This window comes from Candidatus Kosakonia sp. 282A-S69, assembly GCF_029433855.1.
In the GTDB taxonomy this organism is placed as follows: domain Bacteria; phylum Pseudomonadota; class Gammaproteobacteria; order Enterobacterales; family Enterobacteriaceae; genus Kosakonia; species Kosakonia cowanii_A.
On the sequence record NZ_JAROAU010000001.1, the window covers coordinates 179,608 to 294,252 of the forward strand.

108 protein-coding genes, 1 tRNA gene and 1 other annotated feature (1 of these 110 only partly in view) are annotated in these 114,645 nt (G+C 55.6%); of the genes, 63 read left to right on the forward strand and 46 right to left on the reverse strand.

The window, feature by feature from the left end; translation table 11 throughout:
* Positions 1-387: 387 nt before the first annotated feature.
* Together PU683_RS00815 and mdtD are read left to right on the forward strand one after the other, a co-directional pair.
* Positions 388-1,077, forward strand: coding sequence for a FadR/GntR family transcriptional regulator (locus tag PU683_RS00815; RefSeq protein ID WP_277169672.1), 690 nt, complete (start codon positions 388-390; stop codon positions 1,075-1,077).
* Positions 1,078-1,087: 10 nt separating this feature from the next.
* Positions 1,088-2,491 carry a multidrug transporter subunit MdtD gene (gene mdtD / locus PU683_RS00820; protein ID WP_277169673.1) on the forward strand — a complete coding sequence of 468 codons (1,404 nt, stop codon included), beginning with the start codon at positions 1,088-1,090 and terminating at the stop codon, positions 2,489-2,491.
* Here mdtD and rbsR read toward each other — a convergent pair.
* The 7 genes from rbsR to kup all read right to left on the reverse strand — a co-directional run bounded on the left by rbsR (position 2,483) and on the right by kup (position 10,412).
* Positions 2,483-3,475: a ribose operon transcriptional repressor RbsR gene (rbsR, locus tag PU683_RS00825; protein ID WP_277169674.1), complete on the reverse strand. Its 993-nt coding sequence runs from the start codon at positions 3,473-3,475 to the stop codon at positions 2,483-2,485. The two genes, mdtD and rbsR, sit on opposite strands and share 9 nt — an antisense overlap.
* Before the next feature lie 3 nt (positions 3,476-3,478).
* On the reverse strand, positions 3,479-4,408 hold the full coding sequence (gene rbsK / locus PU683_RS00830; protein ID WP_277170461.1) for a ribokinase: 930 nt from the start codon (positions 4,406-4,408) through the stop codon (positions 3,479-3,481).
* A 111-nt stretch (positions 4,409-4,519) separates the two neighbouring features.
* A complete protein-coding gene (gene rbsB / locus PU683_RS00835) occupies positions 4,520-5,410 on the reverse strand; it encodes a ribose ABC transporter substrate-binding protein RbsB (protein ID WP_076769274.1) in 891 nt (296 codons plus the stop codon).
* A gap of 26 nt (positions 5,411-5,436) precedes the next feature.
* A complete protein-coding gene (gene rbsC, locus PU683_RS00840) occupies positions 5,437-6,402 on the reverse strand; it encodes a ribose ABC transporter permease (RefSeq protein ID WP_042711909.1) in 966 nt (321 codons plus the stop codon).
* 5 nt (positions 6,403-6,407) lie between these two features.
* Positions 6,408-7,913 carry a ribose ABC transporter ATP-binding protein RbsA gene (rbsA, locus tag PU683_RS00845; RefSeq protein WP_277169675.1) on the reverse strand — a complete coding sequence of 502 codons (1,506 nt, stop codon included), beginning with the start codon at positions 7,911-7,913 and terminating at the stop codon, positions 6,408-6,410.
* A gap of 7 nt (positions 7,914-7,920) precedes the next feature.
* A complete protein-coding gene (gene rbsD / locus PU683_RS00850) occupies positions 7,921-8,340 on the reverse strand; it encodes a D-ribose pyranase (RefSeq protein WP_124971049.1) in 420 nt (139 codons plus the stop codon).
* A gap of 203 nt (positions 8,341-8,543) precedes the next feature.
* The gene (gene kup, locus PU683_RS00855; protein WP_277169676.1) at positions 8,544-10,412 is read right to left on the reverse strand and encodes a low affinity potassium transporter Kup; all 1,869 of its coding nucleotides are present in this window, start codon (positions 10,410-10,412) and stop codon (positions 8,544-8,546) included.
* 223 nt (positions 10,413-10,635) lie between these two features.
* On the opposite strand from kup, the gene ravA reads away from it, so the two are divergent.
* A complete protein-coding gene (gene ravA, locus PU683_RS00860) occupies positions 10,636-12,129 on the forward strand; it encodes an ATPase RavA (RefSeq protein WP_277169677.1) in 1,494 nt (497 codons plus the stop codon).
* Complete coding sequence (viaA, locus tag PU683_RS00865; RefSeq protein WP_277169678.1) at positions 12,126-13,577, forward strand: ATPase RavA stimulator ViaA; 1,452 nt, start codon at positions 12,126-12,128, stop codon at positions 13,575-13,577. Before ravA ends, viaA begins: the two co-directional genes overlap by 4 nt.
* On the opposite strand, the gene asnA is transcribed toward viaA, so the two are convergent.
* Entirely contained in the window at positions 13,574-14,566 is a 993-nt protein-coding gene (gene asnA / locus PU683_RS00870) for an aspartate--ammonia ligase (protein WP_277169679.1), read from the reverse strand. The genes viaA and asnA overlap by 4 nt on opposite strands.
* Positions 14,567-14,717: 151 nt before the next feature.
* On the opposite strand from asnA, the gene asnC reads away from it, so the two are divergent.
* The 13 genes from asnC (at position 14,718) to PU683_RS00935 (ending at position 26,230) form a co-directional block, all read left to right on the forward strand.
* Positions 14,718-15,176, forward strand: a complete 459-nt coding sequence (gene asnC / locus PU683_RS00875) for a transcriptional regulator AsnC (protein WP_277169680.1) — start codon at positions 14,718-14,720, stop codon at positions 15,174-15,176.
* A gap of 117 nt (positions 15,177-15,293) precedes the next feature.
* A complete protein-coding gene (mioC, locus tag PU683_RS00880) occupies positions 15,294-15,743 on the forward strand; it encodes an FMN-binding protein MioC (protein WP_277169681.1) in 450 nt (149 codons plus the stop codon).
* 372 nt (positions 15,744-16,115) lie between these two features.
* Positions 16,116-18,005 (forward strand): tRNA uridine-5-carboxymethylaminomethyl(34) synthesis enzyme MnmG, encoded by a 1,890-nt coding sequence (gene mnmG, locus PU683_RS00885; RefSeq protein WP_277169682.1) that lies wholly within the window; start codon positions 16,116-16,118, stop codon positions 18,003-18,005.
* 94 nt (positions 18,006-18,099) lie between these two features.
* Positions 18,100-18,723 (forward strand): 16S rRNA (guanine(527)-N(7))-methyltransferase RsmG, encoded by a 624-nt coding sequence (gene rsmG / locus PU683_RS00890; RefSeq protein WP_277169683.1) that lies wholly within the window; start codon positions 18,100-18,102, stop codon positions 18,721-18,723.
* A gap of 618 nt (positions 18,724-19,341) precedes the next feature.
* Positions 19,342-19,722: a F0F1 ATP synthase subunit I gene (gene atpI, locus PU683_RS00895; protein ID WP_124971064.1), complete on the forward strand. Its 381-nt coding sequence runs from the start codon at positions 19,342-19,344 to the stop codon at positions 19,720-19,722.
* Positions 19,723-19,730: 8 nt separating this feature from the next.
* Positions 19,731-20,549, forward strand: a complete 819-nt coding sequence (gene atpB, locus PU683_RS00900) for a F0F1 ATP synthase subunit A (RefSeq protein ID WP_277169684.1) — start codon at positions 19,731-19,733, stop codon at positions 20,547-20,549.
* Between the two features lie 48 nt (positions 20,550-20,597).
* A complete protein-coding gene (atpE, locus tag PU683_RS00905; RefSeq protein ID WP_007369368.1) occupies positions 20,598-20,837 on the forward strand; it encodes a F0F1 ATP synthase subunit C in 240 nt (79 codons plus the stop codon).
* 58 nt (positions 20,838-20,895) lie between these two features.
* Complete coding sequence (atpF, locus tag PU683_RS00910; RefSeq protein WP_042714832.1) at positions 20,896-21,366, forward strand: F0F1 ATP synthase subunit B; 471 nt, start codon at positions 20,896-20,898, stop codon at positions 21,364-21,366.
* 13 nt (positions 21,367-21,379) lie between these two features.
* Positions 21,380-21,913 (forward strand): F0F1 ATP synthase subunit delta, encoded by a 534-nt coding sequence (atpH, locus tag PU683_RS00915; RefSeq protein ID WP_042714834.1) that lies wholly within the window; start codon positions 21,380-21,382, stop codon positions 21,911-21,913.
* Between the two features lie 12 nt (positions 21,914-21,925).
* The gene (atpA, locus tag PU683_RS00920) at positions 21,926-23,467 is read left to right on the forward strand and encodes a F0F1 ATP synthase subunit alpha (RefSeq protein ID WP_042714836.1); all 1,542 of its coding nucleotides are present in this window, start codon (positions 21,926-21,928) and stop codon (positions 23,465-23,467) included.
* A 50-nt stretch (positions 23,468-23,517) separates the two neighbouring features.
* A complete protein-coding gene (gene atpG, locus PU683_RS00925; RefSeq protein WP_277169685.1) occupies positions 23,518-24,381 on the forward strand; it encodes a F0F1 ATP synthase subunit gamma in 864 nt (287 codons plus the stop codon).
* Positions 24,382-24,407: 26 nt separating this feature from the next.
* Positions 24,408-25,790, forward strand: coding sequence for a F0F1 ATP synthase subunit beta (atpD, locus tag PU683_RS00930; protein WP_124971070.1), 1,383 nt, complete (start codon positions 24,408-24,410; stop codon positions 25,788-25,790).
* Between the two features lie 20 nt (positions 25,791-25,810).
* A complete protein-coding gene (locus PU683_RS00935) occupies positions 25,811-26,230 on the forward strand; it encodes a F0F1 ATP synthase subunit epsilon (RefSeq protein ID WP_277169687.1) in 420 nt (139 codons plus the stop codon).
* Between the two features lie 334 nt (positions 26,231-26,564).
* Here the strand turns inward: PU683_RS00935 and PU683_RS00940 are convergent, their stop codons facing one another.
* A complete protein-coding gene (locus tag PU683_RS00940) occupies positions 26,565-28,670 on the reverse strand; it encodes a right-handed parallel beta-helix repeat-containing protein (RefSeq protein WP_277169688.1) in 2,106 nt (701 codons plus the stop codon).
* 343 nt (positions 28,671-29,013) lie between these two features.
* On the opposite strand from PU683_RS00940, the gene glmU reads away from it, so the two are divergent.
* From glmU to PU683_RS00960, 4 genes are all read left to right on the forward strand, one after another.
* Positions 29,014-30,384 (forward strand): bifunctional UDP-N-acetylglucosamine diphosphorylase/glucosamine-1-phosphate N-acetyltransferase GlmU, encoded by a 1,371-nt coding sequence (glmU, locus tag PU683_RS00945; RefSeq protein WP_277169689.1) that lies wholly within the window; start codon positions 29,014-29,016, stop codon positions 30,382-30,384.
* Positions 30,385-30,628: 244 nt separating this feature from the next.
* Positions 30,629-32,458, forward strand: a complete 1,830-nt coding sequence (gene glmS / locus PU683_RS00950) for a glutamine--fructose-6-phosphate transaminase (isomerizing) (RefSeq protein ID WP_277169690.1) — start codon at positions 30,629-30,631, stop codon at positions 32,456-32,458.
* 97 nt (positions 32,459-32,555) lie between these two features.
* Positions 32,556-34,817 carry a type VI secretion system Vgr family protein gene (locus PU683_RS00955; protein ID WP_277169691.1) on the forward strand — a complete coding sequence of 754 codons (2,262 nt, stop codon included), beginning with the start codon at positions 32,556-32,558 and terminating at the stop codon, positions 34,815-34,817.
* Positions 34,818-34,827: 10 nt separating this feature from the next.
* Positions 34,828-35,175, forward strand: a complete 348-nt coding sequence (locus PU683_RS00960; protein WP_277169692.1) for a DUF3592 domain-containing protein — start codon at positions 34,828-34,830, stop codon at positions 35,173-35,175.
* Positions 35,176-35,207: 32 nt separating this feature from the next.
* Here the strand turns inward: PU683_RS00960 and PU683_RS00965 are convergent, their stop codons facing one another.
* Positions 35,208-35,597 (reverse strand): hypothetical protein, encoded by a 390-nt coding sequence (locus PU683_RS00965; protein ID WP_277169693.1) that lies wholly within the window; start codon positions 35,595-35,597, stop codon positions 35,208-35,210.
* Between the two features lie 435 nt (positions 35,598-36,032).
* Here PU683_RS00965 and pstS point away from each other — a divergent pair, with 435 nt between their 5' ends.
* From pstS to phoU, 5 genes are all read left to right on the forward strand, one after another.
* Positions 36,033-37,073, forward strand: coding sequence for a phosphate ABC transporter substrate-binding protein PstS (pstS, locus tag PU683_RS00970; protein WP_277169694.1), 1,041 nt, complete (start codon positions 36,033-36,035; stop codon positions 37,071-37,073).
* Positions 37,074-37,197: 124 nt separating this feature from the next.
* The gene (gene pstC, locus PU683_RS00975) at positions 37,198-38,157 is read left to right on the forward strand and encodes a phosphate ABC transporter permease PstC (protein WP_076769285.1); all 960 of its coding nucleotides are present in this window, start codon (positions 37,198-37,200) and stop codon (positions 38,155-38,157) included.
* Positions 38,157-39,047, forward strand: a complete 891-nt coding sequence (pstA, locus tag PU683_RS00980) for a phosphate ABC transporter permease PstA (RefSeq protein WP_277169695.1) — start codon at positions 38,157-38,159, stop codon at positions 39,045-39,047. Before pstC ends, pstA begins: the two co-directional genes overlap by 1 nt.
* 46 nt (positions 39,048-39,093) lie before the next feature.
* Positions 39,094-39,867 carry a phosphate ABC transporter ATP-binding protein PstB gene (gene pstB, locus PU683_RS00985; protein WP_277169696.1) on the forward strand — a complete coding sequence of 258 codons (774 nt, stop codon included), beginning with the start codon at positions 39,094-39,096 and terminating at the stop codon, positions 39,865-39,867.
* A 68-nt stretch (positions 39,868-39,935) separates the two neighbouring features.
* Complete coding sequence (gene phoU, locus PU683_RS00990) at positions 39,936-40,661, forward strand: phosphate signaling complex protein PhoU (RefSeq protein WP_042714854.1); 726 nt, start codon at positions 39,936-39,938, stop codon at positions 40,659-40,661.
* A gap of 38 nt (positions 40,662-40,699) precedes the next feature.
* Here phoU and PU683_RS00995 read toward each other — a convergent pair whose 3' ends face one another.
* Genes PU683_RS00995 through yieH form a run of 3 tightly spaced genes read right to left on the reverse strand, consistent with a single transcriptional unit; the run spans position 40,700 to position 42,907 of the window.
* The gene (locus PU683_RS00995) at positions 40,700-41,602 is read right to left on the reverse strand and encodes an ADP-ribosylglycohydrolase family protein (RefSeq protein ID WP_277169698.1); all 903 of its coding nucleotides are present in this window, start codon (positions 41,600-41,602) and stop codon (positions 40,700-40,702) included.
* A gap of 26 nt (positions 41,603-41,628) precedes the next feature.
* A complete protein-coding gene (gene cbrC, locus PU683_RS01000) occupies positions 41,629-42,216 on the reverse strand; it encodes a PF03691 family colicin E2 tolerance protein CbrC (RefSeq protein ID WP_277169699.1) in 588 nt (195 codons plus the stop codon).
* A 25-nt stretch (positions 42,217-42,241) separates the two neighbouring features.
* The gene (gene yieH / locus PU683_RS01005; protein ID WP_277169700.1) at positions 42,242-42,907 is read right to left on the reverse strand and encodes a 6-phosphogluconate phosphatase; all 666 of its coding nucleotides are present in this window, start codon (positions 42,905-42,907) and stop codon (positions 42,242-42,244) included.
* 167 nt (positions 42,908-43,074) lie between these two features.
* On the opposite strand from yieH, the gene PU683_RS01010 reads away from it, so the two are divergent.
* Positions 43,075-44,412, forward strand: coding sequence for an NCS2 family permease (locus PU683_RS01010; protein WP_277169701.1), 1,338 nt, complete (start codon positions 43,075-43,077; stop codon positions 44,410-44,412).
* A 53-nt stretch (positions 44,413-44,465) separates the two neighbouring features.
* On the opposite strand, the gene PU683_RS01015 is transcribed toward PU683_RS01010, so the two are convergent.
* The 6 genes from PU683_RS01015 to rpmH form a co-directional block, all read right to left on the reverse strand.
* The gene (locus tag PU683_RS01015; protein WP_277169702.1) at positions 44,466-45,203 is read right to left on the reverse strand and encodes a 4'-phosphopantetheinyl transferase family protein; all 738 of its coding nucleotides are present in this window, start codon (positions 45,201-45,203) and stop codon (positions 44,466-44,468) included.
* A gap of 210 nt (positions 45,204-45,413) precedes the next feature.
* Entirely contained in the window at positions 45,414-46,778 is a 1,365-nt protein-coding gene (gene mnmE, locus PU683_RS01020; protein ID WP_277169703.1) for a tRNA uridine-5-carboxymethylaminomethyl(34) synthesis GTPase MnmE, read from the reverse strand.
* A 98-nt stretch (positions 46,779-46,876) separates the two neighbouring features.
* On the reverse strand, positions 46,877-48,523 hold the full coding sequence (gene yidC / locus PU683_RS01025) for a membrane protein insertase YidC (RefSeq protein ID WP_277169705.1): 1,647 nt from the start codon (positions 48,521-48,523) through the stop codon (positions 46,877-46,879).
* 2 nt (positions 48,524-48,525) lie between these two features.
* Entirely contained in the window at positions 48,526-48,783 is a 258-nt protein-coding gene (yidD, locus tag PU683_RS01030; protein WP_076769289.1) for a membrane protein insertion efficiency factor YidD, read from the reverse strand.
* On the reverse strand, positions 48,747-49,106 hold the full coding sequence (gene rnpA / locus PU683_RS01035; RefSeq protein ID WP_076769290.1) for a ribonuclease P protein component: 360 nt from the start codon (positions 49,104-49,106) through the stop codon (positions 48,747-48,749). The genes yidD and rnpA overlap by 37 nt, the downstream gene beginning before the upstream one ends.
* Before the next feature lie 17 nt (positions 49,107-49,123).
* Positions 49,124-49,264, reverse strand: coding sequence for a 50S ribosomal protein L34 (gene rpmH / locus PU683_RS01040; RefSeq protein WP_000831330.1), 141 nt, complete (start codon positions 49,262-49,264; stop codon positions 49,124-49,126).
* Positions 49,265-49,867: 603 nt separating this feature from the next.
* On the opposite strand from rpmH, the gene dnaA reads away from it, so the two are divergent.
* The 11 genes from dnaA (at position 49,868) to PU683_RS01095 (ending at position 63,237) form a co-directional block, all read left to right on the forward strand.
* Positions 49,868-51,265, forward strand: a complete 1,398-nt coding sequence (gene dnaA / locus PU683_RS01045) for a chromosomal replication initiator protein DnaA (protein WP_277169706.1) — start codon at positions 49,868-49,870, stop codon at positions 51,263-51,265.
* Positions 51,266-51,269: 4 nt separating this feature from the next.
* On the forward strand, positions 51,270-52,370 hold the full coding sequence (gene dnaN / locus PU683_RS01050) for a DNA polymerase III subunit beta (RefSeq protein ID WP_054803533.1): 1,101 nt from the start codon (positions 51,270-51,272) through the stop codon (positions 52,368-52,370).
* 138 nt (positions 52,371-52,508) lie between these two features.
* Positions 52,509-53,582: a DNA replication/repair protein RecF gene (recF, locus tag PU683_RS01055; RefSeq protein WP_277169708.1), complete on the forward strand. Its 1,074-nt coding sequence runs from the start codon at positions 52,509-52,511 to the stop codon at positions 53,580-53,582.
* A 28-nt stretch (positions 53,583-53,610) separates the two neighbouring features.
* A complete protein-coding gene (gene gyrB, locus PU683_RS01060) occupies positions 53,611-56,025 on the forward strand; it encodes a DNA topoisomerase (ATP-hydrolyzing) subunit B (RefSeq protein ID WP_277169709.1) in 2,415 nt (804 codons plus the stop codon).
* Positions 56,026-56,152: 127 nt separating this feature from the next.
* Complete coding sequence (gene yidA, locus PU683_RS01065) at positions 56,153-56,965, forward strand: sugar-phosphatase (protein ID WP_277169710.1); 813 nt, start codon at positions 56,153-56,155, stop codon at positions 56,963-56,965.
* Positions 56,966-57,209: 244 nt separating this feature from the next.
* Positions 57,210-57,899, forward strand: a complete 690-nt coding sequence (gene dgoR, locus PU683_RS01070) for a D-galactonate utilization transcriptional regulator DgoR (RefSeq protein ID WP_277169711.1) — start codon at positions 57,210-57,212, stop codon at positions 57,897-57,899.
* Entirely contained in the window at positions 57,896-58,774 is an 879-nt protein-coding gene (locus PU683_RS01075) for a 2-dehydro-3-deoxygalactonokinase (RefSeq protein WP_277169712.1), read from the forward strand. The genes dgoR and PU683_RS01075 overlap by 4 nt, the downstream gene beginning before the upstream one ends.
* Positions 58,758-59,375 (forward strand): 2-dehydro-3-deoxy-6-phosphogalactonate aldolase, encoded by a 618-nt coding sequence (locus tag PU683_RS01080; RefSeq protein WP_277169713.1) that lies wholly within the window; start codon positions 58,758-58,760, stop codon positions 59,373-59,375. Before PU683_RS01075 ends, PU683_RS01080 begins: the two co-directional genes overlap by 17 nt.
* Entirely contained in the window at positions 59,372-60,520 is a 1,149-nt protein-coding gene (gene dgoD, locus PU683_RS01085) for a galactonate dehydratase (RefSeq protein WP_277169714.1), read from the forward strand. Before PU683_RS01080 ends, dgoD begins: the two co-directional genes overlap by 4 nt.
* Before the next feature lie 101 nt (positions 60,521-60,621).
* Entirely contained in the window at positions 60,622-61,959 is a 1,338-nt protein-coding gene (locus PU683_RS01090) for an MFS transporter (RefSeq protein WP_277169715.1), read from the forward strand.
* A gap of 51 nt (positions 61,960-62,010) precedes the next feature.
* On the forward strand, positions 62,011-63,237 hold the full coding sequence (locus PU683_RS01095) for a YidR family protein (RefSeq protein ID WP_277169716.1): 1,227 nt from the start codon (positions 62,011-62,013) through the stop codon (positions 63,235-63,237).
* Position 63,238: 1 nt separating this feature from the next.
* Here the strand turns inward: PU683_RS01095 and PU683_RS01100 are convergent, their stop codons facing one another.
* Entirely contained in the window at positions 63,239-63,568 is a 330-nt protein-coding gene (locus tag PU683_RS01100; RefSeq protein ID WP_277169717.1) for a YceK/YidQ family lipoprotein, read from the reverse strand.
* Between the two features lie 247 nt (positions 63,569-63,815).
* Positions 63,816-63,887: a sequence feature (ROSE (Repression Of Heat Shock gene Expression) occurs in the 5'-region of heat shock genes and acts as an RNA thermometer to modulate expression.), on the forward strand.
* Here PU683_RS01100 and ibpA point away from each other — a divergent pair.
* Together ibpA and ibpB are read left to right on the forward strand one after the other, a co-directional pair.
* Positions 63,881-64,294, forward strand: a complete 414-nt coding sequence (gene ibpA, locus PU683_RS01105; protein ID WP_042715112.1) for a small heat shock chaperone IbpA — start codon at positions 63,881-63,883, stop codon at positions 64,292-64,294. (Overlaps the previous feature by 7 nt.)
* Positions 64,295-64,402: 108 nt before the next feature.
* Positions 64,403-64,834, forward strand: a complete 432-nt coding sequence (gene ibpB / locus PU683_RS01110; RefSeq protein ID WP_042715111.1) for a small heat shock chaperone IbpB — start codon at positions 64,403-64,405, stop codon at positions 64,832-64,834.
* Positions 64,835-64,913: 79 nt separating this feature from the next.
* On the opposite strand, the gene oxlT is transcribed toward ibpB, so the two are convergent.
* Positions 64,914-66,179 (reverse strand): oxalate/formate MFS antiporter, encoded by a 1,266-nt coding sequence (oxlT, locus tag PU683_RS01115; RefSeq protein ID WP_277169718.1) that lies wholly within the window; start codon positions 66,177-66,179, stop codon positions 64,914-64,916.
* A gap of 15 nt (positions 66,180-66,194) precedes the next feature.
* Complete coding sequence (locus PU683_RS01120; protein ID WP_277169719.1) at positions 66,195-66,398, reverse strand: hypothetical protein; 204 nt, start codon at positions 66,396-66,398, stop codon at positions 66,195-66,197.
* 57 nt (positions 66,399-66,455) lie between these two features.
* Here PU683_RS01120 and PU683_RS01125 point away from each other — a divergent pair, with 57 nt between their 5' ends.
* The 4 genes from PU683_RS01125 (at position 66,456) to PU683_RS01140 (ending at position 70,030) form a co-directional block, all read left to right on the forward strand.
* The gene (locus PU683_RS01125) at positions 66,456-68,126 is read left to right on the forward strand and encodes a putative transporter (protein ID WP_277169720.1); all 1,671 of its coding nucleotides are present in this window, start codon (positions 66,456-66,458) and stop codon (positions 68,124-68,126) included.
* Between the two features lie 33 nt (positions 68,127-68,159).
* Complete coding sequence (locus tag PU683_RS01130; protein WP_277169721.1) at positions 68,160-68,507, forward strand: YidH family protein; 348 nt, start codon at positions 68,160-68,162, stop codon at positions 68,505-68,507.
* Positions 68,497-68,847 (forward strand): DUF202 domain-containing protein, encoded by a 351-nt coding sequence (locus PU683_RS01135; protein WP_277169722.1) that lies wholly within the window; start codon positions 68,497-68,499, stop codon positions 68,845-68,847. The genes PU683_RS01130 and PU683_RS01135 overlap by 11 nt, the downstream gene beginning before the upstream one ends.
* A gap of 94 nt (positions 68,848-68,941) precedes the next feature.
* Entirely contained in the window at positions 68,942-70,030 is a 1,089-nt protein-coding gene (locus tag PU683_RS01140) for a cellulase family glycosylhydrolase (protein ID WP_277169723.1), read from the forward strand.
* On the opposite strand, the gene emrD is transcribed toward PU683_RS01140, so the two are convergent.
* The 3 genes from emrD to tisB form a co-directional block, all read right to left on the reverse strand.
* A complete protein-coding gene (emrD, locus tag PU683_RS01145) occupies positions 69,933-71,117 on the reverse strand; it encodes a multidrug efflux MFS transporter EmrD (protein ID WP_277169724.1) in 1,185 nt (394 codons plus the stop codon). The genes PU683_RS01140 and emrD overlap by 98 nt on opposite strands.
* A 177-nt stretch (positions 71,118-71,294) precedes the next feature.
* A complete protein-coding gene (locus tag PU683_RS01150) occupies positions 71,295-72,128 on the reverse strand; it encodes a DMT family transporter (RefSeq protein ID WP_277170462.1) in 834 nt (277 codons plus the stop codon).
* A 119-nt stretch (positions 72,129-72,247) separates the two neighbouring features.
* The gene (gene tisB, locus PU683_RS22390) at positions 72,248-72,343 is read right to left on the reverse strand and encodes a type I toxin-antitoxin system toxin TisB (protein ID WP_431190917.1); all 96 of its coding nucleotides are present in this window, start codon (positions 72,341-72,343) and stop codon (positions 72,248-72,250) included.
* A gap of 511 nt (positions 72,344-72,854) precedes the next feature.
* On the opposite strand from tisB, the gene ivbL reads away from it, so the two are divergent.
* The 3 genes from ivbL to ilvN all read left to right on the forward strand — a co-directional run bounded on the left by ivbL (position 72,855) and on the right by ilvN (position 75,035).
* Positions 72,855-72,953 (forward strand): ilvB operon leader peptide IvbL, encoded by a 99-nt coding sequence (gene ivbL / locus PU683_RS01155; RefSeq protein WP_124966939.1) that lies wholly within the window; start codon positions 72,855-72,857, stop codon positions 72,951-72,953.
* Positions 72,954-73,058: 105 nt separating this feature from the next.
* The gene (gene ilvB / locus PU683_RS01160; protein ID WP_277169725.1) at positions 73,059-74,747 is read left to right on the forward strand and encodes an acetolactate synthase large subunit; all 1,689 of its coding nucleotides are present in this window, start codon (positions 73,059-73,061) and stop codon (positions 74,745-74,747) included.
* Between the two features lie 3 nt (positions 74,748-74,750).
* Positions 74,751-75,035 (forward strand): acetolactate synthase small subunit, encoded by a 285-nt coding sequence (gene ilvN, locus PU683_RS01165; protein ID WP_277169726.1) that lies wholly within the window; start codon positions 74,751-74,753, stop codon positions 75,033-75,035.
* A gap of 153 nt (positions 75,036-75,188) precedes the next feature.
* On the opposite strand, the gene PU683_RS01170 is transcribed toward ilvN, so the two are convergent.
* Positions 75,189-77,222 carry a DUF4034 domain-containing protein gene (locus PU683_RS01170; RefSeq protein ID WP_277169727.1) on the reverse strand — a complete coding sequence of 678 codons (2,034 nt, stop codon included), beginning with the start codon at positions 77,220-77,222 and terminating at the stop codon, positions 75,189-75,191.
* Between the two features lie 156 nt (positions 77,223-77,378).
* Here PU683_RS01170 and PU683_RS01175 point away from each other — a divergent pair, with 156 nt between their 5' ends.
* Together PU683_RS01175 and nepI are read left to right on the forward strand one after the other, a co-directional pair.
* Positions 77,379-77,831 (forward strand): DUF1198 domain-containing protein, encoded by a 453-nt coding sequence (locus tag PU683_RS01175; RefSeq protein ID WP_054803550.1) that lies wholly within the window; start codon positions 77,379-77,381, stop codon positions 77,829-77,831.
* Positions 77,832-77,927: 96 nt separating this feature from the next.
* Entirely contained in the window at positions 77,928-79,112 is a 1,185-nt protein-coding gene (nepI, locus tag PU683_RS01180) for a purine ribonucleoside efflux pump NepI (RefSeq protein WP_277169729.1), read from the forward strand.
* A gap of 108 nt (positions 79,113-79,220) precedes the next feature.
* Here the strand turns inward: nepI and PU683_RS01185 are convergent, their stop codons facing one another.
* The 6 genes from PU683_RS01185 to PU683_RS01210 form a co-directional block, all read right to left on the reverse strand.
* Positions 79,221-80,123: an EamA family transporter gene (locus PU683_RS01185; RefSeq protein ID WP_277169730.1), complete on the reverse strand. Its 903-nt coding sequence runs from the start codon at positions 80,121-80,123 to the stop codon at positions 79,221-79,223.
* A 100-nt stretch (positions 80,124-80,223) separates the two neighbouring features.
* Positions 80,224-81,603, reverse strand: coding sequence for a carbohydrate porin (locus tag PU683_RS01190; protein ID WP_277169731.1), 1,380 nt, complete (start codon positions 81,601-81,603; stop codon positions 80,224-80,226).
* A gap of 144 nt (positions 81,604-81,747) precedes the next feature.
* On the reverse strand, positions 81,748-82,053 hold the full coding sequence (locus PU683_RS01195) for a PTS lactose/cellobiose transporter subunit IIA (protein WP_094422682.1): 306 nt from the start codon (positions 82,051-82,053) through the stop codon (positions 81,748-81,750).
* Positions 82,054-82,058: 5 nt separating this feature from the next.
* The gene (locus tag PU683_RS01200; protein WP_277169732.1) at positions 82,059-83,450 is read right to left on the reverse strand and encodes a glycoside hydrolase family 1 protein; all 1,392 of its coding nucleotides are present in this window, start codon (positions 83,448-83,450) and stop codon (positions 82,059-82,061) included.
* Between the two features lie 12 nt (positions 83,451-83,462).
* Positions 83,463-84,794: a PTS sugar transporter subunit IIC gene (locus PU683_RS01205; RefSeq protein ID WP_277169733.1), complete on the reverse strand. Its 1,332-nt coding sequence runs from the start codon at positions 84,792-84,794 to the stop codon at positions 83,463-83,465.
* A gap of 11 nt (positions 84,795-84,805) precedes the next feature.
* Complete coding sequence (locus tag PU683_RS01210) at positions 84,806-85,120, reverse strand: PTS sugar transporter subunit IIB (protein ID WP_277169734.1); 315 nt, start codon at positions 85,118-85,120, stop codon at positions 84,806-84,808.
* A 292-nt stretch (positions 85,121-85,412) separates the two neighbouring features.
* Here PU683_RS01210 and PU683_RS01215 point away from each other — a divergent pair, with 292 nt between their 5' ends.
* The 3 genes from PU683_RS01215 to PU683_RS01225 all read left to right on the forward strand — a co-directional run bounded on the left by PU683_RS01215 (position 85,413) and on the right by PU683_RS01225 (position 87,346).
* Positions 85,413-86,369 (forward strand): LacI family DNA-binding transcriptional regulator, encoded by a 957-nt coding sequence (locus PU683_RS01215; protein ID WP_277169735.1) that lies wholly within the window; start codon positions 85,413-85,415, stop codon positions 86,367-86,369.
* Between the two features lie 200 nt (positions 86,370-86,569).
* Entirely contained in the window at positions 86,570-87,013 is a 444-nt protein-coding gene (locus PU683_RS01220; protein WP_277169736.1) for a hypothetical protein, read from the forward strand.
* A gap of 123 nt (positions 87,014-87,136) precedes the next feature.
* Positions 87,137-87,346: a hypothetical protein gene (locus PU683_RS01225; protein ID WP_277169737.1), complete on the forward strand. Its 210-nt coding sequence runs from the start codon at positions 87,137-87,139 to the stop codon at positions 87,344-87,346.
* A gap of 188 nt (positions 87,347-87,534) precedes the next feature.
* On the opposite strand, the gene PU683_RS01230 is transcribed toward PU683_RS01225, so the two are convergent.
* Together PU683_RS01230 and PU683_RS01235 are read right to left on the reverse strand one after the other, a co-directional pair.
* Positions 87,535-88,374: a helix-turn-helix transcriptional regulator gene (locus tag PU683_RS01230; RefSeq protein WP_277169738.1), complete on the reverse strand. Its 840-nt coding sequence runs from the start codon at positions 88,372-88,374 to the stop codon at positions 87,535-87,537.
* A gap of 49 nt (positions 88,375-88,423) precedes the next feature.
* Complete coding sequence (locus tag PU683_RS01235) at positions 88,424-89,278, reverse strand: hypothetical protein (RefSeq protein WP_277169739.1); 855 nt, start codon at positions 89,276-89,278, stop codon at positions 88,424-88,426.
* Positions 89,279-89,974: 696 nt separating this feature from the next.
* On the opposite strand from PU683_RS01235, the gene PU683_RS01240 reads away from it, so the two are divergent.
* The 6 genes from PU683_RS01240 to PU683_RS01265 all read left to right on the forward strand — a co-directional run bounded on the left by PU683_RS01240 (position 89,975) and on the right by PU683_RS01265 (position 96,772).
* A complete protein-coding gene (locus tag PU683_RS01240) occupies positions 89,975-91,600 on the forward strand; it encodes an ABC transporter substrate-binding protein (RefSeq protein WP_431190925.1) in 1,626 nt (541 codons plus the stop codon).
* A gap of 47 nt (positions 91,601-91,647) precedes the next feature.
* Entirely contained in the window at positions 91,648-92,604 is a 957-nt protein-coding gene (locus tag PU683_RS01245; protein ID WP_277169741.1) for an ABC transporter permease, read from the forward strand.
* 2 nt (positions 92,605-92,606) lie between these two features.
* A complete protein-coding gene (gene opp4C, locus PU683_RS01250; protein ID WP_277170463.1) occupies positions 92,607-93,554 on the forward strand; it encodes an oligopeptide ABC transporter permease in 948 nt (315 codons plus the stop codon).
* Positions 93,551-94,534: an ABC transporter ATP-binding protein gene (locus tag PU683_RS01255; protein WP_277169742.1), complete on the forward strand. Its 984-nt coding sequence runs from the start codon at positions 93,551-93,553 to the stop codon at positions 94,532-94,534. Before opp4C ends, PU683_RS01255 begins: the two co-directional genes overlap by 4 nt.
* Positions 94,531-95,505 (forward strand): ABC transporter ATP-binding protein, encoded by a 975-nt coding sequence (locus PU683_RS01260; RefSeq protein ID WP_277169743.1) that lies wholly within the window; start codon positions 94,531-94,533, stop codon positions 95,503-95,505. Before PU683_RS01255 ends, PU683_RS01260 begins: the two co-directional genes overlap by 4 nt.
* A 73-nt stretch (positions 95,506-95,578) precedes the next feature.
* A complete protein-coding gene (locus tag PU683_RS01265; protein WP_277169744.1) occupies positions 95,579-96,772 on the forward strand; it encodes a zinc-dependent alcohol dehydrogenase in 1,194 nt (397 codons plus the stop codon).
* A 63-nt stretch (positions 96,773-96,835) separates the two neighbouring features.
* Here PU683_RS01265 and nfsB read toward each other — a convergent pair whose 3' ends face one another.
* A complete protein-coding gene (gene nfsB / locus PU683_RS01270) occupies positions 96,836-97,489 on the reverse strand; it encodes an oxygen-insensitive NAD(P)H nitroreductase (RefSeq protein WP_277169745.1) in 654 nt (217 codons plus the stop codon).
* Between the two features lie 194 nt (positions 97,490-97,683).
* On the opposite strand from nfsB, the gene PU683_RS01275 reads away from it, so the two are divergent.
* From PU683_RS01275 to PU683_RS01290, 4 genes are all read left to right on the forward strand, one after another.
* Positions 97,684-98,619, forward strand: a complete 936-nt coding sequence (locus PU683_RS01275; RefSeq protein ID WP_277170464.1) for a LysR family transcriptional regulator — start codon at positions 97,684-97,686, stop codon at positions 98,617-98,619.
* Positions 98,620-98,680: 61 nt separating this feature from the next.
* Positions 98,681-99,634, forward strand: a complete 954-nt coding sequence (locus tag PU683_RS01280; RefSeq protein WP_277169746.1) for an aldo/keto reductase — start codon at positions 98,681-98,683, stop codon at positions 99,632-99,634.
* 122 nt (positions 99,635-99,756) lie between these two features.
* Complete coding sequence (locus PU683_RS01285; RefSeq protein ID WP_277169747.1) at positions 99,757-100,695, forward strand: peptidoglycan-binding protein; 939 nt, start codon at positions 99,757-99,759, stop codon at positions 100,693-100,695.
* The gene (locus PU683_RS01290; RefSeq protein ID WP_277169748.1) at positions 100,692-101,120 is read left to right on the forward strand and encodes a lysozyme inhibitor LprI family protein; all 429 of its coding nucleotides are present in this window, start codon (positions 100,692-100,694) and stop codon (positions 101,118-101,120) included. The genes PU683_RS01285 and PU683_RS01290 overlap by 4 nt, the downstream gene beginning before the upstream one ends.
* Before the next feature lie 79 nt (positions 101,121-101,199).
* On the opposite strand, the gene PU683_RS01295 is transcribed toward PU683_RS01290, so the two are convergent.
* The gene (locus PU683_RS01295) at positions 101,200-102,372 is read right to left on the reverse strand and encodes a multidrug effflux MFS transporter (protein WP_277169749.1); all 1,173 of its coding nucleotides are present in this window, start codon (positions 102,370-102,372) and stop codon (positions 101,200-101,202) included.
* A gap of 252 nt (positions 102,373-102,624) precedes the next feature.
* On the opposite strand from PU683_RS01295, the gene PU683_RS01300 reads away from it, so the two are divergent.
* Positions 102,625-103,518 carry a dihydrodipicolinate synthase family protein gene (locus tag PU683_RS01300; protein WP_277169750.1) on the forward strand — a complete coding sequence of 298 codons (894 nt, stop codon included), beginning with the start codon at positions 102,625-102,627 and terminating at the stop codon, positions 103,516-103,518.
* 50 nt (positions 103,519-103,568) lie between these two features.
* Here the strand turns inward: PU683_RS01300 and PU683_RS01305 are convergent, their stop codons facing one another.
* The 10 genes from PU683_RS01305 to spoT all read right to left on the reverse strand — a co-directional run.
* The gene (locus PU683_RS01305) at positions 103,569-104,627 is read right to left on the reverse strand and encodes an AbrB family transcriptional regulator (protein WP_277169751.1); all 1,059 of its coding nucleotides are present in this window, start codon (positions 104,625-104,627) and stop codon (positions 103,569-103,571) included.
* Between the two features lie 210 nt (positions 104,628-104,837).
* Positions 104,838-106,337, reverse strand: coding sequence for a pyridoxal-dependent decarboxylase (locus PU683_RS01310; protein WP_277169752.1), 1,500 nt, complete (start codon positions 106,335-106,337; stop codon positions 104,838-104,840).
* A 264-nt stretch (positions 106,338-106,601) separates the two neighbouring features.
* Positions 106,602-107,180 carry a hypothetical protein gene (locus PU683_RS01315; protein ID WP_277169753.1) on the reverse strand — a complete coding sequence of 193 codons (579 nt, stop codon included), beginning with the start codon at positions 107,178-107,180 and terminating at the stop codon, positions 106,602-106,604.
* A 295-nt stretch (positions 107,181-107,475) separates the two neighbouring features.
* The gene (gene rhuM / locus PU683_RS01320) at positions 107,476-107,643 is read right to left on the reverse strand and encodes a RhuM family protein (RefSeq protein WP_277169754.1); all 168 of its coding nucleotides are present in this window, start codon (positions 107,641-107,643) and stop codon (positions 107,476-107,478) included.
* 188 nt (positions 107,644-107,831) lie between these two features.
* Positions 107,832-107,926, reverse strand: a tRNA-Sec gene (locus PU683_RS01325).
* A gap of 384 nt (positions 107,927-108,310) precedes the next feature.
* Positions 108,311-110,023, reverse strand: a complete 1,713-nt coding sequence (locus PU683_RS01330) for an AsmA family protein (protein WP_277170465.1) — start codon at positions 110,021-110,023, stop codon at positions 108,311-108,313.
* A gap of 123 nt (positions 110,024-110,146) precedes the next feature.
* Positions 110,147-111,532, reverse strand: coding sequence for a nucleobase:cation symporter-2 family protein (locus tag PU683_RS01335; protein ID WP_277169755.1), 1,386 nt, complete (start codon positions 111,530-111,532; stop codon positions 110,147-110,149).
* Positions 111,533-111,657: 125 nt separating this feature from the next.
* Positions 111,658-113,739 carry an ATP-dependent DNA helicase RecG gene (recG, locus tag PU683_RS01340; protein WP_277169757.1) on the reverse strand — a complete coding sequence of 694 codons (2,082 nt, stop codon included), beginning with the start codon at positions 113,737-113,739 and terminating at the stop codon, positions 111,658-111,660.
* A gap of 3 nt (positions 113,740-113,742) precedes the next feature.
* Positions 113,743-114,432 (reverse strand): tRNA (guanosine(18)-2'-O)-methyltransferase TrmH, encoded by a 690-nt coding sequence (gene trmH, locus PU683_RS01345; protein WP_277169758.1) that lies wholly within the window; start codon positions 114,430-114,432, stop codon positions 113,743-113,745.
* A gap of 4 nt (positions 114,433-114,436) precedes the next feature.
* Positions 114,437-114,645, reverse strand: partial view of a bifunctional GTP diphosphokinase/guanosine-3',5'-bis pyrophosphate 3'-pyrophosphohydrolase gene (gene spoT, locus PU683_RS01350; RefSeq protein ID WP_042715011.1) — the 3' end only. The gene runs 1,909 nt beyond the window's last position; 209 of the gene's 2,118 nt are visible here — the last part of the coding sequence; the start codon falls outside the window, past its right edge — the gene reads right to left on this strand; it ends in the stop codon at positions 114,437-114,439.

Here is a 114,645-nt window from a genome sequence, read left to right on the forward strand (position 1 = left end):
TTAGTGTCCGAAGACATCAAGAATCCATGTCACCTGAGTGCCCACACAGATTGTCTGATAAATTGTTAAAGAGCAGTGCCGCTTCGCTTTTCGCTGCGGCGCGGGGTGTGCATATTACGCTTTCCCGCCGTGAAGTCAACTGATTATTTTCAGATTTCTTCACCCGACAGGCCGGTGTGTTTGCCGTTGTGCCGTGTCAGTGGAGGCGCATTATAGGGCGTTAATTTCCCCTGACAACCCCTAATTTCAAAAAACTTTTCAACCGTGTTTTTTTTCAACAAAGTGCGGTTAAAAGCGGCATAAATAGCGGGTTTCGCTGTTTTTACCACCACTTATAGATATCGAATGGCATACTACCGAGTGAAATAAAGAAGAAGGGAGTGAGAAATGCCTTTAAACGCACAGCAGCTTGCCGCGCAGAAAAACATCTCCTGGGTGATAGCTGAGAAACTGGCGCAGCAGATCCTCAGGGGAGAGTACGCGCCGGGAACCATTTTGCCCGGCGAGATGGAGCTCGGCGAGACGTTTGGCGTAAGCCGTACCGCAGTGAGAGAGGCAATAAAGACATTGACTGCAAAGGGCATGGTCTTACCCCGCCCGCGTATCGGCACGCGCGTGATGCCGAAACGGAACTGGAACTTCCTTGATACCGAGCTTCTCTCATGGTGGATGAGCGAAGACAACTTCCAGGAAGTGATCCAGCACTTTCTCGTTATGCGCGCCAGCCTCGAGCCGCAAGCCTGTCTTCTGGCCGCCGCACTGGCAAGCGCCGAGCAAAAGGCTTATCTGAATACATTAATGGAAGAGATGGTATGCCTGAAAAAGGCGTTTAACCGTGAACGCTGGATAGAGGTGGACATGGCATGGCATGAACATATCTACACCATGAGCGGTAATCCTTTCCTTATGTCTTTCGCCACACTTTTCCACTCGGTTTACCATACTTACTTCACCTCAATTACTGAAAACGAAGTGATTAAGCTGGATCTTCACCAGGCTATCGTCGACGCGATTCAGGAAAGCGACGGTGAGAGTGCGTTTCAGGCGTGCCAGAGATTGTTGAATTCGCCTAATTAAAGGAATGCGTATGACAAAGAAGAAAGGGCGCAGTATGGCCGGGCTGCCGTGGATCGCCGCGATGGCCTTTTTTATGCAGGCGCTCGACGCCACCATCCTTAACACTGCCTTACCCGCCATTGCGCAAAGTCTTAACCGTTCGCCGCTGGCGATGCAGTCTGCCATCATCAGCTACACCCTGACCGTCGCAATGCTTATTCCGGTCAGCGGCTGGCTGGCCGACCGCTTCGGCACGCGGCGCATCTTTATGTTAGCAGTCAGCCTGTTCACCCTCGGCTCGCTGGCCTGCGCCCTCTCCAACTCTCTGGCCATGCTGGTTGTCTTCCGGGTGATTCAGGGGATTGGCGGGGCGATGATGATGCCGGTCGCGCGCCTTGCGCTGCTGCGCGCCTATCCGCGCAGTGAATTACTCCCGGTACTTAACTTTGTCACCATGCCGGGGCTGGTCGGTCCGATTCTTGGTCCGGTGATGGGCGGCGTGCTGGTTACCTGGGCAAGCTGGCACTGGATCTTCCTGATTAATATTCCCATTGGTGTCGCCGGATTGCTCTACGCGCGTAAATATATGCCGAACTTCACCACGCCGCGCCGTAGCTTCGATATGTGGGGCTTCCTGCTGTTCGGCTTAAGTCTGGTGCTCTTCTCCAGCGGGATGGAGCTATTCGGCGAGAAAGTGGTAGAGACCTGGCTTGCCTTTAGCATTATCTTCAGCGGCATTGCCCTATTGCTGCTCTATATTCGCCATGCCCGCCGCCATCCGTCGCCGCTCATCTCGCTCAATCTGTTTAAGACGCGCACCTTTTCCGTCGGCATCGCCGGGAATATCGCTTCGCGTCTCGGCACTGGCTGCGTTCCATTTTTGATGCCATTAATGTTGCAGGTCGGTTTTGGTTATCCGGCGCTGATTGCCGGTTGCATGATGGCGCCGACTGCTCTGGGCTCCATTCTGGCGAAATCGACTGTCACGCAGATCCTGCGCTGGTTTGGCTATCGCAAAACGCTGGTTGGCGTCACGCTCTTTATCGGCATGATGATTGCGCAGTTCGCCCTGCAAACCCAGGCAATGGCGATCTGGATGCTGGTGCTGCCGCTGTTCATATTAGGCATGGCAATGTCGACGCAGTTTACCGCCATGAACACCATCTCTCTTGCTGACTTAACGGATGAAAATGCCAGTAGTGGCAATAGCGTGCTGGCGGTAACGCAGCAGCTGTCGATAAGCCTGGGTGTTGCCGTGAGCGCAGCGGTGCTGCGTTTCTATGAAGGGTTCGATGGCACCAATACCGTTGAGCAGTTCCACTACACCTTTATAACGATGGGCGCAGTAACGGTAGTCTCCGCTTTAACGTTTATGCTGCTGAAAGCGAAAGATGGCCGCAATCTGATCAAGGAGCGCCACAAAAAATCAGGCTGAGCCGCGTTCCATTAAGACCGGTGTTAGCTGTAGACGCTGTTGTTGCAGGCTCGGGTCGGCAATACGGTGGATCAGCACATCAATCGCCAGCTCACCCAGTTCATCCTTTGGCTGATGGATGGTGGTGAGCGGCGGCGTCATATAGCGCGCCAGTTCAATATCGTCGTAACCGACAATCGCCATATCCTGCGGGATCGATAGCCCCGCCTGGTAGAGCGCCTGGTAAGCGCCGACCGCCATCGCATCATTCCCGATAAACACCGCCTGCGGGCGCTCTTCCATTGCCAGCAGACGCTGCATCGCCGTCAGGCCACCGCCGAACTCGAAATCACTCTCGATCTCGTCGCCGTCGCGAATCGTCAGCCCGGCGCGCGCCATCGCCTCGCGGTATCCCTCCAGTCGCAGCCGCGAGGGCGTTTTATCCAGCGGGCCGGTAATACAGGCGATACGCGTCATCCCTTTATGAATGAGATACTCCGTCGCCATCATGCCGCCCAGCAGCGAGTTATCCTGAATCAGATCGCTGTCGCCATCGAACGGCGCCCAGTCCATCATCACGGTGGGAATCGAGGGATAACGGTTCATGATGACTTGTGAAGGCTGATGCGTTTCGGTGCAGAGCAGAAGCAGACCGTCGACACGCTTTTGCATCAGCGTTTCCAGATTGCGATTCATCCGCTGCTCGTCGCCTTCGGTGTTGCATAACACCAGGCTGTAGCCACGCTCGAAGCAGCTGCGCTCTACCCCGCGCACCAGTTCAGAGTAAAAGGGGTTGGTACTGGCGGTGATCAGCATCCCAATCGTGCGTGTCTGTTTGAGCTTCAGGCTACGCGCCACTGCGGAAGGTGCATAGTTCAGCGACGTAATCGCGGCGTCCACCTTCTCGCGAATCGCCTCACTGACAAAGCGATCGTTGTTAATAACGTGAGAAACGGTAGAGGTGGAAACGCCCGCCAGGCGGGCAACGTCCTTCATGGTGGCCACGCGTCACCCCTGCTGAGCGAGAAAATCATCAATCTCATTACGCCACGGAACGGAAGGCTGCGCCCCTTTGCGCGTCACGGCGATAGCCGCCGCCGCATGGGCGAAGCGGATCGCCTCATCCAGCGGCTTCTTTTCCAGTAGCGCGGTCATTAGCGCGCCATTAAAGGTGTCGCCAGCGGCGATGGTATCAATGGCTTTAACCTTGAATCCCGGTACGCGCCTGCCTTCGCCGTTTACGCTGGCCCATACGCCGCGGCTGCCGAGAGTAATGATGACCGTACGGATGCCTTTATCATGCAGCACCCGCGCGGCACGCGCCGCATCGTCATCACTGGTGACCGCGATGCCGGTGAGTTTTTCCGCTTCGGTCTCGTTGGGGGTAATGATGTCCACCAGCGCCAGCAGCTCATCAGAGAGTTGCCGGGCCGGCGCAGGGTTCAGCGCAACGGTGGTATTGTGCTGCTGCGCGATGCGTGCCGCTGCCAGCACGCTCTCAACCGGTGATTCCAGCTGCATTAACAGCGCCGACGCCGCTGTAATTAATGTCTGCTGCTCAGCCACACGTTCGGTGGAGAGCGCCGCATTCGCGCCGGCATGAATACCGATAACATTCTCCCCTTCGCCGTTGACGAAAATCAGCGCCACGCCGGTCGACTCACCCGCAACCACGCTAACGGGTGCCACATCAATGTTGTCGCTGGCGAGCTGCTTACGTACCCGCGCGCCGGTATCGTCATCGCCGGTACAGGCGATAAACGCGATATCCGCGCCGCTGCGTCCGGCCGCGACCGCCTGATTGGCACCTTTGCCGCCGAACGCAACCTGATAGTGATTGCCGGTTACGGTTTCGCCGGGTGTCGGGAAAGACTCAAGGTTAAGAATGTGATCGGCATTGATACTGCCAAGAACGACGAGTTTGCCTGCGGTTTTCATGATGAGCGAGTCCATAAAGTGCGCCACCGCGAACGGTGGCGCGTGCCATGCTTTTCTTTTATTACCTTGTCCCTCAGGCTGACAGAACGTACATCGAGCCTGAACGTTCTGTTACTGCTTGATGACCAGTTTCAGGTCAACCGGATTTTTAGCGTAAACTTTTTCGCCTTTCAATACTTTGTCTGCGGTATCAACACCTTTCGCGCCAATCTGCTCCGGCAGCTGAGCAACGGTAGCGGCCAGTTTGCCGTCGTTTACTGCTTTTTCGCCATCCGGTGTACCGTCAAAACCCACCACCATCACATCGCTTTTGCCCGCGGTCTGCAGCGCGCGCAGCGCACCGAGTGCCATCTCATCGTTCTGGGCGAATACGGCCTGCACATCCGGATGCGCGGTCAGCAGGTTCTGCATCACGTTCAAACCCTTAGTGCGGTCGAAGTCAGCCGGCTGGCTGGCGAGGACCTTGAATTTATGCGCTGCAACTGCCTGCTGGAAACCTTCACCACGCTCACGCGCGGCAGACGTCCCGGCAATGCCCTGCAGTTCAATCACTTTCGCGCCTTCGCCCGCTTTCTTGGCGATGTAATCACCGGCGATTTTACCGCCGAGCACGTTATCAGAAGCGATATGGCTTACCACTTCACCGCTGCTGGCGACGCGGTCGAGCGTGATAACCGGAATTTTGGCCTGGTTAGCCATCTTAATGGCGTTACCCACCGCATCGGAATCGGTCGGGTTAATCAGCAGAAGTTTGGTGCCACGAACGGTTAAATCCTGGACGTTGGCCAGCTCTTTTGCCGGGTTGTTCTGTGAGTCCAGCACCACCAGGTCATAACCCAGTTTGTCGGCCTCTTTCTGTGCACCATCCTTCAGCGAGACAAAGAAGGGGTTATTCAGGGTAGAGATCACCAGAGCAATAGAGTCTTTCGCCATCGCGTTCGCACTTACCGTGGCGCTCAGAGCAACAGCAGAAACCAGAGTGGCCAGTTTTTTCATGTTCATGTTCATGAGTCCTGTTGTGTAGGGAATTACTGCTTTTTGTTGTCTACCAGCACCGCCAGCAGAATCACCACTGCTTTAACGATCATCTGGTAATAGGAAGAAACGCTTAACAAATTCAGGCCATTATTGAGGAAGCCAAGAATCAATGCGCCGATCAATGTCCCAACAATACGACCTTTCCCGCCAGCGAGGCTGGTACCGCCCAGCACGACGGCGGCAATCGCATCCAGTTCATAACCCGCGCCCGCGGTCGGCTGTGCCGAAGAGAGGCGCGCGACTTCGATAATGCCCGCCAGCGAGGCCAGCAGGCCGCTCAGGGAGTAGACAATGATTTTGACTTTATCGACACTGATACCGGAGAGACGCGTCGCCGCCTCGTTACCACCCAGCGCATAGATGTAGCGCCCCAGACGGGTGTGATGTAACAGATACCAGGCGGCAATAAAGACAACGGCCATGATCCACACCGGCGTTGGCACGCCGAGCGGGCGACCAATACCGAACCAGCCAAAAATATCAGCGTTAGCGGTAAAGCCGGTGTTGGCGGGGCTGCCATTGGTGTAAACCAGCGTCACGCCGCGCAGCAGCAGCATCATCACCAGCGTGGCAATAAATGCCTGCACGCGGCCTTTGGCGACGATGGTGCCGGTCACAGCACCGACCGCCGCACCCAGCGCCAGCGCACCGGCGACCGCCACCAGCGCATTCACCTCCATACCCACCAGCGAAGCGGCGACCGCGCCGGTGAGCGCCAGCAGAGAACCGACGGACAGATCGATTCCCGAGGTCAGGATCACCAGCGTCATGCCCACCGCCATAATGGCGTTCACGGAGGTCTGCTGGAGAATATTCAACAGGTTATTGACGGTAAAAAAGTTGGGACTCATGGTCGATACAATGGCGATCAGCACCAGCAGCGCAATCAGCGATTTTTGTTCCATCAGCCACGCTTTGCTGAAATAGCGGCGACCAGAAACGGCCTGGGTAGTCATCTCTCTTACTCCTGATTCACACGATTAAGCTTGCCCACAGCGGCAGCCATCAACACTTCCTGAGTGGCCTGCTCGCGCGTGAATTCGCCGCCGAGATGCCCTTCATGCATCACCATGATCCGGTCACTCATGCCTAATACTTCCGGCATTTCCGACGAAACAAGGATGATGCTCAGGCCATCGGCCTTAAACTGGTTAATAAGTTGGTAAATCTCTTTCTTCGCCCCGACGTCCACGCCGCGCGTGGGCTCATCAAGGATCAGCACTTTCGGGCGGGTCATCAGACCACGCGCAATCGCCACTTTTTGTTGATTACCGCCGGAGAGCAGTCCGATCGGCTGTTCCATCGACGGCGTTTTAACATTGAACAGGCGAATAAAATCACCTACCGCCTGCTGCTCTTCCTGATGTTTCAGGTTACCGCCCGTACGGCTGAAGTAGCGCAGCGCGGTCAGCGACATGTTCTCTTTTACCGACATGCCAAGTACCAGCCCGTCGCGCTTACGGTCTTCGGAGATATAGACAATGCCGTTTGCCAGACCATCCTGCGGCGTCTGGGTGATCACTTCATGCCCGTCGAGGGTGACATATCCGCTGGTGCGCGGCAGCGCGCCATACAGCACTTTCATTAGCTCCGTACGCCCGGCGCCCATCAGCCCGGCAACGCCGAGGATCTCGCCTTTGCGCAGCGTAAAGCTGACGCTATCGACCCCCGGCCCGCAGAGATTATCGACCTGAAGCCGCACTTCGCCCGGCGCTTTGTCCAGACGCGGATATTGATCTTCCAGTTTGCGCCCCACCATCATCTCAATCAGCGTATCTTCCGTCAGCGTCGCAACCTCGCGCTCGGCAATAAACTGCCCGTCGCGAAACACCGTGACGTCATCGCAAATCTCGAAGATCTCTTTCATGCGGTGGGAGATATAGACGATGCCGCGCCCCTGTGATTTCAGCTCGCGGATCACGCGAAACAGCGACTCGGTTTCGGTATCGGTCAGCGCATCGGTGGGTTCATCCATAATGATCACCTGCGATTCATAGCTCATCACTTTGGCGATTTCGACCATCTGCTGATCGCCAATGGATAACTCACCTACTGTGCGATCGCTTTTAAAGCGCAGGTTGAGTTTGGCCAGCAGCTTGTTGGCTTCGGCGAACATCTTTTTCCAGTCGATTTTGCCGAAGCGGTTAACAAACTCACGGCCAAGAAAGATGTTTTCGGCAATGGTGAGCTGCGGAATGAGGTTCAGCTCCTGATGAATAATGCCGATGCCCGCTTCCTGCGAGGATTTTGGCCCGCTGAAGGTGGTCTCTTTGCCCAACCAGAGCAACGAACCGGCGTCGCGGCTGTAGATGCCGGTCAGCACTTTCATCATTGTCGACTTTCCGGCGCCATTTTCACCGACCAGCGCCATCACCCGGCCGGAATAGACGTTCAGCGCCGCGCCGGAGAGAGCCTTGACGCCGGGAAAGGATTTATCAATGCCTTTGAGTTGCAGTAATGCGTCCATGATCGCCTCAGAAGGTGACGCCGGCACAGAGAATGATATTCGCAAACGGGGAACACTCCCCGCTGCGAATAACCGCCTGACTACCTGCGGTCTCTTTTTTGAATTGTTCGTGCGTAACGTACCGCACTTCGATGGTATTCCCCTGGTGTTGCTGCAGCTGCTCAAGGTGAGTGAGCAACGTTTCGTGGAGCTGCGGATTCAACTGCTTGATCTCCGACGCGATGATTGCGGCCTCAACCTGCATTTCTGCGGTCACCACTTCCAGCACCTGCATAAAGGAAGGCACGCCCTGGGTTAAGGCCATATCAATACGTTGCGTACTGCGCGGCACCGGCAACCCGGCATCACACACTACCAACGTATCGGTATGCCCAAGACGAGAGATGACAGACGAAATATCAGCATTCAGAACACAACCCTTTTTCATATTTTTGCTCCATGAGCGAAACGTTTCGCTGACGGCAGTGTAGTACGAAGAATGTTCTGAAAACTATCGTCTGATTGAAGAAGTGTGATCGAAATCGAAACGTTTCGCTCAGCAATGAGGTGAAAAAAACAGCGCTGCTTTCTTAAAATAAATTTACGGCAATTGATAGCAAAAACCCCTCTTAGGGAGGGGTTTGAAAGATGTCAGATTTCGACCTGGGTACCGAGTTCGATAACCCGGTTAGGTGGGATCTCAAACTGGTCCGGCGCGCGCAGGGCGTTACGCTGCAACACCAGGTAGAGTTTGCCGCGCAGACGCAGATACCACGGGCGTTTGCCGAGGATCAACGACTCGTGGGACATAAAGAAGGAGGTCTCCATCATCCGGCAGCTCAGCCCTTCCAGCCCGCAACGGTGGAACACCTCTTCCACGTTCGGCGTTTCGCGCCAGCCGTAGCTTGCCACCACGCGCCAGAAAGTGGGCGAAAGCTGCTCAATCTGTACGCGCCGAACGTTATGCACATAGGGCGCGTCCTCCGTGCGTAACGTCAGCAGGATCACACGCTCATGCAGCACTTTGTTGTGCTTCAGGTTGTGCATCATCGCAAAGGGAATGACGTTCAGCGCGCGGGACATATAGACCGCAGTGCCCGGCACGCGTACCGGCGGCGATTTCTCCAGCGAGGCAATCATCGCTTCCAGTGAGTTGCCGTGCTCATGCATACGGCGCAGCAGGCGGAAACGCTCGCTCTTCCAGGTGGTCATCACCAGCAGCATTACCAGACCGAGGCTCAATGGCAGCCAGCCGCCGGAGACAATCTTATCGAGGTTCGCCGAGAAGAGCGGCACATCAATACAGAGGAAGAAGAGCAGCAGCATGCCAACAAGGATTTTGTTCCAGTGCCAGTTTTTGCGCGCCACGGTGGTAAAGAGCATGGTGGTCAGCACCATGGTGCCGGTTACCGCAATACCGTACGCCGCCGCCAGGTTGCTGGAGTGCTCGAAGCTGACAATCACCAGCACCACGGCAAAGTAGAGCAGCCAGTTGATAAACGGAATATAGATCTGCCCGGACTCCATCTCCGAGGTGTGAATAATCCGCATCGGCGCCAGATAACCGAGACGTACCGCCTGGCGCGTCAGGGAGAAGACACCGGAAATGACCGCCTGCGACGCAATCACCGTCGCCAGCGTGGCGATAATCAGCATCGGGATCAGCGCCCATTCAGGCGCTAACAGGAAGAAGGGATTTTTAATCGCTTCGGGGGTTTTCAGCAGCAGCGCGCCCTGACCAAAGTAGTTCAGCACCAGCGAAGGCAGCACAACGCTAAACCACGCCACGCGGATCGGCAATTTACCGAAGTGGCCCATATCCGCGTAGAGCGCCTCCACGCCGGTGATCGAGAGCACCACGGCGCCGAGGGCGACAAACGAAATGGCTTTGTACTGCAAGAAGAAGTTAACCGCCCACGCCGGGTTAAGCGCCTGCAGCACTTCCGGATTGGCGATAATACTGCGTGCACCGAGTACAGCCAGAATCAAAAACCACGCCAGCATAATCGGCGCAAAGAGTTTGCCCACCAGCCCGGTACCATGTTTTTGAATCGCAAACAGCAGCGTCAGCACCACGATCGAGAGCGGCACAATCCACGTATCGAGGGAGGGGGCGACAATCTCAAGGCCTTCGATGGCCGACATCACGGAGATGGCGGGCGTAATCACCACTTCGCCATAGAAGAAGCTGCCGCCGATCAGGCCCATAATCACCAGCACCGAAGTCATTCTGGCGGAGGTGTTACGCCCGGCAAGAGACATCAGCGTCAGGATCCCGCCTTCACCGGCGTTATCCGCCCGCATCACGAAGGTGAGGTACTTAATCGAGACGACAAAAACCAGCAGCCAGAAAATCAGCGACAGGAAGCCAAAGACGGCATCGCGCTCAACGCCGAAGCCGAACTGGCCAGACAAACATTCACGCAGTGTATAGAGTGGGCTGGTACCAATATCACCGTAGACAACCCCAATTGCCGCGAGTGTGACCGCGGGTAACGATTGTTTCTTATCAGTGCTCATAGACTAATCTTTTGATTGAATGCAATTATGTGTGCTTAGTCCCTTGGCCCACAAAAAGCGCACAGTATGCACGATTATCGACGAAATCGAACCCCTAAATGCAACCACATTAATCTGGCTCAATGAAAACAAAGCCGTTCTTCAGTCTATTACAGGCACTTTCAGGAACGTTTATAATCGCTCTGACAAGCCGGAAACCACGGCGAAAGGACGCAGATTCATTATGGCTCACTTACACCTATTAGCAGAAAGAATTTCCCGCCTCAGCAGCGCGCTGGAGAAAGGCCTTTTTGAACGCAGCCATGCGATCCGGCTCTGCTTACTGGCCGCCCTGAGCGGCGAAAGCGTATTTCTGCTGGGGCCGCCGGGCATCGCCAAAAGCCTGATCGCCCGCCGCCTGAAATTCGCCTTCAAAAATGCCCGCGCGTTTGAATATTTAATGACCCGTTTTTCCACGCCGGAAGAGGTTTTTGGCCCACTTTCCATTCAGGCGCTGAAAGATGAAGGTCGCTATGAGCGTCTCACAAGCGGCTATTTACCGGAAGCGGAAATCGTCTTTCTGGATGAGATCTGGAAAGCAGGCCCGGCGATCCTTAACACCCTGCTGACCGCGATTAATGAACGCCGTTTTCGTAACGGCGCCAGCGAAGATCACATTCCGATGCGCTTGCTGGTGGCGGCCTCTAACGAACTACCGGAAGCGGACAGCAGCCTGGAAGCGCTCTATGACCGCATGCTGATTCGTCTCTGGCTCGACAAAGTGCAGGAAAAGAGCAACTTCCGCTCGATGCTAATAAGCCAGCAGAGTGAGAGTGAAAACCCCGTGCCAGCGGAGCTGCAAATTACCGACGAAGAGTATATTCGCTGGCAGCATGACATTTCCCAGGTGGCGCTGCCGGAACCGGTATTTGAGCTGATTTACACTCTGCGCCAGCAACTGGATACCCTGCCGAACGCACCTTATGTTTCCGATCGGCGCTGGAAAAAAGCGATTCGCCTGCTGCAGGCCAGCGCTCTGTTCAGCGGCCGCGACGCGGTAGCTCCCATCGATCTTATTCTGCTGAAAGATTGCCTGTGGCACGATGCTGAAAGCCTGCGCCTGCTGCAACAACAGCTCGACGTTTTGATGACCGGGCACGCCTGGCAGCAGCAGGCGATGGTGACGCAGCTGAGTGCGATAGCCCAGCGACACCTGCAGCTTCAGCAGCAGCAAAGTGATAAAACCGCGCTCAAAGTGGAGCGCCAGGGCGGCATGTTCAGCCGTCGTCCCCATTATGAACTTCCTGCAGATCTGACCGAGCCGGTGCTGACACTTCTGTTGCAGCAGCCGCTGAAACTGCACGATCTTAACGTTATCCACATCACCCTTGAGCGCAGCGCGCTGGAGCAGTGGCTGACAAAAGGGGGCGAGATCCGCGGCAAGCTTAACGGCATTGGCTTTGCCCAGCCGCTCAATATGGAAGTGGATGCCAGCCAGCACCTGCTGGTGCGCGATGTCAGTTTGCAGAGCTCACGCCTGGCGCTGCCAGGTACGGCATCAGAGAATGTGCCGGATGAGATCAGGCAGCAACTGGAGGCGCTGGACACCACCTGGCACCAGCAGCACACCCGTTTTAGTGAACAGCAGAAGTGTCTGTTTATCTCCAGCGACTGGTTGGGTCGCATTGAAGCCAGCCTGCAGGATGTCAGAGCGCAGATCCAACAGGCGCGTCAATGATCCCACTCGATACGCTCAATATGATGCTGGCCATCAGCGAAGAGGCGTTGATAGAAGATCTTATTATCCTCTTACTGGCCTCGCCGCAGCTGGCGATCTTTTTTGAAAAGTTTCCCAAGCTCAAGCATGCGATTACTGAAGATCTGCCGCGCTGGCGCGAAGCGCTAAAAAAGCACCTTAAAGAGGCGGAAGTGCCAAAAACGCTGGCGGAAGAGGTGCTCACTTTTCAGCAAAGCCAGCTGCTCTCCACCTCGCAGTTTACCGTTCAGCTGCCGCAAACGCTGGCGCTGCTCGATAAGGTGCAATCCCCTTTCGCGGCGCAGGCCCGTCAGATGGTCACCGATAACCCGGTCTTCACCCCGGCGCTGCATACGCTCTTTCTTCAGCGCTGGCGCCTGAGCCTGGTGGTGCAAACCACCGCCTTTAACCAGCAGCTGCTGGAGGAGGAGCGCGAACAGCTGCTGAGTGAAGTGCAGGCACGCATGACGCTCAGCGGCCAGCTTGAACCGGTATTGATTGAAAATGAGAACGCGGCCGGCAGATTGTGGGACATGAGCGCCGGGCAGCTAAAACGCGGCGATTACCAGCTGATCGTCAAATATGGCGATTTCCTCAAAGAGCAGCCCGAACTCCAGCAACTGGCAGAGCAGCTGGGCCGCTCACGGGAAGCGCGATCGGTGCCGCGCAAAGATGCTCCCATGGAGACCTTCCGCAGCCTGGTGCGCGAGCCGTCGACGGTGCCGGAGCAGGTCGATGGCCTGCATCAAAGCGACGACATTCTGCGCCTTCTGCCGCCGGAGCTGGCGACCCTCGGCATCACCGAGCTGGAGTATGAGTTTTACCGGCGGCTGGTGGAGAAGCAGCTGCTGACCTACCGGCTACACGGCGATGCCTGGCATGAAAAGGTCACCGAACGTCCGGTGACTCATCAGGATTTTGATGAGCAGCCGCGCGGGCCATTTATTGTCTGTGTCGACACCTCGGGTTCAATGGGCGGGTTCAACGAACAGTGTGCGAAAGCCTTCTGCCTGGCGCTGATGCGCGTGGCGCTGGCAGACAATCGACGCTGTTTTATTATGCTCTTCTCCAGCGAAGTGGTGCGCTATGAGCTGACCTGCGATAGCGGGCTGGAGCAGGCGATCCGCTTTCTGAGCCAGCGCTTTCGCGGCGGCACCGATCTGGCAAGCTGCTTTCGTGCGGTGATTGAGCGGATGCAGGGCGGCGAATGGTATGACGCCGACGCGGTGGTGATCTCCGATTTTATCGCCCAGCGCCTGCCGGACGAGGTGATCGGTAAGGTAAAGGAGCTACAGCAGGTGCATCAACACCGCTTTCATGCGGTGGCAATGTCAGCGCACGGAAAACCCGGCATCATGCGCATCTTTGACCATATCTGGCGCTTTGATACCGGGATGCGCAGCCGTTTGCTGCGTCGCTGGCGGCGTTAAAGCAGGCCGGCAACTTCGTCGCGCACGACAGCGGGCCATACGCCGCACTGCACCTGGCCGATGTGGGAGAGTTGTAATAGCAGCATGGTGAGGCGCGACTGACCGATGCCGCCGCCAATGGTTTGCGGCATCTCGCCACGCAGCAGCGCCTGGTGCCAGTCGAGTTGCAGCCTCTCTTCATCGCCGGTCAGTTTCAGCTGGCGCTTCAGGGCTTCGGCGTCAACGCGGATCCCCATCGATGAGAGTTCCAGCGCATCCTCAAGCACCGGGTTCCACACCAGGATATCGCCGTTGAGGCCACTCATACCGGCTTCGGCTGGCGTGCTCCAGTCATCATAATCCGGAGCGCGAACATCATGACGCTTGCCGTCGCTAAGCTTGCCACCAATCCCCATCAGAAAGACGGCGCCCAGCTCTTTGGCAATGGCCTTTTCGCGCCCTTTCGCATCCAAGTGCGGAAAGCGGCTGAGCAGCGTTTCGCTGTGCACAAAGTGGATCTGCTCTGGCAGGAACGGTGCCAGACCAAACTCTTCGCTTACCGCGGCTTCGGTCGCTTTGATCCCGGACCAGATCGCCTCGACGGTTGTTTGCAGGGTCGCCAGCTGGCGCTGACCGTCACCCAATACGCGCTCCCAGTCCCACTGATCCACATACACGGAGTGGATAGGTGAGAGGCGATCTTCATCGGGGCGCAGGGCTTTCATGTGGGTGTAAAGCCCTTCGCCCGCGCTGAAATCGTGTTGCCCCAGCGTCTGACGTTTCCACTTTGCCAGCGAGTGCACCACTTCAAAGCGGGCATCCGGCAGCGTCTTCACATTGACCTGTACCGCTTTCTCGCAACCAGACAGGTTATCCTGAGTACCATCCCCGACGCGGCTGAGAATCGGTGCCTGCACTTCAATCAGACCCAGTTTCTCTTCCAGCTGGCGAGAGAAGAAGGATTTCACGAAAGCAATCTGGCGCTGTTTTGCGATGTAGGCGGTTTTCATTTTTTTAACTCCTGTCTGCGTAGGTTTGCAATTAAGCAACAGAAACAGGCGCCAGTTCAATAATCCACAATTAAAAAGGCCAGCGGGCTTTTGAATCGTTAAAATAGCCGGCTAGAATAGAATGAATCATTAATCTACATAAGAAAAATGTATGGAAAATTATCAGATCGATAATCTGGATCGCGGCATCCTGGAGTCCTTAATGACCAACGCCCGTACCGCCTACGCCGAGCTGGCGAAGCAGTTCGGTGTCAGCCCGGGTACCATTCACGTGCGGGTCGAGAAGATGAAGCAGGCGGGCATTATTACCGGCGCGCGTATCGACGTCAGCCCGAAGCAACTCGGTTACGATGTTTGCTGCTTTATCGGCATCATTTTGAAGAGCGCCAAAGATTACCCCTCGGCGCTGGCCAAACTGGAGAGCCTCGAAGAGGTGACGGAAGCCTACTACACCACCGGGCACTACAGCATCTTTATTAAAGTGATGTGCCGCTCGATCGACGCGCTGCAACAGGTACTTATCAACAAGATCCAGACCATTGATGAAATCCAGTCCACCGAGACATTGATCTCTTTGCAAAACCCCATCATGCGCACGATCCGCCCGTAACCGGGCGTTTTCATCCACGATCAATACCCGCATTGTCCACAGGTAGATCCCAGCTCATTCACAGCGTACAATACGCCCCACTTTGTCGTCGCAGGACGACTAAAACGGAGCGGGTTCATGGCAGACATTACTCTTATTAGCGGCAGCACCCTTGGCGGTGCGGAATACGTAGCAGAACATCTGGCTGAAAAGCTGGAGGAAGCAGGGTTCAACACCTTTACGTTCCATGGACCGTTATTAGAGGATTTGCCGCAGCAGGGGCTCTGGCTGGTGGTCACTTCCACCCACGGCGCGGGTGATATCCCGGACAACCTGCTGCCAATGTATGAAGAGCTTGATGAGCTGAACCCGGATCTGTCGCAGATTCGTTTTGGCGCGATCGGTATCGGCAGCCGTGAATATGACACCTTCTGCCAGGCGATCGACAAAATGGAAGCCGGGCTGAAGAAAAATGGTGCCAAACAGATCGGTGAAACACTGAAGATCAATATCCTCGATCACGATATTCCGGAGGATCCGGCCGAAGAGTGGCTGGGATCCTGGATTAAATTACTCGATATTGTGTAAAGATCGTGCGATCAGCAGTGGATAACTACGCTTAAAAGCGCTTATTAACCGGTAGTTATCCAATGAATAACTCTTCACTTCGCTGTGGCCTGTGTATAACTAGCCCTTTTGATCCCAGCTTATACGTTGCAGGATCACCGATCATTCACAGTTAATGATCCTTCCTAATAAACTGATCTTAAAGCGATGATCCGGCTTATCCACAAGACATCGCGATCCTAATAAGAGATCACAATAGAACAGATCTCTCTATATAAAGATCTTCTTTTTAATAGCCGGGATCCGGAGTCTTTCTCACTGGACTAAAGTTGAGTAGAATCCACGGCCCGGCCACACATTCACTTTCTAACCGCTCAGGCGAGGCATACCACCATGTTTTATCCGGATCCTTTTGACGTCATCATCATTGGCGGGGGTCATGCAGGTACTGAGGCCGCAATGGCCGCAGCACGTATGGGTCAGCAGACTCTGCTTTTGACACACAATATCGACACGCTGGGGCAGATGAGCTGCAACCCGGCGATCGGCGGTATTGGGAAAGGACACCTGGTTAAAGAAGTGGATGCACTGGGCGGGCTGATGGCGACAGCGATCGATCATGCCGGCATTCAGTTTAGGATACTAAACGCGAGCAAAGGTCCTGCCGTTCGGGCGACCCGTGCACAGGCGGATCGCGTGCTCTATCGTCAGGCTGTACGCACTGCGCTGGAAAACCAGCCGAACCTGATGATCTTCCAGCAGGCGGTTGAGGATCTGATCGTTGAAAACGATCACGTCGTCGGCGCCGTCACTCAGATGGGGCTGAAGTTCCGCGCAAAAGCGGTGGTACTGACCGTCGGCACCTTCCTGGATGGCAAGATCCATATCGGGCTGGATAATTACAGCGGTGGTCGCGCAGGCGATCCGCCGTCGATCCCGCTCTCCCGCCGTCTGCGTGAACTGCCGCTGCGCGTCAGCCGTCTGAAAACCGGTACACCGCCGCGTATCGATGCGCGCACCATTGATTTCAGCGTGCTGGCACAGCAGCACGGCGACGATCCGATGCCGGTCTTCTCGTTTATGGGCAATGCCGCTCAGCATCCGCGTCAGGTGCCGTGCTATATCACGCACACCAACGAAAAGACCCATGAAGTGATCCGCAACAACCTCGATCGCAGCCCGATGTATGCCGGCGTGATTGAAGGGATCGGCCCGCGCTACTGCCCGTCGATCGAAGATAAAGTCATGCGCTTTGCCGATCGCAACCAGCATCAGATCTTCCTTGAGCCGGAAGGGCTTACCTCCAACGAAATTTACCCGAATGGCATCTCTACCAGCCTGCCGTTCGACGTGCAGATGCAGATTGTCCGCTCGATGCAGGGGATGGAAAACGCGAAGATCGTTCGTCCTGGCTACGCCATTGAGTATGATTTCTTCGACCCGCGCGATCTGAAACCAACCCTTGAGAGCAAATACATCAACGGCCTCTTCTTCGCCGGCCAGATCAACGGCACTACCGGTTACGAGGAAGCTGCCGCGCAGGGTCTGCTGGCCGGTCTGAACGCCGGGCGCTACTCGGCGGATAAAGAGGGCTGGGCTCCGCGTCGCGACCAGGCTTACCTGGGCGTGCTGGTAGACGATCTTTGCACGCTGGGCACCAAAGAGCCCTACCGCATGTTTACCTCCCGCGCGGAGTATCGCCTGATGCTGCGTGAAGATAACGCCGATCTGCGCCTGACCGAAGCGGGCCGCGAACTGGGTCTGGTCGACAATGAGCGCTGGGCGCGTTTCAATCAGAAACTGGAGACCATTGAGCGCGAACGCCAGCGTCTGAAATCCCAGTGGGTGTCACCGGCTTCTGAACATGCGCCGATCGTTAACGCACAGCTGACTGCGCCGTTGTCGCGCGAAGCCAGCGGCGAAGATCTGCTGCGTCGCCCGGAGATGACCTACGATCAGCTGGTGCAGCTGACGCCGTTCGCGCCGGGCTTAGACGATAAGCAGGCTGCGGAACAGGTTGAAATCCAGGTGAAGTATGAAGGCTATATCGCCCGTCAGCAGGATGAGATCGAAAAGCAGCAGCGCAATGAGAACACTATCCTGCCGGCGACCCTCGATTACCGCCAGGTAAACGGCCTGTCGAACGAGGTGATCGCGAAGCTTAACGATCATAAACCCTCTTCCATCGGCCAGGCTTCGCGGATCTCGGGCATTACGCCAGCGGCGATCTCTATTCTGCTGGTGTGGCTGAAAAAGCAGGGGATGCTGCGCCGCAGCGCATAAACGTATCACTCAGCCCCGTACGACGGGGCTGATAACGCTAAAAAGGCGGGGAAGCCGTGCTACCCGCCAGGTCGTCTCTCAACAGGTATTCGTTGTGCTCAATAAACTCTCTCGTCTGCTGGCTGAAGCCGGCATTTCGCTGTCCGATCAGCAACAACAGCAGCTGGTGGCGTATGTTGAAATGCTGCACAAGTGGAACAAAGCCTACAACCTTACTTCGGTTCGCGACCCGAATGAGATGCTGGTGCGTCATATTCTCGACAGCATTGTCGTGGCGCCGCATCTGCAGGGAACGCGTTTTATCGATGTTGGCACGGGCCCCGGCCTGCCGGGTATTCCACTCTCTATCGTGTGCCCGGAATCTCACTTCACGCTGCTCGACAGCCTGGGTAAGCGTGTTCGCTTCCTGCGGCAGGTGCAGCATGAGCTGAAGCTTACCAATATTGAGCCGGTACAGAGCCGCGTAGAGGACTTCCCTGCCGAGCCGCCATTTGATGGTGTGATTAGCCGCGCGTTTGCCTCGCTGAATGACATGGTGAACTGGTGCCATCACCTTCCGGGTGACGCGGGTCGCTTCTATGCCCTGAAAGGGCAGTTGCCGGAAGATGAGATCGCGCGCTTGCCCGCGGGGTTAGCCGTGGAGTCGATTGTCGAATTAAACGTCCCGCATCTGGACGGCGAGCGCCATCTGGTTATCGTTAAAGCAAATAAAGTTTAATTTTTATCAAAAAATGTTGCGTTCGTGCTGTTGCGTGAATGTTAAAAAAGGCGACGAAAAAGAGTGATACTTCCGGTTACATTTAACTTAAATTTAACCAGGATTTATCTGACATTTAACGTCGCTTTTTTTCATTCAGTATCAGAATAATCAACAATGAAAATATCAGGGCGCTAAAAATCGGCACCTAAAACTACGGCGGCTTGTAAAATAATTATTAAAAATGTCAAACAAAGGTTTTTGTTGTAGAGGCGAGTGTTTTAAAAAGAGTTGTGATAAATCGTCTTTATTTTCATAAAGATGAAAAGCATTAAAATCTGCGGGCTTTTAAAACGATGGCTGCATATATGTTTAATTTGTGACCTGGTGCACGCTTTATCGCCGGGTTTTTCCTGTTATTTGCACTTTTGCTCGAAGCTTCATCGTTTCTACAAAAGTTTAAAAATAGACCTCGGGAAAAATATTTAAACATTTATTCACCTTTTCGCTACTTATTGTTTGAAATCACGAGGCCGCACCGTATAATTTGACCGCTTTTTGATGCTTGACTCCGGGCCGTAAAGAACGTTTTATACGACACGCGACATACCTCAAAGGGAGCAGGAGTTAAGAAAGATTATGTCTGTGTCGCTCTTTAGCCGAAACGTTGCTCGCAGGCTTCTGCTTATTCAGTTTCTGGCAGTAATGGCAAGTGGATTGCTGTTTAGCCTCAAAGACCCCTTCTGGGGCATTTCCGCCGTGAGCGGAGGTATGGCAGTCTTATTGCCGAATATGTTGTTTATGATTTTTGCCTGGCGTCATCAGGCGAATACACCTTCTAAAGGCCGTGTGGCCTGGACCTTCGCCTTCGGTGAGGCGCTCAAGGTGTTACTGACATTCGTGTTACTGGTGGTGGCGCTGGCAGTTTTGAAGGCGGTTTTTTTGCCGCTGATAGTCACGTGGGTTTCGGTGCTAGTGGTTCAGATACTGGCACCTGCTGTAATTAACAACAAAGGGTAAGAGGCATCATGTCTGCAGGAGAAAATTCAACACCGCAGGAGTACATCAGTCACCATCTGAATAACCTTCAGATTGACTTGCGTACCTTCTCGCTGGTGGATCCGCATAACCCCCCGGCCACGTTCTGGACGCTCAATATCGACTCCATGTTTTTCTCGGTGGTCCTGGGTCTGTTGTTCCTGGTGATGTTCCGTAGCGTAGCGAAGAAAGCGACCAGCGGCGTACCGGGGAAATTCCAGACGGCGATCGAGCTGGTGATTGGTTTTGTTAATGGTAGCGTCAAAGACATGTACCACGGCAAAAGCAAGCTTATCGCGCCACTGGCCCTGACGATTTTCGTCTGGGTATTCCTGATGAACCTGATGGATTTGCTGCCTATCGACCTGCTGCCGTATATCGGTGAGCATGTGTTCGGTCTGCCTGCGCTGCGTGTGGTGCCGTCTGCTGACGTTAACATCACGCTCTCTATGGCACTTGGCGTGTTTATCCTGATTCTGTTCTACAGCATCAAAATGAAGGGTATTGGCGGTTTCGCTAAAGAGCTGACTCTCCAGCCGTTCAACCATCCGGTATTTATTCCGGTAAACCTTATCCTTGAGGGCGTGAGCCTGCTGTCCAAACCGGTCTCTCTCGGTCTGCGACTGTTCGGTAACATGTACGCGGGTGAGTTGATTTTCATTCTGATCGCGGGTCTTCTGCCGTGGTGGTCACAGTGGGTTCTGAATGTGCCATGGGCCATTTTCCACATCCTGATCATTACGCTGCAAGCCTTTATCTTCATGGTTCTGACGATCGTCTATCTGTCGATGGCGTCTGAAGAGCACTGATTTTTAACAACACTACTACGTTTTAACTGAAACAAACTGGAGACTGTCATGGAAAACCTGAATATGGATCTGCTGTACTTGGCTGCCGCTGTGATGATGGGTCTGGCGGCGATCGGTGCTGCGATCGGTATCGGCATCCTCGGGGGTAAATTCCTGGAAGGCGCTGCGCGTCAGCCGGATCTGATTCCTCTGCTGCGTACTCAGTTCTTTATCGTTATGGGTCTGGTGGATGCAATCCCGATGATCGCTGTGGGTCTGGGTCTGTACGTGATGTTTGCTGTCGCGTAGTAAGGGTTGCTTTTCAAGCAATTGTTTAGAACGTTAACCAGATAAGAGGCATTGTGCTGTGAATCTAAACGCAACAATCCTCGGCCAGGCCATCGCGTTTGTCCTGTTCGTTCTGTTCTGCATGAAGTATGTATGGCCGCCGTTGATTGCTGCCATCGAAAAACGTCAGAAAGAGATTGCTGACGGTCTCGCTTCCGCAGAACGGGCCAAAAAGGACCTGGATCTTGCACAGGCCAATGCGACCGACCAGCTGAAAAAAGCGAAAGCTGAAGCTCAGGTTATCATTGAACAGGCGAACAAACGCCGTGCTCAGATCCTGGACGAAGCGAAAGCTGAAGCCGAGCAGGAACGTAACAAAATCGTGGCGCAGGCGCAGGCGGAAATTGACGCCGAACGTAAACGCGCTCGCGAAGAGCTGCGTAAACAAGTGGCTCTGCTGGCTGTTGCCGGCGCCGAGAAGATCATCGAGCGTTCCGTGGATGAAGCTGCTAACAGCGACATCGTGAATAAACTGGTCGCTGAACTGTAAGGAGGAGGGGCTGATGTCTGAATTTGTAACGGTAGCTCGCCCCTACGCCAAAGCAGCTTTTGACTTTGCCGTCGAAACCCAAAGCGTTGACCGCTGGCAGGATATGCTGGCGTTCGCCGCCGAGGTGACGAAAAACGAACAAATGGCCGAGCTGCTCTCCGGTGCGATTGCACCGGAAACGCTCGCCGACTCGTTTATCGCCGTATGTGGTGAGCAACTGGACGAAAAAGGCCAAAACCTGATTCGTGTGATGGCCGAAAACGGCCGTCTTAAAGTGCTCCCTGATGTTCTTGAGCAGTTCATTCAATTGCGCGCGGCCAGCGAGGCTATCGCCGAAGTCGAAGTGACTTCCGCCTCCGCACTGAGTGAAGAACAGCTTGCGAAAATCAGCACAGCGATGGAAAAACGTCTGTCACGTAAAGTGAAGCTGAATTGCAATATCGATAAGTCTGTAATGGCAGGCGTAATCATCCGTGCGGGTGATATGGTCATTGATGGCAGCGTACGCGGCCGTCTTGAGCGCCTTGCAGACGTCTTGCAGTCTTAAGGGGACTGGAGCATGCAACTGAATTCCACCGAAATCAGCGAACTGATCAAGCAGCGCATTGCTCAGTTCAGTGTTGTGAGTGAAGCTCACAACGAAGGTACTATTGTTTCTGTAAGCGACGGTGTTATCCGCATCCACGGCCTGGCCGACTGTATGCAGGGCGAGATGATTTCTCTGCCGGGTAACCGTTACGCTATCGCACTGAACCTGGAGCGCGACTCCGTAGGTGCAGTGGTGATGGGTCCGTACGCTGACCTCGCCGAAGGCATGAAGGTCAAATGTACTGGCCGTATTCTTGAAGTTCCGGTTGGCCGTGGCCTGCTGGGTCGTGTGGTAAACACCCTGGGTGCGCCAATCGACGGTAAAGGTCCGGTTGATAACGATGGCTTCTCGCCAATCGAAGTTATCGCGCCGGGCGTTATCGATCGTCAGTCCGTCGACCAGCCGGTGCAGACCGGTTATAAATCCGTCGACGCCATGATCCCAATCGGTCGTGGTCAGCGTGAGCTGATCATCGGCGACCGTCAGACCGGTAAAACGGCGATGGCTATCGACGCCATCATCAACCAGCGCGACTCCGGCATCAAATGTGTGTACGTGGCTATCGGCCAGAAAGCGTCCACCATTGCTAACGTGGTTCGTAAACTGGAAGAGCACGGCGCACTCTCCAACACCATCGTTGTTGTGGCGACCGCTTCTGAATCCGCTGCACTGCAATACCTGGCACCGTATGCCGGTTGCGCAATGGGCGAATACTTCCGTGACCGCGGTGAAGATGCGCTGATCGTATACGATGACCTGTCTAAACAGGCTGTTGCTTACCGTCAGGTTTCCCTGCTGCTCCGTCGTCCGCCAGGACGTGAAGCGTTCCCGGGCGACGTATTTTACCTCCACTCCCGTCTGCTGGAGCGCGCATCCCGCGTAAACGCGGAATACGTTGAGAACTTCACCAAAGGTGAAGTGAAAGGTAAAACCGGCTCCCTGACTGCTCTGCCGATTATCGAAACGCAGGCGGGTGACGTTTCCGCGTTCGTTCCGACCAACGTAATCTCCATTACTGATGGTCAGATCTTCCTGGAAACCAACCTGTTCAACTCCGGTATTCGTCCGGCGGTTAACCCGGGTATCTCCGTATCCCGTGTGGGTGGCGCAGCGCAGACCAAGATCATCAAGAAACTGTCCGGTGGTATCCGTACCGCGCTGGCACAGTATCGTGAGCTGGCGGCGTTCTCTCAGTTCGCATCCGATCTGGACGAAGCAACCCGTAAGCAGCTGAGCCACGGTCAGAAAGTGACCGAGCTGCTGAAGCAGAAACAGTATGCCCCTATGTCTGTTGCACAACAGGGCCTGGTGCTGTTCGCAGCTGAACGCGGTTACCTCGAAGATGTGGAACTGGCGAAAATCGGTAGCTTCGAAGCCGCTCTGCTGGCGTACGTTGACCGTGAACACGCTCCGCTGATGCAAGAGATCAACCAGTCCGGTGGCTATAACGACGAAATCGAAGGCAAGCTGAAAGGCATCCTCGATTCCTTCAAAGCAACCCAGTCCTGGTAACGTCTGGCGGCCTGTCTTAGGGCAGGCCGTAAGGCATTGAGGAGAAGCTCATGGCCGGCGCAAAAGAGATACGTAGTAAGATCGCAAGCGTCCAGAACACGCAAAAGATCACTAAAGCGATGGAGATGGTCGCCGCTTCCAAAATGCGTAAATCGCAGGATCGCATGGCGTCCAGCCGTCCTTATGCAGATACCATGCGCAAAGTGATTGGTCACCTTGCGAACGGTAATCTGGAATATAAGCACCCCTACCTGGAAGAGCGCGATGTAAAGCGCGTAGGCTACCTGGTAGTGTCGACCGACCGTGGTCTGTGCGGTGGCTTGAACATTAACCTGTTCAAAAAACTGCTGGCGGATATGAAAGCATGGTCCGATAAAGGCGTTCAGAGCGAACTCGCGATGATCGGCTCTAAAGGCGTCTCTTTCTTTAATTCCGTTGGTGGCAACGTGGTAGCTCAGGTGACCGGTATGGGTGATACCCCTTCCCTGTCAGAACTGATCGGCCCGGTGAAAGTCATGCTGCAGGCCTACGACGAAGGTCGTCTGGATAAGCTTTATATTGTTAGCAATAAATTTATCAACACCATGTCTCAGGTTCCGACCATCACTCAGCTGCTGCCGTTACCGGCCGCAGAAGATGAAGAGTTGAAGCATAAATCCTGGGATTACCTGTATGAACCCGATCCAAAAGCGCTGCTGGATACGCTCCTGCGCCGTTATGTTGAGTCTCAGGTTTATCAGGGTGTTGTTGAAAACCTGGCCAGCGAGCAGGCCGCACGTATGGTGGCGATGAAAGCCGCGACCGACAATGGCGGCAGCCTGATTAAAGAGCTGCAGTTGGTATACAACAAAGCTCGTCAGGCCAGCATTACTCAGGAACTCACCGAGATCGTCGGTGGTGCATCCGCGGTATAACCAGGTTAATTCGTAGAGGATTCATGATGGCTACTGGAAAAATTGTCCAGGTAATCGGCGCCGTGGTTGACGTCGAATTCCCTCAGGATGCCGTACCGCGCGTGTACGATGCTCTTGAGGTTCAGAATGGTAACGAGACGCTGGTGCTGGAAGTTCAGCAGCAGCTCGGCGGCGGTATCGTGCGTACCATCGCCATGGGTTCTTCCGACGGTCTGCGTCGTGGTCTGCAAGTAACAGACCTCCAGCACCCGATCGAAGTCCCGGTAGGTAAAGCAACACTGGGTCGTATCATGAACGTGCTCGGTCAGCCGATCGACATGAAAGGCGACATCGGTGAAGAAGAGCGTTGGGCTATCCACCGTTCTGCGCCGTCCTATGAAGAGCTCTCCAGCTCTCAGGAACTGCTGGAAACCGGCATCAAAGTAATCGACCTGATGTGTCCGTTCGCGAAGGGCGGTAAAGTCGGTCTGTTCGGTGGTGCGGGTGTAGGTAAAACCGTAAACATGATGGAGCTGATCCGTAACATCGCGATCGAGCACTCCGGTTACTCTGTGTTTGCGGGCGTGGGTGAGCGTACTCGTGAGGGTAACGACTTCTACCACGAAATGACCGACTCCAACGTTCTGGATAAAGTATCCCTGGTTTACGGCCAGATGAACGAGCCGCCGGGAAACCGTCTGCGCGTTGCACTGACCGGCCTGACCATGGCTGAGAAGTTCCGTGACGAAGGTCGTGACGTTCTGCTGTTCGTCGACAACATCTACCGTTATACCCTCGCCGGTACTGAAGTATCCGCACTGCTGGGCCGTATGCCTTCAGCGGTAGGTTACCAGCCGACGCTGGCGGAAGAGATGGGTGTTCTGCAGGAACGTATCACCTCTACCAAAACCGGTTCTATCACCTCCGTTCAGGCGGTATACGTACCGGCGGATGACTTGACTGACCCGTCTCCGGCAACCACCTTTGCGCACCTTGATGCAACCGTGGTACTGAGCCGTCAGATCGCTTCTCTGGGTATCTACCCGGCCGTTGACCCGCTGGATTCCACCAGCCGTCAGCTGGATCCGCTGGTGGTTGGCCAGGAGCACTACGACACCGCGCGTGGCGTACAGTCTCTGCTGCAGCGTTATCAGGAACTGAAAGACATCATCGCCATCCTCGGTATGGATGAGCTGTCTGAAGAAGACAAACTGGTGGTGGCTCGCGCTCGTAAGATCCAGCGCTTCCTCTCCCAGCCGTTCTTCGTTGCGGAAGTATTCACCGGTTCTCCGGGTAAATACGTCTCCCTGAAAGACACCATCCGTGGCTTTAAAGGCATCATGGAAGGCGAATACGATCACCTGCCGGAGCAGGCGTTCTACATGGTCGGTTCCATCGACGAAGCCGTGGAAAAAGCCAAAAAACTTTAACGCCTTAATCGGAGGGTGATATGGCAATGACTTACCACCTGGATGTCGTCAGCGCAGAGAAACAGATGTTCTCTGGTCTGGTCGAGAAAATCCAGGTAACGGGCAGTGAAGGTGAACTGGGTGTTTTCCCGGGTCACGCACCGCTGCTCACCGCCATTAAGCCTGGTATGATCCGCATCGTTAAACAGTTCGGTCATGAAGAGTTTATCTATCTGTCCGGCGGCATTCTCGAAGTGCAGCCTGGCAGCGTGACCGTTCTGGCTGATACGGCAATTCGTGGTCAGGATCTCGACGAAGCGCGAGCTCTGGAAGCGAAACGTAAAGCCGAAGAGCACATTAAGGGCTCTCACGGTGACGTGGATTACGCTCAGGCGTCTGCAGAGCTGGCGAAAGCTATCGCGAAACTGCGTGTTATCGAGTTGACGAAGAAAGCGATGTAACACCGGCTTGAACGTTAAAAAGCCAGTCTGGTCTCCAGGCTGGCTTTTTTTATGGCTGCGTTTCAGCAAAAGTGAAACTAAAAAGGTGTTTTAATATTTTGTGATAAATATCACAAAAATGTTGATCGCTTTAGCAGCGGGGCGTAGACTCCTTTTTTGTGATGTTTATCACATAACCAAATCCAAAAAAGGAAGCCATCATGAAACTGATCAACAAAATCATCGCTATGTTCAGCAACATGAACGTCTCTTTCGGCACGTTCAATCACTGATTGCTGTAATGCCGTGTGGCGCTGCGCTGGCTCCCCCTGGAGACGCGAGCGCCATCGGGCTATCACTTCAGCGCCGCTTCCACTGCTGCACTCTCCAGCTCCTTCCCTTCGCTGTTCACGCTTTTTCCCTGCCTGATAAAGTAGTTGGTGTTATCGATATTGCCGATCACCGCATCGTCATAGCGACCCGGCGCGCTGCGCACCGATTTGTTGCCGCGAAAGATGCCCTGCGTTGAGGCGTCGCCATACGGGCTGGGCCGGAAGATAAAATTGAAGCGCTGGTTGTCCGCCGCAATGTTGTTCTCCACCACCAGCTTGCCAGGATTGAAGTTATCGGTAAAGCCATCCAGCTGATTACCTACCGCTTTGCTGTTACGGATTTGATGCGCCACCGGCTGCCCTTCCCCGCCAAGCTTAAAGCCGTTACTGGTATTGTTGCGGGCAATTGAATTCTCGATCACCACTACGCCATTCGGGCCATCTTCAATCTTGTTAAACAGGTCAAAACCGTCATCGATATTGTCATGTGCGTAGCAGCGGATCAGCCGGTTCCCCTCCCCTACGCGCATTTTTACCGCGAAGCCGTCGGCATTAATCTTGCCCGCATCCTCATTACCCCAGGATTCGGAATCCACCACCCGGTTATCGCTGGCCCACAGCGCGCGGCCAATCTTCTCCGGGGAGGAGATCTGGATGCCGGTGTCGTCGTTACGCCAGGCGACCACTTTTTCAATCAGATTATGGCTCCCCTGTATGCGCAGGCTCTTCTCCGTCACCTCAATCCCTCTGATACGCCAGTAGCTGGCATCAAGCAGCAGACCATGGATCACCGCTTTACCCTCCGCTTCCAGCGTTTTGCGCTGTTTGAGCAGACCGCTCGCCGTCAATGGAATTTCGGTATAAGGGTAATCGCCAGCGTGCAGCACGATTTTGCCACCCGGCGGCAGCAAGCGGATTGCGGTGGCGATATCCAGCGGTGCGGCGGCGGTACCTGAACCCTCAGGTGTGCCCTGCGGCGCAACATGCAGTGTCAGCGCGACCGGGTCGATTTTCTCTACCTTAATCTGCTGAACCACGGGCTTACCTCCCGCTTTCGGTGTGAAGGTGAGCGCAAAGGTGGTGCTTTGCTTCAGCCGCGTTGGCAGGGTGTACATCTCGCCTGCTTTTACCGGTTTCTCATTACCGATCACCACTTCATTCTCCCGCACGCTAAAACGGCCATCGTAGTTGGCCCGCGCCTGGAGCAGGTATTTCTCACTGCCGCTTTGCGCAGGTGAGGCAACCTGTACGACCACCGGCTGCGCGGGCGGCTGCCAGGGCGCAGAGGCAACCGTATGGGCTTCTGAGGTGGTTAACGAGGCGTCGGTAACGGTGATTTTGGCGTTACGCGAAGCGAAGAAGCCGACGTAATAGTGCGCTCTGTCCTGAACGGCGATCAGATCGGCGCGTGGGATCTGCTGGCTGATCCATTGCTCGCTCCCGGCGGGTGCCCAGCTGCTGACGAAGCCGTTATCCGTGCGCTCAAGCTTAAGCCGGAACGTTGGGGTTTTGCGCAGATCCACCTCCTCCTGGTAGCTGGTTTTAACAATCGCCGCACCGGCATTGCCCCACGGCTGGGTGATGCCCTCCCGGCTGATGGCCTGTATTTTGACGCGGAAATTATCCTTTTTGTCCTGCGTCATAATGGCATTCATTACCATATTGGCGGCGGCAGGAAACTCTTCATACCCCTCCCGCAGCGGCTGCTGGCGTGCGGGGCCGATCACATCCCGCACCAGTAAACCCGCCCCCTCCTGGGCGGCAGGTTTGGCACCATTTTCCGGGCCAAACTGATCGACAGTCACGGTCGCTTGCAGCGCAAAGTTTTTGCCGACGGGCAGTTTTGTATAGAAGAAGGTCAGCCCATCGTGGGCGTTGCCGATTTTGCCGCCGCGGCTCTCGAGGGTAATGGGTTTTGACAGATCGGCGCTCTGCTCGTGAGTAAGCTTTTTACCCGCGATTGTCACATCATTGACGCCAATCTTTTCGGCAAGCACGTTTGATGAGAAATTGAGGTCAGTCGACTGGCCGAAAGTTATCGCTTTCCACTCTGTAGCCGATTCGGCAAAGGTTGGGGCGCAGAGAAGGGAGCTGCATATCGCAAGGGCCAGAGGTAATTTATAATTCATTTTATTCTCCTGATGGATAACTGCCGTTTATTATCATCAATATGAAACGGTGTTTCTTTTTTATGGCTCACACTCTTTGCTTAATAAAACACCGTTTTGTTTTGTGCGATCTTTATTCAGGATGAAAAATAACAGCTAACTCATTGTATAAATGAGCAGCAGTGAAAAATGGAGCGACTTTCTGGCAATAAACTGCTTTACTCTGCCGATAAAAAGCGCGTTATAGAGCGCCTGTCGTGGAATGTTGCGCGTTTCACCAGCACTCCATTTCATGCTACAAAATATGTAGTATTTTCAACACGAAAGAGGTTAACTTCTTTCCCAAATAATAGTCAGGACGAATATGTTGAACTCAAAAATGAGCGTGGTGATCCTTGCGGCGGGCAAAGGCACACGCATGTACTCCGATCTTCCCAAAGTGCTGCATACCCTTGCCGGTAAAGCGATGGTGCAGCATGTCATTGATGCAGCGACGAAATTGGGTGCGGATCATGTTCATCTGGTATACGGCCACGGTGGCGAACTGCTTAAAAAACGCCTCGTAGACGACAAACTTAACTGGGTGCTGCAAGCGGAACAGCTTGGCACCGGTCATGCCATGCAGCAGGCGGCACCTTTCTTTGCTGACGATGAAGATATTTTAATGCTCTACGGCGATGTGCCGCTGATCTCCGTTGAGACACTTGAGCGCCTGCGTGAAGCCAAACCGCAGGGCGGCATCGGTCTGCTTACCGTCAAACTTGACGATCCGACCGGCTACGGCCGCATTACGCGTGAAAACGGCGTGGTCACCGGTATCGTTGAGCAGAAGGATGCCACAGAAGCCCAGCGGCAGATTAATGAGGTCAACACCGGCATTCTGATCGCCAACGGCGCAGATCTGAAGCGCTGGCTCGCTAAGCTGACCAATAATAATGCGCAGGGTGAATACTACATCACTGACATTATCAGCCTGGCTTATCTCGAAGGGCGTGAGATTGCCGCTGTCCACCCGCAGCGTTTAAGCGAAGTGGAAGGGGTGAATAACCGCCTGCAACTCTCCCGTCTGGAGCGTGCTTACCAGGCGGAACAGGCAGAAAAACTGCTGCTGGCAGGCGTGATGCTGCGCGATCCGGCGCGTTTCGATCTACGCGGTACGCTCTCTCATGGCCGTGATGTTGAGATCGACACCAACGTGATTATCGAAGGCGACGTTACGCTGGGCGAGCGCGTGAAAATTGGCGCAGGCGTTATTTTGAAGAACTGCGTGATTGGCGATGATTGCGAGATCAGTCCCTACAGCGTGGTTGAAGATGCCCGTCTGGAAGCTGAATGCACCATCGGCCCGTTTGCCCGTTTACGTCCGGGCGCAGAGCTGCTGGCTGGCGCGCACGTCGGTAACTTCGTCGAGATGAAAAAAGCGCGCCTTGGCAAAGGTTCCAAAGCGGGTCATCTGACCTACCTCGGCGACGCAGAGATTGGCGATAACGTTAACGTCGGCGCAGGGGTGATTACCTGCAATTACGACGGCGCTAATAAATTCAAAACCATCATTGGCGATGATGTGTTTGTCGGCTCCGATACGCAGCTGGTGGCACCGGTCACAGTCGCCAAAGGGGCGACTATCGCCGCAGGCACCACCGTTACCCGCGATATTGCGGAAAACGAGCTGGTATTAAGCCGTGTACCGCAGGTGCATAAGCAGGGCTGGCAGCGCCCGGTGAAGAAGAAGTAAGCCAAAAAGACCGGATAGGCTTAACGCTGTCCGGTATAGATTCAGGGATGAGAGGAAGATAATCCTCCGCCCGCCAGGCAGTACCTATAACAATAACCCCACTCTCTACAAGGCTCGGGGCGTCCGCAAAGCGGACATGTACACGTAATCATTGGCGGCGCCGCAAAACGGTGGCCCGAAGGGTGACGTGTAAACAGGTTGACCGACAACAAAAGGCATAATGCCAAAATCGGAATTAAAAACTATGTGTGGAATTGTAGGCGCAGTCGCGCAGCGTGATGTTGCAGAAATTCTTCTCGAAGGCTTACGTCGCCTCGAATACCGTGGCTATGACTCTGCCGGTCTGGCAGTTGTCGACAACGAAGGTCATATGACCCGTCTGCGTCGCCTCGGTAAAGTGCAGATGCTCTCGCAGGCGGCGGAAGATCATCCGTTGCATGGCGGTACCGGTATCGCGCACACCCGTTGGGCGACCCATGGCGAACCGTCGGAAGGAAACGCGCATCCGCACGTTTCTGAACATATCGTTGTCGTGCATAACGGCATCATCGAAAACCATGAACCGCTGCGTGAAGCGCTGAAAGCGCGCGGGTATCAGTTTGTCTCCGAAACCGACACCGAAGTGATTGCTCACCTGGTGCACTGGGAGCTGGAACAGGGCGGTACGCTGCGTGAAGCGGTACTGCGCGCCATCCCGCAGTTACGCGGTGCCTATGGCACGGTGATTATGGATACCCGTCATCCTGAGACCCTGCTGGCCGCGCGCTCCGGTAGCCCGCTGGTTATCGGTCTCGGCATGGGTGAAAACTTTATCGCTTCTGACCAGCTGGCGCTGCTGCCGGTTACCCGTCGTTTTATCTTCCTGGAAGAGGGTGATGTTGCGGAAGTGACCCGTCGTAGCGTGACGGTGTTTGATAAATCTGGCACCGAAACCAAACGTCCGGATATCGAATCCAATCTGCAGTACGACGCGGGCGATAAAGGTATCTATCGCCACTACATGCAGAAAGAGATCTACGAACAGCCGAACGCCATCAAAAATACCCTGACTGGCCGCATCAGCCATGGCGAAGTTGATCTCAGCGAACTGGGACCGAACGCGAACGAACTGCTGTCGAAAGTCGAACATATCCAGATTGTTGCCTGCGGTACCTCTTACAACTCCGGTATGGTGTCACGTTACTGGTTTGAAGCGCTGGCCGGCGTGCCGTGCGATGTGGAGATTGCCTCAGAGTTCCGCTACCGCAAATCCGCCGTGCGTCGTAACAGCCTGATGATTACCCTTTCACAATCCGGTGAAACGGCAGATACGCTGGCGGCGCTGCGTCTGTCGAAAGAGCTGGGTTACCTGGGGTCGCTGGCGATCTGTAACGTGCCGGGCTCTTCGCTGGTGCGTGAATCGGATCTGGCAATGATGACCAAAGCCGGTACCGAAATCGGTGTTGCTTCAACCAAAGCCTTCACCACGCAGTTAACGGTGCTGCTGATGCTGGTGGCAAAACTGAGCCGCCTGAAAGGCCAGGATGCGGCGATTGAGCACGATATTGTGCACGGCCTGCAGGCGCTGCCGAACCGTATCGAGCAGATGCTGTCGCAGGATAAACGCATTGAAGCGCTGGCAGAGGACTTCTCTGACAAGCACCACGCGCTGTTCCTCGGTCGCGGCGATCAGTACCCGATCGCGCTGGAAGGCGCGCTGAAGCTGAAAGAGATCTCCTATATTCACGCCGAAGCCTACGCCGCAGGCGAGCTGAAACATGGCCCGCTGGCGCTGATTGATGCGGATATGCCGGTTATCGTGGTTGCACCCAACAATGAACTGCTGGAAAAACTGAAATCTAACATCGAAGAAGTGCGCGCTCGCGGCGGCGTGCTGTATGTCTTCGCCGATCAGGATGCCGGTTTCACCAGCAACGACAACATGCACATCATCGATATGCCGCACGTTGAAGAGACGATTGCACCGATCTTTTACACCGTGCCGCTGCAGTTGCTGGCCTATCACGTCGCGCTAATTAAAGGCACCGACGTTGACCAGCCTCGCAACCTGGCAAAATCGGTAACGGTGGAATAATCCTAAACTAACGTCATCTGCCCGCCGGGAGGGTGACGTTAACCTTAGTGTAAATAAGTCCGGATATGCTTCTGAAAAAAGCATACCGGATTTTTTTATGTCTCAAATTCGCATCACGGTTAACCTGGCTGCCGCACCTGACCTGCTTTTCTGGAAAATGTCCGGCAGTGAATCGCTCTCTGCACCTTTTGAGTATGCGCTCACGCTGCTGGGAGAAGAGGCGCGAATCGACAGAAGTCAGCTCCTCGGGCAGCCCATCACCGTTGACATTCCTGCGCAGGGCGGCGCGGCAAGGCGTTATATCAATGGCAGAGTGACCAGCGTCGGTGTCTCCTCCGTCGAGCTATCCGGCGAGCGTTACGCCGCCTATCAGCTCAGCGTGGAGTCCGATCTCTGGCCAATGCGGCTGGCGCGCAATATGCGCATCTTTCAGGCGCAAACCATTCCGCAAATTGTGCAGACCATGCTGTCCGAGCAGGGCGTCAAAATAGACGATCAGCTGACGCAAAGTTACCGGGTCTGGGAGTATTGTGTGCAGTACCAGGAGAGCAGCCTGGACTTCATCTGCCGCCTGATGGAGCTGGAGGGGATCAGCTGGTATTTCCGCCACCAGCCGGACAGCCACACGCTGGTGCTGGCGGATGCCGGTACCGTTTTCCCCTCTGTAGCGGGTTATGAGGTGATCCCCTATATTCAAACCTCCGCCGGCGGCGTGGCCGATTTTGAAGGCATTAGCCAATGGTCGTTGCAGGATCGCGTCACGCCGGGGCTTTTTAGCACTGAAGATTATGATTTTCGTAAGCCCAACGCCTGGCTATTTCAGGCGCGGCAGAATCCCGTTTCGCCCTCTCCCGGACAAATCGATGTCTATGAGTGGCCCGGCCGCTTTGTCGAGCAAAATGATGGGGAATATTATGCCCGTATCAAGCAGGAGCGCTGGCGGGTCGAACATCAACAGATCTCCGCCACTGCCACGGCAAGCGGTATTGCCGCCGGACACACCTTCCAGTTAACCCATGCGCCGTTTCCACAGGATAACGGGCGTTATCTGGTAACAAAAACCGTGCTGCATATTGAGGAGAACCGCTATGCCAGCGGCGATGAAGGCGCCAGCTCGCGGCTGATAAGCTTCAGTGTTATTCCTGCATCACTGGTCTGGCGCCCGGAGCAGCGGACCGCCTGGCCCCGTACCTATGGCCCGCAGACTGCCCGCGTTGTCGGCCCTGCCGGGGAGACGATATGGACCGATAAATATGGCCGTATCAAGGTGAAGTTCCACTGGGATCGCCTGGGTAAGAGTGATGAAACCAGCTCCTGCTGGGTGCGTGTCTCCAGCGCGTGGGCGGGACAGGGATTTGGCGGCGTACAGATCCCGCGCGTCGGCGATGAAGTGGTGATTGATTTTATCAATGGCGATCCCGACCGCCCCATCGTCACCGGGCGTGTCTACAACGATGCGAATATGCCGCCATGGTCTTTACCCGCCGCCGCCACGGTGATGGGATTTATGACGCGCTCGAAAACCGGAAGTTGTGACAACGCCAGCTATCTGCTGTTTGAGGATAAGCTCGGTGTTGAGCGGGTCGATATGCATGCCGAAAAGGATATGAATATCTCCGTTGAGAACCATCAGGTGATTACCGTTGGCGGTAACAGAAGCCTGACGGTGTCGGGTGAGCTTGCCGATGAGGTGACGAAAAAAGCGGACTTTACATACCATGCCACCCGCACCACGCTGGTGGAGCAGAAGGACACGCGCACGGTGAATAACGGCGAAGAGCTGACGGTCACCAATGGCCGCGTAAAGCGCGTCACCAGCGGCGGGGAGAAAGTGACGATCAAAGGGGGGCGCGTTGAGGAGATTGAAGGAGCGGCTTCACAACATGTCACTGCCTTAGTGAGCTATACCTTTGATAACGGCGTTACCTCGACCATTACCGGCGATCGTGAAGAGCAGATTTCTCAACACCTGACGCAGACCATCCAGGGAAATTACGCGGCCACTATCAACGGCAGGTGGGATCAGACCGTCGCCAAAGGGGCGAAAATCTACTCGCCGAAAACGATCACCATTGAGAGCGCAGAGAAGGTGCATATAAAGACGCCGCATGCGTTTGAATATAAAGACCATAAAGAGACGGCGTCGCTTTTCTCTTTTGATTTCACAGCACTCAAGGTAGTCACCGAAGGCTCTTCATTTACCCTCTCAGCGATAAGCAAGGTGGGCTTAACGAGCCTGAAATTCGATAAATCTGCATTTGATTTAGCCTCTCACGAAGGGCGCGTCGCATTTGGTAAAGCGATGATGCAGTATGGCCAGGTGATGGCATCGGTTCACGGCTTAACGATGTTTATGTAAAGGATTGAGTATGAAGATTGCGATCGCTTTTTCTGTCCTCTTTATCGTAGGGATGATCGCCTACATCGTTTACCTGTTTAATCGCGATCACCGCATCCAGACCCAGGGGCGCGAATTGCAGGCCACCATCGAAGAGGTGAGCTATATCAGCTCCAATGATAACGGGACACAAAATATTCGTTACCGGCTGGCGATTCACGATGGGAGCGTGACGCGCCAGGTCGAGGGGAAAGAGACCATTGCGGCGTTCAACGCGCCGAAAATGCAGAAAGGGCAGAAGGTCGATATTAAATACCTGGATGACCAGCATATCCTGTTTATTTTTGATAAGCAGGAGTCGCCAGCCAGCCAGGAGTAACAGAGGCTTCCGGGCGGCAACCTCTTTAACGCTTATTTCACTTTTCGGCTCAGCTCATCAAGCTGCCTTTCAAGGGTGCTGATACTGCGCTGCATACTGTCGACTTTACGGCTGAGATCGTCATTACTTCTTTTCAGCTCATCCCTTTCGCGACCCATCTTTTCAAGGTCATGTTCCAAATCTTTAATTTTTCCCTGCTGATTAGGGTAATCGCGCTGGATCTCGGAGAGGGTTCTTGCGCTGAGATCAGATGCCGGTGAGATATACGCTTTTCCTTTGGCAGACGAGCCCTGTTCGTAGGTCATAAGGGTATCGCCCGCATAGTGGCTGGACATCAGATATACGGGTTCTTCTGCCGCCTGGCTGAAGGTAGCGGGTAACAACGTTAGCAATCCTGTCGCGAAAATAACCGTTCTGTTCATACTCATCCTTAGTGTCCACTCTGTGGTGTTAACAACGCGTACTCAACACCGCTATATATATATGAAAGCCAGGGTTTGTCTCCTACCTCTTTTCAGTAGCGTTGAAAGGTAAAAAATCGGCGTGGGATGATTGCGAAGTGCGGGGGAAAGCGCGTGGCAGGCGAGGCTTTTTGGCGTAAATTTTATTCGGCCAGGGCGAGCAGCCTCGCCTTTTCAGCTACATTTGGATTGTCATAAAAATAAAACATCAGCCAATTGTTAAAGCGTGGTCTGACCCTAACCCTATGATTTTCATATTTTATAAATATTCGTGCTGTGAAAAGCAGCTGCTGTCATCAAACAGTAACAATCGTTGCATATAACTGTCATCAAAGTGTCCTATTTTGCTCCGAGTAGCAACTCAAACAACGATTTACGATTCCTGCAGGAGACATTATGAACGTTATGCGTACCACTGTCGCAACTGTTGTCGCCGCGACCTTTTCTCTGAGTGCTTTTGCTGTAAATGCCGCAGCTAGCCTGACTGGTGCGGGCGCGACTTTCCCTGCGCCGGTGTATGCCAAGTGGGCTGATACCTACCAAAAAGAGACGGGCAATAAGGTCAACTATCAGGGCATCGGCTCCTCCGGTGGCGTGAAGCAGATCACCGCGAAAACCGTTGATTTCGGCGCATCTGATGCACCGCTGTCTGACGAAAAACTGTCGCAGGAAGGCCTGTTCCAGTTCCCGACCGTGATCGGCGGCATCGTACTGGCTATCAACGTACCGGGCGTGAAATCTGGCGAGCTGGTTCTCGACGGCAAAACGCTGGGTGATATCTACCTCGGCAAAATCAAAAAATGGGACGACGCGGCCATCGCCAAACTCAACCCGGGCCTGAAACTGCCTTCACAGAACATCGCCGTGGTTCGCCGCGCTGACGGTTCCGGTACCTCGTTCGTCTTCACCAGCTACCTGGCGAAAGTGAACGAAGAGTGGAAATCCAAAGTGGGTTCCGGCTCTACCGTTAACTGGCCGACCGGCCTGGGCGGTAAAGGTAACGACGGCATCGCCGCCTTCGTTCAGCGTCTGCCGGGCTCTATCGGTTATGTTGAGTACGCTTACGCTAAGCAGAACAACCTGACCTACACCAAACTGATCTCTGCCGATGGCAAAGCCGTGAGCCCGACCGAAGAGAGCTTCTCTAACGCGGCGAAAGATATCGACTGGAGCAAATCCTTTGCACAGGACCTGACCAACCAGAAAGGCGCGGACGTGTGGCCAATCACCTCCACCACCTTTATCCTGGTGCACAAAGAGCAGGCGAAACCTGAGCAGGGCGCTGAAGTGCTGAAGTTCTTTGACTGGGCTTATAAAAACGGCGGCAAACAGGCTAACGATCTCGATTACGCAACCCTGCCGGGCAGCGTTGTTGAACAAGTTCGCGCCGCATGGAAAACCAACGTGAAAGACAGCAGCGGTAAAGCCGTTTACTAATCGCTGAATTTTGAAGAACATGGCGGATGGCGCTTACACCATCCGCCTTACAGATCCTCTGTAGGCCCGGTAAGCGCAAGCGCCTGCGGGCAACTTCGTAAGACGTCAAACTGAAGAGTAATTTATGGCTGCAACCAAGCCGGCATTTAACCCACCGGGTAAAAAAGGCGACATGATCTTCAGCGCACTGGTAAGACTGGCTGCGCTGATTGTGCTATTGCTGCTGAGCGGCATCATCGTTTCGCTGATTTTCTCCTCCTGGCCCAGCATCCAGAAATTTGGTTTCTCCTTCCTGTGGACCAAAGAGTGGGATGCGCCGAATGAAATTTACGGCGCGCTGGTGCCCATTTACGGCACCATCGTGACTTCTGTTATTGCTCTGCTGATCGCCGTGCCGGTGAGCTTCGGTATCGCGCTGTTCCTGACGGAGCTTTCGCCCGGCTGGCTGAAGCGTCCGCTGGGTATCGCCATTGAACTGCTGGCGGCGATCCCGAGTATCGTCTACGGCATGTGGGGGCTGTTTATCTTTGCCCCGCTGTTCGCGACCTATTTTCAGGAGCCGGTCGGCAATGTGCTCTCCAACATTCCGTTTGTCGGTGCCCTCTTCTCCGGCCCGGCGTTCGGTATTGGTATCCTTGCCGCCGGAGTGATCCTCGCGATTATGATCATTCCCTACATTGCGGCGGTCATGCGCGATGTGTTCGAACAGACCCCGGTGATGATGAAAGAGTCGGCTTACGGCATCGGCTGCACCACCTGGGAGGTGATCTGGCGCATCGTGCTGCCGTTTACCAAAAACGGGGTGATAGGTGGCGTCATGCTCGGCCTCGGGCGCGCGCTGGGTGAAACGATGGCGGTGACCTTTATCATCGGCAACACCTACCAGCTCGACAGCGCCTCGCTCTATATGCCGGGCAACAGCATCACCTCCGCGCTGGCGAATGAGTTTGCCGAAGCGGAATCGGGCCTGCATGTCGCGGCGCTGATGGAGCTGGGGCTGATTCTGTTTGTCATCACCTTTATCGTGCTGGCGATCTCGAAATTTATGATCCTGCGCCTGGCGAAAAACGAGGGGGCACGCTGATGGCTACGCTTGAAATGCAGCACACCGCGCAGCTGGCTGAATCGCGTCGCAAAATGCAGGCGCGCCGTCGGTTGAAAAACCGTATCGCCCTGACGCTCTCCATGGCGACCATGGTGTTTGGCCTCTTCTGGCTGGTGTGGATCCTCTTCTCTACCGTGACGCGCGGTATCGACGGCATGTCGCTGGCGCTGTTTACCGAGTCAACTCCGCCGCCAAACACCGCGGGCGGCGGTCTGGCAAACGCCCTGGCGGGGAGTGGCCTGCTGATCCTGTGGGCGACGGTAATCGGTACGCCGCTGGGCATTATGGCGGGGATCTACCTGGCGGAGTATGGCCGTAAATCCTGGCTCGCCGAGATTATCCGTTTTATTAACGACATTTTGCTCTCCGCGCCCTCTATCGTGGTCGGCCTGTTCGTCTACACCATCGTAGTGGCGCAGATGCAGCACTTCTCCGGCTGGGCGGGCGTCATTGCGCTGGCGCTGCTGCAGGTGCCGATTGTGATTCGTACCACGGAAAACATGCTGAAACTGGTGCCGGACAGCCTGCGCGAAGCGGCTTACGCGCTGGGCACGCCGAAATGGAAGATGATCTCTGCGATTACGCTGAAAGCCTCTGTCTCCGGGATCATGACCGGCGTACTGCTGGCGGTGGCGCGTATCGCCGGTGAAACGGCGCCGCTGCTCTTTACGGCGCTCTCCAACCAGTTCTGGAGCACCGACATGATGCAGCCTATCGCTAACCTGCCGGTGACGATTTTCAAATTCGCCATGAGCCCGTTTGCCGAATGGCAGCAGCTGGCCTGGGCCGGGGTGCTGATTATTACGCTCTGCGTACTGCTGTTGAACATTCTGGCGCGCGTCATCTTCGCCAAAAATCGACACGGTTAATTTTTGCGACGCGGCGAAGGCGGCGTCGAGTTGAGGAAAGAGATAAATGAGTATGGTTGATACTACGCCGGGCAAGATTCAGGTTCGTGATTTGAACTTCTATTACGGCAAATTCCATGCACTGAAAAACATCAGCCTGGATATTGCCAAAAATCAGGTGACGGCGTTTATCGGGCCGTCTGGCTGCGGAAAATCCACGCTGCTGCGCACCTTTAACAAAATGTATGAGCTCTATCCTGAGCAGCGTGCCGAAGGCGAAATTCTGCTGGATGGCGACAACATCCTCACCAATACCCAGGATATCGCGCTGTTGCGCGCGAAAGTGGGCATGGTGTTCCAGAAACCGACGCCCTTCCCGATGTCGATTTATGACAATATCGCCTTTGGCGTGCGCCTGTTTGAAAAGCTTTCGCGCCCGGATATGGACGAGCGCGTACAGTGGGCCCTGAGCAAGGCCGCATTGTGGAATGAAACCAAGGATAAATTGCACCAGAGCGGCTACTCTCTCTCCGGTGGCCAGCAGCAGCGTCTCTGTATCGCGCGCGGTATTGCTATTCGCCCGGAAGTGCTGCTGCTGGATGAGCCTTGCTCGGCGCTGGACCCGATCTCCACTGGCCGTATCGAAGAGCTGATCACCGAGCTTAAGCAGGATTACACCGTGGTTATCGTGACGCACAACATGCAGCAGGCGGCTCGCTGTTCCGATCACACTGCGTTTATGTATCTCGGTGAGTTGATTGAGTTCAGCAATACAGACGATCTGTTCACCAAGCCTGCGAAGAAGCAAACGGAAGATTATATTACCGGGCGCTATGGCTGATTGCCGAACCACAGAGGTGGCTGCCACCTCGTTACCACGTGAAATTTGTCGGGCATTTGGAGTGCACCATGGACAATCTGAACCTTAACAAACATATTTCCGGGCAGTTCAACGCTGAACTGGAAAGTATTCGCACTCAGGTCATGACTATGGGTGGAATGGTGGAGCAGCAGCTCTCGGATGCGATTACCGCGATGCACAACCAGGACAGCGAGCTGGCGAAGCGCGTTGTGGAGGGGGATAAGCAGGTCAATATGATGGAAGTGGCCATCGATGAAGCCTGCGTGCGCATTATCGCCAAGCGTCAGCCGACGGCGAGCGATTTACGCCTGGTCATGGCGATCATCAAAACCATCGCCGAGCTGGAACGTATTGGCGACGTGGCGGATAAAATCTGCCGTACGGCGCTGGAGAAGTTCTCCCAGCAGCATCAGCCGCTGCTCGTCAGCCTTGAGTCGTTAGGCCGCCATACCGTGCAGATGCTGCATGACGTGCTCGACGCCTTTGCGCGGATGGATATCGACGAAGCGGTGCGAGTCTATCGCGAAGATAAGAAGGTGGATCAGGAGTATGAAGGCATCGTGCGTCAGCTGATGACCTACATGATGGAAGACTCCCGCACCATTCCGAGCGTGTTGACCGCCCTCTTTTGCGCCCGCTCTATCGAGCGTATCGGCGACCGCTGTCAGAATATCTGCGAGTACATCTTCTACTTCGTTAAAGGCCAGGATTTCCGCCACGTTGGCGGCGACGAACTGGACAAGCTGCTCGCCGGAAAGGATCCGAAAGAGTAAGCGCAATAAAAACCCCCTCATGATGAGGGGGTTTTGCTTCACGCTGACTTACTGAGTAACTGCCCCGCAAGCGTTGCGATCTCATCGCCTTGCCACAGCTTCTCCCGCCAGCGGTGCGGGATACCTTCTACGCCGTACCACGCACCAGCCAGCTGCCCGGCAATCGCCGCGGTGGTATCCGCATCGTCGCCAAGGTTAGTCGCCAGCAGGATCGTCTCTTCGAAACTCTCCCCGTGAGCGAAGCACCAAAGCGCCGCCTCCAGGCTTTGCACGCAGTAACCGGTGCCAAACACTTCTGCACGCGATTTCTGTCGGTAATGCCCTTCGGCGATCTGGCGCAGAGTAGCCTGCTCCGGCCGCTGCGCAATATCCGTCAGCGTGTCGGATTTACTTTTGCCCTGCAGCGCATTGATAAGCATCTGCGCGAAGAGACGACAGCTGGCCAGCGCTTCCGGCGCAGCGTGCGTGGTCCGCGATGACGCTTCAGCAAACTCCAGCGCCTTTGGCACATCCGGGTAGTACCAGAGCACCACCGGTGCCAGCCGCATCAGTGAACCATTGCCCGCGGTGCGCGGATCGCTGGAACCGGCAAAGGGCTCGCCGTCGTGCGCAAAGCGCTGCAGCGCGGATGAGACGGTCATCCCGATATCAAAACAGCTGCCCGTGGAGCTTAGATAGCCCCACTTCCACCAGTTGAGATAGCGGTTCATCTGATCGTTCGCATCAAACCCTTTACAGGCGATCAGGCTATGCGCGAGGCAGAGCGCCATTGAGGTGTCATCCGTCCACTGCCCGGCTTTTAAATGAAACGGGCCGCCGCCGACCATGTCGGTGACCGGGGTAAAGCTCTCTCTGGGACTGAACTCTACCGTTGTGCCAACCGCATCTCCGGCCGCCAGGCCGAGAAGGCACCCCTGATAACGCGCAAGTAAATCCGACATCTTTTATCCTTATTTCAGGCAAGCCGTCAGGAGAAATCTGCCCACAGACGCAGCTTCCCGCAGTGGAGGCAGCGGAAGAGGTAGCCCTGACAGTCGCCGCCGTCGCGCAGATACTCCTGTAGTTTGTTGATATCCATACCAAAGGCCCGGCAATCGGCGTCCAGATCGGCAAACTGATCCAGCTTGTCGGCTATCTCGTTCCAGCCAACGTAACCGATAAAGGCGCAGAAATCATTGCAGTGCGCCAGCCAGTGTTCCTGCTGCCATCCGCAATAGCCGGGCGTGCGTTGCGTTAACTCAGCAACGGTCGCTTCCGGCCATGAACTGCTAAAGCCGGTAAATTCGCCCTCATCGTCAAACTCCCCTTCAACACCTTCAAGGCTGCAATCATCCTGAAATGTACCGTTGAATTTCTTTGCTGCTGAGCCATCGGCAATGCACCACGGGCAGAGCGTGTCGACCTCTTCAGCCGTAAAGAATGGGTTGGTGTAGTAGACATCTGTTGGCTGTGAGCAACAGGCGCAGGTCACGGTTTTGCCTTCAGAGAAGACGCCCGTTTCCAGGGGCTGTGGATGGTATTTGAATACCGGGAGAGGGCGATTATTCTGGTCCATAAAAACATCCTGTTTTGTAGGTAAGTTAGCGCGTAACAGACCACCCGCGAGCGCGCCATAATGCTGGCAGCTGTGCTAAGTCAGTAAATGTCGTCACTTTTGGGTGATCGATAGGTACGTTATGCGGGTCGGCGCAGAAGTAAAAGACTTCCATCCCTGCCGCAATGCCAGAGTGCGCTCCGGCGGCGGAATCATCCACCAGAATGCACTTCTCCGGCGAGACATCGAGTACCTCTGCTGCATGGTACATTAACGCCGGATCGGGCTTCCAGCGCTGGATGTCATAGCCACTAAACAGTTTTTCCGGAAAGTGGTGCAACATCCCAAGTTTGCCTAAAGAGTGTTGCATTTTGCTCACTGGCCCGTTAGAGACGACGCACATGGGTACGCTGACGGCATCAAGCAGCGCGCTGGCACCCGGAATCACCTCCAGCTCACTGTCGAACAGCCGCGCCACTTCGGCGCGATAAATCGGCTCCAGAGTGGCTTTATCCAGCGCTTTACCGTGCTCTTCACCAATAACATCAATAATTTCATACAGTTTCATGCCTTTGAATCGCTTAAAGACCTCTTCGAGATCCAGCGTAATGCCAACGGTCTGAAACATATGGACGTATGCGCGGGAACAGATGACTTCGCTATCGACCAGGGTGCCGTCACAGTCGAAAAAGATCGCTTCAATGTGGGACATGCCATTTCCTGTGATTACAAGTTTAACGATTACTTAACGCAGATTGCGGGACGCAATCGTTGCCGTATAAGCAAATTCAATGAAAAAAAGTGTGTGATAACCGTCAATACTGCCTCATTTTGGTATAGGATAGCGACGAATTTTCCCTCCTATTCCGGAAATTGATAATGAGCCAACAACAGACTTCCCAGGCCTCTCGCCCGGGATTGCTTGACCGCGTGTTCAAACTGCGTGACCACGGCACAACGGCGCGCACCGAAGTGATCGCCGGCTTCACGACGTTTTTAACGATGGTCTACATCGTTTTCGTTAACCCGCAAATTTTAGGCGTCGCCGGAATGGATACCAGCGCAGTTTTTGTCACCACCTGTCTGATCGCTGCGTTCGGCAGCACCCTGATGGGTCTGGTGGCTAACCTGCCGGTCGCGTTGGCACCGGCAATGGGATTAAACGCCTTCTTCGCCTTTGTCGTGGTTGGCGCGATGGGGCTCTCCTGGCAGGTTGGCATGGGCGCGATCTTCTGGGGGGCGGTCGGTCTGCTGTTGCTGACCCTCTTCCGCGTACGTTACTGGATGATTGCCAATATCCCGATGAGCCTGCGTGTCGGCATCACCAGCGGGATCGGCCTGTTTATCGGCATGATGGGTCTGAAGAATGCGGGTGTGATTGTCGCCAACAAAGAGACACTGGTCAGCATCGGTAACCTGACGTCGCACAGCGTGCTGCTGGGCATTCTTGGCTTCTTTATTATCGCTATCCTGGCGTCGCGCAATATTCACGCCGCGGTGCTGGTCTCTATCGTCGTGACCACGCTTCTGGGCTGGCTGCTGGGCGATGTGCAGTATCACGGGATTGTCTCTAAGCCGCCAAGCGTCATGTCGGTGGTGGGCAACGTCGATCTCGCCGGCTCCTTTAACCTGGCTCTGGCGGGCGTGATCTTCTCATTTATGCTGGTGAACCTGTTCGACTCCTCCGGGACGCTGATTGGCGTGACCGACAAAGCCGGGCTGGTGGATGAGAAGGGCAAATTCCCGCGCATGAAGCAGGCACTCTACGTTGACAGCATCTCCTCTGTGACCGGCTCCTTCTTCGGGACATCCTCGGTTACCGCTTATATTGAATCCTCTTCGGGGGTCTCTGTTGGCGGGCGTACCGGCCTGACGGCGGTGGTTGTTGGTTTGCTGTTCCTGCTGGTGATCTTCCTGTCGCCGCTGGCGGGAATGGTGCCGGGTTACGCGGCTGCGGGCGCGCTGATTTACGTTGGGGTGTTGATGACTTCAAGCCTGGCACGCGTGAAGTGGGACGATCTTACCGAAGCGGTGCCGGCGTTTATTACCGCCGTCATGATGCCGTTTAGCTTCTCCATCACCGAGGGGATCGCGCTCGGCTTTATCTCCTACTGCGTGATGAAAATCGGTACCGGCCGCCTGCGCGAGCTTAGCCCGTGCGTGATTGTCGTGGCGCTGCTGTTCCTGCTAAAAATCATCTTTATCGACGCGCACTAATCCCCTCTCCCTCTCCCGCTTCGGGGGAGGGAAAGCTTTACCCTCACACCTATTCAGATCAACGCTTTTTCGGCGGGCAGGCTGGTAAAACGCATCAGGCGGGAAGCCGGATCGTTGGCGCGGGTCTGCACATCTGTCAGGTAGTGCCACCCTTTCTGGCTGTCGAACTCCCAGATGCGCAGGCTTTCAATTGCTGGCGCGACCGCAACTGACCAAATCAGCACATCTTCGGCATCGCACATCACTTCTACCTGCGCATGCTGCATGACGCGAAGCCGTCCGGAGCCGGGCAGTAGCTGGAGCTGCATCGGGTCATCCTGCATCTGGTGGATCAGCTTCATCACGCTCTGGCGCAGCGTTAACAGCTGCGTTTGCGCTTCAATGGCATCGTTCTGGTTGTTTATCCACAGCTGCTCATTGTTGCTGAAGGTGTGCTTGTGCCCGTGCGGGCTATGGAAGCTGCGCGTCGCGCGCTGTAGCTCCATATCGAGGCCGCACTCGCCTTCGGTGGTAATGGCGACGCCAACCATATTCCCGGCATAGGCCAGTGAAAAGCTCGGCAGGCTGTTGTCGGCAAAGCGCGGTCGTCCGCTTTTCTCAACCACCATCTCCGGCAGTTCGCTGATGCCATAAAGCATAAACATCATCTCTGCGAGCAGCGCCCGGGAGGCGATATAACGGGAGCGGCGATGTTCCGGAAGTTGGCCGGCGGCATCAAGGCACGCCTGAGGGAGCCGGGTCGAGACGAGATGGCCTTCTGAGAGGATCCCTCTTGCAAAGTGTGTCGCCATTTTTCGCTCCGTGATAATGGGCTGCGTTAATGAAATCGATAATCGACATTATCGCCAGTGATGCATAGGTTTTAATGCGAAAAGCCCCATCTGAAAAGTCCTAAGGGGTGATATTTACACTTTCTTTCGTCAATAGGGAACACTTTCGGAAAAAGTGATGAAATGACGGCTAACGAGCGCTAAAACGCCCGCCAGCCGCGGGATGAAGGATTATTTACCAATACAGAAGCTTGAGAAAATCCTGCCCAGCAGGTCATCTGAAGTAAACTCGCCGGTGATCTCGCTCAGGCTCTGCTGCGCCAGCCGTAGCTCCTCTGCGAGCAGCTCGCCCGCCCAGGCGCCAAGCAGCTGCGCTTTGCCCTGTTGCAGATGCTCAGCGGCCATCTCCAGTGCCTGCAGATGACGACGGCGCGCAAGGAAGCCCCCCTCCATGCTGGTGTCAAAACCCATGCTCTGCTTGAGATGGTGACGCAGCACGTCTATCCCTTCGTTAGTTCGCGCAGAGAGGCGGACAAGTGAGTGATTGTTCACTTCGCTGATCCCCGGCTGCTCGCCGGTGACATCGGCTTTATTACGTACCACTGTGATCGGCAGTTTCGCCGGTAAACGGGCTATAAAATCAGGCCAGATATCCGCCGGATCGACGGCGTCAGTGGTCGTGCCGTCCACCATAAACAGCACGCGGTCCGCTTGCTCAATCTCCTGCCAGGCACGCTCAATCCCGATTCGCTCGACTTCGTCACTGGCTTCGCGCAACCCGGCGGTATCGATAATGTGCAGCGGCATACCGTCGATATGGATATGTTCACGCAGCACATCGCGTGTCGTGCCGGCGATATCGGTGACGATCGCCGCTTCTCGACCCGCCAGCGCGTTAAGCAGGCTCGACTTCCCGGCGTTCGGACGCCCGGCTATCACCACCTTCATCCCTTCACGCAGCAGGCTTCCCTGGCGCGCTTCGGCACGTACCGCATCCAGATCGCTTATCACATCATTGAGCTGTGCTTCGATTTTGCCATCGGAGAGAAAGTCGATCTCCTCGTCGGGGAAGTCAATTGCCGCTTCGACGTAGATACGCAGGTGAGTGAGTGCTTCCACCAGGTGGTTAACTCGGGCGGAAAAGGCACCCTGCAGAGAGTTGAGCGCCGAACGCGCGGCCTGCTCGGAGCTGGCGTCAATCAGGTCGGCGATCGCTTCTGCCTGCGCCAGATCGAGTTTGTCATTGAGAAAGGCGCGCTCAGAGAATTCGCCCGGTTTAGCAATGCGCAGGCCGGGCAGCGTCAGAATGCGCTTTAACAGCAGATCGAGGATCACCGGGCCGCCGTGGCCCTGCAGCTCCAGCACATCTTCACCGGTGAAGGAGTTGGGGCCGGGGAACCACAGCGCAATGCCCTGGTCCAGCGCGCTGCCGTCGGCGTCCTGAAACGCAAGATAGTCGGCATAACGCGGTTTCGGCAGCTTGCCCAGCACTGCCTGCGCCACGTCGCGCGCTTTCAGGCCGGAGATACGCAGGATGCCCACACCACCGCGTCCCGGTGGGGTTGCCTGGGCGACGATAGTGTCGTTATGGCTCATGGTTTGCCTCATTTTTTACTTATAAAAAAGGCGGTCAACCGACCGCCCTTTTTTAACATGTTACCGGGTGGCGCTTCGCTTACCCGGCTTGCTCTGGATCAGGAGCTCTTCTTCTCGCGGCTGTGGAGACCACGTTTCTCCAGACCACGGTAAATCAGCTGCTGCTGCAGAATGGTTACCAGGTTGCTGACGATGTAGTACAGCACCAGACCTGACGGGAACCACAGGAAGAATACCGTGAAGATGACCGGCATAAAGGTCATGATCTTCTGCTGCATCGGGTCGGTCACAGTGGTCGGCGACATCTTCTGAATGAAGAACATCGTTACGCCCATCAGGATCGGCAGGATGTAGTACGGGTCTTGCGCCGAGAGATCGTGGATCCACAGCGCAAACGGCGCATGGCGCAGCTCAACGGAGCCCATCAGCATGTAGTAGAGCGCAAGGAAGATTGGCATCTGGATCAGCAGCGGGAAGCAGCCGCCCAGCGGGTTCACTTTCTCCGCTTTGTACATCGCCATCATTTCCTGGCTCATACGCTGTTTATCATCGCCCAGACGCTCACGCATAGCCTGAATCTTCGGCTGCAGCATGCGCATTTTCGCCATCGAGGTGTACTGCGCTTTGGTCAGCGGGTACATGATGCCACGCACGATGAAGGTGATCGCGATGATGGAGAAGCCCCAGTTGCCGAGGAAGCTGTGGATCCATTTCAGCAGCTTAAACAGCGGCTGAGAGATGAACCACAACCAGCCGTAATCCACGGTCAGATCCAGGTGCGGCGCCGCAGCGGCCATCTTGTCCTGAATCTCCGGGCCGACCCACAGGGTGCTGTTCAGTACGCCAGTCTGGCCTGCTGCGATGGTAACCGGCTGAGATTTATAGCCGATTGCCGCAACGCCGTTGCCCAGATTCGCGGTATAGAAGTTATTTGCGCCGTCGTTACGTGGGATCCACGCCGTGGCGAAATATTGTTGCAGCATCGCAACCCAGCCGCCTTTTGAGCTGACATTCAGGTTTTCGTCATCAGCGATGGTGTCAAACTTGTACTTCTCATACTTGGTGTCCGGCGTGGAGTACGCCGCGCCGCGGAAGGTGTGCAGCGCAAAGTTGCTGCTGCCGGTATCGCGGTGAGAAGGGAGTTTGATGGTCTGCTTCAGCTGGCCAAAGGTGGCCACCTGCAGCGGTGTCGCACCGGCGTTTTTTACGCTGTAGCCAACGTTCACCGCATATTCACCGCGTTTCAGGGTGAAGGTTTTGGTGAAGGTGTTGCCAGCCGCATCGGTATAGGTCAGCGGGATCGCCAGCTCGTTCTGGCCTTCTGCCAGTACAAACGCATCTTTATCGACGTTATACAGCGGGCGTGGACCGTTTGCCGGGTTGTCCGGGCCGTTCTGGCCGGTCAGACCGCTCTGCGCCTGGTAGACAAACTCAGGCGTGGTTTCCAGTAACTGGAACGGTTCGGTGGCGCCCAGCTCTTTCGGATACGTCGGGAGCAGTGCCTGCTCAACATCACCACCACGGGTGTTGATGGTCAGCTCAAGCACATCGGTTTTAACCGTAATCAGTTTCCCCTGGCCACTGGCCGGAACGCTCTGGTCGGCTGCGTTACCCGCTGCGGTGGTCGTAGTCTGCGTGGTCTGCTGCTGCGCCGGAGGAGGATTTTGCTCCTTCTCCCACGTTTGCCAGATCATGAAAGACACGAACAACAAAGCGATGATAAAAAGATTGCGTTGCGAATCCATCGTTAGTGTTCTCTGGTTTTAGAAGGTCCTGGCGGGACGGGATCGTCGCCACCCGGGTGTAAAGGGTGGCATTTTAATACGCGTTTCACTGTCAACCAACTGCCTTTTAACACTCCAAACCTGCGCAATGCCTCAATTCCATAGTGAGAACAGGTAGGGGTGAAACGGCAGTGCGGCCCGAGTAGCGGACTAATCAGGCGTTGGTAGACCCGTATAAGGGCTATCAGGACCCTTGAGCCTGGCGACAATGGCGGCGCCATAATTTTTCCAACGCTTCCGTGAGAGCACGGTTATCGAGGTCGGCAACCCCTTTCTTTGCCACCACCACAAAATCCATGGCCGGCAGGTCATGTTGGTGCAAACGGAAACTTTCACGCGTCAGACGTTTAATCCGGTTGCGTTCATGTGCGCGTTTGACATTTTTCTTGGCGACGGTAAGACCGATACGGGGATGCCCCAGCGAATTCAGGCGGCCGAGGATGGTGATTTGCGGCGTGCCAGCCCGTTGTGGCTGCTGGAAGACGAATGTGAAATGAGTGGGAGTTAACAAACGTAACTCCCTGGGAAAAGCGAGCTTAACCACTCAGGGGTTAGCTTTTATTACTTGGAAACGGTCAGACGTGCGCGGCCTTTAGCGCGACGACGAGCCAGAACCTGGCGACCATTTTTAGTAGCCATACGAGCACGGAAGCCGTGAGAACGGTTGCGCTTCAGTACAGACGGTTGAAAAGTGCGTTTCATGGCGATTTCTACCTAAACTTGAATAAATTCACTGACTTTTGCGTATGCCCGAACGAATATCGAACGACCGGCGCGCAAGCCATGGGTAATTAAAGAGGCCGGATTGTAATAATTGTACACTCCGGAGTCAATTCTCTTTCCTTATAGCGCACGTATTTTTGCACAGATCTGCGCAGAAACTAAGCGGCTTCCGGCGCCTGAAAAGAGTAAGACGCGCCGGGGGCAGAATTATACGGGGCAAATGGCAAAGCGCAAGGATCCACCCGGATCTTCCTTAGATCGTTTATGGGATTATTCGGCTAAAACCATTTAATTTTCCAATATGCGGCCTAAATCTTCCCGCACCCGCGCCTGGATCGTTTACACTTAGCGCGTTCCGGATCGGCCTGTGGATAAATCGTGAAGAATCTGTGAGAAACAGAAGATCTCTTCCGCGGTTTACGCTATGATCCGCGGTCCCGATCGCGATCCAGGATCGCCTAAGGGCAAAAACCGTAAACAGCGGTTCGCACATCACCCCGCTGGGTCTTATCGATGTGTGTCAAAAAAGATTAATGTCTCTGTCTTTACTATTTATCGATTTACGTTCGAGTGGAGTCCGCCGTGTCACTTTCGCTTTGGCAGCAGTGTCTTGCCCGATTGCAGGATGAGTTACCAGCCACTGAATTTAGTATGTGGATCCGCCCGTTGCAGGCGGAACTGAGTGACAACACGCTGGCTTTGTATGCGCCAAATCGTTTTGTGCTTGATTGGGTAAGAGATAAATACCTTAATAATATCAACGGCCTGCTTAATGATTTCTGCGGGGCGGATGCGCCACAGCTGCGTTTTGAAGTGGGCGCTCGTCCGGCTAATCAGACGCTGAGAGAGCCTGCCACCGTCGCCGCGCCCGCGCAGGCGGCGCAGGTGGTGATTCCGCGCGCTGCGCCTGTCGCCCGTTCAGGCTGGGATAACGTGCCCGCTCCCGCGGAACCGACCTACCGCTCAAACGTTAACGTCAAGCACACCTTTGATAACTTCGTTGAAGGTAAGTCGAACCAGCTGGCTCGCGCGGCAGCCCGCCAGGTGGCAGATAATCCCGGCGGCGCATACAACCCGCTCTTTTTATATGGCGGCACTGGTCTCGGTAAAACGCACCTGCTGCATGCGGTAGGTAACGGCATTGTGGCGCGTAAGCCGAATGCCAAAGTGGTGTATATGCACTCCGAACGCTTTGTCCAGGACATGGTAAAAGCCCTGCAAAACAATGCGATCGAAGAGTTTAAACGCTACTACCGCTCCGTTGACGCCCTGCTGATCGATGATATTCAATTCTTTGCTAATAAAGAGCGATCCCAGGAGGAGTTCTTCCACACCTTTAACGCCCTGCTGGAAGGCAATCAGCAGATCATTCTCACCTCGGATCGTTATCCGAAAGAGATCAATGGTGTTGAGGATCGTCTAAAATCCCGCTTCGGCTGGGGGCTGACCGTGGCGATCGAACCGCCGGAGCTGGAAACCCGCGTTGCGATCCTGATGAAAAAGGCCGACGAGAACGATATCCGTCTGCCGGGTGAAGTGGCCTTCTTTATTGCCAAGCGCCTGCGTTCCAACGTGCGTGAGCTGGAAGGGGCGCTGAACCGCGTCATCGCCAATGCTAACTTTACCGGGCGCGCCATCACCATTGATTTCGTGCGCGAAGCGCTGCGCGATCTGCTGGCGCTGCAGGAGAAGCTGGTCACCATCGACAATATTCAAAAGACGGTGGCGGAGTATTACAAGATTAAGGTGGCAGATCTGCTGTCGAAGCGACGCTCCCGTTCCGTTGCCCGCCCGCGCCAGATGGCGATGGCGCTGGCCAAGGAGCTGACCAACCACAGCCTGCCGGAGATCGGCGATGCCTTTGGCGGCCGTGACCACACCACCGTACTGCATGCCTGCCGTAAGATTGAGCAGTTGCGTGAAGAAAGCCATGATATCAAAGAAGATTTTTCCAATTTAATCCGAACTCTCTCTTCGTGACGCTATGAAATTTACCGTTGAACGTGAACACTTATTAAAGCCGCTGCAACAAGTTAGCGGCCCGCTGGGCGGACGCCCGACGTTGCCTATTCTCGGTAATCTGCTGCTTCAGGTTACCGACGGCGCGCTCTCGCTGACCGGCACCGATCTTGAAATGGAGATGGTTGCCCGCGTGGCGCTTGTCCAGCCCCATGAACAGGGCGCGACAACCGTACCGGCACGTAAATTCTTCGACATCTGTCGAGGCCTGCCGGAAGGGGCGGAAATTGCGATGCAGCTGGAGGGTGAGCGCATGCTGATCCGTTCCGGGCGCAGCCGTTTCTCTCTCTCAACGCTGCCGGCGGCGGATTTCCCTAATCTGGATGACTGGCAAAGCGAAGTGGAGTTCACGCTGCCGCAGGCCACCATGAAACGCCTGATCGAAGCGACGCAGTTCTCGATGGCGCACCAGGATGTCCGTTACTACTTAAACGGCATGCTGTTTGAAACGGAAGGTGAAGAGCTGCGTACCGTCGCCACCGACGGTCACCGCCTTGCCGTCTGTTCAATGCCGATTGGGCAAACATTACCGAATCATTCGGTGATCGTGCCGCGTAAAGGTGTGATTGAGCTGATGCGTATGCTCGACGGTGGCGAAACGCCGCTGCGTGTGCAGATCGGCAGCAACAACATCCGCGCGCACGTCGGCGATTTTATCTTCACCTCGAAGCTGGTTGATGGTCGTTTCCCTGACTATCGCCGCGTATTGCCGAAAAACCCGGACAAAACGCTGGAAGCGGGCTGTGATTCGCTAAAGCAGGCTTTTGCCCGTGCGGCGATCCTCTCCAACGAGAAGTTCCGCGGTGTGCGTCTCTACGTCAGCGAGAACCAGATCAAAATCACTGCCAATAACCCGGAGCAGGAAGAAGCGGAAGAGTTTCTTGATGTCACCTACGGCGGTAGCGAAATGGAGATCGGCTTTAACGTCAGCTATGTGCTCGATGTGTTGAACGCGCTGAAGTGCGAAAACGTGCGCATTCTGCTGACCGACTCCGTTTCCAGCGTGCAGATTGAAGACGCGGCGAGCCAGAGCGCAGCCTATGTCGTTATGCCAATGCGGTTGTAGAAAATAGCGGGCTATCTTTCTGGTTACTCTGGCCTCGGGCAGCGCCCGCAATCTTTACGTACTTCAGTACGCTCCGGTTGCCGCGCGCTGGCCGTTACCAGGCTAACTGCGACGATACGCCCGGGTAATGAGTGAATCATGTCGCTAACCCGCTTACTGATTAAAGATTTCCGCAATATCGAAAGCGCGGATCTCGCGCTCTCCCCTGGTTTTAACTTTCTGGTGGGCGCTAACGGCAGCGGGAAAACCAGCGTGCTGGAGGCGATTTACACCCTCGGGCATGGTCGGGCGTTTCGCAGCCTGCAAATTGGCCGCGTTATTCGCCATGAGCAGGAGGCGTTTGTCCTGCACGGGCGTTTGCAGGCTGAGGCGCGCGAAATCGCCATTGGCCTGACCAAAGATAAGCTCGGTGACAGCAAAGTACGCATCGACGGCACCGACGGTCATAAAGTGGCGGAGCTGGCGCTGCTTATGCCAATGCAGCTGATTACCCCTGAAGGGTTTACCTTACTCAACGGCGGCCCTAAATACCGTCGCGCCTTTCTCGACTGGGGATGCTTCCACAACGAAAGCGGCTTTTTCACCGCCTGGAGCAACCTCAAGCGCCTGTTAAAACAGCGCAATGCCGCTTTACGCCAGGTGAGCCATTACGGCCAGCTGCGTCCGTGGGACAAAGAGCTTGTGCCGCTGGCCGAGCAGATCAGCCGCTGGCGCGCGGAGTACAGCGCCGCTATCGCGGAAGATATGGCCGACACCTGCCGGCAGTTCTTACCGGAATTTTCCCTGACCTTCTCTTTCCAGCGCGGCTGGGAGAAAGAGACCGATTACGAAGAGGTGCTGGCGCGCAGTTTTGAGCGCGACCGCATGCTCACTTATACCGCGCATGGCCCGCATAAAGCGGATTTCCGCATTCGTGCGGATGGCGCGCCCGTTGAAGACACCCTTTCGCGCGGGCAGTTAAAGCTCCTGATGTGCGCGCTGCGCCTGGCGCAGGGGGAGTTTTTAACCCGTGAAAGCGGGCGACGCTGTTTATACCTGATAGATGATTTTGCCTCGGAGCTTGATGACGAAAAGCGCGGGCTGTTAGCCAGCCGGTTAAAAGCCACCCAGTCACAGGTTTTCGTCAGCGCCATCAGCGCTGAACACGTTATGGACATGTCGGACAAAAATTCGAAGATGTTCACCGTGGAAAAGGGTAAAATAGCCGATTAACCCAAGTTGAAATGAGCGAGAAACGTTGATGTCGAATTCTTATGACTCCTCCAGTATCAAAGTCCTCAAAGGGCTGGATGCAGTGCGTAAGCGCCCGGGTATGTATATCGGCGATACGGATGACGGCACCGGTCTGCACCACATGGTATTCGAGGTAGTAGATAACGCTATCGACGAAGCGCTCGCAGGGTACTGTAAAGACATTATCGTCACCATTCACAGCGATAACTCTGTCTCCGTACAGGATGATGGTCGTGGTATTCCGACCGGCATTCACCCGGAAGAGGGCGTTTCCGCTGCGGAAGTGATCATGACCGTACTGCATGCGGGCGGTAAGTTCGACGATAACTCCTATAAAGTCTCCGGCGGTCTGCACGGCGTCGGCGTTTCAGTGGTCAACGCCCTGTCGCAGAAACTGGAGCTGGTTATCCAGCGCGATAACAAAGTTCACCGTCAGATCTACACCCACGGCGTGCCGCAGGCTCCGCTGGAAGTGACGGGCGAAACGGAAAAAACCGGTACCATGGTGCGTTTCTGGCCGAGCTACGAAACTTTCACCAACGTCATTGAATTTGAATACGAAATTCTGGCGAAACGCCTGCGCGAGCTCTCCTTCCTGAACTCCGGCGTGTCGATTCGCCTGCGCGACAAGCGCGACGGCAAAGAAGACCATTTCCACTATGAAGGCGGCATCAAGGCGTTTGTTGAGTACCTCAACAAAAACAAAACGCCGATCCACCCGAATATCTTCTATTTCTCCACCGAAAAAGACGGTATTGGCGTCGAAGTTGCGCTGCAGTGGAACGACGGTTTCCAGGAAAACATCTACTGCTTTACCAACAATATTCCGCAGCGCGACGGCGGTACCCACCTTGCAGGCTTCCGCGCGGCGATGACCCGTACGCTGAACGCCTATATGGATAAAGAGGGCTACAGCAAGAAAGCCAAAGTGAGCGCCACCGGTGATGATGCCCGTGAGGGCCTGATTGCGGTGGTGTCGGTGAAAGTGCCGGACCCGAAATTCTCCTCGCAGACCAAAGATAAGCTGGTCTCTTCGGAGGTGAAATCGGCGGTAGAACAGCAGATGAACGAACTGCTGGCCGAATACCTGCTGGAAAACCCGGGCGATGCGAAGATCGTGGTCGGCAAAATCATTGACGCTGCGCGTGCTCGTGAAGCGGCGCGTAAAGCGCGTGAAATGACCCGCCGTAAAGGCGCGCTCGATCTGGCCGGTCTGCCGGGCAAACTGGCGGATTGCCAGGAGCGTGACCCGGCGCTGTCCGAACTCTACTTAGTGGAAGGGGACTCCGCGGGCGGTTCTGCCAAACAGGGCCGTAACCGCAAAAACCAGGCGATTCTGCCGTTGAAAGGTAAAATCCTCAACGTCGAGAAAGCGCGCTTCGACAAGATGCTCTCCTCGCAGGAAGTGGCGACGCTTATCACCGCGCTCGGCTGCGGCATCGGTCGCGACGAGTACAACCCGGACAAACTGCGCTACCACAGCATCATCATCATGACCGATGCGGACGTCGATGGTTCGCACATCCGTACGCTGCTGTTGACCTTCTTCTATCGTCAGATGCCGGAAATCGTTGAGCGTGGCCATGTCTACATCGCGCAGCCGCCGCTCTACAAAGTGAAGAAAGGCAAGCAGGAGCAGTACATCAAAGATGACGAGGCGATGGATCAGTATCAGATCTCTATCGCGCTCGACGGCGCAACGCTGCACACCACCGAAGGCGCGCCTGCTCTGCAGGGTGAAGCGCTGGAGAAAATGGTTTCCGAGTACAACGCTGCGCAGAAGATGATTGGCCGCATGGAGCGCCGCTTCCCGCGCGCGCTGCTGAAAGAGCTGGTCTATCAGCCGACGCTGGCGGAAGCGGATCTCGCCGATGAGCGCACCGTTACGCAGTGGGTTTCCCAGCTCATCACTGTACTCAATGAGAACGAAGCCCATGGCAGCACCTGGAAATATGATGTCCGGGTGAACAGCGCGCTGAGCCAGTTCGAGCCGATTATTCGCGTGCGCACGCACGGCGTGGATACCGATTACCCGCTCGATCACGAATTTGTGACCGGCGGCGAATACCGTCGTCTCTGCACGCTTGGCGAGAAGCTGCGCGGCCTGATTGAAGAAGATGCCTATATCGAACGCGGCGAACGCCGCCAGCCGGTGACCAGCTTCGAGCAGGCGCTGGAGTGGCTGGTGAAAGAGTCCCGTCGCGGTCTCTCCATTCAGCGTTATAAAGGCCTCGGCGAGATGAACCCGGATCAGCTGTGGGAAACCACCATGGATCCGGAAAGCCGCCGCATGCTGCGCGTTACCGTGAAAGATGCGATTGCTGCCGATCAGCTCTTTACTACCTTAATGGGCGATGCCGTTGAACCGCGCCGCGCCTTTATCGAAGAGAACGCCCTGAAGGCGGCGAATATCGATATCTAAAGTGATCCTGCATTAAAAGGGGGATCCCGTATCCCCCTTTCTCTCCCCCTTTTCTCCCCGGCGCGCTGCTGTTTTTTGAGCGGAATCGCGTTAGCATGAGGTCAAACACTTCTCATCTGGGGATCTCATGGCTATTAAACTCATTGCAATCGATATGGACGGCACGCTGCTGCTGCCGGACCACACTATCTCTCCTGCGGTAAAAAATGCGATTGCCGCCGCGCGCGAACGCGGCATCAATGTCGTGCTGACCACCGGACGCCCTTACGCTGGCGTACACAGCTATATGAAAGAGCTGCATATGGAGCGGGAGGGTGACTATTGTATTACCTATAACGGCGCGCTGGTGCAGAACGCCAGCGACGGCAGTACCGTAGCGCAAACCACGCTGAGCTATGACGATTACCGCTATCTGGAACAACTCTCCCGCGACGTCGGCTCGCACTTCCACGCGCTGGATCGCAACACGCTCTACACCGCAAACCGCGATATCAGCCCCTACACCGTGCATGAATCCTTTGTGGCGACCATTCCGCTGGTCTTCTGTGAAGCAGAGAAGATGGACCCGCAGACCCAGTTCCTGAAAGTGATGATGATTGATGAACCGACGATCCTCGACCAGGCGATCGCCCGCATTCCACAGGAAGTGAAAGAGAAGTACACGGTGCTGAAAAGCGCCCCTTACTTCCTGGAAATCCTGCATAAAAGTGTCACCAAAGGTACCGGCGTCAAAGCCCTTGCCGATGTGTTAAACATCAAGCCGGAAGAGATTATGGCGATTGGCGATCAGGAAAATGATATCGCCATGATTGAGTTTGCAGGCGTTGGCGTGGCGATGGAAAACGCTATTCCGTCGGTGAAAGAGGCGGCAGATTTCGTCACCAAAACCAACCTCGAAGATGGCGTTGCTTACGCGATCGAGAAGTTCGCCCTCAACTAAGCCCTTCCCCCTCTTCCTGACCCGCGCCCTGCGCGGGTTTTTTTTTGCCCTGCACACCGTGCTGATAACAATTTGCTTACCAATTGTCGTTTTTGTGATCCAAATTGTAGTACAACACAAAGTGATTGTACTACGATTGCGGCATCCCTTGCGGGGAAGCCAGCATATTTGTACTTCAATGTTGAGGGAAATTGCGGCAGAGGCGATAAAGTAGTGGCCGAGAAACCGTTGCTAAGGACGCGTTATGACCATGAATAAAACTGACCGCATTATCGTCTCGCTGGGCCGCCAGATTATCAGCGGCAAATATGTCCCCGGTTCGGCGCTACCCGCCGAAGCAGAGCTGTGCGAAGAGTTTGAAACCTCGCGCAATATCATCCGCGAGGTCTACCGCGCGCTGATGGCCAAGCGGCTGATTGAAATGAAGCGTTATCGCGGCGCGTTTGTCGCCCCGCGTAACCAGTGGAACTACCTCGACACCGAGGTGCTGCAATGGGTGCTGGAGCATGACTACGACCCGCGCTTAATCAGCGCGATGAGTGAAGTGCGAAACCTGGTGGAACCGGCCATCGCCCGCTGGGCGGCGGAACGCGCCACCTCCAGTGACCTGGCGAATATTGAGTCGGCGCTCAACGACATGATCGCCAACAACCAGCATCGGGACGCCTTTAACGAAGCCGATATCCGCTACCACGAAGCGGTACTGCAATCGGTGCACAACCCGGTGCTGCAACAGTTGAGTGTGGCCATTAGCTCACTGCAACGGGCGGTATTTGAACGGACCTGGATGGGCGATGAGGCGAACATGCCGAAAACCCTGCAGGAACATAAGGCGCTGTTCGATGCGATTCGGCATCAGGACAGCACAGCGGCAGAGCAGGCGGCGCTCACCATGATCGCCAGCTCAACACGAAGGTTGAAGGAAATTACATGACGGCTCGCTACATCGCAATCGACTGGGGATCCACCAACCTACGCGCCTGGCTTTTTCAGGATGGCGTTTGCCTGGAGAGCAGGCAGTCTGAGGCAGGGGTAACCCGTCTCAATGGCCGATCCCCCGAAGCGGTGTTAGCAGAAGTGACCGATGGCTGGAGCAGCGACACCGTGCCGGTTGTGATGGCGGGCATGGTCGGCAGTAACGCGGGCTGGAAAATCGCCCCCTATCTGCCGTGCCCGACCGCGCTGGACGGCATCGGCGAGCGCCTCACCCAGGTGAAAGAGCGTGTCTGGATCATCCCCGGCCTGTGCGTCTCCAGCGATGACAACCACAACGTGATGCGCGGCGAAGAGACCCAACTGCTCGGCGCCAGCGAGCTTGCCCCCGCCGCGTTGTATGTGATGCCCGGCACCCACTGCAAGTGGGTCGAAGCCGATAAGCATCAGATCCGTGATTTTCACACCGTAATGACCGGTGAGCTGCATCATCTCCTGCTGCGCCACTCGCTGGTGGGCGCAGGCTTGCCTGAGCAAACCGCCAGTGATGATGCCTTCGACGCAGGCCTGGCGCGCGGCCTCGCGTCACCTGAGATCCTGCCGCAGCTTTTTGAAGTTCGTGCCGCCCATGTGCTGAGTTCCCTCGCGCGTGAAGAAGTGAGCGAATTCCTTTCGGGTCTGCTGATTGGCGGTGAGGTGGCGACCATGAACGCCCGCTTCGCCGGTTTGCAGGCAATCACGCTGGTCGCCAGCCCGTCTCTTTCCGCCCGTTATCAGCGCGCGTTTCGCGCCATCGGGCGGGCGGTAAATACGCTGGATGGCGACACGGCATTTCAGGCAGGTATCAGGAGGATTGCCCATGCAGTGGCAAACTAAGCTTCCGCTGATCGCTATTTTACGTGGCATCACCCCGGATGAGGCGCGCACGCACGTCGCCGCCATACTCGACGCAGGTTTCGACGCCGTGGAGATCCCGCTTAACTCACCCGAATGGGAGACCAGCATTGGGGATATCGTAGCGAATTTCGGCGATCGTGCACTGATTGGCGGCGGTACGGTGCTGAAACCGGAGCAGGTTGATCGGCTGGCAGAGATGGGTTGCAAATTGATTGTTACGCCCAATACGCAGCCCGAAGTGATCCGCCGCGCGGTCAGCCACGGCATGACCGTCTGCCCGGGCTGCGCTACCGCCAGTGAAGCCTTCACGGCGCTGGAAGCCGGTGCGCAGGCGCTGAAAATTTTCCCCTCCTCCGCCTTTGGCCCGGATTACATCAAAGCGCTGAAAGCGGTTTTGCCCGCGGACGTACCGGTGTTTGCCGTTGGCGGCGTGACGCCGGAAAACCTGCACCAGTGGCTGCAGGCAGGCTGTGTTGGCGCCGGGCTGGGCAGCGATCTCTATCGCGCCGGGCAGCCGTTGAGCCGCACCATCGAGCAGGCGAAAGCATTTGTTAACGCGTATCAAGAGGCTGTGCAATGAAGATAACCAAACTGACGACTTACCGCTTACCGCCGCGCTGGATGTTCTTAAAAATCGAAACCGATGAAGGTGTAGTCGGCTGGGGCGAGCCGGTGATCGAAGGGCGTGCGCGCACCGTTGAAGCGGCAGTGCATGAGCTGGGCGACTACCTGATTGGTCAGGACCCCTCCCGTATCAACGACTTGTGGCAGGTGATGTACCGGGCCGGTTTCTATCGTGGCGGCCCGATCCTGATGAGCGCCATCGCCGGAATTGACCAGGCGCTGTGGGATATCAAAGGTAAAGTGCTTAACGCGCCGGTCTGGCAGCTAATGGGCGGCCTGGTGCGCGACAAAATCAAAGCCTACAGCTGGGTCGGCGGTGACCGCCCGGCAGAGGTGATTGATGGCATCAAAACCCTGCGCACCATCGGCTTTGACACCTTTAAATTAAACGGCTGCGAAGAGTTAGGCATTATCGATGATTCACGCAAAGTCGATGCGGCAGTCACTACCGTGGCGCAAATCCGCGAGGCGTTTGGCAACGATATTGAGTTTGGTCTCGATTTTCACGGTCGCGTTAGCGCGCCCATGGCGAAAGTGCTGATTAAAGAGCTGGAGCCTTATCGCCCGTTGTTTATTGAAGAGCCGGTGCTGGCCGAGCAGGCGGAGTATTACCCGCGCCTCGCCGCGCAAACCCATATTCCCATTGCCGCCGGTGAACGAATGTTTTCGCGCTTCGAATTTAAGCGCGTGCTGGAAGCGGGCGGCATTGCGATTTTGCAGCCGGATCTCTCCCACGCGGGCGGCATTACCGAGTGCTACAAAATTGCCGGTATGGCGGAAGCTTACGATGTGGCGCTGGCCCCGCACTGCCCGCTCGGCCCGATAGCACTCGCTGCCTGTCTGCACGTCGACTTCGTCTCGCACAATGCGGTGTTCCAGGAGCAGAGCATGGGCATTCACTACAACAAAGGCGCCGAACTGCTCGACTTCGTGAAGAACAAAGAGGACTTCAATATGGAAGGGGGCTTCTTTAAGCCACTGATGAAGCCGGGTCTTGGCGTAGAGATCGACGAAGAGAAAGTGATTGAGTTGAGTAAAAGTGCGCCGGACTGGCGTAACCCGGTGTGGCGGCATGCGGACGGCACCGTCGCCGAATGGTAATTGGCCGGATGGCAATAACGTTTATCCGGCCTGCATAACGATTTAGCGCATTCAGAACATCAAAAATAATTTTTTCCTACACCCTCTGTATTTAACAGGGCATGGTGAGCGGCTTCGCCATGCCCAAAACCCGGAGACAGACAGTTATGGATATTTCTGTAACGACTGCAAAAACAGGGCGTCGGCGCTATTTGACGCTGCTGATGATCTTTATCACGGTGGTTATTTGTTATGTTGACCGCGCCAACCTGGCCGTGGCCTCTGCCCATATCCAGCAGGAGTTCGGTATTACCAAAGCGGAGATGGGCTACGTCTTTTCCGCCTTCGCCTGGCTCTATACTCTCTGCCAGATCCCCGGCGGCTGGTTCCTTGACCGCGTCGGTTCGCGTCTCACCTACTTCATCGCTATTTTTGGCTGGTCGGTCGCCACGCTATTTCAGGGGTTCGCCACGGGTCTGCTGTCGCTGATTGGCCTGCGTGCCATCACCGGGATTTTCGAAGCGCCCGCTTTCCCGACCAATAACCGTATGGTGACCAGCTGGTTCCCTGAGCAGGAGCGCGCCTCGGCGGTGGGGTTCTACACCTCCGGGCAGTTTGTCGGGCTGGCTTTTCTCACGCCGCTGCTGATCTGGATCCAGGAGCTGCTGAGCTGGCACTGGGTGTTTATCGTCACCGGCGGCATCGGCATTATCTGGTCGCTGATCTGGATTAAGGTCTACCAGCCGCCGCGCCTGACCAAAAACATCAGCCAGGCGGAGCTGGAGTACATCAAAGCGGGCGGTGGCCTGATTGATGGCGACGCGCCGGTGAAAAAAGAGGCGCGCCAGCCGCTGACCAAAGCGGAGTGGAAACTGGTATTCCACCGCAAACTGGTTGGCGTCTATCTCGGCCAGTTCGCCGTCACCTCAACGCTCTGGTTCTTCCTCACCTGGTTCCCGAACTACCTGACGCAGGAGAAGGGCATCACCGCGCTGAAAGCCGGGTTTATGACCACCGTGCCGTTCCTGGCGGCCTTCTTTGGTGTGCTGCTCTCCGGCTGGGTCGCCGATACGCTGGTGAAAAAGGGCTATTCACTGGGCGTCGCGCGTAAAACGCCGATTATCTGCGGCCTGCTTATCTCCACCTGTATCATGGGCGCGAACTACACCAACGACCCGATGTGGATTATGGCGCTGATGGCGCTGGCCTTCTTCGGTAACGGGTTTGCTTCGATCACCTGGTCGCTGGTGTCGTCGCTGGCGCCGATGCGCCTGATTGGCCTGACCGGTGGTGTGTTTAACTTTGTCGGCGGGCTGGGCGGCATCACGGTGCCGCTGGTGATTGGCTACCTGGCGCAGGATTATGGCTTTGGCCCGGCGCTGGTCTATATCTCCGCCGTGGCGCTGATTGGCGCGCTCTCCTACATTTTGCTGGTTGGCGATGTGAAGCGAGTAGGCTAACGCCGCGCAATCTTATACCCTGAGGCCTGTTTATGGCTTCAGGGTACTTTCATGAAACAGCTCACCTTCGCCCCGCGCAATCATCAACTCACCAATATCAACACCTGGACGGCGGACAGCCAGTGGCTGGTGTTCGATGTGCGCCCCTCCGGTGCCTCCTTTACCGGCAAAACCATTGAACGCGTCAACGTTCATTCTGGCGACGTTGAGGTGATCTATACCGCCACGAGCGGCGCGCATGTCGGCGTGGTGACCGTTCACCCTGAAAGGCCGGAGTATCTGTTCATTCACGGTCCGGAAAACCCGGATGCAGAGTGGCAGTACGATTTCCACCATCGACGCGGCGTGATAACGGCACAGGGCCGCACAACCAATCTCGATGCGCTAGATATCACTGCGCCTTACACGCCCGGCGCGCTGCGCGGCGGCTCGCATGTGCATGTCTTTAGCCCGAACGGGCAGAACATCAGTTTTACCTATAACGATCACGTAATGCATGAACGCTCTCCGGCGCTCGATCTGCGCAACGTTGGCGTAGCGGTGCCGTTTGGCCCGGTGACGCCGCCCTGTACCCATCCGCGAGAATATGCCGGCAGCCACTGGTGCGTGCTGGTGAGCCGCACGACGCCCACGCCTGCGCCCGGCAGTGATGAGATCAATCGCGCGTATGAAGAGGGCTGGGTCGGCAACCAGCGGCTGGCATTTATTGGCGATACGCTCTCCGTTAGCGGCGAAAAAGTGCCGGAGCTGTTTATTGTCGAGCTTCCCAATGGTGAACAGGGCTGGAAAACCGCGGGCGATGCGCCGCTTGCCGGCACAGAGCAGACGCTGCCTGCACCGCCAAAAGGCGTACAGCAACAGCGCCTTACTTTCACCCATCAACGGCGTTATCCGGGATTGGTCACGACGCCGCGCCACTGGGTACGCAGCAACCCGCAGGCGAGCGAGATTGCCTTTTTAATGCGTGATGACAACGGCGTTGTGCAGATCTGGTTAATCAGCCCGGAGGGCGGCGAGCCGCGGCAGTTAACCCACAGCGAGAGAGGGGTGCAGTCGGCGTTTAACTGGCACCCTTGCGGCGATGCGCTGGGGTTTGTGCTGGATAACCGCATTGCGCTGTGCGACGCGGTGCGCGGAGAGATAACCTTTTTGACGGCCGATCACGCTAACCCCCCTTGCGGGGATGCGGTGGTCTTCTCACCGGATGGTAAGCAGATAGCCTGGATGGAAGAGGCTGACGGTTTCCGCCAGCTCTGGATGACGCAGACCGGTTGCTAAATCAGTGCACCGGCATCGGCGCGGGCGGAATCAGGGCGTTAATCGCCTCGTTTTCCCGCTCGCTCTTTTCGACTCTCGCTTTCACCGAGTTATCTCTGCGAAAGAGATCCCAGGGTATTAACAGCGTGTCGAGAAGGGCGGTAAAGGGCATATCCAGCGCCACCAGCGATTTCATGCCGATGCCGGTATCGTCATCGGAAATCATCGACGAACTCGCTTTTGTGCCGGGATAAAGCCCCTCTTTGCCGCCCGTATGCGACATCACGCTGGAACAGCCCGAGACCATCACTCCGCAAACCAGTGCAGAAACTATAAAACGCGTTTTCATCATCGATTAATCATCGTTGTTTATTGTCTGAATGCTGTCACGGCGTTTATAGCCCTACGCCAGCGAAAACAACAGCATTCGCACTCCGCTCTGTGGTGGCATTCGCACTTTAACCCTTTGTGCGGTCCCCCCCAGTCTATGCCCTGACAGAGAAAGTGCAAAAAAAGTCAAAAATTTGCCCTTGAAAAAATCTCCTGCAACCACACTTTATCACTGTAGCCGAACAACACGCCGCAAGGGTGTTGGGCTATATGGCATGAAGATCGGTCCATTATGGAAGGTCTTACACACTCGCTGATTTCAGGAGCTTTAACTATGCGTAATTTTGATCTCTCCCCGCTTTATCGTTCAGCTATCGGTTTTGATCGCCTGTTTAACCTGCTGGAAAACAACCCGAACCAGAGCAATAACGGTTACCCTCCGTACAACGTTGAGTTAGTGGATGAAAACCACTACCGCATTGCTATCGCCGTGGCCGGCTTCGCTGAAAGCGAACTGGATATTACTGCCCAGGATAACCTGCTGGTGGTGAAAGGCTCCCACGCTGCTGAACAGAAAGAGCGCTCCTATCTCTACCAGGGTATCGCCGAACGTAACTTCGAGCGTAAATTCCAGCTGGCAGAAAATATTCAAATCAAAGGCGCCAACCTGGTGAACGGCCTGCTCTATATCGAACTGGAGCGCGTTATCCCGGAAGAGAAAAAACCGCGCCGTATCGAAATTAACTAATTACGTCGGGTCGCTCACGCGGCCCACTCCCGAGATGCTCGCCGACTGGGGGCATATGTGAGCCGAAAGCTCGCAGGTATTCACTCGCTTCTTTGAAGGAGAAACACAATGCGTAACTACGATTTATCCCCGCTTCTGCGTCAGTGGATTGGCTTCGACAAACTGGCAAACGCCCTGCAAACCACTAATGTCGATCAGCAGGCGTTCCCGCCTTACAACATCGAAAAGAGCGACGACAACCACTATCGCATTACCCTTGCGCTGGCCGGTTTCCGCCAGCAAGAGCTCGATATCCAGCTGGAAAATGGTCGGCTGACCATTAAAGGTACGCCGGAAAAACCGGCCAACGAACCGAAATGGCTCCATCAGGGACTGGTCATCCAGCCCTTTACCCTGAGCTTTACGCTGGCCGATTTTATGGAGGTCTCCGGCGCAACGTTTGTTAACGGCCTGCTGCATATCGATCTGCTGCGCAACGTGCCCGAAAGCGCCGAACCGCAACGCATCGCCATCAGCTCGCGCCCGGCGTTGAATAGCTAATCGGGCCGGCAAACCCACTGCCTGATGGCGCTTCGCTTATCAGGTCTTCAGAAAGGCTCCGCATGCGGAGCCTTTTTATTTATGCGTGTACGCGCTGCAAAAAGCGCTGGCGCCACGGTTTCAGCACAAAAAAGGCGAGCAGCGCGCAGAGAATATCCAGCGTAATCGCGCAGCCAAACACCAGGTTCCAGCTGCCGGTCTGCTGATAGAGCAGCGCCGCCAGCGGGCCACCGAAGATCGAGCCAATCCCCTGCGAGATATAGAGCCAGCCATAGTTTGAGGTGGCATGCTCTGTTCCGAAGGTGTCGGTGAGGGTTGCCGGAAAGAGCGAGAAGATTTCACCCCAGCCGAAAAAGACCACCCCGGAGAGCAGCACAAACAGCAGCGGATCGTCTTTACACAAAAGCCATAGCGCCATCGCGCACCCTTCCAGACCGAAGGCGACAAACATCATGTTTTCGCGCCCAATCCGATCCGAGATATAGCCGCACACCGGGCGCGTTAAGCCATTCATAAACCGGTCAATCGTCATCGCCAGCGGCAGTGCCGCCATGCCGAACACCGTTACGGCGGTAATGCCGAAATCGTCGGCGAAGATCGCCATCTGTGAGGTGACCATCAGCCCGGAGGTGGACATCATGGTCATCATCACAAACATCAGCCAAAAGAGTGGCTTGCGCAGCATCTCTTTCGGCGCGAAGCTCTTCTCGCTCATTTTCAGCGGACTATCTACCGGCTGGGCGCTGGCGTGCTGCGGCGCACGCAATCCCTGGCTGGCGATAAAACCCACTGCGGCCATCAGCAGGCCGAACTGCCACAGCGTGCTCTCCAGCCCTTTAGCGGCCAGCGATTGCGTCACCGGAAAAGTGGTGAGGATTGCGCCCATACCGTAGCCTGCCGCCACCATCCCTGTGGCAAAGCCGCGTTTTTCGGGGAACCAGCGCACCATCAAACCGACCACGCCGATATAGACAATGCCGGTGCCGAGACCGCCGATCACGCCGTAAAAGAGATAGAGCCCCGTCAGGCTGCTGATGTTCGCGGTCAGCATCCAGCTCGCGCCGCTCAGCACGGTACCAATGGCAATCAACCGGCGCGGGCCAAACTTATCAATCAGCTTGCCCTGGAAGGGGGAAAAGAAGGTTTGCAGAATAATCAGCAGTGAGAAGGTGAGCTGGATCTCCGCCAGCGGAACGCCGAGTTTCGCCATAAACGGCTTTGCCAGCAGCGCCCAGACATATTGCGGGCTGGAGATGGAGATCATGCACAGTAAGCCCAGCGCCAGTTGCACCCATTTCTTCGACGGGCTTGCTACCACTACGCTGGTTAAGGTTGTATTTGTCATTCTGCCACCCTGTTGTTAACAAAAGTGGAGTTTTGCATTAACCGTGCCATAACCTGCCAGGGCGCGAAGCGTCAGGAAATCCTTATCAGGCACAGGGCTTCGCCCGTGAATAAATAGCGGCGAGGATGCGTTAATTAAGAGCAGCTTCATGTCATGTGGTGCGTTATTCGCCACATAAGAGGGCGCAAATAGCCCTGCACTTTGTGCGCCATCGCCCATAAAACGCCCCTCATCTCTGCGAGAATTAGCCTAATCATCATGGAAAGGGATTCGATCATGAGTGAGATAGCGTTAATGGTCAGCATGCTGGCGCTGGTGGCAGTGGTAGGGCTTTGGATCGGCAATATCAAAATACGCGGCATCGGCTTTGGCATTGGCGGCGTGCTGTTTGGCGGGATTATTGTTGGGCACGTCGCCGATCAACTGGGAGTGACATTAAGCAGCCCGATGCTGCTATTTGTGCAGGAGTTCGGCCTGATCCTCTTCGTCTACACCATTGGCATCCAGGTTGGGCCGGGGTTCTTCGCCTCGCTGCGCGTCTCGGGGCTGCGCCTCAACCTCTTCGCCATACTGATTGTGCTGCTGGGCGGCCTGGTCACGGCGATCCTGCATAAACTCTTCGCTATTCCGTTGCCGGTGGTGCTCGGTATCTTCTCCGGCGCGGTGACCAATACCCCCGCTCTTGGCGCCGGGCAGCAAATCCTGCGTGATTTGGGCCTGCCCGCGGCGCAGCTGGATGTGATGGGCACCAGCTATGCAATGGCCTATCCGTTTGGCATCTGCGGTATTTTGCTGAGCATGTGGCTGCTGCGGGTGCTGTTTCGCGTCAATGTGGATGAGGAGGCCCGCAAGCACGACGCCACCCTCAATAGCGGCGTCTCGCATATTCGCACCATTAATGTTCGGGTTGAAAACAGCAACCTCAACAATATGGCGATTCAGGATGTGCCGTTGCTCAATAGCGACAAAATCATCTGTTCGCGGCTAAAGCGGGACGAAATGCTGATGGTGCCCTCGCCCACCACGGTGATCCAGGCGGGCGATCTGCTGCATCTGGTCGGCCTGCCCCGCGATTTACACAACGCTCAGGTAGTAATTGGCAAAGAGGTGGCGACCTCGCTCTCCACCCACGGCACCGATTTGCGGGTTGAACGCGTGGTGGTGACCAATGAAAAGGTGCTGGGAAAAAAGATCCGCGAGTTGCAGCTGAAAGAGCGCTACGACGTGGTGATTTCTCGCCTCAATCGCGCCGGGGTAGAGCTGGTGGCCAGTTCCGATGCCAGCCTGCAGTTTGGCGATATCCTCAACCTGGTTGGTCGACCAGCGGCGATTGAGGCCGTAGCCAGTGAAGTGGGCAACGCGCAGCAAAAATTACAGCAGGTGCAGATGCTGCCGGTGTTTATCGGTATCGGCCTCGGCGTGCTGCTCGGTTCGGTGCCGCTGTTTATTCCCGGTTTTCCGGTGGCCTTAAAGCTTGGGCTGGCGGGCGGGCCGCTGATTATGGCGCTGATCCTCGGGCGTATCGGCACCATCGGCAAGCTCTACTGGTTTATGCCGCCGAGCGCCAACCTGGCGCTACGTGAACTCGGTATTGTGCTGTTTCTGGCCGTTGTTGGCTTGAAGTCCGGCGGCGATTTTTTTGCCACCCTGACCCACGGTGAAGGCGTGCAGTGGATGTGTTACGGCATCTTTATTACCGCCATTCCGCTGATGACCGTCGGCGTGCTGGCGCGGATGCTCGGCAACATGAACTACTTAACCCTCTGCGGTATGCTGGCCGGGTCGATGACCGATCCACCGGCGCTGGCCTTCGCCAATAATCTGCATGGCACCAGCGGCGCGGCGGCGCTCTCATACGCGACGGTCTATCCACTGGTGATGTTTTTGCGCATTATTACCCCTCAACTGCTGGCGGTGCTATTTTGGGGCATGGGCCAGGCGTTTTAGCCTGGGCAATGGCCTGCTTTACAAGGAGTCTTGATGAAAATCTCCCGCGTCGGCGAAGCGCCCGATTACCGTTTTTCGCTGGCCAATGAGCGCACCTTTCTTGCCTGGATCCGCACCGCGCTGGGCTTTCTCGCGGCGGGCGTCGGCCTCGATCAGCTGGCACCGCAGTTTGCCACGCCGCTGATCCGCGAAACGCTGGCGCTGCTGCTCTGCCTCTTCGCCGGGGCGCTGGCGCTGTATGGCTATCTACGCTGGTTGCGTAATGAGAAAGCGATGCGGTTAAAAGAGGATCTGCCCTACACCCGCACGCTGCTGCTCATCAGCGTGGCGCTGGCGGCGGTCGCCGCGGTGGTGATGGCACTGGTGTTCTATGCCGGATAGCCGCAGAGCGCGTCGCGCCATCGATCCCGGTTTGCAGCCAGAGCGCACGTCGCTCGCCTGGCTACGCACCCTGTTCGGCTATGGCGCGCTGATGGCGCTGGCGGTGAAGCATAACTGGCAGCAGTCGGGCACGCCGTTCTGGATCTCCCTCGGGCTGCTGGCGCTGGTGGCGGGTATTCTCTGGCGTTATACCCATCTGCGGCAGCGGATGGATGTGAACGCCGGTGACTTTGCGCTACCCGGCAGCGTGCGTGACAAGCTGCTTATCGCCCTTGGTGTCTTCTCTCTCGCCCTGCTGTTCGCCGTCACTCATATTCGCCAGTTATGGCTTTTGTTCTGAGCGCGGGAAAAATTTATTACGCTTTGCCGCTACGCGCGCTGAGTAAAAGCATGCTAAATACATGTAATCGCCCCCGATTTTCGCAAGGTCAACCGTGTTAAAGCCACTGATTGCTGTTGTTATGTTGCTGGCGGCAGCCGCTGTGTATGCCGCCGATACACCGCTGACGGCGGCGCGTTACGCGCAGCAGTTGGGCGTCGGCATGGACGTTGACTGGGCGCGCACCGAGCGCGGTATTCGCGAATTTGATCCGCTGGTGGTGCGTGATTTTTACAACGCCGGCATTCGCCATGTCCGTATTCGCGTGGCGGATAACATGACCGAAGCGCGGCTGATTCACCTGCGTAAGCTGGTTGAAGCCTGCGAAGCCTATGGCGTGACGCCGATTATCGCTTATCAGGCCGATGGCTTTAAAGCCGATCCCAACGCAAAAACCGAAGCGCAGCTGGTCGCCTGGTGGACGACGGTCGGGCAATTTTTTGGCCGCGATCACCCGACACTCGGTTTTGATGTGATTTACGAACCCGCCGACAAACTGAACCGCGATCTGCCCGCCCTGAACCGCACTTATGACAATGTGGTGCGTACGCTGCATCAGATTGATGCCCAGCGCATGATCTTCATCGCCCCCCGCTTGCGCGCCGCGCCCGAAGATCTCGCCTCACTGCGGTTGCCTGCGCACAGCCAGAACTACCTGCTGGCAGAGTGGCATATCTTTCCGTGGGGGCCGCTGAAAACCAACGGCAAATATCCGTGGACCTCAGGTACCGCGGCGGAAAAAGCGGCGATCCGCGCCCGCATCGCTGCGGCGCTGCACTGGCAGCAAAAAACCGGTCACGCCAGTTGGGTCGGTGGCTGGGCGGTCGGCGAGTCGATAAAAAATGCGCCGACCGCCTCGCAGATGGCCTTCGCCCGCTTTATGGCGTGTGAGCTGAACCGGGCGAAAATCCCGTATGCGATCAATGCCGACACGCAATTTTATGATGGAGAAGAGGGCGCATGGCGGCCTGCGCCCGCACCGCTGCTAAAAGAGATGATTACGCCAGTCTGTGAAAAGCCCGACCAGAGGCCGGGCCATCATGAGGTTAAACCGCCGGTTCGTGGTGGCCAGGGCGCGACGCCAGCGGCAGCCAGCACAACACAATCAGCACGCCTGCCAGCGTCATCAGCATCCCAAGGCTAAACTGGCTGTTTTGCGGCAGCTGCGCAGAGAGCCACGCGAGCCCGCCGGAGCCCATGTTCTGCAGGCCGCCAATCAGCGCGCCCGCCGTACCGGCTAAGAAGGGGAACGGCTCCATCGCGCCGCTGGTCGCCAGCGGGAAGAGCATCCCGGCGCCGAAGAAGAAGATCGCGGCGGGCACCACTAAAGTCCAGATAGTCATTACGCCGAGAATGCCGGGGATCCACATCAAGATGCCGGCCAGCAGACAGCTCAGCGATGCCTGCCACATCAGCGTGGTGAAGCGCTTATTCTGCCGTCCCGCAAACCACGCGCCGAAAAACGCCGCCGGAATAGGCAGGATAAACAGCACGCTCACCGTCATACTGTTCAGCCCCAGCACACCGCCCATCAGCACGCCGGAGCAGGCCTCGAACACCGCAATGCCCGCCAGGCCGCCAATCAGCATCAGCAGATAACAGCTAAACGCGCCGTTACCGAGGAGGGTTTTATAACTGGTGATCAGCCGCGAGCGCGGCGCATCCACCGGGCGCGTTTCCGGCATCCAGCGCGCCATGCTGTAAGTAACAATCACGCACAGCACCAGCAAGAAGATAAAGCAGGCGCGCCAGTTCACCAGCGTGTTGAGCACGCCGCCAATTAGCGGTGCCAGCAGCGGGCTGACCAGAATACCCATATTTAACAAGCTATTGGCATGACGAAGCTCGCTGCCCGCATAGAGATCGCGCGGCAGGGTGCGCGCCATCACGCCGCCGACGCCGGTACCGATGCCCTGCAGGGCGCTGGCAAGGATCAGCACCGCTAAGCTGTTGGTTGTGATAGCAATAAGCGTCGCGAGCATGAAAATGGTCATGCCCGTGAGGATCACCGGGCGGCGCCCCACTCTGTCGGCCAGCGGGCCATAGAAGAGTTGCGAGACGCCATAGGTCAGCAAGTAGGCCGCCATTACGCTCTGCACCGCCCCTTTACTTACCGCCAGGTCATGCGCCATATCGGCCATCGCTGGAATATAGATGGTTTGCGCCATCTGGCCGACCGCGACCAGAAGCACCAGCATCAATAACAAATTGACGTTTCTCTGCCTTTTCATATCGATGATTACTTTTAAAAAATGAAGAATTATAGAATATATGGCTGCAAGTCAGCCCAGGTTGCGGAGGAATCTACCACAAGGCGTGAGAAGAGCCACCAGGTGAGACAGTAATTGGCAGAGGCTGCCAGGCAGGATTTATAAACAATTATCGGCAACTTTTGTTGCCAGAATGATCTACGAGAGGCGCAGCAGGATCGCCCCGGCTGCAATGCCGCAGGCGGCGACAACGCGCACCCCCGCTACGCGCTCTTTGAGCACGAAACAGGCTAACAGTGCGCCGAACAGTATTGAGGTTTCACGCAGCGCAGCCACCACCGCCAGCGGCGCTTGCGTCATCGCCCAGAGCGCAAGGCCGTAGGAGCCGAGCGTACCGATGCCGCCCGGCAGCCCTGATTTCCAGTTAGCGACCAGATAACGGGAAACCGCGTGGCGGCGCGCCACCATTGCCCACAGCAGCAGGCAGAAACCATTGAGGAAGAAGGTCCAGAGTGTGTAACCGAGCGCCGAACCCGAGAGACGAACGCCGGTGCCATCCACCAGCGTATAGCTGGCGATAAAACAGGCGTTGAGTAGCGCCAGCCAGATACCGGTTCGCGACTGGCTGCGCCCGTTAAAGGCCATGCCGAGAATCGACAGGCAGATAACGGCAATCCCGCTCCACGCCAGCGCGCTCAGGGCGTCACCGAGAAGCAGCACGCTGACTAACGCCACCAGCAGCGGCGCGGTGCCGCGCATCAGCGGGTAGGTCTGGCTCATCTCTGAGACCTGATAAGTTTTGGCGACCAGCACGGTATAGACCACCTGCAGGGCGCAGGAGAGCGCGAGGTATGGCGCGCTGGCAAGCGCTGGCTGAGGAGAGAAAGGGAGCAGCACCAGCGCGATAAGCGCGGCGAACCCGCTGACAGCAATGGCGGAGTAGAGCTTGTCGCTGCCCGCTTTGACGATGGCGTTCCAGCTGGCGTGAAGCAGCGCGGCGAAGAGCAGAATGCAGAAAACCGAAAGCGTCATGGCGACCTGCGCACGGGAAATGTCACCAAAATGTAACATGACCGGCGCAAGGCGCGCCAGAACGCGAATATTAAAGAGGGGCGGTTGCCCGCCCCCCTTTGGTGCGACTTGAACCTGAGTTACCGAAGAAACTTCAGGACTGCTTCAAGTAGTTGCAACAAGGCAACAATGAGTTTCAGGATCAGGATAACCATCTCCATCTGGCCCATACGCATCTCCTCAGGTAAAGGAGCACCGGCTGACTTACCTTTCCGCTGCCTGTTATCAGCCGTGTTGTTGGCGTAACGCAGTGTGCTCTCAAGGGGTTAAGGCGCTGACGGCACCACCCGTTTCAGCCAGGACTTAGCGCGCCGTAGTTGCGGCCCCCACACAGATGCGCAACATCAGTATATGCGAGTACTGTATTTATATACAGTAATTATTGGTTGTTTTTGCGCCATTGAACCATACTTAATGCGGATGATTATGTGTAAAAATTGCACAGCCAGATGATATAGCGTATAGTTCCGCTGTTGACGTAACGCAGTGTGCTTGCGGTCACCAGCCGCAAAAGCTGCAAAAAAAACCTCGCTCCGGCGGGGTTTTTTGTTTTCAGCGTGGCAGTAAGAAATGTGATCAATGACCCACTTTGCTGCCGGTGCGTAAAAAGCAGTTGTCGGGGAGTGATTCCTGTGTTTGTATAAATCTCGTTAATGACATAAAAATTGTTCACACAACAGGTCCCCCATGAACGCTGCCACTAAACCGATGAACCTACTAAAAACCGCGCACAACGCCGCGGTGGTCGTCGTGCGTGTGGTGGTGGTCGTCGGCAATGCGCCGTAGGGTCCGGAACAACACACGATTCCAAAACCCCGCCGGCGCAAACCGGGCGGGGTTTCTTGTTTTATCCCTCCCGGAAAGTCGGCTCAGAATAAGAAGGACTGGAGCATGGCAAGTTCGGAAAGCACTCCTCAATCCACGCGCTACACCGGCGCGCAACTGATTGTTCATTTACTGGAGCGACAGGGCATCACCACCGTGACCGGCATCCCGGGCGGCACCGTGTTGCCGCTGTACGATGCCCTGAGTCAAAGTACGCAGATTCGTCATATCCTGGCACGTCACGAGCAGGGTGCCGGTTTTATTGCCCAGGGGATGGCGCGTACGCAGGGGAAACCGGCTGTCTGTCTGGCCTGTAGCGGGCCGGGTGCGACCAATCTGGTTACCGCCATTGCCGATGCGCGCCTCGACTCCATCCCGCTGGTCTGCATTACCGGCCAGGTGCCCGCCTCAATGATCGGCACCGATGCGTTCCAGGAAGTGGACACTTACGGCATCTCTATCCCCATCACCAAACACAACTATCTGGTTCGCGACATTGCCGAGCTGCCGCAGGTTATTAGCGACGCGTTTCGCATTGCGCAGTCTGGCCGTCCTGGCCCGGTGTGGATAGATATTCCTAAAGATGTGCAGACTGCGGAGATCGTCTTAAGCGAACTGCCGGAGCCCGGCACTAAAGCTCCGGCCCCGGCGTGGAATGCGCAGGAGGTGCGCGCCGCCGCAGAGATGATCAATGCCGCACAGCGCCCGGTGCTCTACCTGGGCGGCGGAGTCATCAATGCACCGCAGCAAATTCGCCTGCTGGCAGAGAAAGCCAGCCTGCCGACCACCATGACGCTGATGGCGCTCGGTATGCTGCCGAAACACCACCCGCTCTCTCTCGGTATGCTCGGCATGCACGGCGCACGCAGTACCAACTTCATTTTGCAAGAGGCGGATCTGCTCATCGTGCTGGGTGCGCGTTTTGATGACCGGGCGATTGGCAAAACCGAGCAGTTCTGCCCGAACGCGAAGATTATTCATGTCGATATCGACCGCGCCGAACTGGGTAAAGTGAAGCAGGCGCATGTCGCCATTCAGGGCGATGTCGGCGAAGTATTGGATGTATTGATCCCGCAGATTGAGGCGAGCGCGCGCCACGCGTGGCGCAACACCGTCGGGCAGCTGCAAGCGGAGTTCCCCTCCACCATTGCGCAGAACAGCGATCCCTTAAGCCACTACGGGCTGATTAACGCGGTGGCGGCGTGCGTCGATGATGAGGCGATTATCACCACCGATGTCGGGCAACATCAGATGTGGACGGCGCAGGCCTATCCGCTCAATCGCCCGCGCCAGTGGCTCACCTCCGGCGGCCTCGGCACCATGGGCTTTGGCCTGCCGACGGCGATCGGCGCGGCGCTGGCGAACCCGGAGCGTAAAGTGATCTGCTTCTCCGGCGACGGCAGCCTGATGATGAATATTCAGGAGATGGCGACGGCGGCGGAAAACAATCTCGATGTCAAAATCATCCTGATGAATAACGAGGCGCTGGGGCTGGTGCATCAGCAGCAGAGCCTGTTCTACAAATCCGGCGTCTTTGCCGCCACCTATCCGGGCATGGTTAACTTCATGCAGATTGCTGCCGGGTTTGGCCTGCACACCTGCGATTTAAACGCCGCCGCCGATCCGCAGGCCGCGTTGCAGGAGATTATTGACCGCCCAGGACCTGCGCTGGTGCATGTGCGCATCGATCCACAACAGAAAGTCTACCCGATGGTGCCGCCGGGCGCGGCGAATACAGAAATGGTGGGGGAATAAGCCATGCAGAGCAGTGATAACGTCATTCTTGAACTCACCGTGCGTAACCACCCGGGCGTAATGACCCACGTCTGCGGGCTCTTCGCCCGCCGGGCATTCAACGTGGAGGGCATTCTCTGTTTACCGCTCCAAAACGGCGAGCAGAGCCGCATCTGGCTCCAGGTCGCCAACGATCAGCGCCTTGAGCAGATGATAAGCCAGATCGACAAGCTGGAAGATGTGGTGCACATCATCCGTCACCCGAGCGATCCCGGCGTGTTCAACAAGCTGGGGCTCTTTTTTGAGTAAGCGCTAAAGCGGCACGCCGCCCGTCAAGGCGGCGCGCTGTGGCCTATTTCTTACGCGGCAGCGGGGTGCTGAGGTAGTAGCGCGACTTCTTATTGGTTCGCACGCCGACGACCACAAGCACCACGATGAACAGGATATAACCGATATAAGACATTACTCATCCTCCAGTACGCCAAGCTTGCCCAGTAACGCCACTTGCCACTCGGGCGCCCTTTTTCTATCCCGCTTCGCCAGGAAGCGAACCACTAAAAAGTTGACGTAGCGCGACTGGAAAAACTGCTCCATTTTTTGGTAGTGATCGTCCGGCCAGAGCTCGATGGCGTAGTTGATCCAGCGGATAAACAGCCAGACATTTTTACGCATCCCGCCGCGTTGGTTCAGCACGCCAAAGGCATAGAGATAGGCGATATAGGCTCGCTTCTCCTCTTCAACGCGCGCCTCAAGCAGCACCTCAGCACACACTTTTTCCACCGCCAGCCGCTGATGCTCCGCATCACGGGACCAGAAGAGCGCGCAGGCATAGTCATAATGCGCCAGCGCGTGTCCGCGCCGGGTCGCTTCCTCTAACAGCTTCAGGCGCTCGGGCTGGGCTTCCCTTCCGTGCTGCGCTTCCAGGATGCGGCTTTTGCGGAACAGCGCTTCCGGCGAGCGGTTCTGGCAGGCGCGATCAAGCGCTACGGTCGCCGACTCTGCGGAGGGTGTAATCAGCAAGTTGCTGGCAGCAACCGGTGCCAGGCCACTGTGAATGTCACTTAACAGCAGCAGAGCGGGGATCACGTCATGTTCGGCGAGCAGAGTTAAAAAGCCCTGCGCCTGCGCTTTCTGCTGGAAGAAGCAGAGACGGTTGAGCAGCACGTTCAGCTTGTCCGGCCCGATGCGATCGTCCGTTTGCTTCAGACGCGCAAGCCACGGCTCCGCCGGGCCGGGGAGATGAACACCTTCCAGCGTCTGCAAACGCAGATAGGCGCTCAGCAGCAGCTCGGTCTCATTTTCGCAGCGCGCGCCGGTCAGCGCGATATAGCGCGGGAAGAGCCCCTTTTCATCTTGCAGTGCGTACTCTTTATGGCACAGCACCGACAGCAGCCAGAAGAGCAGTGCACCCTCCTGGGCAAACAGCAGCCGGACTGAGCCGTGGTTGAGCATAAACTCAATGCTTTCGTAGATGCGTCGCGCGAAGAGCGGGCTATGGGCGTAGAAGGTGTAATCATCATCCAGCAGGAAATGGACGTAGGTATCCAGGCAGGTGAGGTGCAGCGCTGCCTTATCTTCCGGCTCCATCGGCAGTGCCAGCATCTGCTGGAACTCCTCATCGAACGCGCTGATCGCTTTGCCGCTGTGTTTATCGGGCCAGTGTTCGGGGTTACCGAGTTTATCCAGCCACTTCACGCTGTAGAGTTTGTTGCGCTTAAGCTCCGGCAGCGTGGTGCAGTAATGGCTGGCTAAAAAGTTGTCGATGGCAACATGCTCATCATCGCCATACCAGCGCGGGTAGAGGTAGTAGATAAACTGCTCGCGCACCGGCATGCTTTGCGGGTCGCACTCCAGCGCGCGGTTGAGCCAGTAAAGCGGCGGCATCTCCGCTTCCTGCTCGTCTGCGACGGGCAGACCGGTATAAATCGGCTCACTGGAGAGCGGTAAACCGCCTTTTTCGCGGGCGAAAGCCAGCGCCGCGTCTGAATAAGCGCTCAGATCGAGCTGTATCGGCTGATGCGGCTCCTCGAACCACGCGGGTTGGTTAAAGTGTCCGCTCGCCGTCAGCAGTAGGTAATAGAGCCAGGACGTCTGGTTATTCAGGGAGATCGCCTTCGCCGCCCAGTAAAAGAGCAAGTCGCTGCTGATGCGGGCGCGGCTCCACTGGGTTGCGGTCACCCGGTCTGCATACTGGCCGCCGCGCGCGTCGCCGGCGATGTTAAGCCAGCGCTGGGCCAGCATGGCACAGGGATAATGAGCCTGCGGCTGCTGCTGATGCCAGGCGGTCAGCAGCTCGACGATCCTCTCTTCGCTGAAGAGCTGCGGGGTAAAAAGAAAGGTGTACTGGCTGATGATGGGAAAAAACGCATCATCGCGATCCTGCTGCCAGCGGGCCTCGGCGGCCGCGTAGTAGCGGGTAAGCGCTTCAAACTCCCCGGCCTGCATCAAATCGCGCAGCTGCTGGCGGACAGTAAAAATCTCATCCAGTGAAATCATGGTGCCTCATAAGGGAGATGTAAGAAAAATGTTGCCCATTGTCCCGAAAAACGCGCCGGGAACAAACCCCTGATTTAGGGGTTTGAGCGCACTTAGCACTGTTAGTCGACGGCGATTTGCCCGTATGATGAGCCTCTTTTCGCTGCGGGAGAACGTATGATCTGGTTGATGTTGGCCACGCTGGTGGTGGTCTTTGTGATTGGTTTTCGGGTGTTAACCTCCGACTCCCGCCGTGCGATCCGCCGTCTTACCGACCGGCTTAATATTCAACCCGTGCCGGTGGAGTCGATGATTGATCAGATGGGCAAAACCGCGGGCAACGAATTCCTGCGCTATTTAGCGCGTCCCGATGAGGCGCACCTGCAAAATGCCGCGCAGCTGCTGCTGATCTGGCAGGTGGCGATTGTGGATAGCGGTGAGCAAAATTTTCACTACTGGCACCGCCTGATGCAGAAAGCGCGGCTTGCCGCACCGATCACCGATGCGCAGCTGCGCCTGGCGCTCGGCTTTCTGCGTGAAATCGATCCGGATAAAGCTGAACTGAGCAATTTCCAGATGCGCTACAACGCGCTCTTCGCGCCGGAAGAGGGCGTCTACTGGCTGCACTGAGGGCGAAGCTGAAGAGTTGCCGAATTGTTAATTGCGTCACACTTTATGAATGTTACACTGCGCGACTTTCACGTTTAACAATTAAGCAGGTAATCAATGAGTGAGCAAAGTGTGGCGCAATCTTCGGCCGATCCGGTCACGCGGCCTAACTGGTCTGCCGTTTTCGCTGTGGCCTTCTGTGTAGCATGCTTGATCACCGTTGAGTTTCTGCCGGTCAGCCTGCTGACGCCGATGGCGCTGGATCTGGGCGTCTCCGAAGGGCTTGCCGGGCAAACCGTCACCGTGACGGCCTTCGTCGCGATGTTCGCCAGCCTGTTTATCACCAGCATCATTCGCACCACCGACCGCCGCTATGTGGTGTTCGCCTTTGCGCTGCTGTTGACCCTCTCCTGCCTGCTGGTCTCGTTTGCCACCAGTTTTACTCTGCTGCTGATCGGGCGTGCCTGCCTTGGGTTGGCGCTCGGCGGCTTCTGGGCGATGTCGGCCTCGCTGACCATGCGTTTAGTGCCGATGCGCACGGTGCCGAAAGCGCTGTCGGTCATCTTTGGCGCGGTGTCGATTGCGCTGGTGATTGCTGCGCCGCTGGGCAGTTTTCTCGGTGGGATTATCGGCTGGCGTAACGTCTTTAACGGCGCGGCGCTGATGGGCCTGGCCTGCATCATCTGGGTGTGGATGGCGCTGCCGTCGCTGCCGGGGCAGACCGAGCAGCATCAGAATATGTTTGGCCTGCTGAAACGCCCCGGCGTTGCGGCGGGGATGCTGGCGATTTTCATGGTCTTCGCCGGGCAGTTCTCCTTCTTTACCTACATTCGCCCGGTCTATACGACCCTCGCCGGTTTCAGTGTGGATGGGCTGACGCTGGTGCTGCTCAGTTTTGGTATCGCCAGCTTCGTGGGCACCTCCTTCTCATCGGTGGTGATGAAGCGCTCGGTAAAAATGACGCTGGCTCTTGCGCCGCTGACGCTGGCGATAAGCGCGCTGGTGCTGATTTTGTGGGGCAGCGATAAAGTGGTGGCGGCGGGGATCGCCATTGTCTGGGGGCTGGGTTTTGCCCTGATTCCGGTAGGCTGGTCAACGTGGATCACCCGCACCCTTGCCGATCAGGCAGAGAAGGCCGGTTCTATTCAGGTAGCGGTTATTCAGCTGGCTAATACCTGCGGCGCGGCAATTGGCGGCTTCGCCCTCGATCATTACGGCCTGCTCTCGCCGTTAATGCTCTCCGGTGGCCTGATGCTGCTCACCGCGCTGCTGGTGGCGGCAAAAGTGAAGGTCAAAGCCTGAACCTCAACAGGCCGGGTGGCGCTGCGCTTACCCGGCCTGTGACGCCTGCTCGTTGCACCATTTTGTAGGCCCGATAAGGCGCAGCCGCCACCGGGCAACCTGCTTTGGTTAAGCAGCGCGCCCCCGGCGGCGTGAATCAAGCGCGATCAGCAGTACCGACGAGACGATCAGCAGCGTGCCGAGCCAGTCCGGCAACGTAAAGGCCACGCCGAGCAGCGCCACGGAGAGCAGGGCGCTGCTGAGCGGTTCAGCGCAGCTTAAAATGCTCGCTTTCGAGCCGCCAATCATCTGCGCCCCCTTCAGATAGAGGCTGAACGTCACCGCCGTGCCAATCACCACCAGGTAGAAAAAGGCCATTAACAGTGCGCCGTCGATCACAAAATCACTCCCCTGCCCGGCATAGAACGGCGTCAACATTAACCCCGCCAGCAACATACTCCAGCCGACAATCGGCAGCGTGCCGTAGCGGGCAATCAGCGCCGAGGGGTAAGTCGTGTAAAAGGCGGCGGAAAAGGCGGAAATAATGCCCCACACCAGCGCGCCGGAGGAGATGGAGAGCGAGGTGAGATTGCCGTGCGTCACCAGCAGGAAGGTGCCGATTAACGAGGTCATGATGGCGGCTGAGACCAGCAGCGTCGGACGCGCTTTGCGTACCAGCGCAAACCACGCGACGATGATCGTCGGCGAGAGGAATTGCAGCACCGTGGCGGTGGCGGCGTTAGATTTCTCAATGGTCACCAGGAAGCTCAGCTGGACCACCATCGCGCCAAACAGCGTGAAGAAGAGCAGGCTCAGCGCATCTTTACGGTTTTTGAGAAGGGTAAAAATCTTGTCGCCGTGGAAAAACGACAGCGTGAGCAGGATCACACCGGTAAACAGCAGGCGCGTCATGGTTAACCACTGCGCAGAGATCGCGCTCCTCTCCATAATAAACTGCGCGCATACCCCGGAACTGCCCCAAAGCACTGCCGCGGCCAGTACGCAGAGCATCCCTTTTTTCGTCGAACTCATTGCTAACCCGTTGATAACTTATTAACAGGTTAAGAAGCATAACACAGGCGTGCGCGGGAACCGGAGGCGGCTTAGGGTCGGCCGCCTCCGGCTTTTTACCTTACCACCAGGCTTCCCACATCGCGCCGATGTTAAGCGAGTCGAGGGAGGTATCGTTGGTGCCGTTGACGCGTGCGGTGCGTTTGTTATCCACTTCGCCGCCGGTCACGTAGAAGCGCAGCATCGGGCGGAACTCCGGCCCCATCGCGATAGAGATGTTCTGCGACAGCGTGGCTTTCCAGCCGTGGTTGTCGCCGCCATCATCATAATCCACGCGCTGGTAGCCCAGCTCCAGCCAGGTTGAGTGCACATCGTTCCACCAGTGCATTGGGCGAACAATCGCGCCATAGTTGCGGCGATTATCCGTTTTTATACGGCTGTTGTCGTAATCATGGAAGGCGAGCAGATAATCCACCTGGGTTTGCTGGGTGAATTTATAGGTCCCTTCAAAGCTGGTGTAGAGGGTCTTCAGATCGTCGGTTTTGTTAAAGACGCTGTTGTCCGAGTTATCAGAGTAGCGGGCAATCAGCTTGTTGATGCCGCTATCGTAGGTATGGCTCAGCACCGCGCCGCCCTGCCAGGCGTGCAGACGCTCGTCGCGATCCACCGCTTTTGAGTCAAAGCCGTAGTTGGCGTAAATCTCCAGATCGAGCGGGCCGACTTTCATGCCGTGCACTTTTGAGGTGACCGCATAGTTGCCTTTATCGCCGACGTTAGAGCTGCCGGTACAGGTGATGCGCGACGGGTTGGATTCATCCTCCAGCACTTCCGGGCTACAGGATTCAATAGAGCCAACCACGGCAACGTCAAACTGCACGCCGCCAATATCGAAGTTTTTCACCCCTGCGCCCTGGCCGTCGTGGTTCATCCAGAAGTAGTCGTTGATCCCCTGCTGTGGACGCTGGTGGAAATCACGCCCCGCCCAGAAGTAGGCGTTAGGGTTGGAGGCCAGCAGATTGGTGACGCCAGCGTAGGCTTTTTTCAGGTTAACTTCATCGCCCCAGTGATCGAACATCACATTGATGTCCCATATCGCGCCGTTATCGCCTTTGAACGCTTTCGAAAGCTGGAATTCGCCACCGTTGCCTTCGTTGCCGAGACGACCAATCGCCGACGCGCCGTTGTAGGAGCCATCAACGCCGACATATTTCTGATCGCCGGACTGATAATGCGCGCCATAGCGGGCATAACCGGTAAATTTCACGCCGTAGGGGATCGCCAAATCGGGAGTTTGCGCTGCGCTTTGCGGCTCAACCACAACATCGGCTTTTTTATTTATTGCGGCGTCCATTTTCGCCTGGCGCTCCGCCAGCGCTTTATCCACCGCTTTTGCGACAATGGCGTCAATTTGCTCTTGCGTAAACTCCTGGGCGAGGGCGGAACCAGAGCAAAGTGTAGCCGCAACCGCCAGCGCCACTGGAAGTTTTTTATTTATCTTCATGGTTATCTCAATATAGTAAGTTGTTCTCAGACAATAACCTTCCGCTCCGTGACAGAGAGGAATATTGCCATCATCAAAACAGACTGCTTTATTTTATTAAGTTGGGTACAGACGTATTAAGATTTACCGTAATCAATTCTCCATTCAGTTACGCTGATAAAGCTGAACGATCTCCTCAGATAATTCACGAGCTAATAACGACGTCATCAAATGGTCCTGCGCGTGCACCATAATCAAAGTCATCGGCTGACGGCCTTCGCCAGCATCCTGTTCGATTAATTTGGTTTGCATCTGGTGCGCCTGGCGCGCATAGCCATCGGCTTCCTTCAGCAGCAGTTTCGCTTCATCAATGTTGCCTTCGCGCGCGGAGCGCAGGGCTTCAAAGCAGAGGCTGCGCGACTGCCCGGCGTTGACGATAATCTCCATTACCGCCTCTTCAAGTGCGACCATAATTTTCAATCCTGAGTAGTAAAACCATTATTTTCAGCGGTGGCGGCAAACCACTCTCCGCTTTTTTTAACGGTGCGTTGTTGGGTGTCGAGATCTAATTGCACAAAGCCGTAGCGGTTTTTATAGGCGTTACACCACGACCAGTTATCGATAAAGGTCCACATATGGTAGCCAAGACAGTGACTGCCTTCGCTAATACCTTTATGCAGCCAGATAAGATGATCGCGAACGAAATTAATTCGGTAGCTATCGTTTATCTGGCCATTTTCAATAAACCGCTGTTCATTCTCGACGCCCATACCGTTTTCGGAAATAAAACAGCGTGGGTTACCGTAATTAATGCGCAGGTTGGTGAGAATATCGTAAATACCCGGTTCATAAATTTCCCACCCGCGATAAGGGTTCATTTTACGGCCCGGCATATCGTAATAATCAAACAACCACTCCGGCATAAACGGCGAATCGGGATTGACCGCGCTCTCCCGGCACTTTACCCGCCGCGGCTGGTAATAGTTGATGCCGAGCAGATCGATCTTCCCTTCTGCGATAAGCGCAATATCGTCCGGCTGGCAGGCGGGTAGCTGATTGTGCTCTTTCAGCAGCGCCACCAGGTCAGCGGGATACTCGCCACGCAGTACCGGGTCGAGAAAACTGCGGTTAAACAGTAAGTCAGCATGGTGCGCCGCCTTCACATCCGCCGGGTGCTGCGAGCGCGGATAAGAGGGCGTCAGGTTGAGCACAATGCCAATCTCACCGGGATAGTACCCGGCGCGAAAAGCGCGCACCGCACTGGCGTGAGCCAGGACCGTGTTATAGGCCACCGTGGCCGCACGCTTGAAGTCGACCACGTTCGGGTAGTGGAAATCGTAAAGATACCCGCCCTCCACCGGCACAATCGGCTCGTTGAAGGTGAACCAGTGATGCACGCGATCGCCGAACAGCTCAAAGCAGATCTGCGCATAGCGGCTGAAGGCGTCGACCACTTCCCGGCTCTCCCAGCCGCCCTTCTCCTGCATCACCATCGGCATATCAAAGTGGAACAGGGTAATAAATGGCGTAATGCCCTGCGCCAGCAGTTCGTCAATCACGCTGTTATAAAACGCCACCGCCTGTGGGTTCACCTCGCCGGTGCCGTCCGGGATAAGGCGCGCCCAGCTCAGGGAAGTGCGAAAGCTGTTGTGCTTAAGCTGTTTGAGCAGGGCGATATCCTGCCGCCAGTGGCGGTAGAAGGTCGACGTCTGCTGCGGCCCCACCTGCTGATGAAAACGCCACGGCTGCTGAGCAAACCAGGCATCCCACGTGGTGGCGCTTTTACCAGCCTGTTCGCTTTCCCCTTCAGTTTGCAGCGCAGAGCAGGCGCTGCCCCACCAGAAGTTTGCGGGAAATTCATATTTCATTACCGGCTCCTTTTAATTACTGCGGACGGTTTCCGCCATCGGGGCGCTGCTCTGCGCTGCTTTTTCCTCTTCTGCTTTCATCAGCGAGTGCTCGTAAGCACGCAGGAAAGGCAGATACATCAGGGCGGACATCACCATACAGATCAAACACATCACCAGCGGGCTAAGGGCCCAGTTTGCCGCCCATGAAGCACCGATTGGCGCAGGCGTTGTCCACGGTGTCAGGGAAACCACCTGGGCAAGCAGCCCCATTCTGGTGGCGGTCCAGGCGAGCACGGCGTTAATCAGCGGGACGCAGACAAACGGCACAAACAGCATTGGGTTCATGATGATCGGCGCGCCGAAGAGAATCGGTTCGTTGATGTTAAAGAAGCTCGGCACCACGCCCATTTTGCCGATGGTACGCAGATGGGTGACGCGACTGCGCAGCAGCAGGAAGGCGAGCGGCAGCGTGGAACCGACACCGCCAATCAGCAGGTAGTGATCCCAGAAGCCCTGCAGATAGACGTGCGGTAACGCCGCGCCTGCCGCCAGTGCGGCCTGGTTCGCGGAGAGGTTGGCCATCCAGAACGGGTTCATGATGCCAGTGACAATCAGCGAACCGTGGATGCCGGCGAACCAAAAAATCTGGCACAGCAGCACAGAGAGCAGAACCGCAGGCAGCGAGTCGGAGGCGGAAACCAGCGGCTCAAGCAGATGCATAATCGCCTGCGGCATAATCATGCCGGTTTGCGCTTCGATGAAGAGGTTGAGCGGGTGCAGCGTGGCGATAATCACCAGCACCGGAATGAGGATCTCAAATGAGCGGGCGACGCCGGTCGGCACCTCTTTCGGCAGACGAATAGTGATCTTGTGCTGCTTCAGCCAGGCGTAAACGCGTGACGAGTAGATAGAGGTGATCAGCGCAGTAAAGATGCCCTGACCCGAGAGATACTGCGTCGAGATGGTGCCATCTTTGTAAGGCGCGGCGACCAGCAGAAACGCCATAAACGCCAGCAGACCGGTCATCACCGGGTCAAGATTAAACTGGCGGCCAAGACTGGCACCAATACCGACAGAGATAAAAAAGGTCATCACACCCATGCTGAGGTTAAATGGCAACATCAGCTGTTCGCGGTATTCGGTCGAGAAATCAAGCCACGCGCGGGCAAAGCCGACGGTGGTATCCGCGGAGAAGGGCGGGAAGATAAACACCAGCATAAAAGAGCCGATGATCATAAACGGCAGTGCGGCGGTAAAGCCGTCGCGGATGGCGATAACGTACTTTTGTTGACCCAGGCGACCGGCCAGCGGCGTGATGCTTTGCTCAATCACCGTAATCATGGATTGGTAGAGGGAACTCATAAGAACACCTTTTAATGTGCCGCTTCAATCAGCGACAGAGCATAGTCCAGTACCTCGTCGCCACGTTGCATGCCGTAATCCATCGGGTTGATGGGTTGTACCGGAATGCCCTGAGCGGCGGCCTTTTCTGCCAGTGTTTTTAACATGTATTTAACTTGTGGACCGAGAAGCACGACCTGGTAGCGCGGGAACTGCATATCAAACTCAGCAACGCCGTACGCATCGATCTCAACCGGAATATCGCGGGCTTTCGCCGCCTCTTCCATTTTCCTGACCAGCAGACTGGTGGACATACCGGCTGAGCAACACAACATGATCCTGAACATCGTTAACCGTCCTCGAAGTGTAAAAAGTTATTGCGGAGACGATTGGATATCATATGGAAACCGGTTTCCATGAATTCGCCATAGAAGTGTGATAGCTGTCAATATCTGTAAATAATAAGGCTGGTTTATTCGATTTCCGTCACGAAATTGCGCCTTTTCAACAGGCAAAACGGCACAAATGGAAAATCGGTTTCCATGAAAAAAAGAAACGGCTATACTCGCGATGGTTATAGATTAGCCATTGCAGTATCTGTTTTTTGCGGGCGCGCTTTGTGCCTGCCAGGGGAGAAAGATGTCTACAATCAACGATGTATCACGTTTAGCTGGGGTGTCGAAAGCCACAGTCTCACGGGTGTTGAGCGGTTCGCGTGGCGTTAAGGAAGCCAGCCGCCTCGCAGTACTGAAAGCGGTCGACGAGCTGAACTATCGGCCCAATGTTATCGCCCAGTCGCTGCTCAGCCAGTCGACAGGCTGCATCGGAGTGATCTGCGCGCAGGAGAATGTTAACCAGACCACCGGTTACCTCTATGCGCTGGAGAAGCATCTCAGCCAGAGCCAGAAACACCTGCTTTTGCGCTTCGCCAACACCCAGACAGAGGTGATGAGCGCGCTGGATGAGCTCACCTGCGGGCTGTGTGACGATGTGCTGATCATTGGTGCCCGTTTTCCGCTGTCCGTTGATGACGAGAATGTGATCCTTGTGGATTGCGTTGAGTCTGCCGATACCACGCTCAACAGTATTCAGTTCGATCGCGCCTTTGCCGCCGAAACCGCCTGCAACTACCTGACAAGCCAGGGTCGCCGCCAAATCGCGCTGATTCATCCGCATAATGCCGCCGCCGAACAGGTGCTGCACGGGTATAAACTGGCGCTGGAAAACAATTTCCTGCCCTTCAACCGTAACCTCGTCTTTATGGATGACACCTCATCATCCGTGGCGCTGCAAGTGCTGCTGAACAACGCCACCACGCTTAATTTCAATGCGTTACTGGTTGCCGATGAGCAGGAAGCGCAGCGTGTGATCCCGCAGTTACAGGCGTTTAATAAATCTGTGCCGGAAGATATTATGGTCTTCAGCCTTGCTGGCTCGCTCCATCTGCCTGGCATTCCGACTATTCCGGCGATTGAATACTCAATGGATGCAATGGCTGCGCGTATTGTGTCGTGGCTTAATGAGAAAACGCAGAGTGTATTAGGGACATATCGCGTACGCGGGGATTTAATTATTCCGGACGTAAGAAAACGCTAAATAGCATGGCCTCCGAAAGGGGGCTTTTATTTTATATCAGATAAGAATACTCTTTTCGCCGGTTAACCTTTCTCAAACTCCCCCTTCGCTATTGAAATATAATAAAAAATAAACAAACCTATAACGCATCGATTCTAAAGGAGCTTAATCGGTATCGAGTCGTACCTGTAAATTCCATTCTTTTAATAAGGAAGGTTGCTATGTGGCACTCGAATATAGGTGAGTCAGAGATAAAAATCCTGTTTGCTTTTATTATGTTGATAGTCGCCGTGCCTGCGGATTCACATATTCAGAAGCTGACAACCGCCGCGATCGTAAAGATATCGACGGATCCATTTACTGCCCTTCTTTCCTCTGACTGCCATAATGAGCCCGGAAATTTCGTCCATACCGCCAGCGAAAAGAACAGCAGCTTTGTCCTTGATGATCAGCGGCATCGCGACTATTTCCGCAACCTGGCAGAGTGCTCCTTCTCTTGCGATCTGTGCGCATCCTGCTGCCCCGGTTATAGGGGGCTTAGCGATAATCGTGCACAATTAACCAGCTACAGCGCGCCGTTTGAGCAAGAAAAGAGACGTTATTCCGACGATATCGAATGGTTTTTACCCTGCTGTGACAACGTGTTAATCGCAGCCTGTTATTGAATTGAGAGTGCGTTTTTTCATATACCCCTGCGTTGATGGTCTGACTTGTACGACTTGTTAGATTTGCCGGTCTGTGGACCGGCTTTTTTTTGGCAGGCCGCCGCAGAGCCAAGGAGAAGAGCCGTGGAAAAGAGAGAGAGCATCTGGAAAGTTGCCGGTATTACTAACCTCGCCAGTCGCCTCTATTGTCCGCTGGTCTCCCTGACGGATGGCCGCGTCTTTCGCACCGTCCGACTGGAGCTCGATGGGGATCAGTTGAAATATATGACGCTGCGCGAGATAGAGGTGGTGGCAGTCAGCCTGATTAAAAACCATGCTGATGAGAGATCCTAAAATAACAGGCGTGCAGAAAATAAAATGCATTCGTCTGGGCACTACCTTCGGCGTAAAAACGAAGGCCGGGAATAACCCACAATGCCCAGGCGAATGCGTTCTGGAAGCGCAAAAAACATTAGAGGAATATAGCGATATGCCCGCGTGTCAGAAAGCCCCGGGTTTCACTATCAGACAAAATAACCTACTCAGGGAGGGGTCTCATCGCTGTCTGCTTTACACCCTTCATGACAGGGTAAATTGCATTTGTCAGACTCTGAGTCATAACAGAAATGGTAGAGAGGACAGGTTTCGCAGAGTGCTCTCTCATTATTACAACGCGTCTTGTATATATGGTTCAGGCATTCATTATCCTGATTTTTGTCCTCAACGCTCAATACACGAATCAGCTCGCGGGAAGACATGGTATGTTCTATTTTTTGCGCTAGCTGCGATTTGTAGGCATAAATAGTCTTAATCTGCAGGCTTTTTAATTCGGCGATTTTCTGGATTGATAAACCGGCAATAAGCAGTCGAAGGGTGTTAATCTCATTTGGCGTTGCGCCCAGTAAATAAAGCCGGTGATAGATTTTGTCCTGAATCTCTTTATATAACGTTTGCCTGTCATAAAGTAGATTCATCATTCTTGGGCGCATAATGCCTGGAGAGAGGCAGACCGGCGAGCGGTCGACACGCATCGCTGTCTCTATCTCCGCGCGCGTCAGAGTAATCAGTTTCGAGTGCGTGATGCAGCGCTTCTCTTCAAAATAAAACTCAGCAACAACTTTATCATTGAGATGGATTTTTCGCGCCGTAAAGAAAACTGCGCGCAGCCGTGAAGTTGAGGCGATGGCTGCGATAAGTATTACTTTGCGGTGCGGTGAAGCATCAATGATTAAGGGTAGTGAGGTGTTTTTATGCAGGACCTCTAAAAGCTTTTGCTCATCCTGATATATTTTTATAACGATATAACTGTTTTTTTCAAAAAATGCGGTGATGGCCAGGAGCGCAGGCCAGGAATAGCTAAAGACAATGATCTCAGCAGACATACAAAAACTCCCTTTATTTATACCTGCAAGTATGAGCGGTATTTCTTTTTTAGAGCCCGGTGTAAATTTCCAGACCGAGCCAAATCAAGCTGACGACCAACATAATTAAATAGATAGTTATTGCCGCAACCGTTCCCTCTGGGATCTTCTTTTTCTTGTTGTCCTCTTCGTCTTGCCAGTATTCTTCTTCTGTGTAATTTTCTTTGAAACTATCCGGCTTGTGATTATTACGTTCCATAACTTCCTCGTTTCTTTGATAGTAAAAATTACTCTTAAGTTGCCGCCATTTTTCCCTGAGCAGGAAAAATAAGCTGATACTAATCACCCCCATAGCAGTAGCAAAAAACATCCTTATGCTGTAGCGCATACGCACGGGGTAGAGTTGATAAGAGTCATTATCTATACGGTAAAAGGTGTGGTTAATATCTTCGATAGAACACTTGCTGATTTCGTTAATCATACTCTGCTGCTCATTGTTGGCTTGCTGCAGCACCAACTGAATTGACGTATTCTGCGCGCCGGGAAACCAGGATAGTAAGGATATTCTTATCTGGTTAGGATTGGTGTCATCAAGAAAGATATCTTGCCATTCACCGCGGGCGATAACTTTTTTTAAGTAAATAAGGTAATCATTAAAAAAATCATCAGCCTCAATCACCACTTCAGCCCCATAAAAGTTTTGTATGCAGGCCATCAGTGGATAAAGAGTGAATTTTTCGGCAGAACTGATGGTGAGTGAAGTGAGCCATTGTTGGGGGTAATAAAATGTACTCAATATCGCCAACAGAAAACCCACTATACCAGAGCAAATGATGTCGCGGCGGGCGTGATAAAGAGTGATTAATATTCCTGAGTTGTGGTTGCTTTTATTACTATTCCCCATGCGGCACTGATGTGATGCCATTTATTTAACCCTCGTTGTTAAGTGGTTAAAACAACCTCCTGGTCTATTAAGTAAGATATTTTTTGTTGCTGCTTTTTTCAAATCGGCAGAAAAAAGGCTGGCGACAAATAGGGGTTTTTGTGTGATCTGCATCACAAAAAATTGTGTATTTATTCCTGGAATAGTGTGATTCAGGCAGTGATAAAGGGATAAGTAAAACCAAGAATTTATTATCTGATCTGAAAAAGCTTTTACTGATAATAATCTCTGTGTAGATAATTAGCAGGAATTGCGCTTGCTCTAAGATTATTCTTCTGTTTTTTCTTTTTGTCTGCAAATAATAAGGTTTTGTTCAATAAATAGTCTCACAAGGGTATTTTTATTTTGCCTGGCCGGCTTCCAGCTTGCTAAGCCATTGTCACACTCTCCCACTGGCCGGCCGGGCATCTCGATACCCTTCTATTTATTCGATATAAGTAAGTAAATTCTTAGCAAAAAATGTCGCTTAGTTAGCCATAAGTTTGCTAAGGCCAGTTTGCTATAAGCCATACTTTTTCGTTGTTAGACAGGCTGAAGTGTGACTCTTATCTTTCGTCATGATTTGTAAATTTCTTGCAATCACTTGATGAGGGAGCAATTTTGGCCAGGTTACTGAATCGTCTAACAACACAGCCCACGCACTTCACTCTTGCGCTGAAAATTGCGTTGCTCAGCGGCATGGTGGCGTTCTCAACCGCCTCTTTCGCCGATGAACCCTTAAAAGAGGGCATCACACCCGCAACGGATGCCAGCCAGATCCCGACGGCGGCGAAATTACGTAAAGACACCGTTGTGGCCGGTATCTCCGAACCACAGGGTATTTTTAACCCCTACTTCTTCGTCAACGGTTGGGATGAGAACGTCACTAACGTCATCTTTTCGCGCCTGATTGACTGGGACAGCCACGGCAAGCTGGTGCCGGGTCTGGCAGAGAGCTGGACCATCAGCCCGGACAACAAGGTCTACACCATCAAGCTGCGCCCCAATTTGACCTTTAGCGATGGTTCACCCCTCACCGCGGAAGATGTGGCGTTCACCTTAACCGTGCTCTATGACCCGAAATATGATGGCGATACCGATATTACGCTGGCGAATATTGCCGGCGGCGCGGAGTATAAGGCGGGCAAAGCGGAGAGCGTTAGCGGCCTTAAAGTGATTGATGCTCATACCCTGCAAGTGACCACGACCCAGCCGGGCGCGACGACGCTGGCGAAAATCGGCGGACCAGTGCTGTCGAAAGCCTATTACGGGAAAGGGTATCAGCGCGGCAATCTTGATTATTTACGCACGCTGCACGGCAAGCCGCTCGGCAACGGGCCTTACGTCTATGACAAATACATTCCTGGCCAGGAGATCCGTTTCCACGCCAATACCCACTTCTACCGTGGAACACCACCGACGCCGCGCTTTATTTATCGCGTCACTAACCCATCGACCAACTTCCAGCTTTTCCAGACCGGCGAAACGGATTACGACGCGTTCACCTCGCGCCCGGATGATATTGAGCAGCTGAAAATGCTTGGCTTCGCCAATATCAATCTTTACGGCTCCAGTGACTACAGCAAGGTGGAGTTCAACGTCCACCGCCCGGCATTGCAGGATGCGAAAGTTCGCCAGGCGCTGATTTACGGCCTCGATCGCCAGAAGCTGATTGATGTGGTCTATCAGGGCTACGGTAAAGTGGCGATCGAACCCATCGCGCCCATCTCCTGGGCCTATAACGCCGAGGGCGTGAACCCCTATAAGTACGATCCGGCACAGGCGAAAAAGCTGCTGGATGAAGCAGGCTGGAAACCGGGGCCAGACGGCATCCGCGTAAAAGAGGGCAAACGTCTTGAACTGACGCTGCTGGTAAGTAAGAAAGTCCTGAATGATGCGCTGATCCCAATCGCTAAAGAGAACTGGCAGCAGATTGGTGTGCTGCTCAAGCCGCAGGTGGTGGACTTCAACGCCCTGATGTCCCAGCGCAAAGCGGGCAACTATGATCTGGCCTCTTTTAGCACCAGCACCCTGAACGATCCCCATGATGGCGTCTGGGATTACTACAGCACGGAATCGAAAGAGTCGGGTTATAACAATCCGCAGGTCGATAAGCTGATTAACGAAGGCAACGCCGAACTCGACATTGAGAAACGCAAACCGATCTATCACCAGCTCTATAAAGTGCTGGCCGACGATCCGCCGGTGATTCTCCTCGGCTACCGCCAGATTTTGTCTGCGAGCAGCGCCCGCGTGACCGGCTTTAAACCGGACATCTATAACGGCCTGACCGGCAGCCTGCCAGATGTCAAAATCGTTAAGTAAGACCTTCACCGCCGCCGGAAATGCCCGGCGGCGGGCATGAGAGCGCTATGGGACACTTTATCCTCAGGCGGCTGCTGCAAACCGTGCCGATGCTGCTGCTGGCTTCACTGATCATCTTTATGCTGTTCGCCAAAACACCCGGCGACTTTATCGACGGCAATATCACCCTGACCGCCGCGCGCGCCGCGGAGTTGAAAGCGATTTACGGCCTCGATCAGCCGCTTTTTACCCGCTATCTGCACTGGCTCGGCCAGCTGCTGCGCGGCGACCTCGGCTTCTCCTTGCAGTACCAGATCCCGGTCAGCCAGCTGCTGAACCAGTACATCTGGAACTCCTTCCTGCTGGCAAGCGTGGCGCTGGTCTTCTACTGGGGAATTGGCCTGGCGGTGGGCATTGCTTCGGCGCTGAAACCCAATTCGCTGTTTGACCATCTGGTGAGCGTGGTGGTCTTCGCTGCGATGTCCTTTCCGACCTTCTTCCTCTGTCTGCTGCTGATTAAATGGTTCGCCGTCGATCTGCACTGGCTGCCGGTGGGCGGCATGACCAATACCGGCAGTGATGAGAGTGGCTGGGCATGGATGACGCAGGTTGCGGCGCATCTGGCGCTGCCGGTGCTGGCGCTGGTGATGTTGCAGGCGGGCAGCCTGACGCGCTACTTCCGCGCCAGCATGCTTGATGTGGTGAAGATGGACTTTATCCGCACCGCCCGCGCCAAAGGGCTGCGCGAGCGCACGGTGATCTTCAAACACGCGCTGCGCAATGCGCTGCTGCCGATTATCACCCTGCTCGGTTTTGAGCTGCCGGGGCTTTTTTCCGGAGCGATCATTACCGAAAAAGTGTTTAACTGGCCGGGTGCCGGCCATATACATATCGATTCGCTGGCCGCGCGGGATTATCCCGTGCTGATGGGTTTCACCCTCTTCCTGGCGGTATTAACTATTGTCGGCAACCTGATTGCCGATGTGCTCTACGCGTGGGCCGACCCGCGTATTCGGGTGAGGTGATGATGCTGGGTTCACTCTTCTCAACCAACCGGCGTCTGCGCAAAGCTGAGATCCCGTCGCTGGCTCAGGCCACACCTTCGCCATGGCGCCAGGCGTGGCGCGCACTGCGTCATAACCGGCTGGCGATGCTCTGCCTGCTGGCGCTGATGGTGATGGCCATCTGGTGCATTGTCGGGCCCATCTGGTCGCCGTGGAAAAATGACGCTACCGACGCGCTAATGATCAACAAACCGCCCGGCCTGGAGCACTGGCTGGGCACCGATTTCCTCGGACGAGATGTCTATACCCGCCTGCTACTGGCCGGGCGTATCTCTTTGATTATTGGTCTGCTGACCATGCTGCTCTCCGTAGCGCTCGGCTATCTGCTCGGTGCGCTGGCGGGTTATGCGGGCGGCTGGGTCGATAAAGTGATTATGCGGTTGGCGGATCTGGTGATGACTATCCCGAGCCTGCCGCTGCTTATTGTCGCCGGGGCGATGTTGTCGGAACTCGATTTCCCCGCCGAATCGCGCATCTACATGGTGGTAGTGATGCTCAGCCTGCTGGAGTGGCCGAAGCTGGCGCGGCTGGTGCGCGGGCAGATCCTCTCCTTGCGCGAGCGCGATTTTATGCTGGCCACCCAGGTGCTGGGCTTGTCCTCGCGCCGCCGCCTGTTTGGTCATCTGTTGCCCAACACGGTGCCGATTCTGGTCGTGATGGCGACCATGGCGGTGGCGAACGCCATTCTGATGGAGTCGGCGCTTAGCTACCTTGGACTGGGCGTGGTGCCGCCGACACCGTCGTGGGGCAATATGATGGATGCTGCCAACAGCCTGATCGATTTTCAACGCCGTCCGTGGCTGTGGATGCCGCCAGGGATCGCGATTTTTATCACCGTGATTGCCATTAACGTGCTGGGCGATGGCCTGCGCGATGCGCTCGATCCGAAGATGAAACGGAGCCTGAAATGAGCGAACCGCTGGTCACCTTCAATCAACTTTCCGTCTCTTTTGCCGCAGAGCAGGGGCGCGTGCGCGCCGTGCAGGAGGTCTCCTTTGCCATTCAGGCCGGGCAGACTATTGGCGTGGTCGGCGAATCCGGCTGCGGAAAAAGCGTGACCGCAATGTCGCTGATGGGCCTGCTGCCGCCCCAGGCGGCGCGCATTGATAACGGGGAGATCCGTTTTCAGGGCGAAGATCTGCTGCGCCTGAAGCCGTCAAAAATGGCCGACCTGCGCGGCAACCAGCTGGCGATGATTTTCCAGGAGCCGATGACCGCCCTCAATCCGGTGCTGACCATCGGCGAGCAGCTGTGCGAGCCGCTGATCCGCCATCGCGGCCTGTCGCCGAAAGCAGCCTGGCAGCGATCTACGCAGTTGATCGCTGAAGTGGGGCTGGCGCGGGCAGAGAGCCTGATGCGCAGCTACCCGCATCAGCTCTCCGGCGGCATGCTGCAACGCATCATGATTGCCATGGCCCTGAGCTGCCAGCCGAAGCTGCTCATCGCCGATGAGCCGACCACCGCACTGGATGTCACCGTGCAGGCGCAAATCCTGCGGCTGCTGCGCGACCAGGCGCAGGCGCACCATATGGCGTTGATGTTGATCACTCACGATCTTGGGGTGATCGCACAGATGGCGGAGCATGTGGTGGTGATGTACGCCGGGCGGATTGTTGAGCAGGGACCCACCGCAGACGTGCTGCGCCAGCCACTGCACCCCTATACCAAAGGGCTGATCGCCTCGCGTCCGGTGCCGGGCGAGCGGCGGCGGCGGCTCTACTCTATTCCCGGCCAGGTGCCGGATCTGTCTGAACTGCCGCCGTGGTGCGCCTTTTATGACCGCTGCGCGCGCGCGACGGACGCCTGTCGGCGCGGTATTCCGCCACTGGTGGGCAACGAGACCCGGCAGGCGGCCTGTATTCACAGTGCGTTAACGGAGCCGCAGGTATGAGCGCAGAGTATGTCATTGAAGTTAACGACCTGAAAAAGTACTTCCCGCTGCGCGACGGGCTGTTTGGTCAGCAAACCGGGCAGGTGCGCGCGGTCGATGGCGTCAGTTTTAACATTCGCCCTGGCACTATTTTTGGTCTGGTCGGCGAATCCGGTAGCGGTAAAACCACCGTCGGACGCACGCTGCTGGGGCTGTACGACAAAACCGCCGGCAGCGTGAAATATCGCGGCCAGGAGCTGGGCGATCTTTCGGCGAAGGCGCTGCGCGCACTGCGTCCCAAAATCCAGCTGGTGTTTCAGGACCCCTACAGCTCGCTCAACCCACGTATTCGCATCGGCGACGCGATTGGTGAAGCGATGCTGGAGCATAAGCTCTGCACCCGTGCGCAGCTGTATGACAAGGTGATTGCGGTGATGAAGATATGCGGGCTGGCACCGCAGCACTACAACCGCTTTCCCCATGAGTTTTCCGGCGGTCAACGCCAGCGTATTGGTATCGCTCGCGCGCTGATCCTCAACCCTGATTTTATAATTGCCGATGAGCCGATTTCAGCGCTGGATGTCTCCATTCAGGCGCAGATTATTAACCTGTTCGCCGATCTTCGCGACGATTTCGGCGTGACATTTCTGTTCATCTCCCACGATCTCGGCGTTGTCGAACATCTGTGTGATGACGTGGCGGTGATGTATCTCGGGCAACTGGTCGAGACCGCCAGCCGCGACACGCTCTTCAGCCAGCCGCTGCACCCCTATACCCGCGCGCTGCTGGCTGCCGTGCCGACCCTCGATCCGCTGCGTGAACCCATCGCGGCAGTGCAGGGCGAGATCCCCGACCCTTCGCGCCCGCCGCCGGGCTGCCGCTTTTCGTCGCGCTGCCCGCACGCCACGGAGATCTGCCGTGAGCAGGCGCCTGCGCTGCGTGACGTGGCGCCAGGGCATCATGTTGCCTGTCACTGGGTGGATAAGATGTAGTGCCGCTTCGCCGTGCTTCCGCAGGCTGTTCTATGCTTATCAGTCCTGTCTGAAATCATGGGGAACACGGTACATGAGAGCACTTACTTATCACGGGTCACATAAAGTCAGCGTCGATAACCATCCCGATCCGATTATCCAGGCGGCGGATGATATTATCCTTCGCGTGACCGCCACGGCGATTTGCGGCTCGGATCTGCACCTTTATCACGGCAAAATCCCCGGTACGCATCACGGTGACATCTTCGGCCATGAGTTTATGGGCGAAGTGGTCGAGACCGGGGCTGGCGTGCATGCGGTCAGCAAGGGCGACCGGGTGGTGATCCCGTTTGTTATCGCCTGCGGCGAATGTTTTTTCTGTAAGCTCCATCAATACTCCGCCTGTTCGGAAACGAACGAAGGCAAAGGTGCGGCGCTGAACCGAAAAGGCATTACTCCGCCGGCGGCGCTGTTTGGCTACAGCGATCTCTATGGCGGTATTCCCGGCGGTCAGGCGGAGTATGTCCGCGTGCCGAAGGCTAACACCGGGCCATTTAAAGTGCCGGATACGCTCTCTGACGAGAAGGTGCTGTTCCTCTCCGATATTCTGCCCACGGCCTGGCAGGCGGTGAAAAACGCCGAAATCAAGCAGGGCTCAAGCGTGGCGATTTACGGTGCAGGCCCGGTCGGGCTGCTGTCGGCGGCGTGCGCCCGTCTGGAGGGGGCTGAACAGATTTTCATGATCGATGACAGTGACTACCGGCTCGCTTTCGCCCGCGACCGCTACGGTGTTATTCCTATCAATTTTGATAAGAATGACGATCCAGCGGCGTGGATTATCGAAAATACGCCCGGCCATCGCGGCGTTGATGCGGTGATTGATGCGGTGGGCTTTGAAGCCAAAGGCAGCACCACCGAAACGGTGCTCAGCACGCTGAAAATTGAGGGCAGTAGCGGTAAAGTGCTGCGTCAGGCGATTGCCGCCGTGCGGCGCGGCGGGATTGTTAGCGTGCCGGGTGTCTACGCCGGGTTTATTCACGCCTTTATGTTTGGCGACGCCTTCGATAAGGGGCTGACCTTCAAAATGGGGCAGACTCATGTGCACGCGTTCCTGCCGGACCTGCTGCCACTGATTGAGTCTGGCCATCTCAAGCCGGAAGAGATTGTTACCCACCATATGCCGCTCGAAGAGGCCGCGCGCGGCTATGAAATCTTCGATAAACATGCGGAAGATTGCCGCAAAGTGATCCTCGTTCCGGGTCTTAACGCCGCAAAAGCGACGATCTAATCCCGCCCCTGCCCGGTTCGCCGGGCAGATCAACAACAAGCCCGGTGAACCGGGCTTCCATTGTTAGATAAAGGTGAAGATCTCATCGCGCGGCAGGCGGGATTTGGGCAGCGCGGCGTTAAAGTCCTGCTCGCTGCGCACACCGAGCGACACCAGCACGACGCTGGTCAGCCCTTTTTCACGCAGGCCCAGCGCCAGGTCAAGCTCACGCGCGTCAAACCCCTCCATCGGCGTGGCGTCAATGCCGAGCATCGCCGCGCTCAGCAGCAGGCCGCCGAGCGCCAGGTAGACCTGTTTCTCCATCCACTGCGGCAGATCGCGCTGCTCATAGCGGTGAAGATCGACATAGGAGCGGCGGCCCTTATCCTGGCCGGCCTTCGCGCCATCGGAGGCAAAACGACCATCTTTCTCTTCCTGCGCCAGCACCTTTTGCAGGTGGGCTTCATCCAGATCGCTGCGCATGCAGAGCGCGATCACGTGCGAGGCATTGGCGATTTTCGCTTCGTTATAGGCGAAGTTGCTGGTGGCGGATTTTGCCATCGCCGCACGGCCCTCGTCGCTTGCGGCGACAACAAAGTGCCACGGCTGCGAGTTCACGGAAGAGGGGCTGTTTTGCAGCACGTTGAGCAGGGTGTCGATCTTCTCCTGCGGCACGCGCTGAGTAGGGTCGAAGGCTTTGACGGTATGGCGGGAAATTACGGCTTCATCAAGGGTCATTTTCTCTCTCCTGGCGACTATTCAAATAACGCGGGGCGCACCGTCCCGTAGAGCCGCCGAGGATAAACGCAACGCTTTCGAAGATAAATCGGTGAAAAACGGCAACACTTTCACTCGCTAAGTGAAAATGCGGTTTGCCTGCGCCCGCTTTTCTGGCACAACAGAAGCGCTCGTTGTTTACCCCCGGAGAGATGATGATTCGGCTGGAAGATGTCACGCTGTTTGTTCGCTCGGCGCTGCTGGGCAGTTTTTCTAACGCCGCGCGCGAAGCCGGGCTGCTTCCCGGCCAGGTCAGCGCCGCGGTACACCGCCTGGAGCGCGATCTCGATAAGCGCCTGTTTGTGCGCTCGACCCGCAGCCTGCGCTTAACGGCTGAAGGTGAAAAATACCTTCCCTTTGCCCAGGAGATGCTGGAGGTGGTGCGCGCCGGAGCGGAGAGCCTGCACAGTGGTGATAACGAACCGCAGGGCGAGTTACGTATGGCGGTGCCGTCGGATCTGGGGCGCAACGTGCTGCTGCCGATCATCACCCGCTTTTGTGCCGAGTACCCGAAGGTCTCTTTGCGCCTCTCCCTTTCCGATCAACTCAGCGATGTGTTTCGCGATCCGGTAGATGTCGCTATCCGCTATGGCGTGCTGGATAACAGCAGTTATGTGGCGCTGCCGATTGCTGAAGATAACCGCCGGGTGCTCGTCGCCTCGCCCGCTTATCTGGCGCAGCATGGCAGGCCGCAAACCCTCGATGAGGTGGTTAACCATCACTGCCTGCTCTTCACCATGAATAATCAGGTGTATGACAAATGGAGCTTTCCGGAAAATGGTCTGCGCCGGCAGCTGATCGTCAAAAGCCGGATGTTGTGTGATGACGCAGATGTCGCCCGCCGCTGGGCGGTGGAGGGGATGGGCATTGTCTACAAGTCGTGGATCGATGTCAGCGCCGATGTGCTGGCCGGGCGGCTGGAGATCTTACTGCCGCAGCAGCCCGGCGAGGCCGCGCCGCTCAACCTTATCTGCCCGCATCGCAAACAGTTCTCCCCGGCGATTCGCCATCTGCACGCTGTTCTGCGGGAAGCATTACGACCCATCACCGCGCAGCTACGCAGCCTGGCGAGCGAAAAACCGCACGGATAACCAAAAGCGATCGCCATTACGCGCCAGGCTTAAAGTTTGACCTTCACAGGAGGAAGTGGCGATGGCATTACGTTCATTAGGCACCACGGGGTTGCAGATCCCGGCATTCGTTTTTGGCGGTAATGTGTTTGGCTGGACCGTGGATGAGCAGCAGAGCTTCAGTTTGCTGGACGCGTTACTGGAAAAGGGCTTTACGGCGATCGATACGGCAGACGTGTACTCCGCATGGGCGCCGGGCAACAAGGGCGGTGAATCGGAAACCATTATTGGTAAATGGCTGGCGGCGCACCCAGGCCATCGCGATAAAATCACCCTGTTTACGAAAGTGGGCGCCGATATGGGCGAACCCGGCAAAAAAGGGCTCTCGGCACGCTGGATTGAGCAGGCGGTTGAGGATTCGCTCCGTCGCCTGCAAACGGACTATATCGACCTCTACTTCTCCCACTGGCCGGATAGCGAAACGCCCTATGACGAAACCCTCGGCGCTTATGAAAAGCTGCTGAAAGCGGGCAAAATCCGCGCGATTGGCGCATCCAACCTTGATGCCCAACAGCTGGCGGAGTCGCTGAAAGTGGCGGATGAGAAAGGGCTGCCGCGCTATCAGGTGCTGCAACCGGAATATAACCTCTACGATCGCGAGAGCTTTGAAGGCGCGCTACAGGATTTAACGGTGCGGGAAAATATTGGCGTCGTGACCTATTACAGCCTCGCTTCGGGCTTCCTGTCCGGGAAATATCGCAGCGAAAGCGATCTTAACCAGAGCCAGCGCGGGCAGGGCATCGCCAAGTACCTGAATCCGCGCGGCTTTGCGATTCTCGACGCGCTGGATAAGGTGGCTGAAAACCATAACGTGAAACCCGCCGAAGTGGCGCTCGCCTGGCTTATTAACCAACCGGGCGTCACCGCGCCGATTGCCAGTGCGACCAAAACCGCACACGTCGAGAGTTTCGCGACCGCATTGGCGCTGAACCTCTCTACCGACGAGATCGCCGCATTGAATAAAGCTGGCACGTAAACTGCTAAATGCCCGGGTTTTAGCTCGGGCTTCGCCGCTTCTTTGTTTTATGAGCATTCCCTAAAAAAAAGCAAATCATGTGCGATAAGATGTCAGGCAAAAATAGCTAATGGATAAAAGAAATGAAAAGGACTGCTCATCATCATTCTCCTCAACCTAGGGTTTTTAGCTTGTCACATTCTGTTGGCGAATGTGGTTCAAACGATCCTTACGATGTGGAACTACTTCAAGGCAAAATTAAAAAAGCAGGTTATACGCAAGCTACAGGCCGTACGATTAACGAGAACGGCTCCTGCACTCCGGACACCTTAGAGGCTATTCGATGGTTCCAGGCATTAATCAACATGCCTGCAACGGGTTTAGTATATCCAACTGACATGTGGTTTATTGAGGCTTTAGAAAATGCAACCTCACTTCACTGGCGTGTAAAACATGTTGGTGGGGTTTTAACCGTTCAGGAAGGACAATTAACATTTGATTATGAGGGTGTTGACTATATTACCGCTGCCGCACCCTTTCGACAGCCAGCTCGTATGCCATGGTTTTCACGCATATTACACCATCCATCACAAGATTCAGGTGTTACACTCGGGCGCGGTTTTGATATGAAAAAACGTACCGCCGGAAGCATTCTATACATACTCAGAAAAGCAGGTGTAGAAGAGTATAAAGCGCAAATTTGTGCTAAAGCAGCCTACTTGCAAGGTAGAGAGGCTGATGTTTTTATTTCCGTTTACGGCCCTCTGGTTGGTGAAATTACACATCAACAACAGGTTCGTCTTTTTGATATTTCGTATCGAGAGAAGAAGGATTATGCCAAGGGAGTTTATGATCGAACTGCTGCAAAGATATCAAATGCACTTTCTTGGCATGAAATTGACATAAAAATTAGGGACGTATTTGTAGACACTATCTTTCAGGGAAATCAAACTGCCCGAGTTCTGGTGAAAATTATGGCTGAGCGCGGTTCGAAGCAAGATGTTATTAATTACCTTAAAACTGATTTATATCAGTCAAGAGATCCACAACGTTTGTCGCTAAGGTTGAATTACTTAAGATGAAAATTAACGTATTCTTTGTCGCTCTATTCATTTTTGCAAATGGCGCATTTGCGGCATCTAAAGCATCTTTTGAGCAAAAAAGCATTTCCCACTGCATCGAAAAATATGGCGAAAACGATGATGAGTGTTTAGAGGATGTAAACGATACCTCTGAGGCTGCGCTGAATAAGGCTTATGAAGCGAAGCTGAAAGAGATCTCCTCTTTTGACTACACGCGCTGGTGGCGAGGCTCTCAGGAGCAGAAAGATCGCATGCTGGCAACCTATAAGCAGAATCAGACAGAGTGGCTTCAGTACAGAAACAATTACTGCGAACTGGTGAGCACACAAGCGATGGGCACCCATGCATTTGGTGAAGCTATGTTAGGTTGCGTTCTCAATATGAATACGTTGCGTATTGATCAGATTAATAAAATCCGGCTTTAAACCCGCCATACCTCGATACTTATCCGGCCTACAAACCCTGTAGGCCGGATAAGGCGTGAGCCGCCATCCGGCATCGCCCTTATTGCGCTGAGCCGACCCGCCAGGCCATCGCGGCGCTGGCAACGGCGAACAGCGCCATGATCCATGCCATCGTCCACGGCGTGCCGTCGCCAAACCCGGCCAGCAGCAGGGAAGAGATAATGCCGCTGCCATATTGCAGGGAGCCAATCAGCGCTGAGGCCGAGCCGGCAAAGGCCGGTACAGTATCCAGCGCGGCGGCGGTTGAGGCGGCGGCGATAATGCCGTTCATTGAAAAGAAAACAAACACTGTCATCAGCACGGCAACCAGGCCGCCGAATTGCAGTTTCACCAGCAGCGCCAGCACGACCCCCGCGAGGGCGGCCAGCGTGACGGCGATCTTCAGCAGCTTATCGAGTGGATGGCGCTGCACCAGCCGCCGGTTGACGGCGCTCATCCCCATCAGACCCACAATATTCAGCGCAAATAGCCAGCCGAAATGCTGCGGTGCGACGTCGTAATAGCCAATGTAAACAAATGGTGAACCGGTGACGAAGGCGTAAGCGGAGACATAGAAAAAGGTGACGCACAGCGTGTAGCGCATAAACGCGCGGTTGCGCAGCAGCGTAAAGTAGTTGCGAAATACGCCCGTCAGCGAAGCGTGAATGCGCTTCTCTGCGGGCAGGGTTTCCGGCAGCGCGAAGAGGGAGATAAACATCAGCCCGCCAATCACCACCAGGATCCAGAAAGCCGCATGCCAGGTGGTGAATTTGATAATCTGCCCGCCCGCCAGCGGCCCGATAATCGGGGCGATGGCCATAATAATGGTCAGTGTAGAGAGCATCTGCGCCGCGCGGGTGCGCACAAAGAGATCGCGGATCATCGCCCGCGCCAGCATCGGCCCGGTACAGGCACCAAATGCCTGAAACACTCGCCAAAACACCATCTGGTGGATCTCCGTCGATAGTGCACAGCCCGCAGAGCCGATGATAAACAGCACCATGCCGATAAACAGCGGCTTTCGGCGACCGATTGCATCGCTCACCGGCCCCCACACCAGCTGCGCCAGCGCGAAGCCCATCAAAAAGCCGGTAATGGTCAACTCGACATCTCCGTGCAGCTCGCGTGCCATCAGCGGCATTGCGGGCAGGTAGATATCCGTCGACAGGGAGGTGAAGGCCATCAGCGCGCTGAGGATCGCGAGAAACAGCGGCCCGTGTAGCTTGGTTTGCATAAATTCCTGATTACGTCACAAAGAGAGTTGCCGACAGCGCGGCGCGTTAATTTAAGCAGGGCGACACAAAGCGTAACGCCATTAAATCGCGCCTCAACTCACTCTGTTTTTCCGGCCTGCAACGCGCGAAATGTGGTTTATTCTTCAGAGTCTGCTGACGCTTTTTGTGAGGCAAACAACGAACCTGTCGGCGGATCAGGCCGTATGATGCCAGGTTGCCACACTGAAAAAATGCCTAATGAGGGAACAAGAATGGACTTCACAGGATTAAGTGCCTTTGCGCTGACGCCGCTTCTCGATGATCGCCTGGATGAGGCGGCCTATATCACCATTATTGAAAAACTGCGCGCCGCTGGCGTCGACTCCATTGGCGCGCTGGGTTCAACGGGGTGTTATCCCTACTTTAGCCGCAGCGAGCGCGCAAGCGTCCTGCGTCTGGCAACAGAGTACTCCGGCGCGGTGCCGGTGATCGCCGGGATTGGTGCACTGCGTACGCGCGATGTGCTCTGGCTGGCGGAGGATGCGCAGAAAGCGGGCGTCAGCGCCGTGCTGCTGGCTCCGGTCTCCTATCATCCGTTAACAGAAGATGAGGTCTTCAGTCTGTTTGCCGCCGTCACCCGCGAGCTGTCGGTGCCGCTCTGCATCTATAACAACCCCACCGCCACCCACTTTAACTTCAGCGACGAACTGCTTGCCCGTATCGCCCAGTTGCCCAATATTGGCTCGATCAAAATCCCCCCCCTTGCCGCCGAGCTTGCCCCGCAGCGGGTAAGTGCGCTGCGCGCGCACATCCCGGCGGATATCCGGCTGGGTATCAGCGGCGACGGCACGGCGGTTGAAGCGCTGAATGCCGGTTGCAGTGTCTGGTATTCGGTGTTCGGCGGGCTTTTCCCGCAGAGGGCATTAGCGATTTCTCGTGCGGCGATGGCGGGTGATATCGCGCAGGCGCGCCAGCATACCGCCGCGCTCCAGCCGCTGTGGGATCTGTTTAAACGTTACGGCGGCAGCTTGCGCGTCATTGCCACCGCGGCGGAGCTACTCGGCGTGGTGAAAGCGCCATGTTTACCCGCGCCTTTGCAGACGCTGCAGGGCGACGCGCGACGCGAGGTTGCCCAGGTGATTGAGCAGCTGCGATTAACCGCGTGAGAAGATTGCCGGATGGCGGCTGTGCCTTATCCGGCCAACACACGCGTGAATTATCTTCCCAGCCGCTTCGCAACAAAGCGTGAGATCGCCGGGCCGGTAATCAGCACCACAATAAAGCGTCCGGTCTGCATCGCCATCACAAAGGCGATATCGACATGGCTTGATGAGGCGATAATCGCTACCGTATCCGCGCCGCCGGGGCTGGTGGCAAGATAGGCGGTGAGCGGATCGATGCCGGCGAATTTCACCAGCAGGAAGGCGAAACCGCAGCAGATCGCTACCAGCGTCAATACCGACAGCAGCACACGCGGCAGGGCGCGGGCGGCGTAGAGCACAATCTCGCGCGTAAAGCGCAGGCCAATACTCCAGCCGATAAGGGCGTAAGAGAGCGCCAGCAGCCACGACGGCAATTCCAGCATCAGTAAGCCGCTATCCTCGACAATCATTCCCAGCGCGAGCGTAATCAGTAGCGGCCCCGAGGGGAGCTTCACCCGTCTGGCAATCAGAAAGCCGACCGTAATCAGTAATAACGTTGCCATAAACGGCCACACGCGCAGCGGGCCGAACAGCGTGAAGGTGGCCACCGCATGCTCGGCGCTCTCTGCCCCCATACCGATGCGGGTGACCAGCACCGCGACCAGCGCCACCACCATCACCCGCAGATACTGCATAAACGCCACCAGGCGTACATCGGCACCGAAGCTTTCCGCCATTATGGTCATCGCCGCCGCCGCGCCGGGCGATGAACCCCAAATTGCGGTCGAGCCGGGAAAGACCTGTAGCTTCGCCATGATCCAGCCGAGAATCGCGCTGGCGAAAATCACCGAGAAAATACAGAGCACAAATAGCGGCCAGTCGGCGGCGATACGACCAAATACCGACGGCGGAATGGCGTGGGCAATCATTGCGCCAACCACCGCCTGCGCGGCGCTAAAGCCCTGTTTATTAATGGTAACGGGCCGCCCATTGATGGCAAGAAGAATGCCCGCGAACATGGGGCCAAGCAGCAGGGCGGCAGGAAGATGGAGCCACTCCATCGATAACACCAGTACAACCGAGAGTGCAACCAGAGAGACCCAATTACGCTGTGTGGGCAAAAAAACTGCCATTAAAGGCAATCCTTTTGTGTCGCCGCAATACGAATAAAGAGGTTGGATAACATACGCTTCCCGCTATCAATAAATTGAAAAGTAAATCAGGTTATTGGACTGTAAGCGCTCTCTCTGCGGACTGCAAACACGAGACTCTTTTTAAATAAAAGGTGTAAATCAAAAATCATTTACACCCTGTGCCGCTTCTATTAGCAAAAATAATGTCATCTATTTATTGTTGTAATTCCTGCCCCTTACTTCATCCCGTGCCGCCATAATGCAATCCAGCACGTGCTTCATCAGCTCCGGCGTCAGATGCATGTTCATAATGTAGATTTTCAGCGCGAACACTTTCGCATCCGGATCGGCCGCATCGCGGTTGTACCCGGTGACGCAGAAGCCGGTGGTAAAGCTCATGTAGGGCGTATACATACCGTTAACCTTCTTGCCTGCGCGAAACCATTCATAGAGTTTATTGCCAATTGCCAGCGTTAACTGATTATGCGCCGACAGCTGCGGCTTATAAGCGGGATCGGTGAGTTCACGCTGATACTGCTCCTGCGCGTCGATGCCCCGGGGATAGATGCGGAGCAGGGTAACCATGCCATTATCCTGCGGATTGACGCATACCGTAGATCGCTCCCTTTGCAGGAGATTACGCATCACCAGATGATTTTCCAGGATGGCACCCAGACATGCCTGGAAACCCTCATAGCCAAAGTATTTTAGTGTCGCCCAGCCTGCGACCGCGCCGGTTGCCGCGCGCGAAACTTCAAGCGTGTAGTGGTAAGGATTGTAATCCGTACGGGACTGCAGATAAGCCGAGCCGGGACGCTGCAACAGAGCTTCAAACTCGCCGGCATCGCGATAAGCAAAGAAACTGCTGATATAGGGCGCAAAGCCGGCCTTATGAAAATCAATGCCGATCGCGTCTGCGTATTTCATCTTCTCTAGCGCCCGGGCGTTGCTCTTCATCATCGGTAGTAACGCTTCGGTGAACTGCAGCGGGTTAGCGGTAAAGTCATATTTCTGGAAGGCCAGCCACGACCAACTGGTGACTGCATCGCAGTAGAGTAGCGCCTTACCGTAAGGCGCGGCGTTGCGATAGCGATCCAGTAAGCGGCGCACGTCAGCCACCGGATCGAAGGCGTTAGCATCGGTCGTTCCCATCGTGCAGACAACTGACGCAACCGGAATATTTTGCATCTGCAGTGCAATCAACACCGCTTCCAGATCTTTTAGATCCATCGCGTTGGTCTTCGGATCGGTTTTGATGCAGATAACATTATCCGTTCCGAGACCGGTCCAGTCTGTGCTGTTCAGCATGGTGTAATGCGCCTGCTGGGAGCAGAGAACCTTCGCGTTGATGCGTATTCCTTCGCGTCTGGATTCGGGCAGAACGCGCGTCAGAGCGTATTTAACATGATAGGTCCAGCAGCCAGAACCCCCGTAGGTATAGAGCCCGCCAGCGCGCGGCGCATCCCAGCCAATCAGGTTCGCCAGCATCCCGGCGCTTTCCAGTTCAGCGCGCTGAACGTTCCAGGAGTACTCCCCCGATACAATATTGGGGGAGAATGCCTGGGCGATCATGCCTGCAATAATCGAGGCTGTGTTTCCCTGGGGAATGGTATTGCACATCGCTAATGGATGTCCCCAGTTCGGCATACCGTGAAAAAGTGATGCCGTCTCGTTAATGACATCCTCGCACTGGCGTAAATTATCGGCCATTTCAGCAACCTTGATACTCTTGTAATTCACATCAAGTTCACCGCTGTTACCTAACCACGCCGGACCATTATATTCAGGACGTAATCTGTTTATATGATCGGAAATACGTGTAATGTTTTCAGAAAGGGCATCATATTTATCAGAAAACGCTGAAGGGAATAATGACTTTGCTACGTCCTGATATTTTCTTGCTGTTCTGGGTTGGTTTTTATTAATAGTATTCATCACAATCCTTTGCGCCTGTAATGGTATTTAAATGAGCGGTTATTGCGGTTCTCTTAAAATAGGATAAAGCTCAGGGAAACCGTCGAGGCAAAGTTTAAACTCTGCAGGTTTGAAGCCGAGCCGCCCGGCGAGACGTTGCACACGCGCAGTTGTACATTCGGCATAGCAAGGAACGCCTGCGATGTCCTGTAGATGGATTAACCGGGACATTAATGCGTGAATAACGTCTATACCGCGATCCTGACCAGGAATAGCAAGCACGAAAATATAGAAATGCGGAGTTTTTGGATGATAAGCACTAAGTTTGTGCATTAAATAGGCCATGGTGGCGTAATCGGCGCTATATTCATCCCGTAACTGTTTGAACAGGATCTCATCGGTAATATTTTCTGAGTCGTAATGAAAATATATTAGCGCACCGGCATTATTTTCATCAATAATAGCGCCGCCTTTACGTAGCGCGACTTCGGCATAGATCCTGAAGAAGCTGCGCAGCGCCTCTCTTCGCCTTTCAGGCGCCGGAAAGGCCGACTCAATAAGAATATCGTCATAGAATGCCTCAGCAAGCAGGTCGCAAATCAGTTCGATATCAGAAAAGGTAGCATCCCTTACATTCATTATTTTTCCTCGATTGGTTGGATTGATATAAATGTTTTATTAATGCATTGCTATTAATTTTAGGGGGTGGTATGGCGAAAAACGATATCATGATTAATAAATGCAGGGGTGGCGAAACATCCGAAAATAAAATTATCGGAAGTATGTTTCTGTTGAACGGTGTATTTATTGTGGAGTTGTTTTTTTTATTTATATGGAAATAACTGCTATTTTAATCGGTAAATAAAATTAAGGCTGATCGGTGAGGCGATAAAATTCAGCTAACGCTTTCTTATTGGCTATTTTTATTTATCTTTCATGCGTCTTCTAAAACCTCCCAATCGTTCAATGGCAGGCATATTTGCTTACGACGACGAGCCTGTTCTTCTGCAAAATCCAGCCACATATTAACTATTTGGTCGAACTTCCCGGCTTCATTTTGCGGCAGGAAATTTTTGGCAACCGCGACATTATACTTACGCATCTCATCGGCTTACGTAGATAATTGGCTTAAATCTTTGGCAAGAAAAGCGCTGGAGGGCGTCGCGTACGATACCGAAAACAGATAAAACAAGCGTGACGCTTAATTAATGTAATACGCGCGCAGCCTGTAAATAGCCTGGTGTAAATAAGAAGTGATATTTAGAGATGTGCCGATCAGAGGCTTAATTTTGGCGGAAGATCACAGGAGTCGAACCTGCCCGGGACCGCTGGCGGCCCCAACTGGATTTGAAGTCCAGCCACCTCACCGGAGATGACGATCTTCCGCGCCTGCATTGCTACATGGAGGCGGGGCGCATTATAGCTACTTTCAGTGATTTACCACATCCCTCTGCCCTAAATTTTCGCATTATGCTTCCGCCTTCTCTGGCCGTTTAAGATAAAATCCTATCTTTTCCATTGGTTACATTTTTTCAGAAATTAAAAAATCGTTGTTTTTATCCGTAAAACGATGGCGTAAAAGCATTATTTCTTTAAACGCGACGATGTTAAGCGGCTGGAAAGAGACAAATGGGTCTGAATATGACATCAGGTAAGGAAATGCCCGGTACCGTTAACGGTTTACCGGGTCTGAGAAAGGTCAAACGCAGACTGGATAAGCGCAGCCGTTAAGAGTGCAGAAGTTAGCGCTAATGCTTACCGGCAGGGGGTTACGGCGTCGCCTGTGACGGCGCGGCGGCACCGCCTGCGCTCACCGTGCCGCTGTGCATGCTCTGCTTAATTTGCTGTTTTTGCGCGTTGACCGCCTGCAACTCGCCATTGACGGAGGGTTTTAACGGCGCTTCGGCGCGTATCTGACCGCTGGCGGTTAACTGCAGATTGCCTTCGCCACCAATCGGCACTGCCGGCCAGCCCCACGCCTGCAAAACATTGACCGACACGCCGCGCCCGTTGAGGCTGACATTAACGCTGCGATCCGGCGTTTGCGCAACCACCGCTCTCGCTTCCAGCAGCCCCTGGCCGGTAAAGGCACTGAGCTCGGTGATATTGACCGTGTTGCTGTTGGCATTCAGCGCCAGCGATGGGCGGCGCACATCGACGCGGTTAAAGGTTCCTGCGGCGGCGTTCAGCTTCGCATTTCCGCTCCAGACACCCCATTTCCGCTCGCGCACCAGCTGCACATTGTTGCCATACCCGTCCAGCGCGGTGAGCTGCCATGGGAACGTCGGATCGATATCAATCACCAGGTTGCGGCTGGCGCTGAATTTTTTCAGCACCAGGCTATTCAGCCATGAGGGCAGATCGTCCATCCATAGCTGTTTCCAGTTTGCCGGCAGGGTGTATTCCAGCCCGGCAAACGCCGCATCATCCAGCACCAGCGCTTTGCCTGTGCGGTACCAGTTACCAGAGGTGCGCACCATGCCGTTTTCCCAGCGGGAGGTGAATTGCTGCAGTGCAATGCCCTGCGGGGAGAAGTTGGCATTAAGGATCGGGTCGAAGAAGTGCAGCGAACCGTAGATAAACTCGCTGGCATTCATCGACAGCTTGCCCTCTTCGCTCTCCCAGTCGCCCTTCCTGAAGGTCAGGTTGCGCAAGCTAAGGTCGAGGTCTGTCACCGCCCACTCTGGCCCCTGCAACGTGGCGTCGGTAACGTCGACACGGCCGATTTTCAGCGAAGGCAGGGTCGTGAGCGGAGCAAAGAAATCCTGTAGCGACTTATCGCTTTGCAGGCGAATATCATTAAGACGCAGATTATTCACCACCCAGCTGCCATCGGCGCTGCGCTTTGCATCACCTGTCAGCGAGCCGCGTGCCATATCGGCACCGAGGGTAGTTAACGTCACCACATCTTTATCGATACTGCCCTGAATCAGCACATTGCTGGCGGGAACACCATTTAACGTCAGCGAACCGGCGCTCATCTGCAACTGTGCTTTACTGCCAATCACATTGCCCGCCGTCGGCTGCCAGGGCGAGATACCGCCGGTAACGCGCTGGGCGCTTAACTCCCAGCCAGTTGCCGGGCTGTTAAAGGCCATATTGCGCAGCTGCAGGCGATCGGCCTGGAAAGGCAGCGGCGCAGCGGTGGGTGAGAGATTGAGTGTGCCGTCCTGTAACAGAATGGTGTCGGCATGCAACGGGTCGGTGAGTTGCCGGCTGCTGAGGCCAATATCAACCAATTTTGCCACCAGCGTTGCTGGCTGGCCTTTGCGGCCGAAGCTCACGCCTTTCAATACCAGATGTGAAGGGGAAGAGAAGCGGTGGTCAATGGCGTCGAAGGTGAGGTGATAATCGCTGTTGTTGCTGATCCACTGGCTCGCTTGCGTCGCGCCCCAGCGGGTTTGCAGCAGGAAGTAAGCCGCCAGCAGCAGCACAAACAGGATAATAACGACCGCTAACAGCAGCTTCCCAAGAAATTTCATCATCTTCCTCCCTCACGTAACCGTAAGGGAGTTATGCACGAATTGTGCGCGATGCTCAAGGGAGGAATGATGAAAGGAAATTGCTGCGGCAACAGAGGCTCCTCCGTTGCCGCGCGCAGAAATTTACTCTTTTTCAGGTGGGAAGATCAGGTTCAGAACAATCGCGGTAATCCCGCCTGCCGCGATACCTGAGGAGAGCAGGTTTTTCAGCCAGTCCGGCGCAAACTGCAGGATCTGCGGCTGCTGCGACACGCCTAAACCCACCGCCAGCGACAGTGCGATAATCAGGATCGCGCGGCGATTAAGCGGTTCGCGGGAGACGATGCGCACGCCGGAGGCAGCGATGGTACCGAACATCACCAGCGTGGCTCCACCGAGTACCGGCTCCGGTAACTGCTGCACAAAAGCGCTCACCGCCGGGAAGAGGCCAAGCAGCATCAGCATCACCGCGATAAAGAAGCCGATATAACGGCTGGCGACGCCGGTCAGCTGGATCACGCCATTATTCTGACCGAAGCAGGAGTTGGGAAAGGTATTGAACACGGCAGAGACAAAGGAGTTAAGACCATTTGCCAGCACGCCACCTTTCAGCCGCTTCATATAGAGCGGGCCGGAAACCGGCTGTTCAGAGACGTCGGAGGTGGCGGTGATATCACCGATGGTCTCCAGGGAGGTGATCATAAAGACCAGCATCAGCGGCAGCAGCAGGCTCCAGTCGATGCTCAGGCCGTAATAGAGCGGTGTCGGCACCATAAAGGTACTCTCCGGCGCGTTGTACTCCGGCAGCATGCCCATAAACATTGCCAGCACATAGCCAACCGCCATCGCGATCACCAGAGAGGCGATACGCAGATAGGGGTTACGCTGGCGATTCAGCAGGATAATCAGCCCGAGTACCACGCCTGCCAGCAGCAGGTTTTTCGGCGCGCCAAAGGTGTGGTTGCCCATTGCCGCGAAGCCGCCGCCGACGGAGGTCAGCCCAACCTGGATTAGCGACAGGCCGATAATCATCACCACCACGCCGGAAACCAGCGGAGTGATAATGCGGCGCGCCAGCGGCAGAATGCGCGAGATAACCATCTCGGTACAGCTTGCCAGCATTAAGGTGCCAAACAGCGCTGCCATCATCGTCGGCACATCGGCACCGCCGGTTTTCAGTGCCGTACCGCCCATAATCAGCGGCGCCACAAAGTTAAAGCTGGTGCCCTGGATTGAGAGCAGCCCGGAACCGACCGGGCCCCAGGCTTTAATTTGAATCAGGGACGCGACGCCGGAAGCGAAGAGCGACATGCTGAGAATGTGTTGAGTATCCTGAGCCGGTAAACCCAGCGCCTGGCAGATCAGCAGCGCGGGTGTGATAACGCCAACGAACATCGCCAGCAGATGTTGCAGCGCAGCAAACAGTGTTTGCGGGAAAGGGGGACGATCTTCAAGACGGTAGATCAATTCGCTGGGTTGAGTCTGCGCAACCGGTTGCGCATTTTCCGACTCGATGGTGTTTACGGACATCTCAAGCTATCCCCTGATGGAAAAGCGCTGATTTTATCGGACTGAAGGGTAAAAGCAAACGGTTGCTTACGTCGGGAGCATACTTTTCTAAAGGAGGTTGATCCCGCGTCATCAGGTTCTAAAAATCAGGCGTTGGAGTAGCGTTCCGTTTCCGGCATCCAGCGATCAATCAGCGCTTCAGCCAGCTGAGGGTAACGTTCGTGAATGTGGCGCGCGACGCGTTGCACTTCAGGGATCATCGCCTGGTCGCGCAGCAGATCGGCGACTTTGAACTCAGCATTGCCGGTCTGGCGAGTACCCAGCAGTTCGCCCGGGCCACGGATCTCAAGATCTTTTTGCGCAATCACAAAGCCGTCGTTGCTGTCGCGCAGCACCTGCAGGCGCTTTTGCGCCGTTTTCGACAGCGGGGATTTATAGAGCAGCACACAGTGCGAGGCGACCGCGCCACGTCCGACGCGCCCGCGCAACTGGTGAAGTTGCGCAAGACCGAGACGTTCTGGATTCTCAATAATCATCAGGCTGGAGTTTGGCACATCCACGCCAACCTCAATCACCGTGGTAGCGACCAGCAGGTGCAGCTCGCCCTGTTTAAAGGCCTGCATCACCGTCTGTTTCTCGGTCGGCTTCATGCGGCCATGCACCAGCCCGACGTTTAACTCCGGCAGCGCCAGCTTCAACTCTTCCCAGGTTGCTTCCGCCGCCTGGGCTTCCAGCAGATCCGACTCTTCAATCAGCGTACAGACCCAGTAGGCCTGGCGACCTTCGCCGGTGCAGGCGCTGCGGACGCGATCGATAATCTCGCTGCGGCGCGTATCAGGGATGGCGACCGTGGTCACCGGCGTACGGCCCGGCGGCAGTTCATCAATCACCGAGGTATCGAGATCGGCATACGCCGTCATCGCCAGCGTGCGCGGGATCGGCGTGGCGGTCATAATCAGCTGATGGGGATGGAAGCCCTGCTGCTGCCCCTTTTCCCACAGCGCCAGCCGCTGGTGGACGCCAAAGCGGTGCTGCTCATCAATAATCACCAGCGCCAGGCCGTTAAACTGCACCTGCTCCTGGAAAATGGCGTGCGTGCCGACCACCATCTGCACCTGACCGCTGGCAATCGCCTCCTGCTGCGCCTGGCGCGCTTTACCTTTCTGCTTGCCCGCCAGCCAGCCGACTTCGATACCGAGCGGAGCAAACCAGGCGCGGAAGTTATTGGCGTGCTGCTCTGCCAGCAGTTCGGTCGGTGCCATCATCGCCACCTGCTTGCCATTGGCGATCGCGCGCAGGGCGGCAAGCGCCGCCACCAGCGTTTTACCCGATCCAACGTCGCCCTGGACCAGACGCATCATCGGCATATCCAGCGCCATGTCGCGTTCAATTTCCGCCACCACCCGCGCCTGTGCGCCAGTGGGTTTAAAGGGCAGGGAGGCGAGCAGTTGCTCTTTCAACGTATCGTTAGCGGTGAGCGACAGCGCATGGTAACGCTGTGCACCGGCGCGAAGCGCCAGCATGCTCAGGTTATGAGCGAGCAGCTCTTCAAGGATCAGTCGGCGCTGGGCGGGGTGCTGCCCGCTCTCCAGTTCGCTTAATTGCAGCGACGGCGGCGGGCGATGCAGCGTATGCAGCGCTTCTGGCAGGCTCATCAAACCCTGCGCCAGCTCCGGCGGCAGCAGTTCGCTGATGGCGCAGGTTGCCAGCAGTTCCAGCGCTTGATCGGTTAATTTACGCAGGGTGGCCTGCTTAACGCCTTCGGTCGTTGGGTAGACCGGTGTCAGCGTCTCCTGAAGGTCCGGGGTGCTGAGATCCCCCTGTACCCGATACTCTGGGTGGATCATCTCTGCGCCATACTTTCCGCGTTTCGCTTCACCGTAGGCCAGCACGCGGCGGCCAACCGCAAGGCTGTTTTTCATCGCCGCGTTGAAGTTGAAAAAGCGCATGGTGAGCATGCCGGAGCCATCGCTTATCTGGCAGGTCATCATCCGGCGACCACCGAACGTGACGTTACAGTTCAGCACTTCGCCCTCTACCGTGGCGTAGATGCCCGGCAGCAGGTCGGCAATGGGGTAGAGTTGGGTACGATCTTCGTAGCGCAGGGGAAGGTGTAACAGCAGATCCTGAACGGTATGCAGGCCAATTTTCGCCAGCTTGCTGCTCTGCGCTGCGCCAACGCCGGTCAGCGAACTCAGTGGCACCGCATCGAGCAGCTTCCCTTTCATCGGTTACCTCGCGGCCTGCATCGTTGCCCACCACGTCGGGTCGGCTTCAATCTGCCCCTCATTATTGACATAAGGGTAAGGCAGGCCTTTTTGTTTCGCGACGCGAGCCAGAACGGGGTAGCCGCCTTCGAACAGCAGGCGCTGCTGCTCGGCGTCCGGCAACATGCTGTTTTCACGCTTATACATGCCGGCGTTTTGCCGCTGGCGCTGCGCTTCGTAGAGGATGAGCGCCGAGGCAACGGAGACATTGAGCGACTGCACCATGCCAGTCATCGGAATGATGATATCCTGGTCCGCGAGATCCAGCGCTTGCTGGGTAATGCCGGTTTTCTCCTGCCCCATCAAAATACAGGTCGGGCGGGTGTAGTCGATTTCACGGAAGTCGACGGCTTTATCCGAGAGATGGGTGGCAAGGATCTGCATGCCGCGCTGCTTGAGCACGCCGACGGCATCCTCAATGGTTCGGTGGGTTTTAACCTCCACCCAGCTGTTGCTGCCTGCGGCGGACGAGGCCATGGTGCGCATGCGGTTCCCCGGCCAGACGGCGTGTACTTCATGCACGCCGACGGCATCCGCAGTGCGGATTATGGCAGAGACGTTATGAGGCTTATGGACCTGCTCCATGCAGACCGTCAGATCCGGCTGACGCCTGGCGAGCATCTCGCGGATTCGCGCATAACGCTGAGCATTCATACAATCAGTTTCGGTTACGGGTGACTTTAATCACATCCGGCATCACGCGAATTTTACGCATGATATTCGCCAGATGAACGCGGTCGCGCGCCGTCAGGCGGATGAACGCACTATAAACGCGACCATCTTTCTCTTCCGTATTCAGGCTCTGAATATTGGAAGTGGCGGTGTTAATGGCCGCCGTCAGGTTAGCCAGCGCGCCCTGGTGGTTAA

Excerpts from the sequence above, each read along its gene's own strand:
- PU683_RS00960 (WP_277169692.1), top strand. The coding sequence starts at position 34,828 with ATGAAGATTGCGATCGCTTTTTCTGTCCTCTTTATCGTAGGGATGATC.
- ilvB (WP_277169725.1), top strand. The coding sequence starts at position 73,059 with ATGGCAAGTTCGGAAAGCACTCCTCAATCCACGCGCTACACCGGCGCG.
- PU683_RS01230 (WP_277169738.1), bottom strand. The coding sequence starts at position 88,374 with ATGTCTGCTGAGATCATTGTCTTTAGCTATTCCTGGCCTGCGCTCCTG.
- asnC (WP_277169680.1), top strand. The coding sequence starts at position 14,718 with ATGGAAAATTATCAGATCGATAATCTGGATCGCGGCATCCTGGAGTCC.
- PU683_RS01240 (WP_431190925.1), top strand. The coding sequence starts at position 89,975 with ATGGTGGCGTTCTCAACCGCCTCTTTCGCCGATGAACCCTTAAAAGAG.
- atpG (WP_277169685.1), top strand. The coding sequence starts at position 23,518 with ATGGCCGGCGCAAAAGAGATACGTAGTAAGATCGCAAGCGTCCAGAAC.
- PU683_RS01280 (WP_277169746.1), top strand. The coding sequence starts at position 98,681 with ATGGCATTACGTTCATTAGGCACCACGGGGTTGCAGATCCCGGCATTC.
- mioC (WP_277169681.1), top strand. The coding sequence starts at position 15,294 with ATGGCAGACATTACTCTTATTAGCGGCAGCACCCTTGGCGGTGCGGAA.
- dgoR (WP_277169711.1), top strand. The coding sequence starts at position 57,210 with ATGACCATGAATAAAACTGACCGCATTATCGTCTCGCTGGGCCGCCAG.
- yieH (WP_277169700.1), bottom strand. The coding sequence starts at position 42,907 with ATGTCCCACATTGAAGCGATCTTTTTCGACTGTGACGGCACCCTGGTC.
- rpmH (WP_000831330.1), bottom strand. The coding sequence starts at position 49,264 with ATGAAACGCACTTTTCAACCGTCTGTACTGAAGCGCAACCGTTCTCAC.
- PU683_RS01310 (WP_277169752.1), bottom strand. The coding sequence starts at position 106,337 with ATGGCCGATAATTTACGCCAGTGCGAGGATGTCATTAACGAGACGGCA.
- PU683_RS00955 (WP_277169691.1), top strand. The coding sequence starts at position 32,556 with ATGTCTCAAATTCGCATCACGGTTAACCTGGCTGCCGCACCTGACCTG.
- opp4C (WP_277170463.1), top strand. The coding sequence starts at position 92,607 with ATGCTGGGTTCACTCTTCTCAACCAACCGGCGTCTGCGCAAAGCTGAG.
- pstC (WP_076769285.1), top strand. The coding sequence starts at position 37,198 with ATGGCTGCAACCAAGCCGGCATTTAACCCACCGGGTAAAAAAGGCGAC.
- rbsC (WP_042711909.1), bottom strand. The coding sequence starts at position 6,402 with ATGACTACCCAGGCCGTTTCTGGTCGCCGCTATTTCAGCAAAGCGTGG.
- PU683_RS01095 (WP_277169716.1), top strand. The coding sequence starts at position 62,011 with ATGAAACAGCTCACCTTCGCCCCGCGCAATCATCAACTCACCAATATC.
- rbsA (WP_277169675.1), bottom strand. The coding sequence starts at position 7,913 with ATGGACGCATTACTGCAACTCAAAGGCATTGATAAATCCTTTCCCGGC.
- tisB (WP_431190917.1), bottom strand. The coding sequence starts at position 72,343 with ATGCGTATGGGCCAGATGGAGATGGTTATCCTGATCCTGAAACTCATT.
- PU683_RS01135 (WP_277169722.1), top strand. The coding sequence starts at position 68,497 with ATGCCGGATAGCCGCAGAGCGCGTCGCGCCATCGATCCCGGTTTGCAG.
- dnaN (WP_054803533.1), top strand. The coding sequence starts at position 51,270 with ATGAAATTTACCGTTGAACGTGAACACTTATTAAAGCCGCTGCAACAA.
- atpE (WP_007369368.1), top strand. The coding sequence starts at position 20,598 with ATGGAAAACCTGAATATGGATCTGCTGTACTTGGCTGCCGCTGTGATG.
- PU683_RS01260 (WP_277169743.1), top strand. The coding sequence starts at position 94,531 with ATGAGCGCAGAGTATGTCATTGAAGTTAACGACCTGAAAAAGTACTTC.
- yidD (WP_076769289.1), bottom strand. The coding sequence starts at position 48,783 with ATGGCGCCGCCATTGTCGCCAGGCTCAAGGGTCCTGATAGCCCTTATA.
- pstB (WP_277169696.1), top strand. The coding sequence starts at position 39,094 with ATGAGTATGGTTGATACTACGCCGGGCAAGATTCAGGTTCGTGATTTG.
- PU683_RS01080 (WP_277169713.1), top strand. The coding sequence starts at position 58,758 with ATGCAGTGGCAAACTAAGCTTCCGCTGATCGCTATTTTACGTGGCATC.
- PU683_RS01290 (WP_277169748.1), top strand. The coding sequence starts at position 100,692 with ATGAAAATTAACGTATTCTTTGTCGCTCTATTCATTTTTGCAAATGGC.
- recG (WP_277169757.1), bottom strand. The coding sequence starts at position 113,739 with ATGAAAGGGAAGCTGCTCGATGCGGTGCCACTGAGTTCGCTGACCGGC.
- recF (WP_277169708.1), top strand. The coding sequence starts at position 52,509 with ATGTCGCTAACCCGCTTACTGATTAAAGATTTCCGCAATATCGAAAGC.
- PU683_RS01200 (WP_277169732.1), bottom strand. The coding sequence starts at position 83,450 with ATGAAATATGAATTTCCCGCAAACTTCTGGTGGGGCAGCGCCTGCTCT.
- PU683_RS01125 (WP_277169720.1), top strand. The coding sequence starts at position 66,456 with ATGAGTGAGATAGCGTTAATGGTCAGCATGCTGGCGCTGGTGGCAGTG.
- PU683_RS01100 (WP_277169717.1), bottom strand. The coding sequence starts at position 63,568 with ATGATGAAAACGCGTTTTATAGTTTCTGCACTGGTTTGCGGAGTGATG.
- PU683_RS01120 (WP_277169719.1), bottom strand. The coding sequence starts at position 66,398 with ATGGGCGATGGCGCACAAAGTGCAGGGCTATTTGCGCCCTCTTATGTG.
- PU683_RS01175 (WP_054803550.1), top strand. The coding sequence starts at position 77,379 with ATGATCTGGTTGATGTTGGCCACGCTGGTGGTGGTCTTTGTGATTGGT.
- PU683_RS00995 (WP_277169698.1), bottom strand. The coding sequence starts at position 41,602 with ATGTCGGATTTACTTGCGCGTTATCAGGGGTGCCTTCTCGGCCTGGCG.
- viaA (WP_277169678.1), top strand. The coding sequence starts at position 12,126 with ATGATCCCACTCGATACGCTCAATATGATGCTGGCCATCAGCGAAGAG.
- gyrB (WP_277169709.1), top strand. The coding sequence starts at position 53,611 with ATGTCGAATTCTTATGACTCCTCCAGTATCAAAGTCCTCAAAGGGCTG.
- ravA (WP_277169677.1), top strand. The coding sequence starts at position 10,636 with ATGGCTCACTTACACCTATTAGCAGAAAGAATTTCCCGCCTCAGCAGC.
- oxlT (WP_277169718.1), bottom strand. The coding sequence starts at position 66,179 with ATGACAAATACAACCTTAACCAGCGTAGTGGTAGCAAGCCCGTCGAAG.
- asnA (WP_277169679.1), bottom strand. The coding sequence starts at position 14,566 with ATGAAAACCGCCTACATCGCAAAACAGCGCCAGATTGCTTTCGTGAAA.
- atpI (WP_124971064.1), top strand. The coding sequence starts at position 19,342 with ATGTCTGTGTCGCTCTTTAGCCGAAACGTTGCTCGCAGGCTTCTGCTT.
- PU683_RS01185 (WP_277169730.1), bottom strand. The coding sequence starts at position 80,123 with ATGAGTTCGACGAAAAAAGGGATGCTCTGCGTACTGGCCGCGGCAGTG.
- PU683_RS01255 (WP_277169742.1), top strand. The coding sequence starts at position 93,551 with ATGAGCGAACCGCTGGTCACCTTCAATCAACTTTCCGTCTCTTTTGCC.
- atpD (WP_124971070.1), top strand. The coding sequence starts at position 24,408 with ATGGCTACTGGAAAAATTGTCCAGGTAATCGGCGCCGTGGTTGACGTC.
- PU683_RS01210 (WP_277169734.1), bottom strand. The coding sequence starts at position 85,120 with ATGTTCAGGATCATGTTGTGTTGCTCAGCCGGTATGTCCACCAGTCTG.
- phoU (WP_042714854.1), top strand. The coding sequence starts at position 39,936 with ATGGACAATCTGAACCTTAACAAACATATTTCCGGGCAGTTCAACGCT.
- atpB (WP_277169684.1), top strand. The coding sequence starts at position 19,731 with ATGTCTGCAGGAGAAAATTCAACACCGCAGGAGTACATCAGTCACCAT.
- PU683_RS01075 (WP_277169712.1), top strand. The coding sequence starts at position 57,896 with ATGACGGCTCGCTACATCGCAATCGACTGGGGATCCACCAACCTACGC.
- yidA (WP_277169710.1), top strand. The coding sequence starts at position 56,153 with ATGGCTATTAAACTCATTGCAATCGATATGGACGGCACGCTGCTGCTG.
- PU683_RS01315 (WP_277169753.1), bottom strand. The coding sequence starts at position 107,180 with ATGAATGTAAGGGATGCTACCTTTTCTGATATCGAACTGATTTGCGAC.
- PU683_RS01205 (WP_277169733.1), bottom strand. The coding sequence starts at position 84,794 with ATGAGTTCCCTCTACCAATCCATGATTACGGTGATTGAGCAAAGCATC.
- mnmG (WP_277169682.1), top strand. The coding sequence starts at position 16,116 with ATGTTTTATCCGGATCCTTTTGACGTCATCATCATTGGCGGGGGTCAT.
- mnmE (WP_277169703.1), bottom strand. The coding sequence starts at position 46,778 with ATGAGCCATAACGACACTATCGTCGCCCAGGCAACCCCACCGGGACGC.
- pstA (WP_277169695.1), top strand. The coding sequence starts at position 38,157 with ATGGCTACGCTTGAAATGCAGCACACCGCGCAGCTGGCTGAATCGCGT.
- PU683_RS01275 (WP_277170464.1), top strand. The coding sequence starts at position 97,684 with ATGATTCGGCTGGAAGATGTCACGCTGTTTGTTCGCTCGGCGCTGCTG.
- PU683_RS01220 (WP_277169736.1), top strand. The coding sequence starts at position 86,570 with ATGTGGCACTCGAATATAGGTGAGTCAGAGATAAAAATCCTGTTTGCT.
- ivbL (WP_124966939.1), top strand. The coding sequence starts at position 72,855 with ATGAACGCTGCCACTAAACCGATGAACCTACTAAAAACCGCGCACAAC.
- rbsB (WP_076769274.1), bottom strand. The coding sequence starts at position 5,410 with ATGAACATGAAAAAACTGGCCACTCTGGTTTCTGCTGTTGCTCTGAGC.
- nepI (WP_277169729.1), top strand. The coding sequence starts at position 77,928 with ATGAGTGAGCAAAGTGTGGCGCAATCTTCGGCCGATCCGGTCACGCGG.
- rbsK (WP_277170461.1), bottom strand. The coding sequence starts at position 4,408 with ATGAAAACCGCAGGCAAACTCGTCGTTCTTGGCAGTATCAATGCCGAT.
- atpA (WP_042714836.1), top strand. The coding sequence starts at position 21,926 with ATGCAACTGAATTCCACCGAAATCAGCGAACTGATCAAGCAGCGCATT.
- PU683_RS00940 (WP_277169688.1), bottom strand. The coding sequence starts at position 28,670 with ATGAATTATAAATTACCTCTGGCCCTTGCGATATGCAGCTCCCTTCTC.
- PU683_RS01305 (WP_277169751.1), bottom strand. The coding sequence starts at position 104,627 with ATGGCAGTTTTTTTGCCCACACAGCGTAATTGGGTCTCTCTGGTTGCA.
- PU683_RS01265 (WP_277169744.1), top strand. The coding sequence starts at position 95,579 with ATGAGAGCACTTACTTATCACGGGTCACATAAAGTCAGCGTCGATAAC.
- PU683_RS01015 (WP_277169702.1), bottom strand. The coding sequence starts at position 45,203 with ATGGCGACACACTTTGCAAGAGGGATCCTCTCAGAAGGCCATCTCGTC.
- PU683_RS01195 (WP_094422682.1), bottom strand. The coding sequence starts at position 82,053 with ATGGTCGCACTTGAAGAGGCGGTAATGGAGATTATCGTCAACGCCGGG.
- PU683_RS01335 (WP_277169755.1), bottom strand. The coding sequence starts at position 111,532 with ATGTCCGTAAACACCATCGAGTCGGAAAATGCGCAACCGGTTGCGCAG.
- PU683_RS01010 (WP_277169701.1), top strand. The coding sequence starts at position 43,075 with ATGAGCCAACAACAGACTTCCCAGGCCTCTCGCCCGGGATTGCTTGAC.
- atpH (WP_042714834.1), top strand. The coding sequence starts at position 21,380 with ATGTCTGAATTTGTAACGGTAGCTCGCCCCTACGCCAAAGCAGCTTTT.
- PU683_RS01300 (WP_277169750.1), top strand. The coding sequence starts at position 102,625 with ATGGACTTCACAGGATTAAGTGCCTTTGCGCTGACGCCGCTTCTCGAT.
- pstS (WP_277169694.1), top strand. The coding sequence starts at position 36,033 with ATGAACGTTATGCGTACCACTGTCGCAACTGTTGTCGCCGCGACCTTT.
- PU683_RS01150 (WP_277170462.1), bottom strand. The coding sequence starts at position 72,128 with ATGACGCTTTCGGTTTTCTGCATTCTGCTCTTCGCCGCGCTGCTTCAC.
- kup (WP_277169676.1), bottom strand. The coding sequence starts at position 10,412 with ATGAGCACTGATAAGAAACAATCGTTACCCGCGGTCACACTCGCGGCA.
- yidC (WP_277169705.1), bottom strand. The coding sequence starts at position 48,523 with ATGGATTCGCAACGCAATCTTTTTATCATCGCTTTGTTGTTCGTGTCT.
- PU683_RS00935 (WP_277169687.1), top strand. The coding sequence starts at position 25,811 with ATGGCAATGACTTACCACCTGGATGTCGTCAGCGCAGAGAAACAGATG.
- rbsD (WP_124971049.1), bottom strand. The coding sequence starts at position 8,340 with ATGAAAAAGGGTTGTGTTCTGAATGCTGATATTTCGTCTGTCATCTCT.
- PU683_RS01245 (WP_277169741.1), top strand. The coding sequence starts at position 91,648 with ATGGGACACTTTATCCTCAGGCGGCTGCTGCAAACCGTGCCGATGCTG.
- PU683_RS01215 (WP_277169735.1), top strand. The coding sequence starts at position 85,413 with ATGTCTACAATCAACGATGTATCACGTTTAGCTGGGGTGTCGAAAGCC.
- ilvN (WP_277169726.1), top strand. The coding sequence starts at position 74,751 with ATGCAGAGCAGTGATAACGTCATTCTTGAACTCACCGTGCGTAACCAC.
- dgoD (WP_277169714.1), top strand. The coding sequence starts at position 59,372 with ATGAAGATAACCAAACTGACGACTTACCGCTTACCGCCGCGCTGGATG.
- PU683_RS01285 (WP_277169747.1), top strand. The coding sequence starts at position 99,757 with ATGAAAAGGACTGCTCATCATCATTCTCCTCAACCTAGGGTTTTTAGC.
- ibpA (WP_042715112.1), top strand. The coding sequence starts at position 63,881 with ATGCGTAATTTTGATCTCTCCCCGCTTTATCGTTCAGCTATCGGTTTT.
- rhuM (WP_277169754.1), bottom strand. The coding sequence starts at position 107,643 with ATGCGTAAGTATAATGTCGCGGTTGCCAAAAATTTCCTGCCGCAAAAT.
- emrD (WP_277169724.1), bottom strand. The coding sequence starts at position 71,117 with ATGAAAAGGCAGAGAAACGTCAATTTGTTATTGATGCTGGTGCTTCTG.
- PU683_RS01295 (WP_277169749.1), bottom strand. The coding sequence starts at position 102,372 with ATGCAAACCAAGCTACACGGGCCGCTGTTTCTCGCGATCCTCAGCGCG.
- glmU (WP_277169689.1), top strand. The coding sequence starts at position 29,014 with ATGTTGAACTCAAAAATGAGCGTGGTGATCCTTGCGGCGGGCAAAGGC.
- PU683_RS01170 (WP_277169727.1), bottom strand. The coding sequence starts at position 77,222 with ATGATTTCACTGGATGAGATTTTTACTGTCCGCCAGCAGCTGCGCGAT.
- PU683_RS01235 (WP_277169739.1), bottom strand. The coding sequence starts at position 89,278 with ATGGCATCACATCAGTGCCGCATGGGGAATAGTAATAAAAGCAACCAC.
- mdtD (WP_277169673.1), top strand. The coding sequence starts at position 1,088 with ATGACAAAGAAGAAAGGGCGCAGTATGGCCGGGCTGCCGTGGATCGCC.
- PU683_RS01090 (WP_277169715.1), top strand. The coding sequence starts at position 60,622 with ATGGTGAGCGGCTTCGCCATGCCCAAAACCCGGAGACAGACAGTTATG.
- nfsB (WP_277169745.1), bottom strand. The coding sequence starts at position 97,489 with ATGACCCTTGATGAAGCCGTAATTTCCCGCCATACCGTCAAAGCCTTC.
- glmS (WP_277169690.1), top strand. The coding sequence starts at position 30,629 with ATGTGTGGAATTGTAGGCGCAGTCGCGCAGCGTGATGTTGCAGAAATT.
- PU683_RS00965 (WP_277169693.1), bottom strand. The coding sequence starts at position 35,597 with ATGAACAGAACGGTTATTTTCGCGACAGGATTGCTAACGTTGTTACCC.
- trmH (WP_277169758.1), bottom strand. The coding sequence starts at position 114,432 with ATGAATGCTCAGCGTTATGCGCGAATCCGCGAGATGCTCGCCAGGCGT.
- PU683_RS01190 (WP_277169731.1), bottom strand. The coding sequence starts at position 81,603 with ATGAAGATAAATAAAAAACTTCCAGTGGCGCTGGCGGTTGCGGCTACA.
- PU683_RS01330 (WP_277170465.1), bottom strand. The coding sequence starts at position 110,023 with ATGAAATTTCTTGGGAAGCTGCTGTTAGCGGTCGTTATTATCCTGTTT.
- cbrC (WP_277169699.1), bottom strand. The coding sequence starts at position 42,216 with ATGGACCAGAATAATCGCCCTCTCCCGGTATTCAAATACCATCCACAG.
- ibpB (WP_042715111.1), top strand. The coding sequence starts at position 64,403 with ATGCGTAACTACGATTTATCCCCGCTTCTGCGTCAGTGGATTGGCTTC.
- PU683_RS00815 (WP_277169672.1), top strand. The coding sequence starts at position 388 with ATGCCTTTAAACGCACAGCAGCTTGCCGCGCAGAAAAACATCTCCTGG.
- PU683_RS01130 (WP_277169721.1), top strand. The coding sequence starts at position 68,160 with ATGAAAATCTCCCGCGTCGGCGAAGCGCCCGATTACCGTTTTTCGCTG.